Here is a 113,023-nt window from a genome sequence, read left to right on the forward strand (position 1 = left end):
GTCTGATTCGCATGGGCTACGAGGTGCGCTCAGATTGTGTGCGGCTGTGGGTTGATGACAACGGTGCCGGCATGACCGTCGAGCAGCAGGCCAATCTGTTTCAGCCGTTCCAGCGTCTGGGGCGAGAGAACTCGAGCATTCCTGGCACCGGTATCGGCCTGGTGTTGTGCCGTGAGCTGGCGGCCCTGATGGCTGGCGAGATTGGTTTTAGCAGCAGCGTCGGCAGTGGTAGCTGCTTCTGGATTGATCTGCCGAGTGCCGCCGTGCCGACTGCGCAAGGTGCTGCAGATACCGAGTCGATGTCCGCGCAACCGCCGGAATTGGCCGAGGTGCTGTGTGTGGAAGATCATCCGGCGTGCCTGAGGGTGGCTCAGGAAGCGCTGCGTGAGTTTGCCAGCGTACGTGGTGCGGGCTCGGTGCAACGGGCGCTGGCTGAGCTGGAGCAGTGCACGCCGATGTTGCTTTTGCTGGACCTGGATTTGCCTGATGGCGATGGCCTGCAGGTGCTTGATGCCATGCGGCAGAACCCGCGTTTGCAGGCTGTGCCGGTTTTGGTCATCAGTGCTGCTGCGGATGATGCGGTGTTTGCCGAGGCGCGTCGGCGCGGTGCACAAGCTTGCCTAAGTAAACCGATTGATCTCGCCCAGATGCGCCGGGTGGCGCTTAGCCTGCTGGGGCAGGCGCTGTAATCAGCATGCGTGCGCGCCTTGGGCTGTATTGCCGGAGGCGCTCAGGCAGTTGGGCAGCGACTCAGGTTACTCGCTGGCGTCGAGCAGTTGCTGGGCCTCGCCGAGTACCTTGACTGATTCGGCGTGATTGCCGGCTTTGTGCAGGGTTTCGCCCTCGCTGCGCAATTGCTGCACTTGGGCAAGCACGGTGGCATCGCTGGGTGGATTGGTTTTCAGTCGTTCATCAATCTTGGCCATATCGGCAGGGCAGTGCATGGCCCAGAGCGAGGTGCTGAGTAACGCGGTAGCAAAGAAAACGGCAAGACGGCGCATGGCAAGTCTCCAGCTGTGTGGGTAAGAGCTTTCAGTATAGAAAGCTCTTACCCGCTGGCTGGGCCGTTGGTCTGTCGGCGTTTAGGCGTTGGCGCTGCTCACCCGATCAAGCAGATAAACCAGTCCGTGGTAGTCAATGCCGCCATGTTGGCTCAGGCCTATTTCGCAGGTGCGGCTGGTGCTGATGCCTTCCTCGCAGTACTGCACGGCGGATTTCAGGCTGCGCAGGGCGTGATCATTCAGCTGCGGGGTGGTAAAGCCTTTGTCACCGGCAAAGCCGCAGCAGTGGATGCCTTCGGGGATGACTACTGCCGAGGTGCAGCGCCGTACGATGTCGATCAAACCCTGTGCTTCGCCCAGGTGTTGCGTGCTGCAAGTGACGTGTACGGCGACCGGTTTGTCTTGTGGGGTGATCGTCAGCCTGTCGAGCAACTGCTCGCGGATAAACTTCACCGGGTCATGCAGCTTCAGTCGCGCGTCCAGGCCATCTTGAATCAGCCGTAGGGTGCAGGGGCTGGTGTCGCAATAGATTGGGTCGAGGCCACCGCGACTGGCTTTGAGCAGCGCGTCGATCAGCTCCTGCTTCTTGCGTTCGGCTTGCTCGCTGTAGCCTTTGGAGGCAAACGGTTGGCCGCAGCAGAGGTTGTCCAGGTCCGCCGGGAACACCACCTGAAAGCCGCCTTTTTCCAGCAATGCGCGGGTCTTGTCGAGTAGCGGCATTTGCTCGGCATCGCTTGCCGCCGGCCCCATGGCGCGCGAAACGCAGGCCGCCAAATACACCACCCGTGGCCGGGTATCTTCGACCGCTGCCGGCAGTTGCAAACGCTGCAGGGGTTGCGGCATGGCCGGTGTCCATTGCGGCACGCGGCCCTGGCTGGCCTTGCTGATGGCCGCCGCGGTGCGGCTGAGCAGCGGCGCGCCCATGAGCATGCGTGCGCCGTTGGCCACATGCAGCATCACCCGCGCGCCCTGCATGGCGCGGTGGAAGTTATTCGCCAGCCAGTCGGCGCTGCGCTGGTTTTTAGCGTCGCGGCCACGCAGTTGGCGTACCAGGTCGCCGGTATTGATGCCCACCGGGCAGCGCTGGGCGCACAAGCCGGTGGCCGCACAGGTGTCGATGCCCTGGTATTGATAGGCGGCTTCCAGCTCGCGGGTATCGATGCCGGCGCGTTTTTTTGCCTGGATATCGCGCCAGATCACAATGCGCTGGCGCGGGCTGAGGGTCAGCCCCTTGGATGGGCAAACCGGCTCGCAGAAGCCGCACTCGATGCATTTGTCGACGATTTCGTCGGCGGCCGGCAGCGGCTTGAGGTGTTTCAGGTGGATTTGCGGGTCATCCGACAGCACCACATCTGGGTTGAGGATGCCTTGTGGGTCGAGCAGGCGCTTGATCTGCCACATAAGTTGGTAGGCGTCGTTGCCCCATTCCAGCTCGACGAAGGGCGCCATATTGCGCCCAGTGCCGTGTTCGGCTTTCAGCGAGCCGGCAAACTCCACGGCCACCAAGTGTGCCACTTCATCCATAAAAGCGGAGTAGCGGGCGATCTGTTCAGGTGTTTCGAAGGCCTGGGTAAATACAAAGTGCAGGTTGCCTTCCAGGGCGTGGCCGAAAATGATCGCTTCGTCATAGCCGTGCTTATCGAACAGCTCAAGCAGGTGATTAACGCCCTCGGCGAGTTGTTCGACGGGGAAGGTCATGTCTTCGATGATCACCGTGGTGCCGGTCTGGCGCACTGCGCCCACGGCGGGGAAGGTGTCTTTGCGGATTTTCCACAGCAGGTTGTAGACGGTCGGGTCTTCGCTGAAATCCACCTGTTTTTCCAGGGGGAAGTCGGCGATGGAGGCCATGATCAGTTGCAGTTGCTCGTGCAGCAGGCTCTGGCTGGCGGCGCGGGATTCAATCAGCAGGGCGCAGGCATGTTCGGACAAGCCCTTGACCCATTCCGGCATGCCGGGTTTGTCCTGCACCGAGCGCAGGCTGCGGCGATCCAGCAGTTCTACGGCGGAGACCGGCTGTTGCTTGAGCACGGTCACCGCGCGGCAGCAGCTTGCCACATCAGGGAACACCAGCAGGGCGCTGGCTTTGTGCGGGTGATCGGGCACGGTGTTGTAGGTCACCGCGCTGATAAAGCCCAGGGTGCCTTCGGAACCGACCAGCAGGTGGCTGAGGATATCCAGCGGCTGGTCGAAATCGACCAGGGCATTGAGTGATAAACCGGTGGTGTTTTTCAGGCGGTACTTGTGGCGAATTTTGGCGGCTAATTCAGCGTTGGCGCGGGTGTTGCGCCCCAGTTCGCTGAGTTGCGCCAACAGCTCGGCATGGCTGGCGGCAAAACGCGCCACGCTGAGCGGGTCTTCAGTGTCCAGCACGCTGCCGTCGGCCAGTACCAGGCGGATACCGGCCAGGGTGTGATAGCTGTTTTGCGCGGTGCCGCAGCACATGCCGCTGGCGTTGTTGGCGACGATGCCGCCGATCTTGCAGGCGTTGATCGAGGCCGGGTCAGGGCCGATCTTGCGTTGAAACGGTGCCAGCACGGCATTCGCCTGAGCGCCGATTACGCCGGGTTGCAGACGAATCTGCGTGCCTTCGCTGCGGATTTCGCGGCCATTCCAGTTGTCGCCCAGGACGATCAGCACGGAGTCGCTGATGGCTTGACCGGACAGGCTGGTGCCAGCGGCGCGGAAGGTCACGGGCACCTTATGCGCGCCGGCCAGCTTGAGCAGGTCAACCACCTCCAGTTCCGCTTCGACGCGCACCACCAGCTTGGGGATCAGCCTGTAGAAGCTGGCATCGGTGCCGAAGGCCAGGGTCGACAGCGGATCATCGAAGCGACGATCTGCTGGAATCAGGCGTTCGACGGCGGCAAGAAAGGCGGCAGGCAGGCTCATGGACACTCCGGTAATTGTCGGCATTTGTGGCGATGCTGCATGAGTAGGGTGGGTTACGTGGCGTGTACAGGCTGTTGTGGATGTTAAGAGCGGTGAGCGCCACTAACCCACCCTACAAAAGCTGTTTAGCGGCCCAGTTCGCGCACCAGTGAATCGGCATTGATCTCGCTGATCGATTTAGCCCCGGTCAGCACCATGGCCACGCGCATTTCTTTCTCGATCAAGTCCAGCAGGTTGCTCACCCCGGCACCGCCGGCAGCCGCCAAGGCATAGATAAACGCGCGGCCGAGCATTACCGTGTCAGCGCCGAGGGCAATCATGCGTACCACGTCCAGGCCGGTGCGAATGCCGGAGTCGGCGAGAATCGCCAGGTCACCTTTTACCGCGTCGGCAATCGCCGGCATGGCGCGAGCGCTGGAGAGGACGCCGTCGAGCTGACGACCACCGTGGTTGGAGACGACGATGCCGTCGGCACCAAAACTCACTGCGTCTTTGGCGTCCTGCGGGTCGAGGATGCCTTTGATCACCATGGGGCCGTCCCAGAACTCACGAATCCATTCCAGATCCTTCCAGGAAATCGACGGGTCGAAGTTGTTGCCCAGCCAGCCGATGTAGTCCGCCAAACCGGTGGGGTTGCCGCGATAGGTGGAGATGTTGCCCAGGTCATGGGGCTTGCCCAGCAGGCCTACATCCCAGGCCCAGCGTGGGTGAGTCATGGCTTGCAGCATGCGGCGCATAGGTGCGTTCGGGCCGCTCATACCGGAGTGTGCGTCGCGGTAGCGCGCGCCGGGTACGGGCATGTCCACGGTGAACACCAGGGTAGTCACGCCGGCGGCTTTGGCGCGCTCCAGGGCGTTTTTCATAAAGCCACGGTCTTTCAGCACATACAGCTGAAACCACATGGGGCGGTCGATGGCTGGCGCGACTTCTTCAATCGGGCACACCGAGACGGTCGACAGGGTAAAGGGGATGCCTTTGGCGGCGGCGGCTTTAGCCGCTTGCACTTCACCACGGCGGGCACACATGCCGGTCAGGCCGACTGGTGCCAGGGCTACTGGCATGCTCAGGGTTTCATTGAACAGGCGGGTTTCCAGGCTCAGTTCCGCCATGTTGCGCAGTACGCGCTGACGCAGGGCGATATCCGCCAGGTCGCTAACGTTACGTTTGAGTGTGTGCTCGGCGTAGGCGCCGCCGTCGATGTAGTGAAACAAAAAGGGCGGCAGCCGGCGTTGGGCGGCGGCGCGGTAGTCGGTGGAGGCAGAAATAATCATGGAGTCACCCAGGCGGAGAAAAAGGGTTTTACAACACTAGGGGCGCGGCTTGTGGCGCGCCCCTGGCGGTCATCAGCCTGCCATCAGTGGGTCGCTGATGCCCAGTACATATACCGCGAACAGTGCGATCAAGCCGGTAAACAGCACGTAGTACAGGGTAGGCCAGACGGTTTTGCGCAGGATGCTGCCTTCACGACCGAGCAGGCCGACTGTTGCCGAGGCGGCCACCACGTTGTGGATGGCAACCATGTTGCCGGCGGCGGCACCGATGGCCTGCACCGAGACGATCAGCGCGCTGGAGATACCCAGGGTATGCGCCACGCCAAACTGGAATTGGCTGAACATCATGTTGCTGACGGTGTTGGAGCCGGCAATAAAGGCACCCAGGGCACCCACGCTCGGTGCCAGCAGCGGGTAGATGCCGCCAACGCTGTCGGCCACCCAGCGCGCCATCAGGATCGGCATGCTCGACAGCTCAGCGGAGTTGACCCCGGAGTTGATCAGGATGCGCACCATCGGCACGGTAAACAGCAGCACAAATCCAGCGCTGAGCAGCACGCTGGAGGACTCTTTCACGGCGCTGCTCAGTTCACGCAGTTTCATGCCATGCAGGAAGAACGTGGCGATTACCACGGCCACCAGAATCCCGCCCGGCAGATACAGCGGCTGGAAGTTGGCGCTGACACCGGCTTCACCGAGCAGGTCGGGGAAGTTCAGCATGACGCCTTTCAGCGCGGCGCTCACCTCGGGAAACACCCGGCTGATCACCAGCAATGCGCCGACCAATACATAGGGCAGCCAGGCGCGCAGGGCGCTCATGGGTTTGGCGGTCAGTTGGTCGAGCTTCATTTCCACGCTGCCCAACCATTCCGTTGGCCATTTATCCGCCGGAGCGAAATCCCAGGTGGTTTTTGGCAGCAAAAAGCCCATGCGCGCGGCGCTGGTAACAATCGCCAGGCCAATCAAACCACCCGCCAGGGACGGGAATTCTGGGCCGAGGAAGATGCCGGTCAGGGCGTAGGGAATGGTAAACGCCAGGCCCGCGAAGATCGCGAAGGGCAGTACTGCAAAACCGGCCTTCCAGCTTTTCTCGGTGCCGAAGAAGCGCGTCAGCATCAGTACCATCACCAGCGGCATCACGGTGCCGACAATGGCGTGAACAATCGCCACTTCGCTGGTGATCAGTTGCAGAAACTGCGCCCAGGACGAGCCGTGTTCAACCAGTTGTGCGCCGATGGTGGCCGAGTCCAGGCCGGTATTGACCCCGACGATGATCGGCGTACCCACCGCACCGAACGACACTGGCGTGCTTTGCACCAGCATGCCCATCAATACAGCGGCCATGGCCGGAAAGCCGATGGCAACCAGCAACGGCGCGGCGATGGCGGCGGGGGTGCCGAAGCCGGACGCACCTTCGATAAAGCAACCAAACAGCCAGGCAATGATGATCGCCTGAATGCGCCGATCCGGGCTGATGGTGGCGAAACCGGTGCGAATCGCGGTGATACCGCCAGAGTGCTTAAGGGTGTTGAGCAGCAGGATTGCGCCAAAGATGATCCACAGCAGGCCGAGGGTAATTAGCAGGCCCTGCAGGGTCGAGGCGAGAACGCGGTTGATGCTCATGTCCCAAGCGAACAAGCCGACGCACGCCGTTACCAGGTAAACCAGTGGCATGGCGCGTTTGGCCGGCCAGCGCAGGCCAATCAACAGAATGGCAGCCAGCAGGATGGGGGAAAAAGCCAGTAGGGCAAGAAGACCAGTCGACATGGCGAACTCTCCTTAATGCTGCGCGCTGCGCATGAGTGGGTGCGAATGCTCATCGGGGTGCAGTGCTGCGGCGGATAGTGGGCGTGGAGCCGGCATAGGGAGACCTCGTTGGGTTCTTGGAATTGTTTTATCTTGGTAAATTGGTAATACCAATTTACACGACTGCGCGATCAGGGTAAAAGTGCAGCCTCTGGCCTGTCAAATATCTGCCTTACGACTTTGGTCGTAGGGTGCCGGCTTGCTAGCTTCTTGAGCTGGCGATAGGCTTGCCGGCGCTGGGCCTTAAGGCCCATGGCAGGTGGTCAAACCAATGGAGTGCGGGTTATGGAAGTGGGTTCGGTGCGTCAGCGCCGCTTGTCGGACGACATCGTCAGCCAGCTGGAAACCATGATCCTTGAGGGCACGCTCAAGGCGGGCGAGCGTCTGCCAGCGGAGCGCGTCTTGGCTGAGCAGTTCGGCGTATCGCGGCCGTCGCTGCGTGAGGCGATTCAGAAGCTGGCAGCCAAAGGCCTGCTAGTCAGCCGCCACGGCGGTGGTAACTTTGTCGCCGAAACCCTCGGCTCAACCTTCAGCGACCCGTTATTGCACCTGCTGGAAAGCAACCCCGAAGCGCAGCGCGATCTGTTGGAGTTCCGCCATACCCTGGAGGGTTCTTGCGCGTTTTACGCCGCGCAACGCGCCACCGAACTGGATCGCCAGCGCCTGACAGAGGCCTTTTCGGCCCTGCAGGACTGCTACAACCGCAGTGGCAAGGTTACTCGCGCAGAAGAGGGCGCGGCGGATGCTAACTTCCACCTGGCGATTGCCGAGGCCAGCCATAACGCTGTGCTGCTGCATACCATTCGCGGGCTGTTTGACCTGCTCAAGCGCAACGTCGTCACCAATATCGGTGGCATGTACGCCCAGCGTGATGAAACCCGCGACATGCTCATTGAGCAGCACCGCACGCTGTATCAGGCCATTGTTGACGGTCGCGCGGAAGAAGCGCGGGCGATTTCCAACCGACATATCGATTATGTGCAGGAAGTGCTGGCCGAAGTGCAGCAGCAGGCGCGCCGTGAAGAGCGCGCCCTGCGCCGGGGCGCGCGTCCTCCGCGTTAACGGCGGCGCGGTAGGCGCACCGCCACTTCCAGGCCGCCCAGTGGTGATTCACTTAGGCTGATGCTGCCACGGTGCAGCTCCACTACGCGGCGCACGATGGATAGACCAAGACCCGCGCCCTGGCCTGTGCCGAGTCGATAGAAGCGTTCGAAGAGCTTTTCCCGCTGCGCTTCGGCCACGCCGGGGCCGCTGTCCTGCACGCGCAGCACGATGATGTCGTCCTGTGCGTCCAGCTGCACCTGAATCTGCCCGCCCTCGGGGGTGTATTGCACGGCATTGCTGACCAGGTTCTGCAGCAATGTGCCAAGGCTCGGGCCGTCGGCCAATAACACATAGTTCGCCGGTTCAATGGCCTCAAGGTTGAGTTCCTGGTGGCGGTCCAGGGCCAGCGGGATAAGTTCTGCCAGCTCGTTACGCACATAGCTGAGCAGGTCCATTTCACGCATCGCCAGTTGCACCACGTTGGGGTCCAGGCGGGCCATGGTCAGCAATTGTGCAACCACGCGGGTGGCGCGTTCGACGCCGCCACCGAGCTGGCGCAGGGCGTCATCGCGGTCCTGCAGGTCGGGTGCATCCAGGGCGTTTTGTGCATGGATGCGTAGCACGGCCAGCGGTGTGCGCAGCTCGTGGGCGGCGTCGGCAATAAAGCGTTTTTCTTGGTCAAGCAGTTGGTTGACCTGCATCAGCAGCCGATTGATCGACGCACTCATGGGCTCAAGTTCATGCGGCAGCGGGCCGAAAACCAGCGGGGCGAGGTTGTCCGGTGCGCGTCCTTTGATTGCCTCCGCCATGCGCTGCAAAGGTTGTAGCCCCCAACCCACCGCGAGCCAGAGCAGCAATGCGAGCAACGGCAGGCCGATAAACAGCGGGTGCAACGCGCGCTGGGCAATTTTCCCGGACAGTTCACCGCGCACGTCCTCGCGCTCGCCAACCAGTACCCAGTGATGGTCAACGTTGTCATGCAGAACGAACACCCGCCAACGATGGTCGCCAAGCGTCAGGGTGTGATAACCGCTGAGGTATTTGGCCAGTAGCGTTAGGCGTTCATTGAGTGGCTGCTCATTGGCCGGCAGGCTGAGGCCAAGCTGAGCGATCATCTCCATCAACAGGCCTTTGGGCGCGCTGGCCGACTGGAATACCAGTTCGCCGCTGTCGTTGAGCATCTGGAACGCGAGCTTGCTTTCGTAGCTATGCCCCAGCAGGCCACTGAGGTCACGCGAGCTGTGCTTGAGCAGCAGCGCCTCGTCCAGCGCGGCTTGCAGGTCGCGGCGAGAGTCGGCGGACAGTTCGTGGCGCACCAAACCCATCAGCATGCGTGAGGTCTGCGCCAGTTGCGCGTCGAATAGCTCTTCAACCTCATGGCTGGCATCGCGGTAAATCTTGTGGCTGATCAGAATCAGGCTCACGGTCAGCAGCGACAGCAGCAGTACCAGCAAGCGTGCGCGGATCGAGTGCAACAACTTCGGCATGTTATTTATCCACCAGGTAGCCAACACCGCGCACGGTGCGGATCAACTCAGGGAAGAACTTCTTGCGCAGGTGGTGCACGTGCACTTCCAGGGCGTTGCTCTCCAACTCTTCATCCCAGCCATAGAGCGCTTGTTGCAGCTTGTCGCGGGTCATCACCCGGCCGGGCTGGGCGAGCAGTTCGTGCAGCAGGAGGAACTCCTTGCGCGGCAGGTTGACGGCCTGGCCCTGATAAGTGACCGCCTGGCTGACCGGGTCAAGGCTGATGCCACGGTATTCCAGCGCTGGTTGTGGGCGGTTGAAGCTTCGCCGCAGCAGGGCGCGCAGTCGGGCTTTAAGCTCGGCGACATCGAAGGGTTTGATCAGGTAGTCATCGGCACCGGCATCCAGCCCGGCGATGCGGTCGCTGGTCGAGTCGCGCGCGGTCAGCACCAGTACCGGCACAGGATTGGCCGCAGCGCGCAGATGCTTGAGTACTTGCAGGCCATCCATACGCGGCAGGCCGAGGTCGAGAATCGCCAGTTCGAAGCTTTCACTGGTCAGTGCGTGCAGTGCACTGCTGCCATCTTGCACCCAGTCGACGGTGTAGCCTTCGGGTTTGAGTGCGGTGCGAATCCCTTCGCCAAGGGCTTTGTCATCTTCGACCAGCAGAATACGCATGAAGGTGTTCCTGATTTTTATAAATATGTTTTGGCTGAGGTGCAGCCATTCGTAGGGTGGGTTAGGCGCAAGGACGCGAGTTAACGACTAATGAGTCGTCAGTTGCGCCGTAACCCACCAGGCCCATAAGAGGTTGGTCGATTATCGCGTGGTGGGTTACGTGGCGCACACATTGCGCAGCTGTTTTAACACTCCGCCTCTGCGCCACTAACCCACCCTACAACAGCAGCCTCACCTGCAAGAATCCCTTTTTTTGCTATTCAGGTTCGATTAGGAGAGGTTACTCCAGTTCGGCGTTGACCTTGCTCAGCAGCGCTTGAATATCCTGCTTGCGGCCAGCATCGGCAGACAGACGATTAGGCCGGGCGGGGGCTTGCAGGGCTTTTTCCAATGCGGCCTTGGCCTCTGCATAGCGTTTGCCGTGGGCCAGGAAGTCGGCATAAAAGTAGTTGGGGTCGATGCCGTCCGGGTTGATCGCCAGAGCCTTTTTGAGCATGGTTTCGGCTTTTTCGTTGTCACCAAAGCCAATCGGCCAGCCGGGCACCTGGTAGTACAGGCTGCCGAGGCTGGTGTAGGCCGAACCGGACAGTGCTTTTGGGTCTAACGCAAGGCCTTGTTCCAGGCTGGCTTTGGCTTCTTTGACCAAACCGAGCGCACCGAGGCCACCCTTGGCACCGGCGTAGGTGCTGAGGATGATGCCGTTCCAGATATGCAGTTCGGCCGCTTTAGGCTCTGCGGCGACAGCTGCCTGTGCCTGGGCGCTGAGGCTGGCAAAGGCTTTTTCGCGCTGTTCCTTGGGTACTTGATAGTTGATCTCGGCCCAGCGGTCCTGCAGGGATTGCAGTTGCGCCTGACCCTGCTCGCTCAAGGCGAAGGAGGGCAAGCTGACGAGGCAGAGCAGGGCACAGGCAACGTTACGGATACGGTTCATAAAGGCTCCTTAGGGTTTGCTACGGGCAAAGCGCTGGATAATCGGCAATTGTTTGCGCAAGGCCTGGTCGACCACGCGGGGTAGCAGGCTGTTGAGGCGCACGAACAGTTGCTCCGGCCAGCCGAGATAGCGTTCCTCTTTTTCGCGGTGGATCGTGGCCAGTAGCTGCACGGCGACGCTATGTGGGTCATCCATGGCGACATTCAATTCGTCATTCATGGCCACTACATTGGCGGCGTTCATGCTGGTTTGGGTGGCGCGTGGGGCGAAGTAAAGAACCTTCACCTGGGTGTCTGCCAGTTCGCGGCGTAGTGCTTCGGAGAAACCGCGCAAGGCGAACTTGCTGGCGCAGTAAGCACTGAAGCCGGGGTAGCCAATGGAACCGAAGGTCGAACCGAGGTTGACCACCAGTGCCCGGCCTTGCTGGCGCAGCAACGGCAACAGGCGATGGGTCAGTTGTAGGGTGGCGGTGACGTTGAGCCCGATCAGTTCGGCGATGGCGCTTTCGTCATGCTGTTCCAGCAGGCTGAAGTGATTGACCCCGGCCGCATTGATCAGGGTGTTGATGCCACCGAAACGTTGCGCGGCGTTAACCACGGCTTCGCGGCCACTGCGTTCAAGGATGTCGGCCTGTACCACCTGGACCTTGCCCTTGTGGGCATTGGCCATGGCCTGCAGCACGTCAGTTTGGCGGCCAACCAGCAACACCTGCGCGCCTTCGTTGAGCAAGGCGCTGACCAGTGCCTGGCCAATTCCGCCGCTGGCTCCGGTAATCACCGCGCGGCATTCGGAAATATTCATCAGGGCTCCTATGCGCTCAGCGGCAGGCTGCGGAAAACATCGCCGTATAGGCGGTAAACCACTTTGGCGGTGTGCACCACTGCGGCCTTGTCGTCATCGCTATCTAATTGGTTCATCAGTTTTTTGAAGAATTCGATGTGATCCAGGTCGAGGCTGCCGTGGGAGCTCAGGTAGCTGAAGGCTTTGTTCGGCAGTTGTAGTTTGTCCTGAATCACTCCGGCAACCTGGGTGGCCAAGGCAATACTGGTGCCTTCCAGCACGTTGACCATGCCAAAAAAACTCACCGGGTTATGCCGGGCGATACGGTCGTAAACGTAGCTGACCATCAACTCGGTCGACATATGCGGCAGGCCGTTACGCACGGCTTCCTTGTCTGCACCGCAGGCGGCGATGTCATTGAGGACCCATTCCTGATGGCCTTTCTCCTCGTCGATGTACTCGGCGATGGCGTCGCGCAGCCATTCCAGGCGCTCTGGCAGGCGCGAGCCGCAGGCCATCAGCAAGGGTACGGTGTGTTTGACGTGGTGGTAGGCCTCGGTGAGAAAGGCGACGTAGCTGTTCAGGCTCACTGTGCCGCTCATGGCCTGGGCAATGATCGGCGCGCTGAGCAGGTAGTTGCGTTCAACGCTGGTTTGTTCGAGCAGGGATTCATAGAAGCTCATTAGGCATCTCCGTAGCAGGTTTGGTCGGCCATCAGCTGTTCGACGGCGTTCTGATAGTGGTTAAGCAGGGCGTTACGGCGCAGGCGGCCATTGCTGGTGGCCAGCTCATTGGCGCTGCTGAATGGGGCCTCGGCGCGCAGCCAGTGGTGCACGCGGGCGTAGTCGGGCAGGCTCAGGTTGGCGGCGGCCACGGCTTCGGCCAGTTGGCTGTCGGTGGTGCTGGCGAAACGTGGCACCAGTACGGCGACGTTGCCGGGCATGGCTTCACCATGCAGCCAAGCCTGGGCGATAGGCAGTTGCTGGACCAGTTCAGCCTCCACCCACTCCGGGTTGACGTTGCGGCCGAAGGCGGTGATGAACTGGTGTTTCTTGCGTCCATGCAACACCAGGAACGGCCCTGCAAGATGGCCCAGGTCACCGGTGCCCAGCCATTCCTCAGCGGTGCCCGGCTCGCCCAGATAACCCAGCAAACGCGGGCCTTTGACCTGGACCTCTCCATCAGCGCCGAGGCGCACTTGCAGGTGCGGCAGTGGCTGGCCAACAGTGCCGATCTGGCGCTGCTCTGGCGTATTCAGGCACACCACCGAGGCGCATTCCGACAGGCCGTAGCCTTCGAATACCGGCAACCCCAGGGCTTCGGCACGTTGCAGCAGTTGGCTGGCCACACGGCCGCCGCCGACTGCAATAAAGCGCAGTGAGTTAGGCACAGGCAGACCGCGTTCGGCGGCGCTGACCAAGGCCAGCAGCAGCTGCGGCAGCAGAATCAAACTGTTGGGTTGCGCCTGGCCCAGGGCGCCGAGAAAGCGCGGCAGGTCGAACTGACTGGCACCCAGCAGGCCGATTTGCGCCATGGGCATCAGCTCGATTTTCGCACCCGCCAGCAGCGGCGCATAAACCCCGGCAATATTTTCCAGCAGGGTGGCCAGTGGCAGTACGCACAGGTGGCGTGCAACCTGGCAACTGGCGCTGGCCTGCACCAGGCTTTGTGCCACCGCCAGTTGTGTGGCGACATCCAGGCACACGCCTTTGGGTTGGCCGGTGGTGCCAGAGGTGTAAGTAATCTTGCAGGTGCCAGCAGGTAATTCGCTGACCATTGCGCGTGGTCGTTGCAACACGCCCGCCGCGCTGCTGCTAAAGCCGAGGGCGCTGAACAGCGTGCTGTCCGGGCTGATCAGGCAATCGATGCCGGCGCTGTCGAGCACGTGCACTTGCTGGCTGCTGGAGAAGAACCCTGGCACAGGCACGCAGACCAGTCCGGCATGCAGCGTGGCCAGATCCCAGAGCACCCAGTCGATACCGTTATCCAGCGCCAGGGCGATACGCCGAGCGCCAAGTTGCTGCAGTTGCTGGCTGCGTTGGGCAACCTCGTTGAGCAACTGGGCATAGCTCAGTTGCTGCGCGCCTTCACGTAAGGCGATGGCGTTGCCGAGGGCGGCCAGGCGGTCGAATAGTGGTTTAGCGGCAGGCCACATGGGGCATGTCCTCCAGGGCGTAGAAGGCTTGGTGAGCTAGGCGTGGATAAGCGCCCTGCTGCAGCAGGCGCTGGTGGCCGGCGTAGATGTCGCCGGCCATCACCTGCGGTTGGTTGTCGTAATAGGTGCCCCAGTCCGCCTGCTCATCGCCCATGCATTCAAGGGTGGCGGGGCCGAGAGATACGGGCGTAAGGCCTAGGCGCTGAAAGCTGTTCAGCAACCCCAAGGTGCCGGTGAAGGTCACCCAGCGGTAACCCAGCGCCACCAACAGGTCTGTCAGGGCAACAATCAGCAGGCGTGCGGCACCGGGGCTGCTGGCAGCCAGGTTGCCAACCTCTACCAGTTGCTCACGCGGCGGCGCATTCATCACGCGCTGGGCGGCTATGACCTGCTCTACCGGCATGCCCAGGTAACGCTCAAGGAATAACGGGCCGCTGCCGGCGCTGCGCAAACCCACTGCGCCGAGCAATTGCCCGCTGCTGTCTTCCAGGCTTAGCAGGCAGGGCATGTAATGGCGGATGCGGGCTTGATGTTGGGCGGCAAAGCGTTCGCCAATAAAGGCTTCAATGCCGGCGCGGCGTGGGCTTTCGCTATTGGCCAGATAGAGGCTGAGCGGTTGCTCGCGGCCAATTTGTGCAAGTGCAGTATTTTGATACACCCAAGGCAGCTCCATAAACGGAACCTCATCTGAGAACTTGGGAGTGAGTTTCTGCTGGCAGTCTTAACGCTAAATTAAGTCGGAAAATATTCTGCAGAGTGTGTCAGCGGCATTTCATTGCTTGCACTGCAACCACAACAGCCCATAGCCTGCTAAGCCGTGCCTGCGGAGTGTCTGCAGGCTTGCCATGCCCTGACTTTTTAAGCGCCAAACGCTCGGAGATAGCTATGCCCCCTATGGATGCTGAGCAACAACTGGCGGCCCGTCTGGCCATTCTGGAAAACCCTGAGGCACAGGACTGCACGGTCTATCGCGCAGATGAGCAGGACCCGGAAGCAGAGGAAGTGGATCTGGGCGATGCCAAGGTGCTGTTCTGCGGCCCGTTTGAGGCGCCCGCTGACTGGGATGCGGCAGAGCGTGAAGATTATTTTGGCGACAGCGCGCCTGAGTTATTCGTCAATGCGCGCGTCGAATGTGAAGCCAAGCCGGGGTCCAAGGACCACTTCACCCTGGATATTGGCGACTATGTGGCGGCGCAGCCTGGCCAGGGTGAAGTTGTGATGTTCTACGTGCACGATTACCTGGAAGACGACAGCGGCTGCACCTATGTGCTGCTGCGTGACGAAGAAGTGCTGGAGTAACGCAGTTAAGCGCTGGGTTTCTTGCTGAAACCCAGCGCATCAGCATCTTGTTTATTGCCTACCGTTTATCTGTCATTTCCCCTCGTAGTACCGGGTTATTACCCATCCCCAAGCAAAAGGCTCAACACTCTGTGCTTCTCAATCAATAAAGGGAGCACGCACATGGCCGCGAAAAAGATCCTCATGCTGGTCGGCGACTACGTCGAAGACTACGAAGTGATGGTGCCGTTTCAGGCACTGCTGATGGTCGGTCATCAGGTGCACGCGGTATGCCCGGACAAAACCGCCGGGCAGAGTGTACGTACCGCCATTCACGACTTTGAAGGCGAGCAAACCTACAGCGAGAAGCCAGGGCACAACTTTGCGCTTAACTTCGACTTCGCTCAGGTCAAGGCCGACGACTATGACGCGTTAGTGGTGCCCGGTGGTCGTGCGCCTGAGTACCTGCGGTTGAATGCCCAGGTGCTGGCGCTGGTGCAGGCGTTTGATAAAGCCGGTAAACCGATTGCGGCGGTCTGCCATGGCGCGCAGTTGTTGGCGGCGGCTGGTGTATTGCGCGGGCGTGAATGCAGTGCTTACCCGGCCTGTGGGCCAGAGGTGACGCTGGCTGGCGGGCAATATATGGATATCGCCGTAGACCAGGCCCATGTGCAGGGTAATCTGGTCACCGCGCCAGCCTGGCCTGCGCATCCAAACTGGCTCGCGGCGTTCCTGAAAGTGCTGGGTACGCAGATCACGCTATAAACGCTAAGTCGCACCTGGGGCCTGCGTGGCCCCAGAATCGAATGAGGGGAACCGCCATGTGTGAGCTTTACGTTCAAGCCGACCCGATTCTCTACGAGTCCCGCGCCCGTTCGCTGCGCATTCGTGGCGTGGTGACTACCCTGCGTCTGGAAAATCAGTTCTGGGACATCTTGCGCGAGATTGCCGAAGTCGACGGCATGACCACCAATCAGCTGATCAGCAAGCTGTATGACGAGGTGATGGACTACCGCGGCGAAGTGGTGAATTTCGCCTCATTCCTGCGCGTTAGCTGCACCCGCTACTTCAGCCAGCGCCGCGCACCGGCTGAGTTGAGTGTGGTGCGCGCCATCAGCCAGTAACGGCTACTGCGGCGGGGTGATTGCCACGCGTAACGCCGCATCGCCTAGAGGGTGACTCAGGGAGTCGAAGAAGCGCAGCTCGACCTCCTGTTCAATGAACAGGCTGGCGTAGTGGCGTTTCTGCTGCTGGATAAACTCACGGTTGTGCGGGTAAATCGAGATGGCCAGGGTCTGCAAGCCGGCTTGCTGCAGGGCTTTGACCAGGTGCTGGTCTTGCGCCGCCAAGCTATGGCCGAAGATGCACAGTCTGTCCTTGGGTTGCGCCAACTGCTGGTAACAGAACGACAGATAGTCGGAACTGCGAATGGCTTTGAGTTTGTCTGCGCTGCTGCCTTCATTGACGAACAACGGGATGTCGCCCAACTGGTTGATGGCGAAACTGGCCAGCAGGGTGCTTTCCGAGGAGTTCAAAATACGTGTGCTGCCATCGATGTTCTTCACCAAATGCATGCCGCCATGCAGGTAGAGCATGCGCGTGGCGCTGCTCTGGCGGGTGTTATTGCCGAGGTCAAAGGTCGAGTCCTGCCCACGGAACAGCTCTTCGAACGCCTGCGGTTCCTGCATCACTGCCCAGTAGTTGAGCAGATCGTAATTGCCGGAGTAGACGGTCTGGTATTGGCTGAGCGCGCTGTTGATGCGCGTCAGGCTGCTGGCCTGCATTTGGCTCCAGGGAATGTGCACCGAACGCACGGCGTGGATCAGCGCTTCCTTGATGGCAAAGTAGCGATGGCGTGGTGACGATGAGTTGATAGTCAGCGCGGCATTAACCCGAATGCTGTTCTTCAGGGCACTGAGCACCTGCTCGAAGTTGCTGGTGTCCAATGCGCGGAACACGCTTAGCTCGGTTGGGCTCAGCGGGCGATTGCGCGTGGTTTGCGCTTCATCAAACAGCGAGAAGTAAGCGAACTTGCGCCATACCGCCAAGCTTGCGCCGTTGCCGATCAGCAGCTCGGGGAAGCCGACGCTGCTGTTCAGGGTGCTCCAATCTTCCAGTTCGCCAGTAAATGCCGGGAGTTCCATAATCGCTACTTGTCGCCTTGGGCCATAATTGCTCAGGGCGCGACTTTAGCATGGGCCGCAGCCGTAGCTGGTTTGCTCTGGTGGCTGGGGGATTTCCGGCTTTGCGGCAGCAGCCCATCTGGAGCCGCTAGGCGAGTGAATTTTCTCCAAGCCCAACAGTCAACTGGGCTGCGACCAAACGAGGTGAATGATGAGTAGCGAGTTAGTAATCGAAGATATTCAGTTGGGTGACGGTAAAGAAGTGGTCAAAGGGGCGCTGATAACTACCCAATACCACGGTTTTTTGGAAGATGGCAGCAAGTTCGACTCGTCCTATGATCGCGGCAAAGCCTTCCAGTGTGTGATTGGCAGCGGCCGGGTGATCAAGGGCTGGGACCTTGGCCTGATGGGCATGAAGGTCGGCGGCAAGCGCAAACTATTCGTGCCTTCGCACCTGGGTTACGGCGAGCGCCAGTTCGGCGCGCATATCAAACCGCATTCCAATCTGATCTTCGAGATCGAGCTGCTGGAAGTGCTGACGCGCGATGATTGATGGTTGAGCGGCGGCAATGATGCGGTCTTAAGAACGCATCATTGCTGGCTAACGCTGTGCCTGGCGGGCTTTCAGGTAGGCAATGACCTCAGCCTGCTCGCCGATAAACTCGATACGTGCGCCTTTGCTCTCGCGTTGGTAGGCGTACATCGGGTCGTAGTACTCGCGCAGCAACCCTTCGACCCAGCCACGGTGCAGGTCAATCGAGCCGCTGCGTTGTTGCTCCTCCAGTGCCGCCTGCATGATGGCTTGCAAGCGCTGGTAACGCTCACCGCCAAGGCGCTTGAGGATATTGCTCAGGCTTTGCAGCAGGCGTTCGCTAAACAGTCGAAAGCCATCCTCTTCACCGTGCAGGCTAATGAATTCGGCGCACAGGTTGGTCACATAGTCGCGCAGGATGCGCTCGACACGGCTTTCAAACGGATCATCCAGCCATACCAGCGGGTGGCTCTGCATGCCCTGGTACAGCTCCAACGGTAGGGTGCAACTGCCGACGGTGCGTCCTTCATCTTCCACAATAAACTGCCGGGTTTGGCGGGCGCGCTGCTTGAGAATGTCGATGGCCAGGCGGTTTTCGAAGTCAATCTGCGCCGGCTGGCCGGTGGCGCGTTTGCCGAAGCTGGAGCCGCGATGATTGGCGTGGCCTTCCAGGTCCAGGCTGTTGCCCAGTTGCGCCAATACGTCGGTTTTGCCGGTGCCGGTCAGGCCGCCGAGGATGACGAAATCGCACTCGGCCACGGCCTGCTGAGTGGTCTCCAGCAAAAAGCTGCGCATGGCTTTGTAACCGCCGATCACCCGTGGGTAGTCGATGCCGGCTTCTGCCAGCCATTGTTGGGTGATCTGCGAGCGCAGCCCACCGCGAAAGCAGTAGAGATAACCCTGTGGGTTGGCCTTGGCAAAGCGCAACCAGGCGTCGATCCGCGCTGCCTTAATCTGCCCGCTGACCAGTTGATGACCCAGGCTGATGGCAGCGTCTTGGCCCTGTTGTTTGTAGCAGGTGCCGACCCGCTGCCGCTCGCTGTCATCCATCAGCGGCAGGTTGAGTACACCGGGGAAGGCGCCCTTGTTGAACTCGACCGGGGCGCGGGCGTCCATCATCGGTCTGTCATTGAGAAAAATGTCGCGGTAGTCGCTGCTGTTGTCGCGCATCAGAGCACCTCTACCGCGTAGCGCTGTCGGGCGACCAGGCGGCCGATTGGCGCAAGGTTCAGGCCTAGCTCGGCGGCGAGTGCGAGGAACTCTGCATCGCCTTCAGGGGTTACCGCCACCAGCAAACCGCCGCTGGTTTGCGGGTCGCACAGCAGGTGTTGTTGCTCTTGTGTGAGCGGGGCGATCTTCTCGCCATAGCTTTCAAAGTTACGCAGCGTGCCGCCCGGTACGCAGCCTTCGGCCAGGTAATAGTCGACCCCCGGCAAACGCGGCACAGCGGCGTAGTCGAGCTGTGCGGTGAGGTTGGCGCCATCGGCCATCTCTACCAGGTGGCCGAGCAGGCCGAAACCGGTGACGTCGGTCATTGCGGTAACCCCGGCCAGCTTGCCGAAGCGGCTGCCGGGTTTGTTCAGGGTGCACATCCAGTCGCGCGCCAGGCCAACGTCCTCGGCGCGCAGCTTGGCTTTTTTCTCGGCGGTGGTGAGGATGCCGATGCCCAGCGGCTTGCTCAGGTACAGCTGGCAGCCAGCGGTGGCCGTGTCATTGCGCTTCATATGGCGCTTGTTCACTACGCCTGTTACAGCCAGGCCGAATATCGGCTCCGGGGCGTCGATGGAATGCCCGCCGGCCAGCGGAATGCCGGCCTCATCACACACTGCGCGGCCGCCACGAATCACTTCGCGGGCGACTTCCGGCGGCAATAGGTTGACTGGCCAACCGAGGATGGCGATGGCCATCAGTGGGTCGCCGCCCATGGCGTAGATGTCGCTGATGGCGTTGGTCGCGGCGATGCGGCCGAAGTCATAGGGGTCATCCACAATCGGCATAAAGAAGTCAGTGGTGGAGACCACGCCGCGTTCGTCGTCCAGGGCATAGACCGCCGCATCATCACGCGAGGCGTTACCCACCCACAGATTGGGGTCAAGGTTTTGCGCGCCACTGCCGGCGAGGATCACCTCCAGCACCTTGGGCGAAATCTTGCAGCCGCAGCCGGCACCGTGGCTGTACTGGGTCAAACGGATCGGCTCGCTCATCGGTCAGGCTCTCGGCAAATCAGAAAACAGGCTGCGGATTCTAGCAAAGCTGGCCTTTAGCGCAGTGGGCCATATAATCGCGCCACGTCAATTACCCTGACAAAACGCAGCCAGCGGACCAGCTGACCTGTTACTTCGAACCTTTTCCGCTATTGAACCGGAGAATCTTCATGCTCAAACGTACCCTGGCATTCGCTGTCTGTGCTGCCCTGTCTTTGTCCGCCAGCCTGAGTCACGCCGCTGAAACCCTGCGCGTTAGCGCCATCCCAGATGAAGCGCCCACCGAGCTGCTGCGTAAGTTCAAGCCGCTGGGTGCCTATTTGGAGAAAGAACTGGGCATGAAGGTCGAGTTCGTGCCGGTTGCCGACTACCCCGCAGTGGTCGAAGCATTGGCCACTGATCGCCTCGACCTGGCTTGGCTCGGCGGTTTTACCTTTGTGCAGGTGCGCCAGAAGACTGGCAACGCTATCCCGCTGGTGCAACGCGAGCAGGATGCACAGTTCACCAGCAAGTTCATCACCAGTAACCCGGACGTGAAGTCGCTTAGCGACCTGAAGGGCAAAACGTTCGCCTTCGGCTCGATTTCCTCCACCTCCGGTAGCCTGATGCCGCGCTACTTTATGCTGCAGGACGGGATCAAGCCCGAGAGCTATTTCAGCCGTATCGGTTACTCCGGTGCCCATGACGCCACTGCCGCTTGGGTTCAGGCGGGCAAGGTTGATGCTGGCGTGCTCAATGCCAGCGTGTGGGACAAGCTCGTCGCGGCCGGTAAGGTCGACACCAGCAAGGTCAAGGTCTTCGCCACCACGCCGACTTACTTCGATTACAACTGGACCGTGCGCGGCACCCTGGACCCAGCCCTGACCGCGAAGATCAAACAGGCCTTCCTGGCGCTTGATCCGGCTAACCCCGAGCAGAAGGCCATTCTTGATCTGCAAGCAGCCAGCCGCTTTATCGAAACCAAGCCGGAAAACTACAAGGGCATTGAGGACGCTGCGCGCGCCGCCGATCTGTTGAAATGAGCCTGCGCCTGACCCAGGCGACCCTGCGGCACAACAACGGCGTTCAGGCGCTGCGTGGTGTGAGCCTGAACATCGATGCTGGCGAACGGGTTGCCATCATCGGCCCGTCCGGTGCGGGCAAGTCGAGCCTGCTCAACCTGCTGGCCACGGCGCTGCAACCCACTAGCGGTGAGCTGCAGGTGCTCGGCGAGCAGCCTTGGCGGCTCTCTGCGTATCAGCGGCAACGCTTGCGGGCGCGTATTGGTTTGGTGCATCAGGCACCGCCGTTGCCCGCACGACAGCGGGTGGTGACGGCGGTGCTGGCCGGCAAACTTGGCCAGTGGAGCCTGGCCAGGAGCCTGGTTAATTTGCTCTACCCGCTGGACATTCCCGGCGCGCGGCGCGAGCTGGCCAAGCTCGACCTGGCCGACAAACTGTTCGCCCAGTGCCAGCAGTTATCCGGTGGTCAGTTGCAGCGCGTCGGCATCGCCCGCGCCCTGTATCAAGCGCCTGATCTGTTGTTGGCCGACGAGCCGGTTTCGGCGATGGACCCGGTGCTGGCCAACCACACCCTGAGCGTGCTGTGCCAGCACGCCGAGGCCAATCGCGTGACCTTGGTTGCCAGCCTGCATGCGGTGGAGTTGGCGTTGGCGCATTTCCCACGGGTTATCGGCGTGCGTGACGGGCAGATTGTGTTTGATCGGCCGGCTGGCGAGGTTGATCAACCCTTGCTCGATGCGCTCTACGTCAATCAGCAACTGCTTGTGCCGGACAGCCCGGCAGCCGCCCTGAGCGTGCAGATCCCACGATGCTGAAGCGCCACAGTCGCGATCCGGCCGTGTTGCCGCGCCTGCTCATCACGCTGTTGGGCATCGCCCTGTTGTTGCCGAGCATCCGCCTCAGTGAGCTGGATTTGAGCGTGTTGCTGGCGAGCGACAGCCAGCGCGAGATGGGTAATTTCGTGGCGGCTTTCTGGCCGCCAGCGCATGGCGCAGAGTTTCTCCAGATGCTACTGGACGCCACCTTGCAAACCCTGGCCATCGCCACCGCCGGTATGGCTTTGGCGTTACTGGTGGGTGTGCCGGCTGGCTTACTTGCCAGTCGCGCGCTATCGCTGTCGGCGGCCTCGCGTGGCGGGCGGCAGAGCGTGCTCGGTCAGGCGCTGCGTTGGCCGGTGCGCGGGTTGTTGATCTTCCTGCGCAGCGTGCCGGAAATTGTCTGGGCCTTATTGTTTGTCCGGGCTGTTGGCCTTGGTCCTACGGCTGGGGTGTTGGCCATCGCCATCACCTACGCCGGCATGCTCGGCAAGGTCTATGCGGAAATCTTCGAGTCGGTTGATCAGCGGCCGATGCACGCCTTATTGCAGAGCGGCAGTGGCCGGTTGGCGGCCTTCGTCTACGGCATCCTGCCCAGCGCTGCAGCGGAGTTGACCTCCTACACGGTGTATCGCTGGGAGTGCGCTATTCGCGCATCGGTGGTCATGGGCTTTGTTGGTGCCGGCGGCCTGGGGCAACAGATTGATCTGTCGATGCGCATGTTTGCCGGCGGTGAAGTGGCCAGCATGCTGTTGACCTTTCTCTTGCTGGTGCTGCTGGCGGATCAGCTCAGCAGCCTGCTGCGCGGGCGCTTGGCATGAATCGCCTGATCAACCTGTTACTGCTGCTGGGTATCGGCGCGGCGATGCTGGGCTCGTTCGCCTACCTGAATATTGACCTGGGCAGCTTGTTCGGCGGCGATAGCCTGCAGCAAATGGCGCGCTACGTGCAGCGCTTTCTACGGCCGGATATGAGCGCCGAGCATCTTGCAGCGCTAGCGCATGGTGCCTTGGAAACCCTGGCAATGTCGGCCATAGGTACGCTGCTCGCGGCAATCCTTGGCCTGCTTCTCGCGCTGCCTGCGGCCGGTCGTTTCGGTTGGTTGGCGCAAACCAGTGCGCGCTTGCTGCTCAATGCCCTGAGGGCGATTCCCGAGTTGGTCTGGGCGGCCTTGATGGTGTTGGCCGCAGGCCTTGGGCCCAATGCCGGCACCCTGGCGCTGGCGCTGCACACTGCGGGCGTACTTGGTCGCCTATTTGCCGAGGCTCTGGAAAATACCCCGAGCGAACCCGCCGAGGCGATCCGCCTGCAGGGTGGCAGTCAGGTGGCGGCATTCTGCTACGGCACCTTGCCCAACCTGTGGCCGCAGTTGTTGGCCTACTGCCTGTACCGCTGGGAAAACAATATCCGCATGGCCAGCGTGCTCGGCTTTGTCGGTGCCGGTGGTTTAGGGCAAATGCTCTACGTTAGCCTCAGCCTGTTTCAGGAGGCCCAGGCCAGCACCGTGATTCTGGCCATGCTGGCGCTGGTATTCGGCGTCGACGCCCTAAGCGGCTGGACCCGCCAACGCTGGGTCCGCGCCTAGAGTTGGCACGGCAGCGGGTTGGCCAAGTAAGCGTTGCCACTTGTATCTACGTCGCTTTCACGAACGCGTAGGGGCAGCTTTGCCTGCCATCCTGGCGATTACAACCAACCGCCGTAGGATGGCGTTGAGCGCAGCGATACCCATCACCAGCAGATACGCAGGGCAGGTATATAACAAGGATTTAACGGCGGTTTGGATTAAAGCCGTGGCCTAAGTAGCTGTGCGCGGGTGGCCAACATACTCAGCGTCATCAAGCGCAGCGATGGGTATCGCTGCGCTCAAACCATCTACAAACTATCAGGCAACGATACGTAAGGAGCGACCGGTGGACTTCCTGATTCGTAAAGCTGTAAACGAGGATGCCGTAGCAGTAAGCCGGGTCGTTATAAGCGCCCTGCGTGAGTCCAATGCCCAGGATTACTCGCCAGAAATAGTCGACCGTGTGGAGCAAAGCTTTTCTCCCGTTGCGATCCGCCATCTACTGACTCTGCGCCAGGTATATGTGGCGACAATCGATAACCGTGTTGTTGCAACGGCCAGCCTTGATCGTGATGTTGTCCGTAGCGTGTTCGTTGATCCGGCCTATCAAGGGGGCGGCATAGGAAAACAATTGATGACGGCTATCCAGTCATGCGCCGTCAACGAAGGCGTCAAGCTATTACGCGTTCCATCTTCAATCACAGCGGAAGGCTTTTACTCTTCACTTGGTTTTAAAAAAGTTCGAGACGAATTTCACGAAGCCGAGCGCACGATCATCATGGAAAAGAGCTTGGGCCAATAGCGTATTTCTCTGGGGTAAAGGCTTTTTTGCTGGAATCCGGACAGCTATCGGCCCAAGAGGTCATGGGCAGAAACATCGACAGGAAGGCCATGGACATTCGATTGACGGAAGCAAAAGACTGGATGCTTTTGAAGCAAATCCGTCTTGCTGCGCTTTTGGACACACCGAGAGCGTTTGGTGTGAGCTATCAAGCTGCTGCCAATTACAGTGAAGAACAGTGGAAAGAACGAGCCTCGTCAGTCAGAACGGAATTTTGGCTGGCCATAGAGGGAGGCAAGCCCGTTGGAATGATCGGGGCTGGTGTCAGTAGCGCGAACCGCTATAACTTGATCGGAATGTGGGTTGAGCCCGCTGCACGTGGGACTGGTGTGGCAACTAAGCTGGTTGAGGCAGTTAAATTTCGCGCGGTAGAGAAAGGGCACAGCAGCGTCTTTCTGGATGTATCTCTCGACAATGCTAGGGCCTTGCATCTCTATCTGAGGCTGGGGTTTTCTTTAATTGATGAATGGCAACCATTAGAAAGTCATCCAGATATCACGGTTCAAACAATGCTCTGGACTAGCGGGAACTGATTCACAAGCATCCCGTTCGATGTATGTCCGCACAGCACTGCTTTCCCTATTTCTAAACGCAAAAAATCCGGCACCGTGCGGGTTTGTTTTGTTTGTAGCAATGTCGCTTGATTTCGACGGTCAGGCTGCCGTGAATTCCCTTGCTCCAGACCGCCGATGCGCTTGTCTATTCGGGCTTCCGGAGTTTTAGTCTCTCAAACCCACTGATCATTGCGTTTACGCCGTACCCGCAACAGGGTCGGCAGGATCAGTCCGGCGAGCAGGCCGGCGCCTGCGATGCCGCTGCCGTAGGTCATGTAACGCATCAGTACGCTCTGGTTTTCTTCGCCGAGCTGCGCTTGCAGTTCGCGCAATTCGGAGTTGGCCTGTGTCAGTTCACTGTCCAGTGCTGTGCGGGCGGTTTGCAGTTCGTCGATCAGGGTTTTGCGTGAGTCCAGGGTTTCTTGCATGCCTTGCACGCGGGTTTTCCAGGTGTCGTTGATGCCATCCAGCTCGGCGCTCAGTTCCGTCACCTTCTGTTCCAGTTGCGGTAAGCGTTCGGCTTGGCCGGGAACGTCTTGCAGGTCGCGACTGGCAATCCACACTGCGCTGCCGTTTTCGCCACGTACCTGGCTGTAGTCGCCGTCGGTGCGCAGCAGGGTGACCTTCTGCCCGGAAACCAGAGTGCCGACGATGCGGTAGCCATCGGTTGGACCGCTGCGCACATAGGTATTCAGGCTGTCGCTGACCCAGCGCGCGGCGGTGTTGGTTTCTTCGGCGTATGCGCTAACGCTGGCCAGCAAGCAGGCACCCAAGGCGATGCGCTGCAGGGAGGTAAAACTGGAGAGGAGGTGATGGGATCGGGACATGGGGGCAATCTTCACATGGCGATTGAACGAAACCCTGTAGGCGGGTGCGGGAAATGCCGGCCAGGCGTGTTGCTGTTCACAGGTGCGCGATGAGGATTACGCAGCGGCCTGTTGGGCAAATGGCCATGCAATCCACCCGGCGGGCCGACAGCAGACAGACACTTGGTAGGCGCCGGGAGTTCATTCGGTGACGCATCGCGGGATGGATGGTTGGTTAGGTTGTGGGTGTATTGGTGGCGTTGCAGGCAAGCGTGAAAAGCACTCAAGCCGTGCGGCGTTTGCTAGCACTGAAACCAACAAACCCGGCACTGGGCCGGGTTTGCTGGGTTTACCGTAAGGCTTACTTGATCTCGACGGCCAGGCTGTCGTGGATCTTCTGTTTCCAGATCGCTGGGCCAGTAATGTGCACCGACTCGCCATTGCTGTCGACGGCGACGGTTACCGGCATGTCTTTAACTTCGAACTCGTAGATGGCTTCCATCCCCAGTTCGGCAAAGGCCAGCACCTTGGACTTCTTGATCGCCTGGGCCACCAGGTAAGCGGCGCCGCCAACGGCCATCAGGTACACGGCCTTGTTGTCCTTGATCGCTTCGATGGCAATCGGGCCACGTTCGGACTTGCCGATCATGCCGAGCAGGCCGGTGGTTTCGAGAATTTGCCGGGTGAATTTGTCCATCCGCGTGGCGGTGGTCGGGCCGGCCGGGCCAACCACTTCGTCGCCGATCGGGTCGACCGGGCCAACGTAATAGATGAAGCGGCCTTTCAGGTCGACTGGCAGCTCTTCACCTTTGTTGAGCATGTCGACCATGCGCTTGTGCGCGGCATCGCGGCCGGTGAGCATCTTGCCGTTGAGCAGCACGGTTTCGCCCGGCTTCCAGCTCTGTACATCTTCCGGGGTGATGGTGTCGAGGTCGACACGGCGAGCGCTCGGGCCTGCTTCCCAGACGATTTCCGGGTAGGCGTCGAGATCTGGCGCTTCCAGCTCGGCTGGGCCTGTGCCGTCGAGTACGAAGTGGGCGTGACGGGTAGCCGCGCAGTTGGGGATCATGCACACCGGCAGGCTGGCAGCGTGGGTTGGGTAATCCATGATCTTCACGTCGAGCACGGTGGTCAGGCCGCCGAGGCCTTGGGCACCTATGCCTAGCTGGTTCACTTTTTCGAACAATTCGAGGCGGATTTCCTCGATCTTGTTTTGCGGGCCACGGGCTTTCAGCTCATGGATGTCGATGGACTCCATGAGCACTTCTTTGGCCATGACTGCGGCTTTCTCGGCGGTGCCGCCGATACCGATGCCGAGCATACCTGGTGGGCACCAGCCAGCGCCCATTTCCGGTACGGTCTTGAGTACCCAGTCGACGATCGAGTCGGACGGGTTGAGCATGGCCATCTTCGATTTGTTCTCGGAGCCACCGCCTTTGGCGGCAACATCCACTTCCACTTTGTCGCCTGGGACGATGGAGTAGTGGATCACGGCCGGGGTGTTGTCCTTGGTGTTTTTACGCGCGCCAGCCGGATCGGCGAGGATCGAAGCGCGCAGGACGTTTTCCGGCAAGTTGTAAGCGCGGCGCACGCCTTCGTTGATCATGTCGTCGACGCTCATGGTTGCGCCATCCCAGCGCACGTCCATGCCTACACGGATGAATACGGTAACGATGCCGGTGTCCTGGCAGATCGGTCGATGGCCAGTGGCGCACATGCGCGAGTTGATCAGGATTTGCGCCATGGAGTCGCGCGCAGCCGGGGATTCTTCCTTCAGGTAGGCCTCATGCATGGCCTGGATGAAATCCACGGGATGGTAGTAGGAGATGAACTGCAGGGCGTCGGCGACGCTCTGAATCAGGTCGTCTTGCTTGATCACGGTCATGCTATGCGCTCCCTTTTATGTGGGTAGGAGTAAGGCAGGAACTTCGAAGAGCGCAGGGGCACACCCGGCGCAGGGCTATCAAGGTCAAAGGGCAAGGCCGAAGGACAATATAAAAAGGCGCGGCAGTATACCGCGCACGTCTGCCAGACGCACACCTGTACGGCCTCAACCATGGTCGCTGGCTGCCCAGCAGTAGGGTCGAGCAGCTATGCGCTCTGGCCCTAGGCATTCTGTGATCACAGAGGTAGAGTGGCGGCTAGATGCCAGCATGGGATGGACGCCCACATGCCCGTGAGCTTAAACAGCCCAAAGGGTGCCAATAAAGAACTGCAAAACCTGCTGCTGAAGCGCTTCGGCATGGGCGCGGCTTCCTATGCATTGACCGCTCTGTTCTGCTGGATTGCCATGTTCGCTGGGCTGATCAATGTCAGTATAGCGACGGCACTGGCGCTCACTGCGCTGGGAGCTTTGAGCCAGCTGCTGTTCCTCAGCTTGTTTCTCTCTCGTATCAACCAACGCTTCACTGATCCCAGCCTGACTGAACCTCAGGTGCTGGTGGCACTGGCTTGGCTGACTGTACTGCTTGGTCTGTTCGATGATGGGCGTGGCAGCATGCTGGTCATTTACTTAGTGATTCTGCTGTTTGGGGTATTTCAGCTACCACCCAAGGTATTTGTTCGTTGTGCATTATTTGCTTTCTTTGGTTTCGCCGGGCTGAATCTCTATGAGGCTTATACCTTGCAGATGAGTGCGCCACGTGTGGCGCTGATGCAGGTGTGCGTACTGGCGGGTGTGCTGGTCTGGCTTTGCTTGTTCGCCAGCTATGCCCAGGCTATGCGTCAACGTATGCGGCAACGACGTTTTGCTTTGCAGGCGCACCAGGACACGCTGCGTGGCATGATGCGCCAGCTTGAAGACTTAGCCTCCACGGATGAGTTGACTGGCCTGTGCAATCGCCGGCATTTTCTGCGACTGGCCCGTCACCAGTTGGAGAGTCTGGGTGGTGGTCATCAGCATGGCCTGGCGCTGCTCGATCTGGATCATTTCAAGCAAATCAATGATGCACATGGTCATGCGGCAGGGGATCGCGTCTTGCAAACCTTTGCCGTGGTGGCTCGTGCCTGTTTGCGTGACGGCGATGTTATCGCCCGTTATGGCGGTGAGGAGTTTGTTCTGTTGCTACTCAATACTGACGCTGATCAGTTCAGTGCCTGCTGTGAGCGCCTGCGCGAGTCGTTCAGCCGTGCAGAACCACTGGGCGTGAAGGTGGAAAGATTGAGTGTGTCAATTGGCCTGACTCTGCTGGCCGAGCATGATGATCTCGATGAAGCCCTGCAGCGTGCTGATCAAGCGCTCTACCAGGCCAAGCGCAATGGACGCAATTGCTGCGCCGCAACCTGGGAGGATCTGGATGCCTGAATTGCGCGTTGCTCAGCGCAGTCTGCAGGTCAGTGCTGCTAGTAATCTGCTGGATAACCTATTGGCTGGCGGTATTAATGTGCCCTATAGCTGCCGTGCGGGCAGTTGTCATGCCTGCCTGGTGCGTTGTGTGGCCGGCGAGTTGCTGGATGCCAAGCCCGAGGCACTGGATGAGGCGCGACGGGAGCAGGGCTGGCGATTGGCATGCCAGTGCCGGGTAGTGGCCGATGTGCAGGTCGAGGTGTTTGATCCTCAGCGCGATGGCGCCCCGGCGGTTATTCATAGTTGTGACTGGCTCAGCAGCGATGTGCTGCGCCTACGCCTGACCCCGCAACGGCCACTGCGTTATAGCGCGGGGCAGCACATGCAGTTATGGACGGAAAATGGCCTTGCCCGGCCCTATTCCTTGGCTAGCATACCGGGGGACGATCCCTGGCTTGAGTTTCATATCGATTGTCGGCGCAACGGCGCCTTCGCGACGGCCGCACGTGATTTTCAGCCAGGCGCTAGCCTGCGTCTGGGCGACCTGCGTGGTGCCTCGTTGCACTACGAGGCGGACTGGCAAGCGCGTCCGCTCTGGTTGCTGGCTGCCGGCACCGGTTTGGCCCCGTTATATGCTGTGCTGCGTGAAGCGTTACGGCAGGAGCATCAGGGCGCTATTCGGCTGCTGCACATGGCCCGCGAGCCTGCCGAACATTACCTGGCAGATGAGTTGCAGGCGTTGGCCCGCGTGTATCCGCAACTGCAGGTCGAGCAGGTTGTGGCGGCCGACTTGCCGGCTGCTTTGGCCGAACTGCGCCTTGTCTCACGACAAACCATCGCCTTACTCTGCGGCCACCCTGACAATGTCGAAACCTGCGCGCGCCGCCTGTACTTGCTGGGCTTGCCGCGTAACCAGGTTTTCGCTGACGTCTTTTTGCCCCACGCGCGCTAGCCGTTCAGGTTCTCAGCTCGCGGGTGGCCTGCCGTGAGGATTGATAATGAGCGAGCACCTGCTGGTTGAGCGTGAGCAAGGGTTGCTGACCCTGCGTATGCACCGCCCCGACAAGAAGAATGCCCTGACCCGGGCCATGTACAGCGGCATGGCCGAGGTGCTGGTGCAGGCCGATCAGGACAAGAGCGTACGCGCCGTATTGATTACCGGCGGTGACAGCTGTTTTACCAGTGGTAATGATGTTGCCGACTTTATCCAGGCGCCACCGAGCGGGTTGAACAGCGAAGTCTTTCAATTTATGCAGGCACTGTTCGAGTTCAGCAAGCCAGTGGTGGCTGCCGTTAACGGCCCTGCTGTAGGCATCGGCACGACGATGCTGCTTCACTGCGACCTGGTGTATGTCAGCCGTGATGCCAAGTTGAAGATGCCCTTCGTCAATCTTGGCCTGTGCCCTGAGTACGGTTCCAGCTTGATTCTGCCGCGCTTGCTCGGCCACGCCCGCGCTGCCGAATTGCTCCTGCTCGGGCAGAGTTTTACCGGCGAACAGGCCGCAGCCTGGGGCATTGCCAATCAGGCTATGGATAGCGGTGAGGCAACCTTGGCCAGGGCCCGCGAAATGGCCCTGCGCTTTCAGCAATTGGCACCGGCCGCTGTGGCGGACAGCAAACGTCTGATGCGCGCACCAGATCGCGAGCAACTGCGCCGAGTTATCGAGGAGGAGGGGGCGCTGTTCGGCCAGCGTTTGCGCTCGCCGGAAGCCATCGAAGCGCTGACAGCTTTTATGCAGCGGCGCACGCCGGACTTCAGCAAGTTCGCCTGATTTACTGAGGCAAACAAAAAAGGCCGCTCAATTGAGCGGCCTTTTGCGTTGTGCTGGGTAGCCTAGAGCCTTTTACGATCTCGCTAGCCTAGTTTTTAAGGCAACAAGGCCGACGCGCAGCAGATCATAAACAGGCTCTTACACCAGAGCTTCACCGACATGCAGAAGCTTCATGGTGTTGGTGCCACCGATGGTGTGGTAACTGTCGCCCTTGGTCAGGATCACCCAATCGCCAGCCTGCACAACGCCACGCTTGAGCAGCTCGTCCACTGCGGCCTGGCTGACTTCGGCAGGTTGCAGGGCGGCTGGGTCGAATGGCACGGTGTAGACGCCACGGAACATCGCCGCGCGCGCCTGAGTTTCGCGATGCGGAGAGAAGGCGAAGATCGGCACAGAGGAACGGATGCGCGACATGATCAGCGGGGTGTAGCCACTTTCGGTGAGGGCGATGATCGCTTTCACGCCGGGGAAGTGGTTGGCCGTATACATGGCGGCCAGGGCGATGCTTTCGTCGCAACGCTCGAACTCGGTGCCCATGCGGTGGCTGGATTTTTTGCTAGTCGGGTGCTTTTCCGCGCCCAAGCAAATCCGCGCCATGGCTTGTACGGCTTCCAGCGGGTAAGCGCCGGCGGCACTTTCCGCTGAGAGCATCACCGCATCGGTGTAGTCGAGCACGGCGTTGGCCACGTCGGAGACTTCCGCGCGAGTCGGCATAGGGTTCTGGATCATCGACTCCATCATCTGCGTCGCTGTGATCACCGCCTTGTTGTGGCGGCGTGCGTGCAGAATGATTTTCTTCTGGATGCCGCACAGCTCGGCGTCGCCGATTTCCACGCCGAGGTCACCACGGGCAACCATGACCGCGTCACTGGCGCGGATCAGGCCATCGAGGGTTTCGTCATCGGCTACTGCTTCGGCGCGTTCAATCTTGGCCACCAGCCAGGCGGTGCCGCCGGCTTCGTCACGCAGTTTGCGTGCGTAGTGCATGTCGTTGGCATCACGCGGGAAGGACACGGCTAGGTAATCCAGCTCCATTTCAGCAGCGAGCTTGATGTCGGCCTTGTCTTTCTCGGTCAGTGCCGGTGCAGTCAAGCCGCCACCGCGACGGTTGATGCCTTTGTGGTCGGACAGCGGGCCGCCGATGATCACTTCGCAGTGCAGGGCATCGCTGGTGGCGCTGACAACGCGCATCACCACGCGGCCGTCGTCGAGCAGCAGTTCGTCGCCTACGCCGCAATCCTTGACCAGATCCGGGTAGTCGATACCGACGATGTCTTGCGTGCCTTCGGTCAGAGGATGGCTGGTGGAGAAGGTGAAGCGGTCGCCGAGCTTAAGCTCAATGCGCTTGTTGGCGAATTTGGCGATACGGATTTTCGGGCCTTGTAAGTCACCCAGTAGCGCTACGTGGCGGCCGTGTTTGGCAGCCAGTTCACGTACCAGTTTGGCGCGCGCTTTGTGTTCGTCTGGCGAGCCGTGGGAGAAGTTCAGGCGGGCGACATCCAGGCCCGCGATGATCAGCTGTTCGAGAATCTCGGGGCTGTTACTCGATGGGCCGAGGGTAGCAACGATTTTGGTACGGCGAACGGTCATGCACAGACTCCTGAGTGGCGAATGTCCATGAGGCTACTATGTCGTAACGCTGTAGTCATTGTTCCTATGCACTACCAGAACCTATATACGATCTGCTGCGCGTTGGCCCTGCTGCTTTAAAAACAGGCTCGGTAAACCGCTGGCTGTTACTTCGCTGCGCTGCGTATCTCACCTGTTTTTACCCGCTTTAAGCTGTTACTAGGCAGCGCTTTGCAGGGCACTGGCTCGCGAAATCGTAAACAGGTTCTTAGCGGTTGAGCGCTTGGTCCAGATGTTGCGCCGCTGTGCGGTTTAGCTCGCTGTTGGGGTATTGCACCAGCAGGCGGCGCAGGTAGCTGATGGCCTTGTCACTGCTTGCCTGTGGGTTGTCCGGGGCCAGGTACATCAGGCCGAGCTGGTACAGGGCTTTTTCCTTGATGTCGTCGGGAATGCCGGGGTCGCTCAAGGCCAACAGATATAACTCTTCGGCTTCACTGACGCGATTTTTTAGCACGGCGCGGCGTGACAGTAGCGTCATGTCCTGGTCGAGGCTGGGTTTGTACAGGTCAAGTTGTTGGTTGGGTTGCCAGTGAGCAAGTAGCTCGCGCGAGGTTTTGTGTACCGGTTCATTGGCGCGCTCGCGGATTATTACAATGCGTTCTTCGGCCCGTTCGGCAGCGCGGCTGGCGGGAAACTGGTTGAGTACTTGGTAGAAGTAGTTAAGCGCTTTGTTGTCATCGCGCTGTTCGTTGAAGCGGTTCATGTACAGAATGCCGATTTGGTAGAGCGCGATGGCACGCACCTCATTGCTGAGTTTTTCATCGCGGTAACCCGTGAGGTACAGCTTTTCCGCTTCTTCGCTCTTGGCATCACGGATGGCTTGGGCGCTGTAAGTCAGCAGGTCGCCGTCATCTTCGATAGCGGCAAGCATGCGGTTGTTCTTTAAGGTTTTGTATTCGACCACCTCGTTGGTGGTGATCTGCGCAATAAATAGCGGTGTGGTGGGTGAGCAGGCGCTCACTAGTGCGATACACAGTAGTAATAACAGGCGGGGTGACGACGACATGACAGCTCCTGGGCACAATGGCCGTTGCGCGTCAGTCTAGTCAGCGCCTATGGCGTGGCCAAGGGGCGAACGGCATTACCCATCAGAGGATATGTTGCTGCAGAATTTTCCCGGGCAGTCGATACACTGCACATCGGAGGAGTGGCTTATGCGAATGCTATTGGTTGTACTGATGCTGGTGGGGTTGGTGGGCTGTAACCGTTACTCATTCGACCAGCACCTTAATGATGCCTATGAGGCCTATGACCGGGGCGAGTGCGAGTCGGCTATCCTGTCGTTGTCCAAGGCCGAGCGTAACAGTCGTTCGCGGCGTTATATGCAGCCTGAAATCTCGTTGCTGCGTGGTCAATGCCTGGAGCGTCAGGCGTTGTTCGTTGATGCGATGCAGACTTACCAGTTCATCGTCACCAATTACCCTGCTAGCGAATATGCCTATCGTGCCCGCGCGCGCATTGAAACCCTGCGTGAGTTAGGTCATGGCGGTACTGATGTGGCGGTCAAGGTTAATCCGCTTAAGCCTTGACCGCTGGTCGTTACGCGACTCTGCGGGCTATTCTCGGCAGTAGGCTAGGGTCTGTTGCCGTTTAATCGCGAGCCGCGTTGCTGCGAGAAATGGCCCCCGGTTAGGCGCAGGACGCAGGTAATGGTTGTTCCCTTGCCAAGTCCTGCAACAACAGCGGGGGCCATTTCCCGCGCAACCCTATGGGCCGGGCCAGTTTTTGTGCGATGCGGTGTTACTCGATGGCTCATTTGGCCTGCCAAACTTCGCATCTCGTGCCTTGCCTCGCGCAAAAACTGGCTCCGGCGTGGCCGCGAGTGAAGCGGCAACAGACCCTAGGATTTTTCAGGAGGGATTCCATGCGCGCGTTGTTGTGCTTGTTGCTCGTGCCAGGGTTGGTGGCAGCGGAAATTTATCGTTGGACGGATGCTCAGGGCCAGGTGCACTTCGGCCAGCGCCCGGAGGCGGCGGGTGCCCAGCAGGTTGAGGTCAAACCGCAGGTGGTCGAACGTGACCAACTGACGCGCGAGCGAGAAGAGCGTACCAATCGCTTCTATAATGCACGTCGCGAGGAGCAGGCTCAGGCTTCCGCTGCTGCTGCCCAACGGCAGTCCAAACGTGCAGATGAGTGCCGGAAGTTGCGCCAAAGGCTCGCGTCTATTCCTGAAGGACGCCGTTATTTCCGCACTGATGCTAACGGCGAGCGGAATTACTACAGCGATCAGCAGTTGGATACCGCTCGTCAGCAACTCCAGAGCGAGGTGGCAGAGCGCTGCTCCTGAATCTGGTTTAAGCGCAGTAGTGAGGCCATACTCAATGGCCATTTATAGCGATTTGCCACTATGCCAACGCATGTTCAGCGCAGCATTGAGCGCCACCAGTTGCCGTATTACTTGAAAGTGTTCAACCGTATCACCGACAAACCCATGGGTTATCTTGGCAACGTTTCCCTGGATGGCCTGTTGCTGATCAGTGAGTTGCCTCTGTTGGTGGGCGCACGTTTTGATATGCGCCTGAAAATTCTGGGTCGCGATACGCCTTACTACATCGACTTTTCCGCCAATTGCCAATGGTGCCGTGAGGATGTCACGCCGGGTTGTTATGACTCTGGTTTCGCGCTGCTGGCTCCTCCGGCCGATTATGTGCAAATGGTCGATGCGTTGCGCCATTACTTCACTTTTCAATCGGTGGCCGCATCGGTCTGATATTTTTTGCTGTCTCGCGCGCAATAAAAAAACCGCCTCTGGAGGCGGTTTTTTATTGCCGTAACATTTAGGCGCTAACGGGGTGTTGCAGTTGCAGCAGTGCGTCGGAACGAGCCTGTACTTCGCGATAACGCTCGGCATCCTTGGCTAGAACTGCGCCTTGAGCAGGGAATATCTCGTTCAGTTTACGGCTCCATTGCTCGCTCTTCAGTTTCTCGCCAAAGCAGCGCTGGAGTAGGTCGAGCATGATCGAAACGGTGACTGATGCGCCTGGTGAGGCGCCAAGCAGGGCGGCGAGAGAGCCGTCTTCCGCAGCCACCAGCTCGGTGCCGAACTGCAGGATGCCACCGTTTTTCGCGTCCTTCTTGATGATCTGCACGCGTTGGCCGGCAATCTCTATACGCCAGTCTTCGGCTTTGGCTTCAGGGTAAAAGCCGCGCAGTGTTTCCAGGCGCTTCTCTTCGGACTGCAGCACTTCCTTGACCAAGTAGCGAGTTAGGTCGAAGTTGTCGCGAGCCACGGCCAGCATTGGGCCGATATTATTGAAGCGGACCGACAATGGCAGGTCGAGGAACGAACCGCGTTTGAGGAACTTGGTGGTGAAGCCGGCGTATGGGCCAAACAGCAGCGAAGTTTTACCTTCTACTACGCGAGTGTCCAAATGCGGCACCGACATCGGCGGCGAGCCGACAGCCGCTTGGCTATAAACCTTGGCCTGGTGCTGCTTGACGATTTCTGGATTGTCGCAGCGCAACCACTGGCCGCTTACCGGGAAGCCGCCAAAGCCTTTGCCTTCTGGAATACCGGACATTTGCAGCAGCGGCAGTGCCGCACCACCGGCGCCGAGGAAGACAAACTTGGCCTGGATTTCACGGTTTTTGCCGGTTTCCAAGTCTTTGACGTTGACGCGCCAGCCTTGGCCATTGCGCTTGAGGCCAACGACCTTCTGGTTGCAGGTGACCTTGGCTTCGCTCTGCTGACGGAGGTGGTCGAGCAGGTGCAGGGTCAGTGCGCCGAAGTTAACGTCAGTACCAGCCATCACGCGGGTCGCGGCGATGGGCTCGTTTGGATCGCGCCCCGGCAGCATCAGTGGCATCCACTCGGCCATTGTGGCGCGGTCTTCGGTGTATTCCATTGCCGTGAACGCGTGATGGGCGGTCAGCGCAGTAAAGCGCTTCTTCAGGAAATCTATGCCTTTCTGGCCGCGCACGAAGCTCAGGTGTGGAACCGGGCTGATGAACGATTTGGGCGAGCCAAAGCGACCTTTCTCGACCAGGTAGGCCCAGAACTGTTTGGACTCCTCGAACTGGGTGTTGATGCTTACCGACTTTTTGATGTCGATCGAACCGTCTGCCGCTTCCGGCGTGTAGTTCAGCTCACACAGGGCCGCATGGCCGGTACCCGCATTGTTCCACGGGTAAGAGCTTTCACTCGAAGCCGTGCTCATCATGTCGAGCACTTCCAGCTTGATCGCTGGGTCGAGCTCTTTTAGCAGCACGGCCAAGGTCGCGCTCATGATGCCGGCACCAACCAGCACCACATCCATTGTTTCGTAATCGTTTTGCGCCATTACCACTTCTCCGCAAACCAGCACTCAATAGACGTTAGTCAGCTTGTGTATGCACACAGCCAATCAGCAATCGGCGAGACGCTCAAGGTTGAAGGAAGCAGGCTTCTGGGTGCAGATGCCAACCGCGAGATCGTTCATTTTCGCCACACTCTTGTGAAGTTTTCCAAACCGTTTTTTTCACGCTCTTTTGGAGTCGTGAACCTCAAACACGTCTGCGGAGCTCGCTTTTTACGACGTAGAGCGGCCATGCAGTTATTTATTGCAGGCGTTTTACGTGGCAATAGCAGCAGCTGGAAGGCAGCGCGAAGTGGGCGACTCTCTGGGGCGCAGCCGATGTAATGGTTCATCAGCGCTACGGCAGGGCCCGAACAGGAGGCGTCCTTATAATCGGGGCGAGATTATAAGGGCAATGCGGGGAAATTGATCGTCCGGTGTGACTTTTCTTCTTCCTCCGGTCAGGCCGCCAGCGTTCGTGGCAAGCGCATACAGGGGGTGGCCTGGGCGACTTGAGCGCTGGCTGGCAGAGGGGAATTTAGCCAGCTGAGGCTGCTCTGTTGTACCTCAATCCAGCCGAAGCCTTGTGGGGCGTGGGCTGACTGGCGCAAGGCACGGCAGATGCCTTGGTTATCAACCAAGGCGAATGAGCGCATGGGGCGGCGTGGAGCCAGTAAGTTACGCAGCGAAAGCATGGCGGCTACTCAATGACGAGGAAGACTAAAGTCTTATGCCTGAACTGCATGACAAGGGCGTTACGGGAACCTGTTACGCCGTTCTGCATCAGAGAAAGCAGCCCTGTTAGGCATTTGCCGCGCTGGTTATACTGCGCGCCACTTCTGCCCCTTATCTATGGAGAGTTGAGCATGCTGCATCGTCTGCTGTTTGGTTTGGTGGCTGTTGCCAGTCTTACTCTGGTGGGTTGTGCCCACAGCCCGCAACAACTCAGTCCGCAACCCAAGCTTAATAGCCCGTTGACGGCTGTTGGCCAGGGCCAGCCAGTGGTCGTGCGGGTGGCTGATGGTCGTCCGTCGCCTGTGCTTGGCACGCGTGGTGGCCTCTACCCGGAAACCAGCTCGATTAGTGTGGCGGGCCCGGATATTCTGCCCAAGCTGCAGGCTCAGGCCGAAGCGGCCGTGCGGTTGCTCGGTTTTACCCCAAGTGCCAATGCGTATAACGCGCCGCAACTGACGCTGACCCTGGCTGATCTCAAGTACCAGTCGCCGAAGGAAGGTCTGTACGTGACCGAGGCGGATATGACCGCCACCTTCCGTCTTGATGTGCAGAACAGCAGCCGTCGCTACAGTGGCCGCTACGGTGCCTCGTTGAACCAGCGTTTTGGCATGGCCCCGAATCAGGAGACCAACACCAAGCTGGTGAGTGATGTGTTGAGCGATGCGCTGACCCGCGCCTTCAAGGACCCAACCATCGGCCAAATGCTTTCGCAGTAAGCCTTATTGTTGTTCATGAAAACGCCCGGACTGTTCCGGGCGTTTTCATTTATGGGCTTGCTGGTCTTTGGCATCAAGCTGCTTCGCTGTAGAAATCCGGCATGCTCATGCCGGTGCGTGTGTCTACGTCCGGAAGGGCATAGTGCTCATGGTTGCCCATGGCGCAGTACACCAGCCAATGGTCGTCTTGCACGTTGAATGACAGACCGTCGATCACGGCGTCTACTTCATCCAGCGAGTCGATCAGGTAGTCGCGGTCTTGTGGTTGGGCGTGCAGCATGCGGTGTTCCTCCATGAGTATTCAGATCTTTCCCTGCCGGTTTATTGCGTTCGTCATGTCAGGTCTTGTTAGACCATAGATCATGTTTCCGACTGTGTTTCGACCACTCGGTCATAACGGCTGCAATTCGTCGGAATCGATTCGTGAGCGCCGCATCCTTCTGTAGACTCCGCCGCCGTATCAGGCTGTCCGAGTCTGTATTTGTGCGTGCTGCTAGGCACAGCGTTAGCTGCGTACTTTTGCAGAAGTTGAGGTTGAAGATGTCTTTGCAAACGCTTTGGTTGCTGATCGATGGCCAGCGTGCTCTGTGGCTGAACGGGTTGGCGCTATTTGTCTCGCTGGCTGGTGCTTGGTTATTGCTGGCCACTCGGCTGCGTGAGCAGCGTGCCATTGCACGGTTGTTGGTTGGCGACGAGCTGAGTGATATGGCACCACAGTCATATGAATTGGATGAGCCTACGCTGCGCATGAACCGTTTTTTCTATTGTTTTGGCTGCGTCTGTTTGGTCTCGGCGCTGTTGCTGTCCTGGGTTAGCACTCAGCTGTAATGCTGTGGTTACGGCAATAAAAAACGGCAGCCCTAGGGCTGCCGTTTTTTATGCAAGCCGCATACGTTATAGCGCCAGGCCTGCCTTGATTCGGTACTGATTACGCACCGGGTTGGCATATTGCAGGATCAGATATGGCCGCTGTTCGGCTGGGCAATTGTCCAGTCGACGCTGCCACTCGGTTTGCGCTGTGCGCAACTCTGTGGCGGGGAATAACTCGGATGCGCTAGGTACTGCCAGTTCTGGGTCACGATCAGTCCACATGGCATAGGCGAGATAATGCACAGGGAACAACTGGTAGCCGGTGAGGATCTGTCGGTCCATCTCCGCAGCCAGTAGCTTGCTGTCCGTTAGGTTTTCACTGACAGGCGCGCTGAAGTGCACATGCACGCGGCCTTTATAGCCAGTAATGCCAAGGGCGATGCTTTGGTCATCTTCGCCTGCCGTTTTGGTGTAGCTGCCGCTGCTGGCGCGGATCGACAGTTCGCGGGCTTTAGCCTGGTCGCAGGGGTCGTATTCGTAGCTGATCGACACCGGGGTCAAGCGCAGCGCTTCGATCACTTCAGCGAAGGGTTCGCCCTTTCTGCTCATATGAAACATCTTGAGAATCGCTGAGTCGGTGCGGTCATCACCGTCTTTGGCGCGTCCCTCGGCCTGGGCGATCCAAACCGACTCGCCATCATTGCGGATCGAGTGATTTATATAGGCAGAGAGCAATTGGTAGGCTGCCAGCTTCTCGCGGCGACCGCTGATCGAACGGTGCACGATAAAGCTCTTGTTCAGACGCATCAGGTCGCTGACGAAGGGCTTTTGCAGCAAATTGTCGCCAATCGCGATACGTGGCGTTGGCAGGCCCGCGTGGTACACCGCGTAGTTGACGAACGCCGGGTCCATGACGATATCGCGGTGGTTGGCGAGGAACAAATAAGCCTGGCCCGCTTGCAGGTGTTCGATCCCGGAATAGGTCACGCCATCGGTTGCTTGCTCAATGGTGCGGTCGACATAGCTTTCAATGTTCTTCTGTAACTGTGCCACCGAGCTTACATCGCGGAACTCAAGGCGCAGGCGATAGGCTATAAGTGGTTTAAGTAGCCAGCCAAATGGCGCAGCCAAACGCGGAAAGCGAAACTGGGTAAGGATGTTGAGAAACGCATCGTCCGCCAGCAGGCGTGCTAGAACGGCAGGGACTTCAATATCGGCGTAAGGTCGGATGGCATCAAATTCGCCCATCATGGTCTCTTGTTGTGGTTGGCTGTGGAGATACCCGCTGCGCGGTTCGTCGCGTTCACTAAACTTGTTGCGCAACTGCAGGGCCAGCTATAGACCGGCCATTATACGCCCAAGTCACAAGGAGACAGCGATGCTTGAAAGTCAGGACTATCAGTGTCCCTATTGCGGTGAACAGGTTGAGGCCTTGCTCGATCTTTCTGCAGGGGATCAGCAGTACATCGAAGACTGTTCGGTGTGTTGCCGGCCCATCGTGTTTTCACTACAGACCGATGGCGAGGAGTGGAGCCTAGATGTGCGCGGGGAGAATGACTGATGCAGCGAATTTACGAGCCGCAGGACCTGATGGAAGGTGAGCTGTTGCTGAGCATGTTGGCGAGTGAAGGGATCGACGCTTATCTCACTGGTCGGCATTTGGCTGGGGCGGTGGGGGAGTTGCCGGCCTGCGGGCTGCTTGGTTTGATGGTTGAAGATGCCCAGGCGCACAGCGCACAACAGCTTATCGCTGCGTACAATACCGCGCTGCCCCTGCCTGGTGATGAGCCGGACAGGGATTGCACTCAAGGTACGCTGCTCTGCTGAGGGCCTGTTTCGTTTTGTTGTGCTCCGGCTCAGCTGAGTGAGAAGCAGGCTTTGAAGCGCGGTTTTGCTTTTACTGTTTCTTCTGCAAATGCTATCGAGTTACTTCATGTGTGGACGCTTTGCCCTATTTCGCTGGACGCCGGCTTTCTCGGCAATTCCCGGCTTTCCTTCTGATCAGTTACCGCATTGGAGTATCTCGCCCCATAGCCAGGTGCTGCTGCTGCGTAATGTCGAGGGTGAGCGCCAGTTAGCCCGTGCGCGCTGGGGGCTGACGCCGCCCTGGTTGACCGACCTGACCAAAACCCCTGCGCAGGCGCGCGCAGAAACTTTGGCCGAGCAGCCGATGTTTCGCGAGGCGTTTCGCTTGCGCCGTGGCTTGTTGCCGGCTAATGGCTTTTACGAGTGGCGCGGTTCTGCGCGCAAGCGGCCTTATTGGCTGAGTGGTGATGCGCTACCCATGCTGCATTTTGCTGCCTTGTGGGAGGCTTATCCGGTTGAGGGCTGCGTCTACTTGAGTGTGGCGGTAGTGACTCAGGCGGCGGCCAGTCAGCGTCGTCCGTTGATTCTTAATGAAGCCGCGCAGGCCGCATGGCTGGCTGCGGATACCTCTCCGGCCGATTTACAGGCGTTGCTGGCCAGTCCGCAACCGCAGTTGCGTGAGCGAGTGCTCGCCAATTTGATCAATGACCCGAAGCTGGATGCCCCGGAGTGTTTGACTCCCGCGTAATGGCCAATAGCTTGCGGGATAAAACCAAAAGGCGGAGCGCATAGTGCTCCACCTTTTATGTCGCGTGGTTTATCTAAACCTTGAACTGGTTGATCAGACGGCGTTGCTGTTCTGCCAGTTTGGTCAGTTCGGCACTGGCTTGGCTGGCTTCGTCGGCACCGCCAGCGACCTCATTGGCCACCTGGCCGATATTGCTGACGTTACGGTTGATGTCCTCGGCTACAGCGCTTTGTTCCTCTGCGGCGCTGGCGATTTGCGTGTTCATGTCGTTGATTACTGACACGGCCTGAGTGATCGACGCCAGTGCAGTGGCGGCTTGGCTGGCTTGTTGTACGCTGATTTCGGTCTTGCTGCGGCTGTCCTCCATGACCTTGACCACGTCACGCGTGCCCTGCTGCAGCTGCTGGATCATGGCCTGAATTTCTTCGGTGGCCTTTTGGGTTTTCTGCGCCAAGTTGCGTACTTCGTCGGCTACCACGGCAAATCCACGACCCTGTTCGCCGGCGCGGGCTGCCTCGATGGCGGCATTGAGTGCGAGCAGGTTGGTTTGCTCAGCAATACCGCGGATGGCTACTAGGATGGCGTTGATGTTTTCGCTGTCGGTGGCCAGGGCTTGCACCACAGTTACCGCGCGGCCGATTTCTTGTGCTAGCGCAGTGATCGAGTCAGCGGTGAGCTGAACTGTTTGTTTGCCTTGGTTGGCCGCTTGATCTGCATGGTTGGCGGCTTCGGCTGCGTGGGTAGCATTGCGTGCCACGTCCTGGGCGGTTGCAGTCATTTCGTGCACGGCGGTGGCGACCAATTCGATCTCCGCCATTTGTTTCTGCACACCCTGGTTGGTGCGAATGGCAATGTCGGCCGTGTGCTCGGAGGAATCACTGACTTTCTGTACCGAGCTGACTACCTGGCTGATCATTGCCTGCAGCTTGCTCAAAAAGGTGTTGAAGCCTAGGGCAATCAGACCTAGCTCGTCTGCTCGGTCGGTGGTCAGGCGGCGGGTCAGGTCGCCTTCACCTTTGGCGATGTCGTCGAGCATCACCACCATTTGCTTCAGTGGGCGGGCAATGCCGTAGCCGACGAACCACACCACCAGTAGACCGATCACCGCAATCAGCAAGCCCACTAATGCCATGCCGAAGGTGTCGGCGTCGCCTTGGGAGCGGAGGTCGGCCTGCATGCTATGCAGGTCGGCCATGACGGTGCTGACTGGTAGCGACAACATAAGCACCCAGCGTGCGTCGGTGTCGCCAATGTTGAAGCTCAACAACAATTCGATATGGTTGTTCGCGGGGTCTCCCTGTTTGTCTATGTCGTAGGCTACCTGGCCGGGCTTTAGGGACTTTAGGTTCGCTACTTCGTTGGCATCCAATAGTTCTGTAGCAGGGCTGCCGAGCTTGTCCGGCGCCTGGGTTGAGGCAACCAGCCTGCCGTTGCTGGCGATTAGCGCCATTTCACCTGCGCCGCTATAGAGTTTGCTGTTGGCCTTGAGCAGTAGTTCCTGGATGAAGTTAACTGCCAGATCGGCTCCGGCAATGCCGCGAAATTCACCGTTAACCAGGATCGGTGAGGTAAAAGACGCGAGCATGATCATCTTGCCGCCGACCTCATAGGGGGCCGGATCGATCACGCAGGATCGTTTGCGCTCTTTCGGGCACAGGTAATATTCGCCTTCCCGCACCCCTGTGGGCAGCAGTTTTTCGCTCTCCATAGAGCCGATGGCGTCGATGCCCAGGCTGCCGTCCGCATTACGGAACCACCAGGGAATGAAGCGGCCCGTACCGTCGTAACCATTTTCCTTGGGGCCGGCGTAAACATCGTCATTGGCATCGAAGGCGTTGGGTTCCCAGCCAATGTAGCTGCCCAAGAGTGTGGGGTTCTGTGCTGTGGTTTCATGTACCAGGTTGGTCAGCTCTTCCCGGCTGGCGGACAGTTGTGGGCTGCCATTGCTGTCCTGTATGCCCAGTAGGGCATTGACCCGTGCTAGGTCAGTGGTGATTTGAAGGGGCGACTCAAGCTCGCGCTGGATTTGCAGTACTTGGGCTTGGGCCAGGGCTGTCAGGCGCTGTTCGATAACTTGTTCAAGTAGCGTTTGCGTGCGTTCCTGTACCAGCGCCTGACTTCTATTGCTGGCAAACAATGCATACAGCACTAAAGCGACGACCACCGCGAGAACGCTCGCGCCGGCTAATGCGGCAACGGAAAACTGGATGGACTTGAACTTCATGGGAACTCCGGCAAGAGGTATGTGCCTATCCCAGGCTATCGGCAGGACTTGCTGAAATAGTTAATCTCCTGATGCTGATAAAAGATCGTCTCTGCTTATTCTGCAAGTTCGGTGGTTGCTCGGTTGGGAGGGGCGGCCTAGCATACGAGCCTTGTTCATCGGGAGATTCAGCATGACGAAGTTGTTGCCATTATCCGCGCTGGCTGCGGCCTTGTTGCTGGCAGGATGTCAGGCTGTTAATACCACCAGTGGCGGGGCTGTTGGTGTTGAGCGCAAGCAGTACATGTTCAGCATGCTGTCGAGCCAAGAGGTCAATCAGTCGTATGCGCAGTCTTATCAGCAAACGCTGAGTGAGGCGTCAGGCAAAGGCGTGCTGGATAAGAACAGCAAAAATGCCAAACGCCTGCGTACGATTGCCGATCGTCTGATCAAGCAGGCACCATTGTTTCGCCCGGATTCGGCGCAGTGGCAGTGGGAAGTCAATCTGATTGATAGCCCAGAGCTAAATGCCAACTGCGGGCCGGGTGGCAAGATCATTTTCTATAGCGGGATCATCGAGAAGCTGAAGCTGACCGATGATGAGATCGCCGCGATCATGGGACACGAAATGGCCCACGCCCTGCGTGAGCATGGCCGTGAGGCGATGTCCAAGGCCTATGGCGTTGAAATTGCCAAACAGGGTGCAGGCGCCTTGCTTGGCCTGGGTGCCGACACCATGGAGCTGGCCGATGTGGCCGTGCAGTACGGCATGACTCTGCCGAACAGTCGTGGCAATGAGAATGAGGCTGATCTGATTGGCCTGGAGTTGGCGGCACGCGGCGGTTACAACCCCAATGCGGCTGTCAGCCTGTGGCAGAAGATGGCTGCGGCCAACGAAGGTGCTCCGCCTGAGTTTATGAGCACTCACCCTTCCTCAAGTAGCCGGATCGCCTCCTTGCAGGCTGCCATACCGAAGGTCATGCCGCTTTACGAGCAGGCTCGCTAAGGCGTTATAAACAAAAAAGCCCCGCGAAAATGCGAGGCTTTTTGTGGGCACTGTTTTTGCGATTAGGGCAGGGCCTTGGCGGCAAAGGGTTGGGTGCCCAGCCCGAGTTGTGAACGGAAGCTTTCCATGTCGAATATGGTGCAGATTTCCTTAATCTCGTTAGTGGATGTCAGCGTCCAGAAAGCCATGGCCGAAATGCTCAGCACCTTATCGCTAGGTGGGTAGCCGAGTGCCGGTTTCTGGATGGTGCCGATCAAGGTGCTCCAGCTCACCACTTTATTGCCTTCGGCGATGCATTCTTCAACCACCACCTGCAGGTCCGGCATCGCTAAGCGAATATCCTGCACCATCTGGGCAAAGGCGGCGCTGGATAGTGGGCGGCCAATAAATGAGCTTTTGTAGAGGAAGTCCGGGCTATGCATTTGCTCGGCGAGTGCAGTGCGGCCTTTGTTCCAGGACAGCTCGATATGCTGTCGCACCAGTTTTTTTCGGTCATCCAGCGACATGTACGTTTCCCTGACGGCTGAGTGCAAATTGTTGCGCACTGTAGCAGCCGCCTGAGAGCTCGCGTATTGGCCGATTCGCCAGAGATATGGCGTCAAGTTGACGTTATATTAGTCCGCTCAACTTCAGCGCTTGATACCCTGCGTAGATGGCCAGTGCCGCAAAGGCGCTGGCGGCCAGGCGTCGAATCAAGGTTAGTGGCAGGCGTTCGGCGGCGAAGTTGCCGGCCAGTACCACGGGTACGTTGGCAAGCAGCATGCCTAGGGTCGTACCCATAATCACCAAGATGAAGTGCGGGTATTGCGCGGCGAGCATCACTGTAGCTACTTGGGTTTTGTCGCCCATTTCCGCGAGAAAGAAGGCGATCAGTGTGGTCAGGAACGGGCCGTAGCGCTTGAGTTTGGAGCTTTCGTCGTCATCCAGTTTGTCTGGTATTAGCGTCCACAGGGCTACAGCGACAAAGCTAGCGGCGAGGATCCAGCTTAGCGTGGCATGTGAGAAGAAGCTGGCGACCCAGTTGCCAACCGCGCCGGCGGCGAAATGGTTGGCTAACGTGGCGACCACGATGCCGCAGATGATCGGCCATGGCTTGCGAAAGCGTGCCGCCAGGAGGAGGGCAAGCAGCTGCGTTTTATCGCCGATTTCAGCAAGCGCAACGATAAAGGTTGGGACAAATAGGGATTCGAGCATCAGGCTTTCCTAAAGGGGCGGGTCGACATGGCTATGACACGTACAGCCTTCCCGCCCCGGGTAAGGTGTGCGTGTCATAGGTCTTGTCAAACCGCAGGCTCCTCTTAGAGGGCCTTGGGTCGCACGCGCCATGCTCTGTTGAGCAAGTATGTTGACGTGTGCCGGGCGAGCTGGCGCTCGCGGGAGACTACTCCCCTAGGACGCGCGCATTTTGCCCGCGCGTCTACGATAGGGCAAGTACCGCTTCAGTCTTTTATGGCGCGGTAGATGCAAAAGCCCTTGGCGTCAGCCAGGGTTTGGCAGGGGCCAAGATGCTGTTCGATCAGGGGTGGGTATTTGAGGAAGTTGTTGGCCACCAGGCGTAGTTCGCCTTTGCTTGTCAGGTGTTGGCGGGCCTGGCGCAGCAAGTGCTCAGTGGCTTGATAATGGGTGTGAACGCCTTGGTGGAAGGGCGGGTTGCTGAGGATTGCGCTGAGTCCGTTAGGGGCGGCATCAATCCCGTCACCACTAATGACGTTGGCCTGCAGGTCATTGGCGGCCAGCGTCAGGCGGCTGCTTTCTACGGCAAAAGCATCCACGTCGAGAAGTGTTATCTGGTTATCTGGGTAGCGTCGCTTCAGTGCAGCACCAAGTACGCCAGCACCGCAGCCAAAGTCGAGAATATGCCCGCTCGGCAAATCGTTGAGGTGCTCAAGCAGCAGGGCACTGCCGACGTCAAGGCGGCCATGGCTGAACACGCCAGGCAGGCTGAGTACCGTCAGCGGGCCATCGGGCAGGTTCAGTTCGTAGCGCCGTGCCAGGCTGTGCAAGTCCGGCGTGACTGGTGTGTGCTCCACGCGCACCTGCCAGAGTTGGCAGTGGCGGGCGCTGTCGAGCTTACGTGCCTGGCCGAAGCTAGCCAGCTGTTTGGCGGCGCGCTCAATGCCGGCGCGTTTCTCACCGACCAGGAACAGTTCGCGACCAGCCAGGCGCGCGGCCAATACCGTGAGCAGGTACTCGGTCAGCTCGCGAGATTTCGGCAGAAAGACCACGGCAGCATGAGCGTCACGCTCGCTGGGTTGGGTGCCGAAGTGGTTGCGCTTGCTGAAGCGCGCTTCTAGCAGGGCGTACTCCCCTGCATGCCAGCTCCAGCCATGAGCATTGGGGAAGTGGCTGAGTAAGTCATCAGCCGGTAAGCCGGCAAATAGTAGCGGGCCGTTAAATAGTTCGGCCTGGCGCAATAGGACTTCGCTTCGCGGGTCCATAGGTACTCCTTGATCAGACCCTAGTTAACAACGCGTACGGCGGCGTTGCTAAAAAATGCCGAGGCATTCTCCTGTAACTGGCCGACGATGCGCTGCCGGGCTTCGCGGCTACCCCAGGCACTGTGCGGGGTGATGATCAGTCGGGGAATATCGGCGGCGAGCAGCGGGTTACCATCCTTTGGCGGCTCGTGGGTCAGCACGTCGGTTGCGGCACCACCCAGCTTGCCTGCGCGCAGGGCATCGGCCAACGCTTGCTCGTTGATCAAACCACCGCGGGCGGTATTTATCAGCAAGGCCGAGGGTTTCATTAGGTCGAGTTCGCGGGCGCCGATAAGGTTCAGCGTGTCGCTGTTGAGTGGGCAGTGCAGAGAGAGCGCGTCCACTTGTGGCAGCAGCTCATCCAGTGGCAAGCGGTCCGCACGCGGCGGTCTGCCAGGTAGTTGGCCAAGCACTACACGCATGCCAAAGGCTTCTGCCAGTCGCGCCACTGCGCTGCCTAATTCACCATTGCCGAGCAGGCCAAGGGTCTTGCCATGTAGTTCGATGATCGGGTGATCAAGCAGGCAGAACTGTTGCGCCTGTTGCCAAAGGCCCGCGCGTATATCTTTTTGGTAGTCAGGCAGGCGGGTGGCCAGTGCGAGTAGCAGCATCAGGGTGTGTTGCGCCACTGACGGCGTGCCGTAGCCCTGGCAGTTGCACACATTGATGCCATGCGCACGCGCGGCCGCTAGATCAATTGGGTTGGTGCCGGTGGCCGCCACTAGAACCAGTTCCAACTCTGGGCATGCGGCGAAGATGGCGGCGTTGAGCGGTACCTTGTTGCTGATTGCAACCTGTGCGCCCTGTAGGCGTTCGATGATCTGTGCTTCGCCGCTGCTGTGAGGGTACAGCTGGAGGTCGGAGAAGCAGGCGTTCAGGCTGGATAAATCAAGGTCGCCTAGGTCGAGCGAACTATGGTCGAGAAAGACTGCGCGGAGACTGTTACTCATCAGCTGTATCTATCCTGCTGGTTTTGGCGGGTAGTAAGGTGGCGAGACTAACAGAATTATTTTGTTGTCGCGGAGCTGCCCCATGTACTGGACTGAGTTTTTAGCTGTGGCCCTGATCCATTTGCTGGCGGTGGCCAGCCCAGGGCCGGACTTTGCGATTGTGGTGCGTGAAAGCGTGGCTAATGGTCGACGCGCAGGGGTATTCAGCGCGATAGGTGTGGGTTGCGGGATATTTATCCACGTGGCGTATTCGCTGCTTGGGATTGGTCTTATCGTGTCGCAGTCGATTGTGCTGTTTAACGCCTTGAAGTGGCTGGCGGCAGCCTATCTGCTGTACATCGGCATCAGGGCGCTGCGTGCCAAGCCGGCCAGCCCGAGCGACGCAGAGTTAAGCCTGAGCCAGGCGGTGCGTTCACCGCGCGCGGCTTTTGTGGCGGGTTTTGTGACCAACGGGCTTAACCCCAAGGCTACGCTGTTCTTCCTATCGCTGTTTACCGTGGTAATTAATCCACATACGCCGCTGCTGGTGCAGGCGGGCTACGGGGTTTATTTGGCGGCGGCCACGACGCTGTGGTTCTGCATGGTCGCGCAACTGTTCAGTCATCAGCGCGTGCGTGCTGGCTTTGCGCGTTTGGGGCATTGGTTTGATCGGTTGATGGGGGCTGTGTTGGTGGGGTTAGGCGTTAAGCTCGCGTTCAGTGAGTTGCGTTAAGCGCGTATCCAGCATCTGTTATCGCGCCCGCCTTGTTGTATTTAAAGCAGGCTCTAGTGGTTTAAACGAAAACGCCCCGCATAAGCGGGGCGTTTTCTGTTGTGCAGAACTGATTTATTCGTCCTTGCCTTTGCTGCGCATGGCGCGTTGAACTTCGCGGTCGGCGTCACGCTCTTTCTCTGTGTGGCGCTTGTCGAAATCCTTCTTACCCTTGGCTAGGGCAATCTCGCATTTGATTAGGTGCGCTTTCCAGTACAGCGACATGGCGACGCAGGCATAGCCTTTCTGCTGTACCGCGCCGAACAGCTTGTCCAGTTCGCGTTTGTTCAGCAGTAGCTTGCGTGTGCGTATCGGGTCCGCAATCACGTGGGTGCTGGCGGTTTTCAGGGGGGTGATGTGGCAGCCCATCAGCCAGGCTTCGTCGTTTTTGAGCAGCACATAGCTGTCGACCAACTGAGCCTTGCCGGCGCGCAAGCTTTTCACCTCCCAGCCGGACAGGACAACGCCCGCCTCAAATCTGGATTCGACGAAATAGTCATGCATCGCCTTTTTGTTTTGCGCGATGGTGCCTTGTGGGTGTTTCTTTTGTTTAGCCATAGGGCGCGCATTATAGGGAGTCACTGGCGCGCGCGCTATGTGTGCGGCAAGACAAAAGCACTATGCGAGCGCGGTGGCGTCGGCTGTGCTTGAGCCGCCCTGGCGAATCCCCGACAATGCGCGATCTTTTATGGGTATGGCGGACTAGCCGAACATGGCGAACGACAAGGTTTCGATCCACGGTGCTTGGGCCAGTCGCTGGGTGTTTATTTTGGCTGCGACTGGCTCGGCAGTCGGCTTGGGTAATATCTGGAAGTTTCCCTACATGACCGGCATGTACGGCGGCGGTGCTTTCGTCATGATGTACCTGGTGTGCATCTTTCTGGTCGGGCTACCGATCATGTTGGCCGAAACCCTGATCGGCCGTCGTGGGCGGCAGAGCCCAGTGAACACCCTCAAGGCGCTGGCGATTGAGTCGGGGGCCTCGCCTAAATGGTCCTGGGCGGCACTGGCGGGGATGATTGCCGCGCTGTTGATCCTGTCTTTTTACAGCGTGGTAGCCGGCTGGTCGCTCGATTACATCATCAGCATGGGGCGCGGACAGTTTGCCGGTGTCAGTGCTGACGGTGCTGGCGCAGCATTTGGCGCATTGACCGCTGATCCATGGCGGCTGACGCTGTGGCATACGCTATTTATGCTGTTGACTGGTTTTGTCATTGCTCGCGGCGTAGTAGCGGGCCTTGAGCGCAGCTTGCGCATCATGATGCCGTTGTTGTTCGTGTTGCTGCTGGTGCTGTTGGGGTACAGCATGACCACCGGGCATTTTATGGAAGGGGTTCACTTTCTCTTCAACTTTCAGCCGGATCGGGTTCTAGGTGGCTTGCTTGCTGCTATGGGGCATGCCTTCTTTACCTTAAGCGTCGGCGTTGGCTCGATCATGGTGTATGGCTCATACATGCCGAAAAACGCCTCGATTGGTAGCACAGTTCTCGCCGTGGGCATTCTTGATACCTTGGTAGCACTCACGGCCGGTATGGCACTGTTTCCCATCGTCTTTGCGGGTGGTTTGGAGCCCGGTGCTGGGCCTGGGCTGATGTTTGTGACCTTGCCTGTGGCGTTTGGCAATATTGCGTTTGGCCAAATTATGGGCACGCTGTTCTTTGTTCTGGTGCTAATCGCCGCCTGGACGTCTTCTATATCCATGCTTGAACCTGCCGTGGCTTATCTGGTCGAGCGCAGCAAGCGCAGCCGGGTTCTGGTCACCAGTGTGCTGGCGTTCTTGTGCTGGGTTGTCGGGATGGGCACTGTGCTGTCCTTCAACTTGGGTGCAGAGGCTAAGTTCTTCGTCTTCGGCGAGGATGGCTTTCATCTCTTCCAGTGGGGGGCTGAGGGCGGGCGGAATTTCTTCGACAGCATTGATTATCTGACTAGTCGCATTCTGCTGCCTTTTGGTGGTCTGGCCTTTGCCATCTTTGCTGGGTGGGTGCTTAAGCGTGAGGCGGTGCGTGAAGAGTTGGCGTTGAAAAGCCCGTTGATGTTTAACCTGGTGTACTGGTTGATTCGTGTCGTTGCGCCAATTGGGGTGCTAATCGTGTTTGTCGCAGAGTTAAGCAAATGATTGTCGCCCTCCGAGCTATAGAAGTGATTGCGTTATGAGTACTCATATTCAGCGTTCGGCGCTGCTGCCTTATCCAGCCCGGGCGCTGTTTGATTTGGTCAATGATGTCGCCAGTTACCCACGGTTCCTCCCCTGGTGTTCGTCCAGTGAAGTGCTTGAAGCTAGCGATACGCATATGCGTGCCAGTCTGGCGGTGGCCAAAGGTGGGCTAAGCCAGCGCTTTGTCACGGCCAATACTCTCGTGCTGGGAGAGTCGATCAAGTTGAACCTAGTCGAGGGGCCGTTTACCCAGCTGTATGGTCATTGGGAGTTCAAGGCGTTAGGGGACAAAGCCTGCAAGATCAGTTTGGACTTAACCTTCGATTACGCCGGGCCGCTTGTGCGTGCAACGCTGGGGCCGTTGTTCAATCAGGCAGCCAATACGTTGGTCGATGCGTTCTGTCAGAGGGCCAAGCAACTCTATGGATAAGCCGAATATCGTGGTCGAGGTGGTGTATGCCTTGGCCGACAAGCAGAAACTGCTGCGCCTGAGCTTGTCTCACGGCACCACGGTGCGTCAGGCAGCATTGCAGTCGGGTATGCAGGCGCACTTTCCAGAGCTGGATTTGCAAAACAGCCCGCTCGGTATTTTTGGCAAGGCGGTCAGTAAGCCCGATGAAAGACTGCTAGAAGATGGTGAGCGAGTAGAGATATATCGACCGTTAATCGCTGACCCGAAAGAAGTGCGCAAGCAGCGCGCGGCGAAGGTAGCGCAAGCTCGGGCGGAGGATGTTGGGAGTTAAGTGCGGCTAAGTAGTAGCTATAAAAAAGCCCGGGGATGACCGGGCTTTTTTATAATCAAATATTACTGCGGGGTGCTTTCCAGCGGTTCTGGAGTAGGCACTGGCACGACTTTTACATCGTCCACTTCGCGTTGGATTTGTTCGAGCAGCGAGCCTGGTGCCGGTTTTTCTTCGGCTTTTGGTTGCTGAGTGGTTTGCGGAGTCGTTACGCCACTGTCTTCACCCAGAATGGCCTGGTCGCGGCTGACACCTGGCATGAAGTCCCCAGACAGGCTCACCAGTTGGTCGTCTGCGCTGAAGTTGACGCTAACACGCTCCTGCAGGCGCTGGCCGCCACCTGGCTGAATGCTATAGAGGTAGTCCCAGCGATTGGCGTGAAAGGTGTCAGTGAGCAGCGGGTTACCCATGATAAACCGTACTTGTTTGCGGGTCATTCCTGGCCGCAACTGGTCTATCATGTCCTGCGTAACGACATTGCCTTGTTGAATGTCGATTTTATAAACCCCGGGGAATGAACAACCGGCGAGTGCGAGTAGCCCGGTAAGGGAGAGGCTGGTCAGCAGGAGTTTAGTCTTTTGCATCGGTGGGCGACTTCCACTATCTTGGCTTGGCAACATAAACCCGGATCATACCCGTAATAAAGGAAGCTGCGAAGCCGCTTCCGTGAGAAAGCAGACCATGGTTGAAAATAGCGAACTACGCAAGGTTGGCCTGAAAGTGACCCTGCCACGGGTCAAGATACTGCAAATGCTCGATTCGGCCGGTCAGCGCCACATGAGCGCAGAAGACGTTTACAAGTCTTTGATGGAGGCGGGCGACGACGTTGGTCTGGCCACTGTATACCGTGTTCTCACGCAGTTTGAGGCGGCGGGTCTGGTGGTGCGCCACAACTTTGATGGCGGCCATGCGGTGTTTGAGTTGGCAGATAGCGGCCATCACGACCACATGGTGTGTGTCGACTCGGGTGAGGTGATTGAGTTCTTCGATGCCGAAATCGAAAAGCGCCAGAAAGAAATCGTTAAAGAACACGGTTTCGAGCTGGTTGATCATAATCTTGTGCTGTATGTGCGCAAGAAAAGCTGATTGATGGATAGGGTCTGCTCCCGCTTCATTCGCGAACCGCGTTGCTGCGCAAAATCTCGCCAGGCTAGGCGTGGGACGCAGGGAATGGTGTTCCCTTGCCAAGTCCCACAACAACGCATGGCGAGATTTTGCGCGCAACCCGGAGGGACGGGCCTGTTTTAGCGCGATGCTGCGTTTCTCGACAGCTCATTTGGGCGACCAAACTTCGCGTCTCGTGCCTTGCCTCGCGCTAAAACAGGTTTCGGTGCGGTCGTGAATGAAGTGGGAGCAGACCCTTAGACAAAGGCGACCTTCGGGTCGCCTTTGTGCTTATACGCTGAATAAATCAGGCTTGTGCGCTGCCGACCATCTGCCGTGCGTGGGCCAGCGATTCTTCCGTGAGGTCAACGCCGCCGAGCATACGGGCGATTTCCTCGACCCGCTGCGTGGGGCTCAGTTTACTTACGGCGGTGCGCGTGGCGTCGCTTTCGCGCACTTTGTGTACGAATAGATGCTGATGCCCTTGCGAGGCTACTTGCGGCAGGTGGGTTACGGTCAGCACTTGGCCGCGTTCGCCAAGGCGGCGCAATAGTTGTCCTACCACTTCGGCGGTTGGCCCACCAATGCCAACGTCTACTTCGTCGAACACCAGAGTTGGTACTCGCGACGTTTGTGCGGTGATCACCTGGATAGCCAGGCTGATGCGTGACAGCTCACCGCCCGAGGCTACTTTGGCTAGGGCTTTCAGGGGTTGGCCGGGGTTGGCGCTGACAAGAAATTCCAGCTGTTCCACGCCGTTAGGGTGGGGTTCGTTGCTGCTGTTGGCTGTCAATTTGATGGTGAAGCGCCCGCCAGGCATGCCTAGGGTCTGCATTTCCTGTTCGACTGCACTGGCCAGTTTGCTGGCTGCGTTGTTGCGCAAGGTACTGAGTTCCGCAGCTTTTTCTTGGTAATGCCGCTCGAAGGCGGTCAGCTCTTCAGTCAGGCGCTCGGCGGCCTGATCTTCGGCGTTCAGGCTTTCCAGTTCTTCGAATAGTTGCTGCTGCATGGCGCCCAGTTCATTGGGCTGGATGCGGTGCTTGCGGGCTAGGGTGTAGATCGCGTCTAGCCGTTCTTCCATATGCTGTAGTCGCTCAGGATCGGCCTCGAAGTGGTCGAGGAAGCGATTGAGCTCGCCGACCGCTTCTTCGACCTGAATTTGGGCGCTGGCTAGCAGGTCGGTGGCTTCGCTTAATGCACCTGGTTGGCCTTGGAAGGCGCCGAGACGATTGAGGCTGTTGGTCAGCGCGGAAAGCACATTGCCGGCATCGTTTTCGCTGCATTGCTCAATCACCAGGCGGCAGGCGCTTAGCAGGCTTTCGGCATTGGTCAGGTTCTTATGTTCCTGCTCCAGCTGTTCGAGTTCGTTCTCGCCAAGGGCCAGGTTGTCGAGCTCTTCCAACTGGTAGCTAAGCAGTTGATGGCGAGCGCGCTGTTCGTCACCCAGGCTGGAAACGCGCTCCAATTCATTGCGCGTTTGTTTCCAGCGTTGTGCGGCCAGCTGAACCTGTCGCGCCAGTTCCTGGCTGCCGGCGTATTCATCGAGCAGGCGGCGATGGGTGTCGGCTTTGAGCAGGGATTGGTGCTCATGCTGGTTGTGGATGTCGATTAACAGTTCGCCGAGGGCTTTTAGGTCGCCCTGCGGGCAGGGTGAGCCGTTGATGTAGCCACGCGAGCGGCCCTCTGCGGTAATCACTCGGCGCAGTATGCATGGGCCGTCATTGTCCAGGTCGCGTTCGGCGAGCCAGGCGCGAGCCTCCGGAATGTCATGCAGGTCGAAGCTGGCGAGGATGTCTGCTTTGTCAGCGCCCGGGCGAACCACGCCACTGTCCGCGCGGTCACCCAGAGTCAGGCCGAGGGCGTCGAGCATGATCGATTTGCCCGCACCTGTTTCTCCGCTGATCACGCTCATGCCGGCGTCCAGCTCTAGATCAAGATGTTCAACGATGGCGTAGTTATGTACGGACAGGTGCACCAGCATTGCGAGGCCTCCCAAGTTCATGTCTGGTTATTTATACAGTGTTTTTTTGTGGGCTGACAATCCGTCTGTTGTCCTTGAAAGCATATTTTTTGCCCCCATATAACGCTCAGGCAGGTGAGTTGAGGCTCACGTCGAATTTCAAAAGGAGAGACGCATGGCTGACGAACAGACCCTGGATACGCAGAATCCCGATGCACAAACAGCTGCTGAAGTAGCTGCGGGTGATGATTTGGTTGCTCGCGTGCAAGCGCTGGAAGAGCAACTAGTCACTGCGCAGGATCAGTCACTGCGCATGGCCGCCGACCTACAGAATGTGCGCCGTCGGGCCGAGCAAGATGTAGAGAAGGCGCACAAATTTGCTCTGGAGAAGTTTGCCAACGACTTGTTGCCGGTGGTGGACAGTCTGGAGCGTGGCCTTGAGTTGTCGAATCCTGATGATGAGGCAATCAAGGCCGTTCGTGAGGGTATGGAGCTGACGCTCAAGTTGTTCCACGACACTCTCAAGCGTTTCCAGTTGGAAGCGTTGGATCCGCATGGTGCGCCGTTCAATCCTGAGCATCACCAGGCTATGGCGATGCAGGAGAGCGCCAGTGTGGAACCTAACAGTGTGCTCAAGGTGTTCCAGAAGGGTTACATGCTCAATGGTCGTTTGTTGCGCCCTGCCATGGTGGTGGTCAGCAAAGCGCCAGCCGAAGCGCCGCCATCGATTGATGAGCAGGCTTGAAATTCGTCTGGCAGCCCCCATTAAACAGTCAAGCGTTTTAGTGCTGCCGCCGCTGGTAACCAACAGCGGCGGAATTATCAAAGTTTCGGGAGAATGAAGATGGGCAAAATTATCGGTATTGACCTGGGGACTACCAACTCCTGCGTCTCCGTGCTGGAAAACGGCAAAGCCAAAGTTATCGAAAACGCCGAGGGTGCGCGCACCACTCCGTCGATCATCGCTTATGCCGGTGATGGCGAAATTCTGGTTGGCCAGTCCGCCAAGCGTCAGGCTGTGACCAATCCGCACAACACCTTGTATGCGGTTAAGCGTCTGATCGGTCGTCGTTTCGACGAGGACGTTGTACAGAAAGATATTCAGATGGTCCCTTACAAGATCGTCAAGGCTGACAACAGCGACGCCTGGGTAGAAGTGAACGGCCAGAAAATGGCGCCGCCACAAATCTCGGCTGAAATCCTCAAGAAGATGAAGAAAACCGCCGAAGATTATCTTGGTGAGGCTGTGACTGAAGCGGTTATCACCGTTCCGGCTTACTTCAACGACAGCCAGCGTCAAGCGACCAAGGATGCCGGGCGTATCGCCGGTCTGGACGTTAAGCGCATCATCAACGAACCAACCGCAGCCGCTCTGGCTTACGGTATGGACAAGGCCAAGGGCGACCACACTGTCATCGTTTATGACCTGGGTGGCGGTACCTTCGACGTTTCCGTGATTGAAATTGCTGAAGTTGACGGTGAGCACCAGTTCGAAGTATTGGCCACCAACGGCGACACCTTCCTCGGCGGTGAAGACTTTGACATTCGTCTGATCGACTACTTGGTTGACGAATTCAAGAAAGAAAGCGGCATGAACCTCAAGGGTGACCCGCTGGCAATGCAGCGCCTGAAAGAAGCTGCTGAAAAAGCCAAGATCGAGCTGTCCTCGAGTCAGTCGACCGACGTAAACCTGCCGTACATCACTGCAGACGCCAGCGGTCCTAAGCATTTGAACGTAAAAATCTCCCGCGCCAAGCTTGAAGCGCTGGTAGAAGATCTGGTTCAGCGCACCATTGAACCTTGCCGTATTGCGCTGAAAGACGCTGGTATTGACGTTGGCGCGATCAATGACGTGATCCTGGTCGGCGGCCAGACCCGCATGCCGCTGGTGCAGAAGCTGGTAACCGATTTCTTCGGTAAAGAAGCACGTAAAGACGTTAACCCGGACGAAGCTGTGGCCATGGGTGCTGCGATTCAGGGCGCTGTGCTGGCTGGTGACGTGAAAGACGTGCTGCTGCTTGACGTTTCCCCGCTGACCCTGGGTATTGAAACCATGGGTGGCGTAATGACTGCGCTGATCGAGAAGAACACTACCATCCCGACCAAGAAGTCGCAGGTGTTCTCGACGGCTGACGACAACCAAGGCGCGGTGACCATTCACGTGCTGCAGGGTGAGCGTAAGCAAGCCAGCGGTAACAAGTCGCTGGGTAAATTCGACTTGGCCGAGATCCCACCAGCTCCTCGTGGCGTACCGCAGATCGAAGTTACCTTCGATATTGACGCTAACGGCATTCTGCACGTGGGCGCAAAAGACAAGGCGACTGGCAAGACTCAGTCGATCGTAATCAAGGCCAACTCCGGTCTGTCCGAGGAAGAAATCGAGCAGATGGTGCGTGATGCCGAGGCGAATGCCGAGGAAGATCGCAAGTTCGAAGAGCTGGCTGGTGCGCGTAACCAGGGCGATCAGTTAGTGCATGCCACTCGCAAGATGGTGACTGAGGCTGGTGACAAAGCGACTGCTGACGAGAAAGCGGCTATCGAAACAGCGCTGAGCGCGTTGGAAGTCGCTGTGAAGGGTGACGACAAGGCTGAAATCGAAGCCAAGATGACCGCTCTGTCCGAAGTGACTGCTCCGCTGGCGCAGAAAATGTACGCTGAGCAACCGCAACCAGGTGCGCAAGCCCAGGATGCAGAGCCGGCTAAGGACGCAGCTGACGATGTGGTTGATGCTGAGTTTGAAGAAGTCAAAGACAACAAATAAGCGCAAGCTTATGCAGCTCTGGCCGGGCGTGACGTAAGTCGCGCTCGGTACGATTCGCCGCGCGGGAGCTTGCTCCCGCGTTGGCGTGTCTGGAGTAGACGATTTGAAGGTGTTGAAGACTTATGGCTAAACGTGATTTTTACGAAGTGCTCGGTGTTGAGCGCGGGGCGAGCGAGGCGGAGCTGAAAAAGGCCTACCGTCGTCTGGCGATGAAGCACCACCCGGACCGTAATCCGGACGATAAGGCTTCGGAAGAGAAGTTCAAGGAAGCCAACGAGGCCTACGAGGTGCTTTCCGATGCGGCTAAGCGCTCGGCCTATGATCAATACGGTCATGCCGGTGTTGATCCGCAAATGGGCGGCGGTGGCGGCGGCCCAGGTGGGGCGAACTTTTCCGATATCTTCGGCGATGTATTCAGTGATTTCTTTGGTGGTGGCGGCCGTGGTGGTTCACGCGGCGGCGCGCAGCGCGGCAGTGATCTGCGTTATACCCTTGAGCTGGATCTGGAAGAAGCGGTGCGTGGCACGACAGTGACCATTCGCGTGCCAACGCTGGTCAATTGCAAGCCGTGCGATGGCAGCGGGGCGAAGAAGGGCACTACGCCTGTGACCTGTACCACCTGTGGTGGTATTGGTCAGGTGCGCATGCAGCAGGGTTTCTTCTCCGTGCAGCAGACGTGCCCGCGCTGTCATGGTAGCGGCAAGATGATCACCGACCCATGCGGTTCTTGCCATGGTCATGGTCGAGTCGAGGAGCACAAAACCCTGTCGGTGAAAGTCCCGGCGGGTGTTGATACGGGTGATCGTATTCGCTTGTCTGGCGAGGGCGAAGCCGGTGCTATGGGTGGTCCAGCAGGCGACCTGTATGTTGTGGTGAATGTCCGCGAGCATGCGATTTTTCAGCGTGACGGTAAGCACCTGTACTGCGAAGTGCCGATTAGTTTTGCTGATGCGGCCTTGGGTGGCGAGCTGGAAGTGCCGACTCTGGATGGTCGGGTCAAGCTGAAGATTCCTGAGGGCACTCAGACCGGCAAGATGTTCCGGCTGCGCGGCAAGGGTGTGGCTCCGGTGCGTGGCGGTGGTGCTGGTGATCTGATGTGCAAGGTGGCGGTGGAGACGCCGGTTAACCTGGATCGTCGCCAGCGCGAACTGCTCGAAGAGTTCCGTAAGACGCTAGAGGGCAACAGTTCGCACTCGCCAAAAGCCAATGGCTGGTTCGAGGGTGTTAAGCGCTTCTTTGGTGATCTGTAAAAACCGCTGGCTGGCTGTGTCGACCGTTGAGTGGGCGCTGCAGCTAGTTGCGACAGCTTGGAGCTGAGGTTATGCAACGTATTGCTGTGATGGGCGCCGCTGGGCGTATGGGGAAAACCCTGATCGAGGCTGTGCAACTGGCCGATGGTGCGCAGTTGCAGGCGGCGGTTGACCGTGCGGATAGCAGCCTGGTGGGTGCGGATGTCGGTGAGTTGGTTGCGCAAGGCAAGATGGGGGTCAGTCTCTCGGGTGATTTGGCTGCAGTACTCGATCAGTTTGATGTATTGATCGACTTCACTCACCCGTCGGTAACCCTGAGGAACCTCGAGGTCTGTCGCCAAGCGGGTAAAGCCATGGTGATTGGCACCACTGGTTTCTCGTCTGAGGAAAAGCAGTTGCTGGTGGATGCTGGCAAGCAGATCCCCATCGTGTTTGCTGCCAACTTCAGTGTTGGTGTCAATCTATGTCTGAAGCTGCTGGATACCGCTGCGCGAGTGCTGGGCGATGATGTGGATATTGAAATCATCGAGGCTCATCACCGCCATAAGGTCGATGCGCCATCCGGTACTGCGCTGCGTATGGGGGAGGTAGTGGCCAATGCGCTGGGTCGCGATCTGCAGAAAGTGGCGGTTTACGGTCGCGAAGGACAAACCGGTGCGCGTGAGCGCGAAACCATCGGTTTTGCCACCGTGCGCGCTGGCGATGTGGTCGGCGATCACACCGTGCTTTTTGCGGCTGATGGTGAGCGCGTGGAGATCACTCATAAGGCGTCGAGCCGTATGACCTTCGCTAAAGGTGCTGTTCGCGCGGCGCTGTGGTTGCAGGAGCGCAAGCCTGGTCTGTACGACATGCAGGACGTTCTGGGGCTCAACTGAGGCATTCTGTCGCAAGATTGCCTTTTACCTGGCTCTCAAGCGTAACTGGCGGTGGACCAAAAAGGCACTTTCCTGTAAGCTTTCTGCTTTAGTGTGTCCACTAAAGTTGCGCAGAATGAATCAGATAAAAAAGCGGGGTGACGGTTGATACGTCATCCCGCTTTTTTACAATCTGCGTTTGCTTCACGTTTTTATTTTCGGAGGTTTTCTTGAGTAAGCCAGCCCTTAAACCTGCCATTTTGGCTCTTGCTGATGGCAGCATTTTTCGCGGCGAGGCCATCGGTGCCGATGGCCAAACTATTGGAGAGGTGGTTTTTAACACCGCCATGACCGGCTATCAGGAAATCCTTACCGATCCTTCCTATGCCCAGCAGATCGTTACCCTGACCTATCCGCACATCGGCAACACCGGCACCACGCCGGAAGATGCCGAGTCTAATCGCGTATGGGCAGCAGGCCTGATTATTCGCGACCTACCGCTGACCTCCAGCAACTGGCGCAACAAGCAGCCACTGGATGAGTACCTCAAGGAAAACGGCACTGTTGCTATTGCCGGGATTGATACTCGTCGCCTGACGCGTATTCTGCGTGAGAAAGGTTCGCAGAACGGCTGCATTCTGGTCGGCGATGACGCCACCGAAGAAAAAGCTCTGGAGCTGGCGCGCAGCTTCCCCGGCCTGAAAGGGATGGACCTGGCCAAGGTGGTCAGCTGCACCGAGCGCTATGAGTGGCGCTCCAGTGTGTGGGAGCTGAAGACTGACAGTCATCCAGAAATCCCGGCTGCCAGCTTGCCGCATCACGTGGTTGCCTACGATTACGGCGTTAAGTGGAACATTCTACGCATGCTGGTTGAACGTGGTTGCCGCGTAACCGTAGTACCGGCGCAGACGCCTGCTGCTGAAGTGCTGGCGCTGAATCCAGATGGTGTGTTTCTGTCCAACGGCCCAGGCGATCCTGAACCGTGCGATTACGCCATCGCAGCGATCAAGGATGTGCTGGAAACCGACATCCCGGTATTCGGTATCTGTCTCGGTCATCAGCTGCTGGCCCTGGCCTCCGGTGCCAAGACCCTGAAAATGGGTCACGGCCACCACGGTGCCAACCACCCGGTGCAAGACCTGAAAACCGGCGTGGTGATGATCACCAGCCAGAACCACGGTTTTGCCGTGGATGAAAGCAGCCTGCCGAGTAACGTGCGTGCCATCCACAAGTCGCTGTTCGACGGTTCCCTGCAGGGTATCGAACGTACCGACAAGGACGCCTTCAGCTTCCAGGGTCACCCCGAAGCGAGCCCCGGTCCAGCCGATGTGGCGCCGCTTTTCGACCGTTTTATCGAAGCCATGGCCAAGCGCCGTTAAGCCAGCCGACTGACCCAAGGATTCGAGAGATAACATGCCAAAACGTACAGACATAAAAAGCATCCTGATCCTCGGCGCTGGCCCGATTGTTATCGGCCAGGCCTGCGAGTTCGACTATTCCGGTGCCCAGGCGTGTAAAGCGCTGAAAGAAGAGGGTTACCGCGTCATTCTGGTCAACTCCAACCCCGCCACCATCATGACCGACCCGGCCATGGCGGACGCCACCTACATCGAGCCGATCAAGTGGTCCACCGTGGCCAAAATCATCGAGAAGGAGCGTCCGGACGCCCTGCTGCCAACCATGGGTGGCCAGACCGCGCTGAACTGCGCGCTGGACCTGGAAAAGCACGGCATCCTGGAAAAGTTCGGTGTCGAGATGATCGGCGCCAATGCCGATACCATCGACAAGGCCGAAGACCGTTCGCGCTTCGACAAGGCGATGAAAGACATCGGCCTGGCCTGCCCGGTTTCTGGCATCGCGCACAACATGGAAGAAGCCTACGGTGTGCTGGAGAAGGTGGGCTTCCCCTGCATCATCCGTCCGTCCTTCACCATGGGCGGCACTGGCGGCGGTATTGCTTACAACCGTGAAGAGTTCGAAGAAATCTGCGCCCGCGGTATCGATCTGTCGCCAACCAGCGAATTGCTGATCGACGAATCGCTGATCGGCTGGAAAGAGTACGAGATGGAGGTGGTCCGCGATAAAAAGGACAACTGCATCATCGTCTGCGCCATTGAAAACTTCGACCCGATGGGCGTGCACACCGGTGACTCGATCACCGTGGCTCCGGCACAAACCCTGACCGACAAGGAATACCAGATCCTGCGTAACGCCTCCCTGGCGGTACTGCGTGAGATCGGCGTGGAGACCGGCGGCTCCAACGTGCAGTTCGGCATCTGCCCGAACACTGGCCGCATGGTCGTGATCGAGATGAACCCGCGCGTGTCGCGTTCCTCGGCGCTGGCCTCCAAGGCCACCGGCTTCCCGATCGCCAAGATCGCCGCCAAGTTGGCGGTGGGTTACACCCTTGATGAGCTGTCCAACGACATCACCGGTGGTCGCACTCCAGCGTCGTTCGAGCCGGCCATCGACTACGTCGTGACCAAAATTCCACGTTTTGCCTTCGAGAAATTCCCCAAGGCCGACGCCCGCCTGACTACGCAGATGAAATCGGTCGGTGAAGTCATGGCTATCGGCCGCACCTTCCAGGAATCCCTGCAGAAAGCCCTGCGCGGTCTGGAAGTCGGCGTTTCGGGCCTCGATCCGATGCTCGATCTGGCTGATCCTGAAGCCGAAAGCACCCTGCGTCGCGAACTGACCGTGCCAAGCGCTGATCGTATCTGGTACATCGGCGATGCCTTCCGTGCCGGCAAGACCGTGGCTGAAGTCTTCGAGCTGACCAATATCGATGAATGGTTCCTGGTGCAGATTGAAGACCTGATCAAGGACGAAGAGCGGATCAAAACCCTGGCGCTGTCGAGCATTGATCGTGACTCGATGTACAAGCTCAAGCGTAAAGGCTTCTCCGATATTCGCCTGGCCAAGCTGCTGGGCGTGACCGAGAAGACCCTGCGCAGCCAGCGCCACAAGTTGAAAGTGCTGCCGGTGTACAAGCGCGTGGACACCTGCGCCGCCGAGTTCGCCACCGACACCGCTTACATGTACTCGACCTATGAGGAAGAGTGCGAAGCCAATCCGTCGAGCCGCGACAAGATCATGATCCTCGGTGGTGGCCCAAACCGTATCGGTCAGGGCATCGAGTTCGACTACTGCTGCGTACACGCGGCACTGGCTCTGCGTGAAGACGGTTACGAGACCATCATGGTCAACTGCAACCCGGAGACCGTCTCCACCGACTACGACACTTCCGACCGTCTGTACTTCGAGCCGGTAACCCTGGAAGACGTGCTGGAAATCGTCCGCGTCGAACAGCCGAAAGGTGTGATCGTGCAGTACGGCGGCCAGACCCCACTGAAGATCTGCCGCGCCCTGGAAGAAGCCGGCGTGCCGATCATCGGCACCAGCCCTGACGCCATCGACCGCGCCGAAGACCGCGAGCGCTTCCAGCAGATGGTGCAGCGTCTGGGTCTGCGTCAGCCTGCCAACGCCACTGCGCGCAGCGAAGACGAAGCCTTGGCTCATTCCAAAACCATTGGCTACCCGCTGGTAGTGCGTCCGTCCTATGTACTGGGTGGCCGGGCGATGGAAATCGTCTACCAGGAAGACGAGCTCAAGCGTTACATGCGCGAAGCGGTGAAAGTCTCTAACGACAGCCCGGTGCTGCTCGACCACTTCCTCAACTGCGCCATCGAAGTGGACGTGGATGCGGTGTGCGACGGTGAAATCGTGGTGATTGGCGCGATCATGCAGCACATCGAGCAGGCAGGCGTGCACTCCGGTGACTCCGCTTGTTCGCTGCCGCCGTACTCGCTGCCGATGCACATCCAGGACGAGATCCGCGACCAGGTCAAGAAAATGGCTCTGGAGCTGAATGTAGTTGGTCTGATGAACGTGCAGATGGCCGTGCAGGGCGAGGACATCTTCGTTATTGAAGTGAACCCGCGTGCTTCGCGTACCGTGCCGTTTGTCTCCAAGTGCGTCGGTGTCTCGCTGGCGAAGGTGGCTGCCCGCGTCATGGCGGGTAAGTCGCTGGCTGATGCCGGTTATACCAAGGAAATCATCCCGCCGTATTTCAGCGTCAAGGAAGCGGTATTCCCGTTCGCCAAGTTCCCAGGCGTCGACCCGATTCTTGGCCCAGAAATGAAGTCCACCGGTGAAGTAATGGGCGTGGGTGATACCTTCGGCGAAGCCTTTGCCAAGGCGCAGTCGGGCGCTAGCGAGATTCTGCCAAACGCCGGCGTGGCCTTTATCAGTGTGCGTGATGACGACAAACCATTGGTGGAGGGCGTTGCCCGTGACCTGATCGAGTTGGGTTTTGAGGTGGTTGCAACCGCCGGTACTGCCAAGCTTATCGAGGCGGCTGGCTTGCCAGTACGTCGTGTCAATAAGGTGACCGAAGGTCGTCCGCACGTAGTCGACATGATCAAGAATGACGAAGTCACCCTGATCATCAACACCACCGAAGGTCGTCAGTCCATTGCGGACTCCTACTCCATTCGTCGTAACGCTCTGCAGCACAAGATCTATTGCACCACCACCATTGCGGCGGGTCAGGCGATCTGTGAGGCGCTGAAGTTCGGTCCCGAGAAGACCGTACGCCGGCTGCAGGATCTGCATGCAGGAATCAAGGCATGATCAAATACCCTATGACCGTCCAGGGCGCTCGCGCCCTGGAAGAAGAGCACGCGCACCTGACTAAGGTGTTGCGGCCCAAACTCAGCCAGGAAATTGGTACTGCGCGTGAGTTGGGCGATCTTAAGGAAAACGCTGAATACCACGCTGCTCGTGAGCAGCAGGGTATGGTCGAGGCACGTATCCGTGATATCGAAGGTCGCCTGCAGAATGCGGTGATCATTGATGTCACTGCGATTGAGCATACCGGTAAGGTGATTTTCGGCACGACCGTAGAAATCGCCAACTGCGAAACCGATGAAAGCGTGACTTACCAGATCGTTGGTGAGGACGAGGCGGACATCAAGCAGCGCAAGATTTCCGTCGGTTCGCCTATCGCCCGCGCCCTGATCGGCAAGAGCGAGGGCGACGTGGTGGTGGTGCAGACCCCGAGCGGCGCGCTTGAGTATGAGATCGTCGAGGTTCGCCATCTCTAAGCCTGGCTCGCGTGATGCTGGTGCGATCAGTTGGCTGCTGGCTCAGGCGCTCTGGGTCGGTGGCCTTTGGTTGCTGCATTTTCTACTGTTGCCGGCGATTGCCAAGATTGGTCTGGCCTCGTTGCTGGTCGAGGAAATTGGCAATACTTTGCGCCCGCTGCTGGTAGGCCTTACGGCTGTTTGCGCGGGGTTGCAGGTGCTGGTACTGATTCGTGCGGAGCAACTGGCAAGCCTGTGGCGTGATACGCGTGGGCAGTTGCTGTTGGTCGTGCTGGTGATGGCGGGGAGTTACTTCGTTGTTCGCAAGCTGCTGCCTGAGGTAGGGTTGTGGCTGATGTTCAGTTATCTGGTCATGGCATTTTGCGGATTGTTACTTGTCTTGCAGCCGGTACCGCAAAAAACTCAAGCGTACGCTATAAAGCGCTAGAGCAGTTTGCTGCAAAGGCGCTGAACGCGCCTCGCAGCTGCTGATAATCAGCCGTGATGACGGTGAACGTTGGACAGATTCTTGTTCACTTTCGGGTTTTTGCGGTAGATCAGCGCCATTTTGCCAATCACCTGAACCAGTTCTGCCTTGCCTGCTTTACACAGTTCGTTGATGGCGGTCAGGCGATCTTCTCGCTCAGTGATGCGTAATTGCACTTTAATCAGTTCATGATCGCTCAGTGCGCGTTCCAGTTCGGTCAGCACACCTTCGGTCAGGCCATTGTCAGCCACGATCAATACAGGCTTTAAATGGTGGCCGATAGATTTGAATTGTTTCTTCTGCTCTTGAGTGAGCGGCATAATCTGATTCCTGCATTTAATCTGGTAAAAAACGGCGGTTAGTTTACCCGAGCGCCTTCGGAGCCGCCCAGATATTCATGCGTTGCATATTCGAGGTATTGCGTGGCCCGTTCCAAGACCAGTCAAGGTTGGCTGAAAGAGCATTTCAACGACCCTTACGTCAAAATGGCGCAGAAGGATGGCTATCGTTCGCGCGCCAGCTACAAGCTGCTGGAGATTCAGGAGAAGGATCGTATTCTCCGCCCGGGCATCACTGTAGTTGATCTGGGCGCCGCCCCTGGCGGCTGGTCGCAGGTCACCAGTCGAGTGATCGGCGACAAGGGCCGGTTGATCGCGTCAGATATTCTTGAGATGGACAGTATTCCGGATGTCACCTTTATTCAGGGGGACTTTACCGACGATGCCGTGTTCGCACGGATACTCGAGGCCATTGGTGAATATCCGGTAGACCTTGTGATTTCCGATATGGCCCCCAATATGAGTGGTGTACGGGAGTCGGATCAGCCGCGAGCCATGTATCTGTGTGAGCTGGCGCTGGATCTGTCCTCGCGGGTGTTGCGTCCGGGTGGTGATTTTCTGATCAAAATCTTCCAGGGTGAAGGTTTCGACCAGTATCACAAGCAGGTGCGCCAGATGTTCGACAAGGTGCAGATGCGCAAGCCGCTTTCTTCACGCGATCGTTCACGCGAGCAGTACATGCTGGCTCGTGGTTTCCGTGGCGTGTGATGGTTGCAGTTGCAAAGGTTTTCGCGAATTGTTGTGCGGTCTTATGGTCTTACAGCAAATAAAGGGTTACAGACGGCGTCTGCCAGGAGTGGGCGTTGTGTAGTAAGTTAGATCGGTAAATAACTGGTCGTCATGCGAAGCGCGCTTCAGCACGGGGCCTGCTTCAGAGGGTAGCTAATTGAACGACATGGCAAAGAATCTGGTCTTGTGGCTGATCATCGCCGCCGTCTTGGTCACGGTGATGAATAATTTCTCCAGCCCGAGTGAGTCAAACAAACTCAACTACTCGCAGTTTATCCAGCAGGTCCAGAGTGGTGGGGTTAAGCGCGTAACGGTTGATGGATTCATCATCAGCGGTACGCGTTCCGATGGTTCATCGTTCGAGACGGTGCGTCCGGCGATTCAGGACAATGGCCTGATCAAGGACCTGATGGATAACAACGTCGAAATCGTTGGTAAGCAGCCTGAGCAGCAGAGCATTTGGACTCAGCTATTAGTTGCCAGCTTCCCGATTCTGGTGATTATCGCCGTGTTCATGTTCTTTATGCGCCAAATGCAGGGCGGTGCTGGCGGCAAGGGCGGGCCGATGAGCTTCGGCAAATCCAAGGCGCGCTTGCTCTCGGAAGATCAGGTCAAAACCACCTTTGCTGACGTCGCCGGTTGCGACGAAGCCAAGGAAGAAGTCAGCGAGCTGGTTGAGTTTTTGCGCGATCCAGGCAAGTTCCAGCGCCTCGGTGGGCGTATTCCTCGCGGTGTGCTGATGGTTGGCTCGCCTGGTACCGGTAAAACCTTGTTGGCCAAGGCTGTTGCTGGCGAAGCTAAGGTGCCGTTCTTCACTATTTCCGGTTCGGATTTCGTGGAAATGTTCGTGGGTGTCGGTGCGTCCCGTGTCCGCGATATGTTTGAGCAAGCCAAGAAGCACGCGCCTTGCATCATCTTTATCGATGAGATTGATGCGGTTGGTCGCCATCGTGGTGCTGGTATGGGTGGTGGTCACGATGAGCGTGAGCAAACCCTCAACCAGTTGCTGGTAGAGATGGACGGTTTTGAAATGAACGACGGCATCATCGTAATCGCCGCGACCAACCGTCCTGACGTACTTGACCCTGCATTGCTGCGTCCTGGTCGCTTCGACCGTCAGGTGGTGGTCGGTTTGCCGGACATCCGTGGTCGTGAGCAGATTCTCAAAGTGCACATGCGCAAGGTGCCGATGGGTGATGATGTCGCTCCTGCCGTAATTGCGCGTGGTACGCCGGGCTTCTCCGGTGCTGACCTGGCTAACCTGGTCAACGAAGCATCGCTGTTTGCTGCGCGGTCCGGTAAGCGACTTGTCGAAATGAAAGAGTTCGAGCTGGCTAAAGACAAGATCATGATGGGTGCCGAGCGCAAAACCATGGTCATGTCGGACAAAGAAAAGCTCAATACCGCGTTCCATGAAGCCGGTCACGCGATTGTTGGGCGTTTGGTGCCTGAGCATGATCCGGTCTACAAGGTGTCGATCATTCCGCGCGGTCGTGCTTTGGGTGTGACCATGTTCTTGCCCGAAGAGGATCGTTACAGCCTGAGCAAGCGCGCACTGACCAGTCAGATCTGCTCACTGTTCGGTGGTCGAATCGCCGAAGAAATGACCCTTGGCTTCGATGGTGTCACCACGGGGGCGTCCAACGACATTATGCGCGCCACTCAGTTGGCCAAGAATATGGTCACCAAGTGGGGCTTATCGGAAAAGCTCGGTCCGCTGATGTATGCGGAGGAGGAGGGTGAGGTTTTCCTGGGCCGTAGCATGGGCAGTAACCAGAGCAATGTCTCTGCTGATACCGCCAAGCTGATTGACCAAGAGGTGCGCAGCATCATTGACGAGTGCTATGGCACCGCTAAGCGCCTACTGCAAGAAAATCGCGACAAGCTCGACGCGATGGCTGAAGCGCTGATGAAGTACGAAACCATCGATGCTGAGCAGATTGAAGACATCATGAATGGCCTTGCACCGCGTGAACCGAAGGGTTGGCAGGGTGGTGACGACAACAACGGTACGCCAACTGCGCCGGTTGCAGTCGCTGAGTCCACAGAAAAGCCAATTGGTGGTCCAGCCGCCGAGCTCTAAGGTTTTCTATGTCTGTTGTGCCAACCTTTGACCGGCTGCCGTGTGGCAGCCGGTTTCTTGATTTAAGCCGTCCGCAAGTGATGGGTATTCTCAATGTAACTCCTGACTCCTTCTCCGATGGCGGGCGCTATGGTCGGCTTGATGCGGCATTGCGTCATGCCGAGTCGATGCTGCAAGCAGGGGCGACGCTGATTGATGTCGGCGGTGAATCGACGCGTCCTGGCGCTCGTGCGGTTTCTCCGGTGGAGGAATTAGAGCGGGTGGCGCCTATCGTCGAGGCAATTGCTCGCGAGTTGGATGTGATTATTTCGGTGGACACCTCAACTCCAGCAGTCATCCGCGAAACAGCGCGGCTGGGCGCGGGCTTGATCAATGACGTGCGCTCATTGCAGCGTGATGGTGCTTTGGATGCCGCCGCGGACAGTGGGTTGCCTGTCTGTCTGATGCATATGCGTGGTGAGCCAACCACCATGCAACAGAACCCTCAATACCCCGATATTGTGGCAGAGGTGTGCGGGTTTCTGCTTGAGCGACTGGCGGCCTGTGCGGCTGTTGGGATTGCTGCTGAGCGCGTCATCCTTGATCCAGGCTTCGGTTTTGCCAAGACCCTGGAGCATAACCTGTCGCTGTTCAAGCATCTGCAGGCTTTGCATGGCTTGGGTCGGCCTCTGCTGGTCGGTGTATCGCGCAAGAGCATGATCGGTAAAGTGTTGGGGCATGAAGTGGGTGAGCGCCTATACGGCAGCCTGGCCTTGGCAGCGCTGGCACTGAGTAAAGGTGCGCACATTCTGCGGGTACATGATGTGGCGCAGGCGGTTGATGTGGTGCGGATGATTGCCGCAGTTGAAGCGGCTGAATAAGTTAGAAGGAATGCTGGGATGGGTAGAAAATATTTTGGTACTGACGGTATTCGTGGGCGTGTCGGTGACTTCCCTATTACCCCGGAATTCATGCTCAAGCTCGGCTGGGCCGCTGGGATGGCGTTTCGCAAGCAGGGCAAGTGCCGCATTCTGATTGGCAAGGACACACGCATCTCCGGATACATGTTTGAGTCTGCTCTGGAGGCGGGCTTGTCCGCGGCCGGGGCGGACGTAATGCTGCTCGGACCAATGCCGACGCCAGCAATTGCCTATTTGACTCGTACCTTTCATGCCGAGGCAGGGATTGTTATTAGTGCCTCGCACAACCCGCATCATGACAATGGCATCAAGTTCTTCTCGGGGCAGGGCACCAAATTGCCGGATGAGATCGAGTTGATGATCGAGGAGCTGCTCGATCAGCCCATGACGGTGGTGGAGTCAGAGCAGCTGGGCAAGGTCTCGCGAATCAATGACGCCGCTGGGCGCTATATCGAATTCTGTAAGAGCAGCGTGCCAACTAGCACCGACTTTGCCGGGCTGAAGGTTGTGGTCGATTGCGCTCATGGTGCGGCGTATAAGGTCGCGCCTAGCGTGTTCCGTGAGTTGGGTGCGCAGGTAACTGTTCTGTCGGCGCAGCCCAATGGTCTGAATATTAATGATGCATGTGGCTCGACCCATATCGAGGCGCTGCAGGCCGAAGTGTTGGCACAGCACGCCGACCTGGGAATCGCTTTCGACGGTGATGCGGATCGCGTATTGATGGTTGATCACTCCGGGGCAGTGGTTGATGGTGATGAGCTGCTGTTTATCATCGCCCGTGACCTGCTTGAGCGCGACAAGCTGCAGGGGGGGGTGGTCGGTACGCTGATGAGTAATCTGGGGCTGGAGCTGGCCTTGGCTGAATTGGCTATTCCGTTTGTGCGTGCCAAGGTTGGTGATCGCTATGTGATCGCCGAGTTGCTGGCGCGTAACTGGCAGCTGGGTGGGGAAAACTCCGGTCACCTGGTGTGTTTTCAGCACACCACTACCGGGGACGCGATCATCGCAGCGCTGCAGGTACTGATGGCGCTCAAGCACCGCGGGCAGACGCTTGGTGAGGCGCGGCTGGGTATGCAGAAGTGCCCGCAGGTGCTTGTGAATGTGCGTTTTGCGGGCGGTGTTGATCCGTTGGAGCATCCGGCTGTGCAGGAGGCTAGCGCCCGAGTTACCGAGCAAATGGCCGGTCGCGGGCGGGTGCTGCTGCGCAAATCTGGTACCGAGCCGCTGGTGCGTGTCATGGTCGAAGGTGACGATGAGGGCTTGGTGCGCGGCTATGCCGATGAATTGGCTAAAGTTGTTGCTGATGTATGTGTTTGATTCGGCTTGCCAGGCGGGTAGCTGTTGGGTAACATCTGCGCCCTCTTTGACCGACGAGGTAAAGCATGCGTCGCCCAATGGTAGCTGGTAACTGGAAAATGCACGGTACCCGCGCCAGCGTCGCAGAGCTGATCAGCGGTCTCTCTCAGCAGGTGTTGCCTGCTGGTGTGGATGTTGCGGTTTTCCCGTCTTGTTTACATCTCGGTCAGGTTGTTGATGGCTTGGTCGGCAGTGCTATTGCTGTTGGTGCACAAGATTGCGCTGTTGAGGCGCAGCAGGGTGCTTTGACTGGTGAGGTGGCGGCAAGTCAGTTACAAGACGTGAGCTGCTCACTGGTGTTGGTTGGTCACTCCGAACGCAGGTTTGTTTTGGGTGAGGGTGATGAGGTTGTGGCGCGTAAGTTTGCAGCGGCGCAATCTTCGGGCTTGATTCCAGTGTTGTGTGTTGGTGAAACCTTGGCTCAGCGTGAAGCTGGGCAGACGCTTTCGGTTGTTGCTGCTCAGTTATCTGCAGTGGCTGATGCCTTGGGTGTTGAGGTGTTTGCGCATGCAGTCATTGCTTATGAACCGGTTTGGGCTATTGGCACTGGGTTGACTGCATCGCCTGAGCAGGCGCAGGAAGTGCATGCGGCAATTCGCGCGCAGTTGGCGGCGAAAAGCCCGGAGTTGGCTGGAAAGGTAAGAATTCTTTATGGCGGCAGTGTCAAAGCCGCTAGTGCAGCCGAGTTGTTCGGTATGCCGGATATCGATGGGGGGCTTGTGGGTGGAGCCTCTCTGAATGCGGATGAGTTCGGTGCGATCTGTCGCGCCGCAGGAAGCTAAAGAAATGCTGGAAACAGTTATCGTTGTTCTTCATCTGCTGGGTGCTATCGGCGTAGTTGTGCTGGTTTTACTGCAGCAGGGCAAGGGTGCAGACGCGGGCGCTTCTTTTGGTGCTGGTGCTTCTTCCACTGTATTCGGCAGTCAAGGTAGTACTACCTTTCTGAGTCGAGTTACTGCTATACTTGCCGCCACTTTTTTCATGACTAGCTTGGGCTTAGGCTACTTTGCTAAAGAAAAAGCTGATGGTATGGCTCAGGTTGGTTTGCCTGATCCGGCCGTGTTAGAAGTTCAGCAGGCTAAGCCAGCTGTTGAAGATGTACCTGTTCTTGACGCAACTAAGCCGGCTAATGAAGCGGCAGACGTACCTCAGGCTCCAGAGCAGCAGTAATACGTAAATGCTGTATGCAACAAACGATTTTGCCGAGGTGGTGGAATTGGTAGACACGCTACCTTGAGGTGGTAGTGGCCATAGGCTGTAGGGGTTCGAGTCCCCTTCTCGGTACCAATTTTCAAGAAGGCCCGCTAGATGCGGGCCTTCTTGTTGCTGGAGCTTCGATTGACCCGGGTTTGGGTTAAGTCGTATAATCCGGCCCCAGCTTTGATGTGGGATTGAGCAGCAAGGTCGCTCCTCGGATGTTAAGTCCGACGCTGGCTGGGTTAAACCGGCCCCCGCATTGAGTTGCAGAGGAGCCCCTTTTAAGGGGCTTTTTGCTAGCTGGGTGACAGCTTTGCCGGCCTTTAGAGGGCGGTTATATGATGGGCGATTCGCCCATTTTTTATTTTTACAGCGTGCGCGAGGGGTTCAGGTGTCGAGCAAGCTAGAACAGTTGCAAGCCTTGGTGGCCCCGGTAGTCGAGGCTCTTGGCTACGAATGCTGGGGTGTCGAGTTCCTGTCACAAGGGCGGCATTCTTTGCTGCGAATTTATATTGATAAGCAGCCTGATGGCGTAGTGATCGAAGACTGTGAAGTCGTCAGTCGGCAGATCAGTGGTGTCCTCGATGTCGAAGACCCGATTAGCGCCGAGTACACCCTTGAGGTGTCCTCGCCTGGCATGGATAGGCCGCTGTTCACCATTGAGCAGTTTGCTAGTCATGCGGGCGAGCAAGTGAAGATCAAGCTGCGCTCACCTTTTGAAGGTCGGCGCAACTTTCAGGGCCTTCTGCGCGGTGTGGAAGAGCAGGACGTGGTAGTGCAGGTGGATGACCATGAATTCCTGTTGCCGATCGATATGATCGACAAGGCCAACATTATCCCCAGGTTTGATTGAGACGCGGATCCCGCGGATCCAACGGATTGCGAAAGGCGAGGCGTACGATGAGCAAAGAAGTACTGCTGGTTGTTGAGTCGGTATCCAATGAAAAGGGCGTACCGGCAAGCGTAATTTTTGAGGCGCTGGAGCTGGCTTTGGCCACCGCTACCAAGAAGCGTTTTGAAGATGAAGTTGAGTTGCGTGTGGCGATCAATCGTCAGACCGGCAACTACGAAACATTCCGCTGCTGGACCGTAGTGGAAGAAAGTGACTTTGATGATCCTGCACACCAGGTCACCACTGACATGCCACGTGCGGTCGAAGCCAACGCTAAAGTTGGTGAAGTGCTGGAAGAAAAAATCGATTCGATTGAGTTCGGTCGTATTGCTGCGCAAACCGCCAAACAAGTGATTGTGCAGAAAGTCCGCGAAGCTGAGCGTGCTCAGGTTGTTGAGGCTTACCGCGAGCGTCTGGGAGAAATCATCTCCGGCACTGTGAAGAAAGTAACCCGTGACAGCGTGATCGTTGATCTGGGTAACAACGCTGAAGCTATGCTGGCCCGCGAAGACATCATCTCCCGCGAGACTTTCCGTGTAGGCGTGCGCATGCGTGCCTTGCTCAAGGAAATTCGCACTGAGAACCGTGGTCCGCAGCTGATCCTGTCGCGCACTGCGCCGGAAATGCTGATTGAGCTGTTCCGCATCGAAGTGCCGGAAATCGCTGAAGAGCTGATTGAGGTCATGGGTGCTGCCCGCGACCCGGGTTCGCGAGCCAAGCTGGCTGTGCGTTCCAAAGATAAGCGCATCGACCCGCAGGGTGCCTGTATTGGTATGCGCGGTTCGCGCGTTCAGGCGGTCTCCGGCGAGTTGGCGGGTGAGCGTGTAGATATCGTGCTGTGGGATGATAATCCTGCGCAGTTCGTAATCAACGCCATGTCACCAGCCGAAGTCGCTGCCATCATCGTCGATGAAGATGCCCATGCCATGGACATCGCTGTCGGCGCAGACAACCTTGCTCAGGCCATTGGCCGCGGTGGTCAGAACGTGCGTTTGGCCAGTCAGTTGACTGGTTGGACGCTAAACGTGATGACCGAGTCGGACATTCAGGCTAAGCAGCAGGCGGAAACAGGCGACATCCTGCAGCGCTTTATCGACGAGTTGGAAGTCGACGAAGAGCTGGCCCAGGTGTTGGTCGAAGAGGGCTTCACCAGCCTTGAAGAAATTGCCTACGTACCGATGGAAGAAATGCTCAGCATTGATGGCTTCGACGAGGATATCGTCAGCGAGCTCCGCGCTCGTGCCAAAGATCGCTTGCTGACTAAAGCCATCGCCAACGAGGAAAAGCTGGCAGATGCCCACCCAGCCGAAGACTTGCTCTCGCTTGAGGGGATGGATAAGGCGCTTGCGCATGAACTGGCAGTGCGCGGCGTTATTAACCGCGAAGACCTGGCCGAGCAGTCTATTGATGACCTGCTCGACATCGACGGTATCGACGCTGAGCGAGCCGGCAAGTTGATCATGGCCGCACGAGCCCATTGGTTCGAGTAAGTAGTTGCGGCCTGAGGAGAGAAATGCATGACGCAAGTCACGGTTAAAGAACTGGCCCAAGTGGTCAATACGCCGGTTGAACGTCTGCTGCAGCAAATGCGTGAGGCGGGTTTGCCGCACAGCAGTGCTGAGCAGGCAGTCACTGACAGTGAGAAGCAGGCCTTATTGGCCCACCTCAAGAGCAGTCACGGCGACAGCAAAACAGATGAACCGCGCAAGATTACCTTGCAGCGTAAAACGACCAGCACGCTCCGCGTTGCTGGTAGCAAGACGATCAGCGTTGAAGTGCGCAAGAAGAAGACCTTCGTCAAGCGCAGCGCTGAAGAAATTGAAGCTGAAAAGCAGCGTGAGCTGGCTGAGCAGCGTGCGGTAGCTGAAGCCGCCAAGGCAAAAGCTGACGAAGAAGCCAAACGTCGCGCGGCGCAAGAACCACAGCGTCCAGCAGCTACACCTGCTGTTGAATCTGTGGTTGAAACTGCGCCGGCACCGGCTGTTGTCGTCGAGCTGCCAGTGGCTGCTCCTGCGCCAGACGAGCGTAAGAAAGACGAACCACGTCGCCCTGATAAAGCACGCAATGATGATGCCGATCGCCGCGGTGGTGATCGCAAGACCACCCAGCATCGTCCTACTGTCAAGGAAAAGGCTCCGGCCCCGCGTGTCGCTCCGCGCACCATCGACGAAGAAAGCGACAGCTTCCGTCGCGGTGGTCGTGGCAAAGGCAAGCTGAAGAAGCGCAATGCTCATGGCTTCCAGAGCCCTACGGGTCCGATCGTGCGTGAAGTGAAGATTGGCGAAACCATCACTGTGGGTGATCTTGCCCAGCAGATGTCGGTCAAAGCCGCTGAAATCATCAAGTTCATGTTCAAGTTGGGTACTCCTGCGACCATCAACCAGGTTCTGGATCAGGAAACTGCCCAGCTGGTTGCTGAAGAACTGGGTCACAAGGTCACCCTGGTCAGCGACACGGCTCTAGAAGACTCCCTTGCCGAGTCGCTGAAGTTTGAAGGTGAGACTTTTGCGCGTGCGCCGGTTGTTACCGTAATGGGTCACGTTGACCACGGTAAGACCTCGCTGCTCGACTACATTCGTCGTGCCAAGGTTGCTGCTGGCGAAGCCGGTGGTATCACCCAGCACATCGGTGCCTACCACGTAGAAACCGAGCGCGGCATGGTCACTTTCCTCGACACCCCAGGTCACGCCGCGTTTACCGCGATGCGTGCCCGTGGTGCCAAGGCGACGGACATCGTGATTCTGGTGGTTGCAGCGGACGACGGCGTAATGCCGCAGACTATTGAAGCTGTCCAGCACGCCAAGGCCGCTGGTGTTCCACTGGTGGTTGCAGTGAACAAAATCGACAAGCCGGGCGCCGATCTCGATCGCATCCGTAGCGAGCTGTCGGTACACGGTGTGACTTCGGAAGAGTGGGGTGGTGATACACCATTCGTCTCTGTGTCGGCTAAAGTCGGTACTGGTGTCGATGATCTGCTCGAAGCTGTATTGCTGCAGGCCGAAGTTCTTGAGCTGAAAGCTACGCCGTCAGCTCCGGGTCGCGGTGTGGTAGTTGAGTCGCGTCTCGATAAGGGTCGTGGTCCAGTCGCTACCGTATTGGTTCAAGACGGTACCCTGCGTCAAGGCGACATGGTGCTGATCGGTTCCAACTACGGCCGTATTCGCGCCATGCTCGATGAGAACGGTAAGCCGATCAAAGAGGCTGGCCCGTCGATTCCAGTCGAGATTCTCGGTCTGGATGGTACTCCGGAAGCTGGTGACGACATGAGCGTGCTGGCTGACGAGAAGAAAGCCCGTGAAGTTGCGCTGTTCCGTCAAGGCAAGTTCCGCGAAGTGAAGCTGGCCCGTGCTCACGCCGGCAAGCTGGAAAACATCTTCGAGAACATGGGCCAGGAAGAGAAGAAGACGCTCAACATCGTCCTCAAATCCGACGTTCGTGGTTCGCTGGAAGCGTTGCAAGGCTCGCTCGGCGGCCTGGGTAACGATGAGGTGCAAGTGCGTGTGGTCGGTGGCGGTGTCGGTGGTATCACCGAGTCCGATGCCAACCTGGCGCTGGCTTCCAACGCTGTTCTGTTCGGCTTCAACGTGCGTGCCGATGCCGGTGCTCGCAAGATCGTCGAGCAGGAAGGTCTGGATATGCGTTACTACAACGTGATCTACGACATCATCGAAGACGTCAAGAAGGCCCTGACCGGCATGCTCGGCAGCGATGTTCGCGAGAACATTCTGGGTATCGCGGAAGTGCGTGACGTGTTCCGTTCGCCGAAGTTTGGTGCGATTGCCGGTTGTATGGTGGTCGAAGGTACGGTTCACCGTAACCGTCCGATCCGCGTACTGCGTGATGATGTGGTGATCTTCGAAGGTGAGCTGGAATCCCTGCGTCGCTTCAAAGACGATGCCTCTGAAGTGCGTAACGGCATGGAATGCGGTATCGGCGTGAAGAGCTACAACGACGTTAAGGTCGGCGACAAGATCGAAGTGTTCGAGAAAGTCCAAGTGGCCCGTAGCCTGTAAGAATCTGTTTCGGATTCAAGCGAGCTAGAGCGAGACAAGGCAAAAATGGCCGAGGAAGCGGAGTTTACGAATTGTAAATGAGCATTCCGAGGCTATTTTTAACGCGGTATCGCCGACGCGCAGCTGATCCGAGACTGGTTCTAAGCACGAGTCGCAACATGCAGCGCCCGGCCCCGCTTTTGCGCGGCCGGGCGTTTGCCGCTTTTAGGTCCGCTGCTTTTCGAGCTGCGTGACGAGTGAAGGTAGTAGAAATGGCCAAAGAATTTAGCCGGGCCCAGCGCATCGGCGACCAGATACAGCGTGAGCTGGCACAGTTGATCCGCATGGAAGTCAAAGACCCGCGTCTTGGCGGCCTGGTGACTATCACTGCCGTGGAAGTCAGCCGTGACTCCAGCCATGCCAAGGTGTTTGTCACCATCATGGGCGGGGAGCCTGAAGAGGGTGTCGATCCTGTTGTGCAGAGCATTAAGGTGCTCAACGATGCCAGCGGCTTTCTGCGCATGCAGTTGGGTCGTGCAATGAAGCTGCGCAGCGTGCCGAATCTGCGTTTTCATTACGATGAGAGCGTAATTCGTGGTGCTGAGCTGTCGGCGTTGATCGAGCGTGCAGTGAGTGAAGATCGTCAGCATGGCGATGATGTGCCTGAGGCCAAGGAGTAAGCGCGTGGCCCAGGTGAAACGTATCCGTCGTGCCGTCGATGGCATCATCCTGTTAGATAAACCCAAGGGCTTCAGCTCTAACGCTGCGTTGCAAAAGGTGCGTTGGTTGCTCAATGCCGAGAAGGCCGGGCACACCGGCAGTCTCGATCCATTAGCCACTGGCGTGCTACCACTGTGTTTCGGCGAGGCGACCAAGTTCTCCCAGTACCTGCTGGATGCCGACAAGGGTTACGAAACCCTGATGCAACTGGGGGTTACCACCACCACGGCAGACGCCGAAGGTGAAGTTGTGGAGCGTCGCCCGGTGACCGTCGGTCGCGCCGATATCGAGGCCGCTTTGCCGCAGTTTCGTGGTGAAATCAGCCAGATACCGCCGATGTACTCGGCGCTCAAGCGTGATGGGCAGCCACTTTACAAGTTGGCACGTGCAGGTGAAGTAGTGGAGCGCGAGCCGCGTTCTGTTACTATTGCGCGCCTGGAATTACTGAGCTGCGAGGCGGAGCAAGCGCGCCTTGCGGTGGATTGCACTAAGGGCACCTACATCCGCACGTTGGTCGAAGACATTGGCCACTTGCTGGGCTGCGGTGCTCACGTTGCAGAACTGCGTAGAACCAAGGCTGGTCCCTTTGATTTGAGCCGCACCGTTACGCTCGAAGAGCTAGAACGTGTGCATGCTGAAGGTGGCAACGAAGCGGTTGATCAGTTCTTGCAGCCGGTCGATAGCGGTTTGCAACACTGGCCGTTGCTGCAGCTCTCCGAGCACAGTTCGTTTTACTGGCTGCAAGGGCAACCAGTACGCGCCCCTGAAGCGCCGAAGTTCGGCATGGTAAGGGTGCAAGATCACAATGGTCGCTTTATCGGTATCGGTGAAGTGAGCGAAGACGGGCGCATTGCGCCGCGTCGTTTGATTCGGTCGGCATGACCGTAGCGCAGGCAAGGGGTTTCGGCTCTGGCCTGCGTGTATCGAGGGTGGCTGTTAATAGGCACGGTCATACCTCACTTTAAAAACACGGGAAGCGATTCCCGGCCTATTGCGACTGTTTAGGCAGTTGCTTAACTGAGAGGATTGCCCCATGGCACTCAGCGCTGAAGAAAAAGCCCAGATCGTTAACGACTACAAGCAAGCTGAAGGCGACACCGGTAGCCCGGAAGTGCAAGTTGCACTGCTGTCCGTCAACATCAACAAGCTGCAAGGCCACTTCAAGGCCAACGGTAAAGACCACCACTCGCGTCGTGGCCTGATCCGTATGGTTAACCAGCGTCGTAAGCTGCTGGATTACCTGAAGGGTAAAGATGTTAGCCGTTACAGCGCCCTGATCGGTCGCCTGGGTCTGCGTCGCTAAGCAATGCTTATGCGTAGCTGACTGCCGAAGCTGGAAGTGGGGTTTGCCCTGCTTCCAGCTTTTGCTTTTCTGCTTTAGCTGTTTTTGGACGACCGCGGGTCCGATTCCCGTAACCGCCCACTCATTCTGCAATACCCGTGTGTGCACATCTAGGTGAGCCAACGGTCGCAAGAAACGCTTTCCCCAAGGGCAACAAAGAGAAGGAAAACACCGTGAACCCGGTAATCAAGAAGTTCCAGTTCGGTCAATCGACCGTTACCCTCGAAACGGGCCGTATCGCCCGTCAAGCCTCCGGCGCAGTGCTGGTCACTGTTGACGACGACGTCGCTGTATTGGTCGCCGTAACCGGCGCTAAAACTGCTGACCCAAGCAAAGGCTTTTTCCCGCTGTCTGTGCACTACCAGGAAAAAACTTACGCTGCCGGTAAGATCCCAGGCGGTTTCTTCAAGCGTGAGGCGCGTCCTTCCGAGAAAGAAACCCTGACCTCGCGCCTGATCGACCGTCCGATCCGTCCGCTGTTCCCAGAAGGCTTCCAGAACGAAGTGCAGGTTATCTGCACCGTTATTTCCACCAGCAAAAAGACCGATCCGGACATCGCTGCGATGATCGGTACTTCGGCTGCGCTGGCTATTTCCGGTATCCCATTCAACGGCCCTATCGGCGCTGCACGCGTGGCTTTCCACCCGGAAACCGGCTACCTGCTGAACCCGAACTACGAGCAGCTCAAGGCGTCGAGCCTGGACATGGTCGTAGCTGGTACCAAAGACGCCGTACTGATGGTTGAATCGGAAGCCAAAGAGCTGACCGAAGACCAGATGCTCGGTGCCGTACTGTTTGCCCACGACGAGTTCCAGGTGGTGATCAACGCGGTTGCCGAATTGGCTGCCGAAGCAGCCAAGCCGACTTGGGACTGGCAGCCAAAGGCTGAGAACACCGCACTGCTCAACGCGATTCGCGGCGAGTTCGGCGATGCCATCTCGCAGGCTTACACCATCACCGTCAAGCACGAGCGTTATGCCCGTCTGGGTGAGCTGCGCAATGAGATCGTTGCCAAGTTCGCAGGTGAAGAAGGTCAGCCGTCTGCTGGCGAAGTTAAAGAAGTATTTGGCGAAATCGAATACCGCACCGTGCGCGAGAACATCGTTAACGGTAAGCCGCGTATCGATGGTCGTGACACCCGCACTGTACGCGGCTTGAACATCGAAGTCGGTGTACTGGACAAAACCCACGGTTCGGCGCTGTTCACCCGTGGCGAAACCCAGGCTCTGGTCGTTGCCACCCTCGGCACCGCCCGCGACGCTCAGCTGCTCGACACCCTCGAAGGTGAGCGCAAAGACCCCTTCATGCTGCACTACAACTTCCCGCCGTACTCGGTTGGTGAGTGTGGTCGTATGGGCGCTACTGGCCGTCGTGAAATCGGTCACGGCCGTCTGGCTCGCCGTTCTATCGCCGCTATGCTGCCGGCTGCTGACGTGTTCCCGTACACCATTCGCGTGGTCTCGGAAATTACTGAGTCCAACGGCTCTAGCTCCATGGCTTCGGTCTGCGGTGCTTCCCTGGCACTGATGGACGCTGGTGTGCCGATGAAGGCGCCAGTTGCCGGTATTGCCATGGGTCTGGTTAAGGAAGGCGAGAAATTCGCTGTGCTGACCGACATCCTCGGCGACGAAGATCACCTGGGCGACATGGACTTCAAAGTTGCGGGTACCGCCAACGGCGTTACTGCACTGCAGATGGACATCAAGATCCAGGGCATCACCGAAGAAATCATGGAAATCGCTCTGGGCCAGGCCCTGGAAGCGCGCCTGAACATCCTCGGCCAGATGAACCAGGTCATTGCACAGTCGCGTACTGAGCTGTCGGCTAATGCGCCGACCATGATCGCGATGAAGATTGACCAAGACAAGATCCGCGACGTGATTGGCAAAGGTGGCGCGACCATCCGTGCCATCTGCGAAGAGACCAAGGCCTCGATCGATATCGAAGACGACGGCTCGATCAAAATCTTCGGCGAAACCAAGGAAGCTGCAGAAGCTGCACGTCAGCGCGTTCTGGGTATCACCGCAGAGGCTGAAATCGGCAAGATCTACGTCGGTAAGGTTGAGCGCATCGTCGACTTCGGTGCCTTCGTTAACATCCTGCCGGGTAAAGACGGTCTGGTGCACATCTCCATGCTCAGCGATGCGCGTGTAGAGAAGGTGACCGACATTCTTAAAGAAGGTCAGGAAGTTGAAGTGCTGGTACTGGACGTCGACAACCGCGGCCGCATCAAGCTGTCCATCAAGGACGTTGCTGCAGCCAAGGCTTCGGGTGCTTAAGCACTAAGCTCTGCTGCCAGAGAGGGCCCTTCGGGGCCCTCTTTTTTTGCCTGTGAAAAGTGTGCAGGTCTAATCGTGTGGTCATCGGTGATGGCTGGCAGCGTGTCGTGCAATATGCCTTGTGTGGTTAGCCGGAACATGCAGATTGCACGAGGAAGAGGTTTTTTTGTTAAAGATAAGTATTTGATAAGTAACGATAAATATTAATTTTCATGGTTGGCACAGCGCTTGCGATAGTACAGGGGAGGCTGCAGCTCGAGATGGCTTGCAGATTGTTCAGTACATACAGGAGTTACACTTATGAAAAAGCCAATCAAGCATTTCGCCGTAACCACCCTGACTGCCACTGCTTTGGGTCTGCTGCTGGCTGGGCCGGTAATGGCAGCTACGCCAGCTACACAACCAACCATGTTGGCGGCCAGTGAAACAGTGAATAACGCCGAGGATGCTGTATCGGATACCTGGATCACCAGCAAAGTGAAGTCGACCTTTCTGGCTGACAGCAATTTGAGTGGTATCGATATCAAAGTCGAAACCAATAAAGGTGTTGTTGCCCTCTCCGGTGTTGTCGCCAGCTCGGCGGAACGTGACCTGGCAGTTGCCAAGGCCGGTGAAATCAAAGGCGTGAAAGCGGTAGCCGCTGAAGCCCTGAAAACCGCTCAGTAATCCATGGATGAGGGCCAGACAAGTTGATTTGTTTTGGCCATCACTCAACGACGAGGGAAAACCGATGAATTCCGACATAATCAAAGGCAAATGGAAGCAGATCAATGGCCGCATCAAAGAGCGTTGGGGCAACCTGACCGATGACGATCTTGATGTCGCCGAAGGCCACAGCGATTACCTAGCCGGTAAGCTGCAAGAGCGCTATGGCTGGACCAAGGAAAAGGCTCAGGACGAGCTGCGTGACTTCAGCAGTAAGCTGTAAGCACCTATAAACGCAAAAGCCCCGCAGGGATGCCCTGCGGGGCTTTTGCGTTTATAGGCTTTTGATTGAGTTATTTACCGCGTTTGCTCTCGATTTTGATCAGGCGATTGCCCTCGAAACGCAGAAACTGGTACATGCCGTTGCGAGGGCCATAAATCCATTCCTCAACGGCGACTTCATGGTGAAAACCGTACACGTCGAGTACTTCTTGGTAGCCGACAAACTCGCGGCTAGCCGGTTCGCCGCATTTACTGCTGACGATAGTGCTCGGGTCTTTCAGGCTGATTAGGTCGCTGCCACAGCGCAAGGTGGAGGAAGCGTTCGCCGTAAGTGGCAGGACAAACAGTAGGCTGTAGATAAGCTTTTGCATTGCATTGCCCTAGCGGCTGCGACGTCGTTCGATGGTGTGCAGGCGCGTACCTTCGAAGGTGAGAATGCTCAGCATGCCGTTTTCTGGGCCGTAGACCCATTCCTCAATCTGGTATTCACGCCGCTCGTTCGGCCCGAGGGCGTAGCCGACTTGGTCGCGAAAGGCCGGCTCGCCGCATTTTTGCAGCACCTCGAAGCGTCTGTCGCCTAGGCTCACTAGCTGGCTGCCACAGCGCATTGTTTCGGCTTGTGTTTGCAGCGATACGCTTGTCAGTGTGAGTAGCAGAGTTACAGTCAGAATACGCATATCCAATAGCCTTACTCGCTACCGAGGTGCAATGAGCTGGCAACACGGCCATCAGCGTCGGCTTGAGCCGTGTTGACGTCCAGCAGGTAGATACGCTCATCCGCTAGACCGCCGCGCTCAACCAAATAACTTTTGATCTCTGCGGCCCTTGCTTGGGCCAGTTGGCGTTGCAGTAGGCCGCTTTGTACCCATGATTGCAGCACGCTCTCACGCATTTTTGCGCTGCGCTCTTCGTCGGCTAGATTGGCCCACTCTGCAGGTGGTTGCTGCTTGAGGCGTGCTCGGTAGATGCCCTCAAGTAGCACAGCCTTGTCGTCCTCACCGACCAGCAGTTCGCTGGGATCGGCCGGCACTTTGTCGCCACGCCGCTGGAGCATTTTGTACCAGGTGTTCTGGTATTCACGCTCCAGGCGTGCGGCCGCAAGTGGTGGGCCATCGCTGCTCTGGGCGCTCATGCCTTCGATCTCCAGGCGTAGGGTTGGGCGCTCTTTCAAGGCGCTGGCCAGGGTATCCAAGGCGTCTTGTGCCGCACCATCGAGTTGGCTATCGCCGGCATTGAAACGCACGGTGCTGAGGTCGACATCGCTGCCGCCACTGACCAGCCCGCCAATAAATTTGAAGGGCGCTTGGGCCGCGCGCAGCACCAGATTGCGCAGGGTTTGCCAGACAATCGGCATCACGCTGAATTGCGGGCTGTTGAGGTTGCCCTGTACGGGGAGCTGAATTTCGATATTGCCTTTGGTGTCCTTGAGCAAGGCCACCGCCAGGCGGATCGGCAGATCCATGGCGTCCTTGCTGTCGACTTTTTCGCCCAGTTGCAAATTTTCCAGGATCAGTTTGTTTTCGGCGTTGAGCTGGCCTTTCTCGATTTGGTAATGCAGATCGAGGTTGAGGCGGCCCTTGCGGATGCGGAAGCCGGCGAACTTGCCGGAGTAGGGGGTCAGGGTGGTCAGCTCGACGTTCTTGAAGCTGGTGGCAATATCCAGGCTGTTCAATGGGTCGAAGGGTGTGAGCTGGCCCTTGATGCTCACCGGGGCGTATTTGTCGACCTTGCCTTTGATATTGACGCTCGCGGCTTTTGCGCTTTGGTTGTCCAGGGTGCCAATCTGGCCATTGAGCTGGCCAATGGCGGTGGCGAAGTTGGGGCGCAGGCTGAAGTCGGCGAAGTTGGCCGAGCCATCATTGATGCTGATGCCACCGATGTGGATCGGCAGCGGTTTGGCCGCAGGCGCTTTGCTGGATTCGGCGCTGGCTGGCTGGGGCACCAGCAGGTCATTGATATTGGTGGTCAGGTCTTCGTTGATGATAAAGCGCACATAGGGCTGCTGCAGTTTGACCTGGGCGATGGACAGGCCTTTGCCGTGTTGGTAATCCAGCCCTTCAACCAGCACTTGTTGCCACTTGAGAAAGTCACGGTCCTTGAGTGTGTCGAGGGTATGTAACTGGTCGATCTCGGCCTGCCCAGTAATGTTGAATGCCAGCGGCTCGACGCTCTGCAGGCCAATTGCCAGGTCGCTACCCAGCTTACCGCTGCGCAGCTCCAAGCGTACGAAGGGGCTCAGGTAGGTTTGCGCCAGGCGCAGGTCGATATCACGGGTAGCCACTTGCAGCTTGGCCGTGGTTGGGCTCAGTTGCACTTGGCCGGCGGCCTTAATCAGACCGGTCTTGTTAACCCCGGTATCGAGTTTGATGGCGAAGGGGGTGGTGCCCAGGCTGTCGAAGTCGTTGAGGTCGAGATTGAGCGGTGCGAGATCGATTTTGACTTCTTCAGCGCCTGCACGGTCGGCCAGGTGAACTTGGTAATCACGCAATTGCACGTCACGCAGGAGCACTTGCCAGGGTTTGCTTGGCGCTTCTGGCTGGCCTGCGCTGGCCACTTTCAAGTCAGCGGATTGCTGCGCAGTGCTCGTCTCATCGGCGGCTTTTAGCTGCTCGGGTTCTGCGGCGGTGGAGCCTGCGTCATTCTCAGTTGGAGTTGGAGTTGGAGTTGGAGCTGGAGTCGGTTTGGCCGGTTGGCTGGCCAGTATTTTTTGCCAGTCGAGTTGGCCATCGGCTTCGCGTGCGGCCCAGGTTTCCAGCTTTTGGCTGCGAATTTTGCCGACGATGACTTGCTGCTTGGCCAAGTCCACGCTGGTTTCGCTGATATCCAGGTTTGCTAGGCGCAGCAGCGGTTTGTCTGCCGGACTCTTGATGGCAAAGTTACTAAGGCTGAGTAGGGTGTTGTTTAGCAGCAGTTCGGTGCTTTCGGCCAGGTTCAGGCTGTAGTCGCTGCTGAGGTTGATGGTGCCGTCTTCGAGGATCAGGGGTACGGCGTCGCGCACGTAGGGCCAAAAGGATTTCAACTGGCCGCCGGTGACTTTCAGGCTGCCAGTGGAGCTGATTGGCGTCAGGCTGATGCGTCCGGTCCAGTCAATGCGGCCACCGGTGGGGCCGGTAGCGACGAGGCTTAAGTCGGCATTGTCATCTGGCAGGGTGCTGAGGTTGAGCAGTTCGACGTTGAGGTCGTCGTAGATGAACTCAATTGGCTCGCTGGGGCGCAGGTCCTCAAAGTGCACGTTGCCGCCGCTCAGCTTGATCCGCGCAATACGCAGCGGAAACGGCTTGCTATCTGGCTCCTCGGCCGCTGCTTGTGGACTTTCGGGCAGCTTGAACAGTTGTGTTAGGTTGAGGCGGCCGTCTTTGCCAAAGAGTATTTCGCTGCGTGGTTTGTCCAGCTCGATGTCGGCCAGATGCAGCGCACCCGTCCACAAACTGTCGATTTGCAGGTTGGTATATAGCCGCTCGAAGGCGATTTGTTGCTGCTCTGCTTCGCCAATCTGCAGACCCCAGAGGCTTAACTCCAAACTGAATGGGTTGAATTGCAGGCGCTGCAGGGATGCAGGCACGGTGGCGTACTGGGCCAATTGCTGATTGGCGATACGCAGGCCGATACCGGGCAAAATCAGAAAGCCCAGCAGGCTATAGAATGCAACTGCGATGGCAATGGCGCTGGCAGCGCGCTTTATTCCTTTAAGCATAAAAACGTCATCTATCCCGACGAAGAAGTGCCTTGGAGTATGGCACGCGTGCACAGTTCCGCAGAGCCGCTATGGGCGGATTTCTCCGCGCTTGGCGTATATCAGAACTGCAGGATCAGGGTTTTCAGGGGCGGCTGGCCATCCTGCGAGGGGAAGTCCCTGGCGGGCGGGAGCATCTGGCAATCGCGTACCGGACGTCCGAGTTTTTCCGCGCAGCGCAACACCAGCTCCCGCCAGTCGGCCATGGCAACTTTTGCCAGGTTGTTGCAGCAAATCAGCACACCATCATCAGCAGTAGCGAGAATCGCCGGCTTGAGCAGGCTCTGGTAGTCACGTAGCAGGTCGACGGTGCCGAAGGCGCTCTTGGCCCAGGCGGGTGGGTCGAGCAGCACCAGGTCGAACTGGCGCTGAGCTAGGCGTGGGTAGCTCGGTAGCTTGTGCCCGCGTCGGGCGTTGATCGGCAGACCGGCTAGTTGGCGGATTGCTGGAAAGTAGTCCGACTGCACAAATTGCATGGGCGCAAGCCCTGGGTTGAGTTCGCCGTTCTCTCGGCCGACTGCCAAGTTGCCTTCGGCAAAGTCCAGGTTGAGCACGTCGCTAGCACCGCCAGCTGCCGCACTTAAGCCGACGCCACAGGTATAGGCGAACAGGTTGAGCACTGACTTGCCGGCGCTGTGTTGTTTGACCCAGCCGCGAGCGTTGCGCAGGTCGAGAAACAGCAGTGGATCTTGTCCCGCGTGGCGGCCGCGTACACGGTAGTTGAGGCCCCATTCGTGGCCGACCATATCTTCCAGCGCGGCGGGCTCGGCCTGGTAGACCGCATCATTACGGTCGATACGCGAGTTGCCTTGGGAGCGGTCGTTATAGACCAGTAGTAGCTGTTCGCCGAGGCTGACCTGGCATTGCTCGGCCAGTTGCAGCAACGCGTCGCGACTGAGGCTTTGGTGGAAGCTTTGCACCAGTAATTGCCGGCCATAGCGGTCGATGGTCAGGCCGCCGGCACCTTCCTGGCTGCCATGGAACAAGCGATAACAGTTGGTGCCTTGCTGATGCAGCTCAGCCAGCAGTTCTTCACGGTTATGCAGTGCGGCGCGCAGCGCCTGTTCGAGAGAGGACATGCGCGGCGACTCGAAAAAGGAGGGCGCGCAGTTTACCAAGAAAAACGCAGTCTCCCATTAATCCCAAGAACAGGTTTTGTCGCAGCTGATGATCTTGGTCCGCGCAGGCAGGCCGCGAAAGGTCGCCATGCTGGCACTGCAGTTTTGCTCGCAGCCAGCGTGAGAACTGAGCGGTCAGCCGTGCGGCGGCAGTTGCAGGCGCTTGCGGGCACGGTGCACGGCGCCACCGCGCACGGCCCAGCGCAGCACGGGGGCCAGGCTGTGCACGCCGGCGTGGATCATCCGGCTGCGGGGCGCACTGATTGGTTGGCCGAGCATGTCTTGCGCCCAATGAGGCAGTAGGTCGATGCCAGCCTGCATCAGCAGTTTCGCCACAGGCGCGGCGAGAGCGCTGGGCGCCGGTGCGTTGAGTAGGATGCGCAGAATCTCCAGTGAGCGCGCGTCGCAACACAACTCGGGACGAACCGCTGCGAGATATGCCGCCACTTCAGAGCGTGAGCGCGGCACCTGAGTGGCACCTAAGCGTTCGGCAATCAAGGCGATTTCAGCGTAGTAGCGGTCTTGATCGGCCTCGCATAGTTGTGGGTTGCGGTAACGCAAATGGGCTTGCAGAAAACTGTGCACCTCGGCCACATGCACCCAGGTCAGCAGCGCTGGGTCACTGGCCGCATAGGCACGGCCATCCGGGGCGGTGCCGGTGACTTTCAGGTGAATGGTTTTGACCTTGTCGATCAGCCAGTCGGCGTCGGCGCGTGAGCCGTAGGTGGTACCGGAGATAAATTGCCCGGTGCGGCGCAGGCGGCCGAGCAGGTCTTCACGGAAGTTCGAGTGATCCCACACGCCAGCCAGTGCCAGCGGATGCAGGGCCTGCAGCAACAAGGCGCTGATGCCGCCGATGAGCATGCTGGTGAAGTCGCCATGTACCTGCCAGCTCACCGACTGCGGACCGAACAGGCCGGGATCACCTTTGGGATTTTCAAAGTCGATCTGGCCGAGGGCGATACCGCTCAGGCTGAGGACTTGGCTTTCGATACGACGGCGGATGAATTCCATGGGCGCAGCCTAAAGTGGCGCTCTGTAAGCCACAAGGGCCAATGCAGTACTTGTATGCGCCTGTGGTGGATGAGATTAGGTTCATCCACCACAGAAGCAGGGCTGACGAGTGTTGGGCTACTTAGCTGTTGAGTCGCTCAGCGATCAGGCTGTCGACTACGCTAGGGTCGGCCAGGGTTGAGGTGTCACCCATGGTGTCCAGTTCGTTGCAGGCAATCTTGCGCAGGATGCGCCGCATGATCTTGCCCGAACGGGTTTTCGGTAAGCCGGGGGCCCATTGGATCAGTTCGGGTTTAGCAAAACTGCCGATCTCCTTGCCGACTAGGGCGAGCAATTCCTTCTTCAGGTCCTCGCTGACTTGCACACCGTTCATTGGGGTGATGAAGGCGTAGATGCCTTGGCCTTTCAGGTCATGCGGGTAACCTACCACTGCCGCTTCGGCGACCGCATCGTGCAGCACCAGGGCGCTCTCCACTTCGGCAGTGCCGATACGATGGCCGGATACGTTGATCACATCGTCCACACGGCCAGTGATCCAGTAATAGCCGTCTTCGTCGCGCCGCGCGCCGTCGCCGCTGAAGTAGTAGCCGGGGTAGGGCTTGAGGTAGGTGTCGATCATTCGTTGATGATCGCCGTAGACGCTGCGGATCTGGCTTGGCCAACTGTCCTTGATTGCCAGTACGCCGCTGCCAGGGCCTTCGATTTCCTTACCTTTTTCGTCCAGCAATACTGGTTGCACACCGAAGAACGGACGGGTGGCAGAGCCGGGTTTGAGATCCGTTGCGCCAGGTAGCGGTGTGATCAGAATGGCGCCGGTTTCGGTCTGCCACCAGGTGTCGACGATTGGGCAGCGGCATTCGCCCACCACGTTGAAGTACCACTCCCAGGCTTCCGGGTTTATTGGCTCGCCGACGCTGCCGAGTAAACGCAGGCTGCTGCGTGAGGTGGCCTTGACCGGCCCTTCGCCTTCGCGCATCAGAGCGCGCAGTGCGGTGGGGGCGGTGTAGAAGATATTCACCTGATGTTTGTCGATCACTTGCCAGAAGCGTGAGGCATCCGGGTAGTTAGGCACGCCCTCGAAGATCAGGCTGGTCGCGCCGTTGGCCAGCGGGCCGTAGACGATGTAACTGTGCCCGGTGACCCAGCCGACATCGGCGGTGCACCAGTAAATATCGCCTTCGTGGTAATCGAACACGTATTTGTGGGTCATGGCCGCCATCAGCAGGTAGCCGCCAGTGCTGTGCAGCACGCCTTTAGGTTTACCGGTGGAGCCTGAGGTGTAGAGGATAAACAGTGGGTCTTCGGCGTCCATCGGCTCTGCTGGACAATCATCGGACGCTTTGCTCAAGGCCTGGTGGTACCAGATATCACGGCCCTCAACCCAGTCGATTGCCCCCTGGGTACGTTCAACCACCACCACCGTGGATACTGCCGGACAGCTTTGTAGTGCTTTGTCGACGTTGCTTTTAAGTGCCACGTACTTGCCGCCACGCACACCTTCGTCGGCGGTGATGACCGTGTGGCAGTCGGCGTCGAGAATGCGGTCGCGCAGGGCGTCTGGGGAGAAACCGCCAAACACCACCGAATGCACTGCACCGATGCGCGTGCAGGCAAGCATGGCGTAAGTGGCCTCGGGGATCATCGGCATGTAGATACACACGCGGTCACCCTTTTTCACCCCACGGCTTTTCAGTACGTTGGCCAGGCGGCTGACGTTGTGGTGCAGTTTTTTGTAGGTGATGTGTGCTGATTCGCTGGGGTTGTCGCCCTCCCAGATCAGTGCAATCTGCTCGCCACGATGCTCTAAGTGGCGGTCAATGCAGTTGTAGCTGACGTTGAGCTGTCCGCCTTTGAACCACGAACCCTCGCCGCTGAGGAGGTCGCCTTGTTGCACGCTGTCCCAGGGTTTTGACCAGTCGAGAAAGCGCTTGGCTTGATCGGCCCAGAACGTTTCGGGTTGTTCCACCGATTGTTTATAGAGGCGCAAGTAGTCGTCGTTGTTCAGGTGAGCGCGTTGGCGCACCGCATCGGCAACCGGGTGACGGGTGATTTCGAACATGGCGGGTCCTTATTGTTGTGTGTCCGCGATGTTTATAAGGGTGAACCAAGCGGCTGCTTGGTTCAAGTGCTGGCCCATGCCGGGTCATGAGGAATGTGTTGGATCAGCCGCGATGACGCTCGCGGAAATGATGGATCAGGCCTTGGGTCGAGGCGTCACTGGCGGGTGTGTCGATTTGCCCGGTCAGGCGCTGATAAACGCCTTGGCCCAGCTCTTTGCCGAGCTCGACGCCCCACTGGTCAAAGGCATTGATGCCCCAAATAGCGCTTTGCACAAACACCTTGTGTTCATACAGGGCCACCAGTGCGCCGAGGTTGAACGGGTCCACCCGGTTGAGGGCCAGGATATTGCTCGGACGGTTACCGGGGATCACTTTGTGCGGTGCCAGGCGTTGTACCTCGGCTTCATCCAGGCCCTTGGCGCGCAGTTCGCTCTCGGCTTCTGCGTGCGTTTTGCCATGCATCAGTGCCTGGCTCTGTGACAGGCAGTTGGCAAACAGCCATTGGTGATGGTCGGCCAGCGGGCTAAAGCTGTTAACCGGAACGATGAAGTCCGCGGGAATCAATTCGGTGCCTTGATGCAGTAATTGGTGGTAGGCATGTTGGCCGTTACAGCCGACGCCGCCCCATATCACCGGCCCGGTGCTGAAGTTAACCGCGCTGCCGTCTTGGCGTACCGACTTGCCATTGGATTCCATATCCAGTTGCTGTAGGTGTTTGGTGAAGTTACGCAGGTAATGGTCATAGGGCAGGATTACCTGACTTTTGGCATCCCAGAAGTTGCCGTACCAGATGCCCAGTAGGGCCATCAGTACCGGCATGTTCTCTGCCAGTGGCGCTTGGGTGAAATGCTGGTCCATGGCATAGGCACCGGCCAGTAGTTCCTTAAAGTTGGAAATGCCGATAGCCAGGGCAATGGGCAGGCCGATGGCTGACCACAGCGAATAGCGACCGCCAACCCAGTCCCACATCGGGAAAATGTTCTCGGCCTTGATGCCGAAGTCGATCGCTGCCTTCTGGTTGCTGGTTACCGCGATAAAGTGTTTATGCAACTCGGCTTCCGGGCCGCCCAGGGCCAGGTACCAGTCGCGTGCTGCCAGGGCGTTTTTCAGGGTTTCCAGGGTACTGAAGGATTTCGAAGAAACGATAAACAGCGTGGTTTGCGGGTTAAGCCGCGCGGTCAATTCGCGGAATTCGCTGCCGTCGATATTGGCCAGGTAATGGCAGCGCACACCGCGTTGGGTAAAGGGCCGCAGCGCCTCGGAAACCAACTGCGGGCCGAGGAATGACCCCCCAATACCAATGTTCACCACTTCAGTAATCGGCTTGTCGCTATAACCGCGCCATAGGCCGCTGTGGATGCGGCTGACCAGTTCGGTCATCTGATGCAGCACCTGATGCACTTGTGGAATCAGGTCGACGCCGTTGAGTTTTACGCTGCGGCCAATCGGGCTGCGTAGCGCGGTATGCAGTGCTGCGCGGCCTTCGGAGGCATTGACCTGTTCACCACTGAAAAGGGCCTGGATGGACTCCTTCAATTGGACTTGCTCGGCCAGTTGCACCAGCAAGGCCAAGGTTTTTTCGTTGAGCAGATTCTTCGAGTAGTCCAGCAGTAAGCCACAGCCGCTTAGGGAAAAACGCGAGAAGCGTTGCGGGTCGCTGGCAAAGGCCTCACGCATATTGAAGTCATTCATCTGCTGGCGATGTTCGCGCAGGGCCTGCCAGGCGGGCAGGTTGGTGACATCATGCGGCTGTTGGTAGTAGGCCATTGCGGTGTATTCCTTGTTCGGGGGTGCGGCAAGTCTTACAAAAAGACCCGGTGTAATCCGGGCCTTGAGTGTAACTGTCAGAAGCGGGGGGCGGGCAAGTTGCTTAACAGGCCGCCGCAAGCTGTCAGGTATGTTTCTATTTGGTTGATCTCTCTGGTGATAGGTCAGGCTGGCGTATTGAGTTCAAAAGCCAGGTTATCGATCAGGCGAGTGCTGCCAATAAAGGCAGCGAGCAGAATGACCAACTGATGATCATCGGCATGTGCCGGGCGCAAGCTGTTCGACTCACGCACTTCCAGATAGTCCGGGCTAAAACCGGCTGCACTATGCAGCGCTTGTGCGGCGGTGATCAATTTTGCGTAATCACGCTCGCCGGCTTGAATCGCTGCAGCCATGTCCTGCAGTGAACGGTATAAAACCGGTGCGGCCTCGCGCTGCTCGGCCGTTAGGTAGCCATTGCGCGACGACAGTGCCAGGCCATCAGCGGCGCGTACGGTTGGCTCACCGATGATTTGGATTGGCATGTTCAGGTCACGCACAAGGGTGCGGATCACGGCCAGTTGTTGGAAATCCTTTTGGCCGAAAATTGCCAGATCTGGCTGCACCATGTTGAACAGTTTGCTGACCACGGTAGCGACACCCTCAAAATGCCCCGGGCGACTGGCACCACACAGACCTTCGGAAACGCCTGGCACGCTGACGCGGGTTTGCCCGTCCATACCGTGCGGGTACATTTCTCCTACATCGGGGTTGAACAGCAGATGGCAGCCGGCCTGGACCAGTTTTTCCTGGTCGGCGAGCAGCGTGCGCGGGTATTTGTCGAGGTCTTCGCTGGGGCCGAACTGCAGTGGGTTGACGAAGATACTGGCGACCACGAAGTCAGCCCGCTGTGCGGCTTTTTCCACCAGCGCGGCGTGACCAGCGTGCAGATTGCCCATGGTCGGCACGAAGGCGATCTGTTTGCCTTCGGCGCGCGCCTGGGCGACCGCGGCGCGTAACTCGCGCACGCTCTTAACTGTGTTCATGCAGAAAATCCGTGCTCGGCTGCTGGGAAGCTTTGATCTTTGACCGCTTTGACGTAGGCGCTGATGGCGCCTTGGATGCTGCTCTGGCCCGCCATGAAGTTCTTTACGAACTTCGGTGTGCGACCGCTCAGGGACAAACCGAGCATGTCGTGCAGTACCAGTACCTGGCCGTCGGTAGCAGGGCCGGCACCGATGCCAATCACCGGGATCTTCACCGCTTGGCTGATTTCTGCCGCCAGTTCACTGGGCACGCATTCGAGCAGCAGCATGGCTGCCCCGGCCTGTTCCAGGGCTATGGCGTCGGCGCGCATCTGGCGGGCTTGAGCTTCCTGACGGCCCTGGACCTTATAACCACCGAGGATGTTGACTGCCTGTGGCGTCAGGCCTAGGTGAGCACATACCGGAACGCCGCGCTCGGCTAGCTGGCGAATAGGCTCGGCCAACCAAGCTGCGCCTTCCAGCTTGACCATATGAGCGCCGGCCTGCATTAACGCGGCACTGTTATGCAGTGCCTGCTCAGTGGTGGCGTAGGCCATAAACGGCAGATCAGCGAGGATCAGTGCGCCCTGGTTACCGCGCTTAACGCAGGTCGTGTGGTACGCCATGTCGGCAGTGGTAGCCGGCAGCGTGCTGTCATGGCCTTGCAAGACCATGCCGAGGGAGTCGCCTACCAGCAGCACATCAACGCCCGCTTGGCAGGCTGTATGGGCAAACGTGGCGTCATAGCAGGTCAGCATGGCGATCTTCTCGCCGCTCTGCTTGAGGCTTTGCAGGGTGGTCAGGGTTACATCAGGCATGAAAACTGTCCTCACTCAGGCGTTCAGTCAGCAGTTCTACTGCTACAAATTGGCCTGCATTGGCCGCAAATTGCACCGGTGCGGGGCAACGGGACGCCTATAGTCCTGATGGGGGGGCTCGAAGTCAATTGCAGGTGTTACCGTCTTGTTACTGGCGTTACCGCCAATCTCCGCGGCGCAGCTCGGTGCGGTGCCTGGACTTATCCTCACTGATACCTGGCAATAACCGACGCTTGGCCTTGCTGGGCCGTGTAAAGGCGTTGGTAGATTGCTGCTTGGCCGGGCATCTTGCATTAGGCAATCAGTCTGGCGGTGCGCTGTGTACTGCTAGGTGAGGCGCTCCAGCCCCACAAAGGGGCAGGCGCTGAGCAACTCAGCCAGAGTACGGCCATCGGGCAGGTGCAGTTCTGGGGCTATTTCGGCCAGTGGATACAGCACAAAGGCGCGGGCATGCATGTGGTAGTGCGGCACGATCAGGCGCGGCTCATTCAGTTGCTGGCTGCCGAACAGCAGAATGTCTAGATCAAGGGTGCGCGGACCCCAGCGCTCGGCTTTGCGCGTGCGGCCCTGTTCGAGCTCGATTGTTTGCAGTGCATCAAGCAGCGCCAGCGGGCTGAGTTGGCTGTCCAGCGCGGCCACCGCGTTGACGTAGCGCGGCTGATCAGCTGGGCCAAGAGGGTCGCTGGCATAAAAAGCGGAGTATGCAGCTAAGCGAGTCTGCGGCAGCGCGGCTAAGGCCGTTAGTGCGCTGCGCAGTTGCTCAAGCGGTGTGGCCAGATTACTGCCTAGGCCGATGTACACGCGCTCCATCATTCACTCGTGGCAGGGCCGGCTGCGTCACTGGCAGGGCCGCGCTTGCGCTTACTGTTATTGCGCTTACGTTTGCGTGGCGCGCCGGGCGCATCATCCTTGCTGCTGAGGTCGCGGATCATGTTACGCCGCTCGCTGTCGCTGACCTCCTGGTAACGCGTCCACCAGTCGCCCAGACCGCCAGTCTGTTCGCCGGCACTCTCACGCAGTAGCAGGAAGTCGTAACCGGCGCGGAAGCGTGGGTTTTCCAGCAGAGTGTCAGCGCGTTTGCCACTGCGACGTGGCAGGCGCTCCTGCATATCCCAGATCTCGCGGATTGGCATGGTGAAGCGCTTGGGTACGGCGATGCGCTGGCACTGCTCACTGATCAGTTCGTGAGCCGCTTCCTGCATGGCCGGGATTGGTGGCATGCCACGGTCCTGCAGCCTGATTACGCGGGCTGGCAGGGCAGGCCAGAGCAAGGCCGCGAGCAGGAAGGCGGGGGTGACTGTTTTGCCCTGGTGGATACGCAGGTCGGTACTGTCCAGAGCGTTGCGGATCAGTTGATCGGTGTAGTCCGGGTTGAGCTTCAGTGCTTCAGCGCTGGCTGGGAATAATTGGCCGAACAGGCCGTAATCGACCAGCAGCTCGTAGGTGTAGACCGCGTAGCCGGCGAGAAACAGTTTGAGCACTTCATCGAATAGGCGTGCGGCGGGAATTTCCCCGAGCATTGGTGCCAGTTTGTAGATCGGCGCGGCGCTGTGTTTCTCGATGTCGAAATCTAACTTGGCGGCGAAACGCACCGCGCGCAGCATCCGCACGGGATCTTCTTGATAGCGCTGGGTTGGATCGCCAATCAGGCGAATCAGGTTGTTGCGGATGTCGTGCACGCCATTGGCGTAATCGAGGATGCGCTCTGTAACCGGGTCGTAATACAGCGCATTGATGGTGAAGTCGCGGCGCTGGGCGTCGTCCTCCAGGCTGCCATACACGTTATCGCGCAAGATGCGCCCACTCTCGTTGCGCGAAGATTGGTTGTTGTTCTCTTCGTCATCGCCTTCGGGGTGATTGGCGCGGAAGGTCGCCGTCTCGATGATTTCGCGGCCAAAGTGCACGTGAACCAGCTTGAAGCGCCGACCGATGACTCGGGCATTACGGAATTCAGCCCGCACCTGCTCCGGTGTCGCGCTGGTGGCTACGTCGAAATCTTTGGGCTCGATGTCTAGCAGCAGGTCGCGTACACAACCACCGACCAGGTAAGCCTGATAGCCCGCTTGCTGCAGGCGCTCAACCACGCTGATGGCGTAGCGGCTGATTTCACCGCGCTCGATAGGGTGCTGGCTTCTGCTCAGCACTTCAGGCGTGCTGTGAGAGTGGTTGCCGCGACGGATAGGGCTACGAAAGGATTTGAACAGCTTTTTCAGCATGGGAGGCACTGTTTGACTAAATGACAGACCAGAGTATATGCCGGTCGTAGGAATGGCGCGGATTCTAGCATTGAGTCGGGGTTTGATGCAGGAAACGGCGGGATAAGGCGGCAGGCGGGGGATTTGAAGCTACTGGGGGAGCCGAGGCTCCCCCCCAAATAGGTACGTGCTCTATTTTTATTATTATGGCGGGCTTGTTGTTCTTGTTGATTTACCCGATCCATCCAGTCAAAGACTTTTGGAAATCTTCCCAGGTTGGGAATTAAGAGCAAACGGATTGCTTTGGATGCTGACGTTGCCGTGACCACAAAGTGATCCAACCAGTTCTGGTGCTGCCTCTTGGCAGTTTTATTATTCTCAGCCTGGTTATGGGGCGAACCCCAAAGGCAATTCCTTTCCAAAAGAATCAGTTAGCTGCGCCTTCGCGTTGTTGTTTTTATTGTGCTGAAGTCGATGTGTCTTATTTTTATTGTTAGGGGTCATGCTTGTTATTGTTGTTGTGCCAGCAATAAAGCAGAACCCGTGCCAACTTTTTAAATCCCTTTAAAAACAATGGCTTGAGTTTTTTTGTGCGTGGCGCTTTGCATAAAAAAGCCGGGTCCTCGTTACCATAAGACCCGGCTTTTGTTACTGGGTGTTAAATAGGTAACAGACTGTGGAACCTCTGTCGCACACATCTGTCACCGCTGATTCGCTGCTCTAGTCTGCGGTTACGTCCGAAGATTTACGTCGTGGAATGCCTAGGCGCTGGCGACGTTCCCATAGGCATTTACGGCTTATGCCGAGTTTGCGTGCCAGTTCGGTCTCGGTCATGTGGTCCTGATGCTCCAACACGAAGTGCTGGAAGTAGTCTTCCAGTGACAGGTCTTCGGTCGGCTCGCTCGGTTCATGCCCCAGGCCGCTCTGCGGCGGCAGGCCGGTGAAGTCGTCTTCAAGATCATCCAGCTCGATATCAATGCCTAAAAGCTCAGCAGAGATGCTGTTACCTTCGCAAAGGATAACCGCGCGCTCAATGGCGTTCTCCAGCTCGCGCACGTTGCCCGGCCACGGGTAATGGCGGATGGCTTGTTCGGCATCGGCTGCAAAGCTCAGGCCGGGTCGGCCCTGGCGTGTGCTTTGGCGGATCAGGAACACGCGGGCGATTTCCAGCACGTCGGCCCCACGTTCACGCAGTGGTGGCAGCTTGAGCGCAATGACGTGTAGGCGGTAATAAAGGTCTTCGCGGAACTGGCCGATCTTCGACAGGGTTTTCAGGTCGCGGTGAGTGGCTGCGATCAGGCGTACATCAACCTTCTGCGACTGCACCGAACCGACCCGGCGGATTTCACCTTCCTGCAGCACGCGCAGTAGGCGTGCCTGTGCTTCCAGGGGCAGTTCGCCGATTTCATCGAGGAACAGGGTGCCGCCATCGGCTGCTTCCACTAAGCCAGCACGGCTGGCGCTGGCTCCGGTAAAGGCACCTTTCTCGTGGCCAAACAGCTCGGACTCGATCAGCGATTCCGGGATGGCTGCGCAGTTCACTGAAATCAGTGGCGCTTTGGCGCGGCGTGAAAGGTTGTGCAGGGCGCGGGCCACCAGTTCTTTGCCGGTGCCGGATTCGCCCTGGACCAGCACGTTGGAGTCGGTGGGGGCGACCTTGCGAATCTTGCTGTACATCTCCTGCATGGCCGCGCAGGAGCCGATGATGCCGATCTCGCCGTTGCTATTGTCCACCACCTTGTCGGCGCTGCCTTTGGCGCTAGCACTGGTGGCGGCTGCGGGCGGTGCGTTCTTGGTCTGTTGGTGATCACGCAGAATGCGCGCCACAGCCTGGAGCATTTCGTCGTGGTCGAAGGGTTTGGCGATGTAGTCCACCGCGCCCATCTTCATTGAGTCAACGGCCGAGCGCAGGCTGGCGTAGCTGGTCATGATCAGCACCGGAGTGCCCTCGCCAAGTTTGATCAGCTCAGTGCCGGGCGCGCCGGGCAGGCGCAGGTCACTGACGATCAAGTCGAAGCTGGGGATGCTGAAACGTTCTTGCGCTTCCTGTACGGAGCCTGCTTCGCTGACTTCGTATTGGTTACGTTCGAGTAGGCGGCGCAGGGCAGAGCGGATAATAGTTTCGTCTTCGACGATCAAAATATGAGGCATTAATTCGGTCTCTCGACGGTCTCGGGGCGTGCCGCTGGGCTGGAGGGCTTGCGGCACACTCGCTGGTAGCTGGGTTAAGTCGCTATGGACGTCGTCTCGACATGCCGCGGCAGGCTGACCCGAATGCGGGTGCCACGTTGAAGCTCAGGGTCGGCCGGGCTGTCGATTGTTATTTGTCCATAATGCTCTTCAACGATCGAATAGACCAGAGCGAGGCCAAGGCCGGTGCCCTTGCCCACTTCTTTGGTGGTGAAGAAGGGCTCGAACAGGCGGTCGATGATTGCCTTGGGAATGCCGCTGCCTTCGTCTTCAACTATTAGATCGATGGTTTGCTCGAAAGCCTCGCTCTTGACCCGGATCGCACTGCCGGGAGGGGAGGCGTCGCGGGCGTTGGATAGCAGGTTGATCAAGACCTGAGCCAAGCGCTGAGGATCACCGATTACCCAGTGATCGGAGTCGCACAGGTTGAAAAACTGCACCTCGACGCTACGCCGGTTAAGGGCCAGCAGGGCGATGGCATCCTGCGCCACCTGGGCCAGGCACACTGGCTCTTCGCTGTTTTGGTGGCTGCCCGAGTGGGCAAAGCTCATCAACGATTGAACGATGCGTGATACGCGTTTGGTCTGCTCAATGATCTGTTCGCTTATCTCGGTCAGCTCGCTGTCACCTTCACGCTCTTCACGCAGGTTTTGCGCCAGGCAAGCGATGCCGGTAATCGGGTTGCCAATCTCGTGAGCGACCCCGGCAGCCAGCCTGCCGATGGACGCCAGGCGCTCGGAGTGCACCAGTTTGTCTTCGAGCATCTGCGTTTCAGTGAGGTCTTCAACCAGTAACACCAGGCCACTGTTACCGGGAGCCAGAGGCTCGTCGATGGCTGCTTTGTGCAGGTTGAGCCAGCGGGTTTGGCCGTCGAGAGCCAGGCGCTGTTTGTGCAAGTGTTCGTCCGGCAGCTCGATAAAACTCTGCAGCAGACCGCGCCACGGCTCACCCAGTGTGCTCAAGCGTGAGCCGACGACGCGTTGCGCGGGGATTTCAGTGAGCTCTTCCATAGCCTTGTTCCACATCAGGATCTCTTGATCCTTGGCCAGCGAGCAGACGCCCATGGGCAGTTCCTGCAGAGTCTGGCGATGGTAGCGGCGCAAGGTGTCGAGTTCAGCGGCCAGACCGGTGAGGCGTGAGTGGTAGTCCTCAAGACGGTTTTCGATGAAGTGGATGTCTTCGGTGACATAGGTTTCGCTGCCGGCTTTATAAGGCAGGAAGGTTTCGACGATATCTTGCGCCACGCTTGGCCCCATCAGCCCGGAGAGGTTGGCCTCGATGCGGTCCCGCAGGCGGCGCAGGGCGTAGGGGCGGCCCTCATCAAATGGCAGGTGCAGGTCGCGCAGGGCTTGTTCGATCTCGCGCTGGGCCGTTTTCGCGCCCAGGGGTTTGGCCAGTTGCGCGGCAAACTCTTGCGGCGAGGCGGCCAGCAGCTCACGCCGTTGCGGGCGGCGGACGTTATCCACCGCGCAGGCTTCAGCCGCGCTTTTCTCTTCCGGGCTGGCTTCAGTAAAGAGTGAGACCAGGGTGAATATCAGCACGTTGGCGGCGAGCGAGGCGATTGCAGCGAGGTGCCAGCTACTGTCATCGAGTACGTAGATAACGTTGAGCCAGGGCAGGTAAAGCCCTGGCAGATTGCCAAGCATCGGCAGCAGCATGCTGACTAGCCACACCCCGATACCCGCCAGCAGGCCGGCAATAAAACCTTTGCGGTTGGCGGTCGGCCAGTACAGCACTGAGAGCACGCCGGGCAGGAATTGCAGGGTGGCAACGAAGGCGACGATACCCAGGTTGGCCAAGTCCTGCTCGGCACCGAGTAATAGGTAGAAGCCGTAACTGGCCATGATCACCAGCAGGATCAGGGCGCGGCGCGTCCACTTCAGCCAGCGGTAGATATTGCCTTCGGAGGGCGGCTGGTACAGCGGCAGCACCACGTGGTTAAGCAGCATGCCGGACAGCGCCAGGGTGGTGACGATGATCAGTCCGCTGGAGGCTGACAGGCCGCCAACATAGGCAATCAGCGCCAGGGTCTGGCTGTTGACCGCAATGCCGACGCCAAGGGTGAAGTATTCCGGGTTGGTGGTGGCTCCCAGCTTCAGCCCGGCCCAGAGAATCAGCGGCACCGCCAGGCTCATCAAGAGCAGGAATAACGGCAGACCCCAGCTGGCGCTGACCATCGCGCGCGGGTTGAGGTTCTCGGTAAAGGTCATGTGATACATGTGCGGCATGACAATGGCGGAGGCGAAGAACACCAGTAGCAGCGTGCGCCAGGGGCCTTCTTGCAGTGGCGTGTGCAGGCTGGTCAGGGTCGACTGGTTTTGCACCAGCCAGGATTGCAGGTCCTGCGGGCCATCGAACACGCCATACAGGGCGTACAGGCCAATAATGCTGATGGCGGTGAGTTTGACCACCGACTCGAAGGCAATGGCGAACACCAAGCCTTCGTGTTTTTCACGGGTGGCGATATGCCGTGCGCCGAAGAGGATGGTGAACAGGATGATCAGCCCGCAATAGGCCAGTGCGACGCGCTCTTGCACCGGTTCGCGGGTGAGGATGCCGATGGAGTCCGCCACTGCCTGGATCTGCAGGGCCAGCAATGGCAGCACGCCAATCAGCATAAATACCGTGCTCAGTGCACCCGCCCAGGTGCTGCGAAAGCGAAAGGCAAACAGGTCGGCTAGCGATGACAGCTGGTAAGTCCGGGTGATCCGCAGGATCGGATAGAGCAACACCGGTGCCAGCAAAAAGGCCCCGGAGACCCCTAGATAGCTGGCGAGAAAGCCGTAGCCATATTGATAGGCCAGGCCCACTGTGCCGTAAAAAGCCCAGGCACTGGCATATACGCCGAGCGAAAGGGTGTAGGTCAGTGGGTGACGCATCACCCAACGCGGAATCAGGCCGTGTTCACTGATCCAGGCGACGCCGAACAGGACAAAAAGATAGGCAGCGCTGATCAGGATCAGCTGGCTTAGGCTAAAGCTCGTCAGCATTGCGTTGGCTCGGCGAATAGATAGAAGGCAGGCATGGCGTTAACCGCTGAAACTTAGAGTTCATCGGCATCGCGCTGGCTCTGCAGGATGAAGGTCACGACGATCAGAATCAGCCACAGCAGGTAGGGGCGGTACCAGGCCCCATTGGGGTCGATCCACCAGTCCATGATGGCTGGGGAAAACAGATAAATCCCCACCACCAGGATCAGCACCAGTCGATAGATATACATGCCGCATCTCTTCGCTTAATTGTTGGCGATGGTAACGGATGCGTGACGCTCTGCGTAGGCTGGCTATTTGTTGGGTCGGCCCTCTGTATTGGAAAGCGTAAGCGGGAGCCGCTAAACAGGGGTTGCTGTACGCGTTGTTAGCTCCGCTGTAGCCGTTGCCTCAGACGGGATAACCATAGTTGTCACAGGGTAACCACCTAAGCGGCCAGTGAGTGACTCATTTGTGTGCGTTGCGTTGGGCGTGGGGCATGGCAGGCCCTGTTGTGGTGCGTACTGTTTGCCTGGAGCGGCCACAGACCACGCCAGCTGTGGCCTGGGCCTCTGGCATAAGTCTTGCGCTGATCGACTTATTGCCCAGGCTCGCAGGAGGCCCACTGTGTCGATTCATATCGCCTTGCACCATGTCAGCCACTACCGTTACGACCGCGCCGTTAACCTTGGGCCGCAAGTCGTGCGCCTGCGCCCGGCACCACACAGCCGTACGCGGGTGCTGTCCTACGCCTTGAAGGTCGAGCCGGCGGAGCACTTTATCAACTGGCAGCAGGACCCGCAGGGTAACTACCTGGCGCGCTTGGTGTTCCCAGAGAAAACCCGCGAGCTGAAGATTGAGGTGGATTTGGTCGCCGAAATGGCGGTGTTCAACCCCTTCGACTTCTTCCTTGAGCCTTATGCCGAGAAAATCCCCTTCGCCTATACCGAAGGCGAACAGCTGGAACTAGCGCCCTATCTGGTGAAGTTGCCAGCCGGCAAACTGTTTGCCAAATACCTGGCGGGTATCGAGCTCACACCCACGCCGAGCGTGGACTTTTTGGTGGCGTTGAATCAGCGCCTGTCCACCGACATCGGCTACTTGATCCGCATGGAGCCTGGTGTGCAGACGCCGGAGGAAAGCCTGCAGAAAGCCTCTGGCTCTTGCCGCGACTCCGCCTGGTTGCTGGTGCAGTTGTTCCGTCATCTTGGCCTGGCCGCGCGGTTTGTTTCCGGCTACCTGATTCAGTTGAAGGCAGACGTGAAAGCCCTCGACGGCCCGTCTGGCACGGAGGTGGACTTCACCGACTTGCACGCATGGTGCGAAGTTTACCTGCCAGGTGCCGGCTGGATTGGCCTGGACCCTACCAGCGGTTTGTTCGCTGGCGAGGGGCACATTCCACTGGCTTGCAGCCCGGAACCGTCTTCGGCGGCACCGATCAGCGGCGGTGTGGATGAGTCCGAGTGCGAGTTCAGCCACGAAATGTGGGTTGAGCGCATCTGGGAAGCGCCACGGGTAACCAAGCCCTATAGCGAGGAGCAGTGGCAGGCGATTGTCGACCTTGGGCAGACGATTGATGAGGATTTGCAGGCGCAGGACGTGCGCCTGACCATGGGCGGCGAGCCGACGTTTGTTGCCCTGGATTACCCCGATGACCCGGAGTGGAATACCGCTGCCTTGGGGCCGAACAAGCGCCGCCTGGCCACCGACCTGTTCCATCGCCTGCGTGAGCAATACGCGGCAAAAGCGTTGGTGCATTTTGGCCAGGGCAAGTGGTACCCCGGTGAGCAGTTGCCGCGCTGGTCGCTGAATGCCTATTGGCGACGTGACGGTGAGCCGATCTGGCACAACCCGGCGCTGTATGCCGATGAGCAGCAGGACTATGGCGTCGATGCCGCCAAGGCTGCCGACTTCCTCACGCTGCTGGCCGAACGCTTGGGCGTGGATGGCAAATACTGCGTGCCGGCTTATGAGGACCGCTTTTATTACCTGTGGCGTGAGCAGCGCTTACCCAGCAACGTTACCGCTGAAGACCCGCGCCTGGCCGACCCGCTGGAGCGCGAGCGCCTGCGCAAAGTCTTCGAGCAAGGCCTGGATAAGGTTGTTGGGCATATTTTGCCGCTGGCTCGGCATGCCAAACAGCTGGGCTGGCAGAGCGGCAGCTGGTTTCTGCGCGACCAGCATTGCCGGCTGATACCCGGTGATTCGGCGATGGGCTACCGCTTACCGCTGGACTCACAGCCCTGGGTTAACGAAGCCGATTACCCCTACGTGACGCCGGAAGATCCGACCCAGAGTTTTGCCCCGCTGCCGGCTGCGGCCCAGATCAAACCGCAGGTGCGTGGTGTTTGGACGGGCAGTCAGAATGGCAGCGGCAAACGCCCGCTGCTCGGTCAATCAGCGGCTGGCATCGTGCGCACGGCGCTGTGCGCAGAGCCGCGTGAGGGCAAGCTCTATCTGTTTATGCCGCCGCTGGTACGCCTGGAGGATTACCTGGAACTGGTGGCGGCCATTGAAGCCACCGCCGCCGAGCTGAAATGCCCGGTGTTGCTGGAAGGCTACGAGCCACCGCAGGACCCGCGCTTACAGTTCTTCCGGGTCACTCCGGACCCAGGCGTGATCGAGGTGAATATTCACCCAGCCGCCAACTGGGATGAGCTGGTTGAGCGCACTGAATTTCTCTACGAGCAGGCCCGCGAGTGCCGGCTGTCCAGCGAAAAGTTCATGATTGACGGCCGCCATACCGGTACGGGCGGCGGTAACCACTTTGTCCTCGGCGGCGCGACCACGGCTGATTCGCCATTCCTGCGCCGGCCCGATTTGTTGCGCAGCCTGATCAGTTATTGGCACAACCACCCGTCGCTGTCCTACCTGTTCAGCGGATTGTTTATCGGCCCGACTTCGCAGGCACCACGCATCGACGAAGCGCGTAACGATGCCCTGTACGAGCTGGAGATCGCCTTCGCGCAAATGCCCGAAGTGGGTCGTGACTGTCAGCCCTGGCTGGTCGACCGGTTGCTGCGCAATCTGCTGGTGGACGTGACCGGTAACACCCACCGTTCCGAGTTCTGTATCGACAAGCTGTATTCGCCGGATTCCGCCTCCGGGCGTCTCGGACTACTGGAGCTGCGCGCCTTCGAAATGCCACCGCATGCGCAAATGAGCCTGGCCCAGCAGTTGTTGATTCGCGCCCTGATCGCGCGCTTCTGGCGCGAGCCCTACCAGCCAGCGCGATTGGTGCGCTGGGGCACCGAGCTGCATGACCGCTATCTGCTGCCGCACTTTATCGAACAGGATTTTGCCGACGTGTTGCAGGAATTGGACGGCTGCGGCTATCGCCTGCGCAGCGAATGGTTTGCCCCGCATTTCGAGTTCCGCTTCCCTAAATCCGGCGACTTCAACGTCAAAGGCATCGAACTGGAACTGCGTCAGGCCCTGGAGCCTTGGCATGTGTTGGGCGAAGAGGGTGGCGGTGGCGGCACGGTGCGTTATGTCGATTCCTCGCTGGAACGCATGCAGGTCAAGCTCAGCGGCCTGCCGAGTGATCGCTACGTGCTGACCTGTAACGGCGTACCTGTGCCGCTGCGGCCTACCGGCAAAGTGGGTGAGTTTGTTGGCGGTGTGCGCTTCCGCGCCTGGCAGCCGGCCAACTGCCTGCACCCAACCATCGAGGTGCACGCGCCGTTGGTGTTTGATCTTATTGATAGCTGGATGAACCGCTCCCTAGGCGGTTGCCAGTATCATGTCGCCCACCCGGGCGGGCGCAACTACGACAGCCTGCCGGTAAATGCGTATGAGGCCGAGAGTCGGCGTCTGGCGCGCTTCTTCCGTCTCGGCCACAGCCCAGGCAAGCGCCCTACGCTGGTCCCGGTGAATAATAATGAAATGCCGATGACCCTGGATTTACGCCTGGTTTAGCCAGGTGTGTTGTAGAAGTCAGCTTGCTGGCGCTGCGCCGGCATCGTTGCGGCTCGCTAGCAAGGACAAACTGTCTCCTGGCTTCTACACATACGTAAGACCTTTTTATTGAGCCTGCCATGTCTGATTTGCTTGCTGACTACGCCCTGACGCCTGGGGTTTACCATGAATTGTTTGACGCCGACGGTAAGGTCCGTCCGCATTGGCGCTTGTTACTTGAACGCTTACAGCGCAGCACTCCGGCACAACTGGCCCAGCGTCAGGCGCTGCTGAACCGGCAGATCCAGGAAAACGGCGTGACCTACAACGTCTACGCCGACCCCGATGGTGCGGATCGGCCGTGGGAGCTGGACCTGCTGCCCAATCTGATTCCTGCTGATGAATGGCAGCAAATTGCCGCCGGCGTGGCGCAGCGTGCCAGCCTGCTGAATGCCGTGCTGGCTGATTTGTATGGCCCGCAACAATTGCTGGCCGATGGTCTGTTACCGGCCGAGCTGGTCTTTGGCCACAACAACTATCTATGGCCTTGCCAGGGTGTTGCACCGGTTGGCGGCACTTATTTACACCTGTATGCGGTGGATTTGGCGCGCGCCCCGGATGGCCGCTGGTGGGTCACCGCCGACCGTACCCAGGCACCGTCCGGTGCGGGCTATGCCCTGGAGAACCGGCAGATCGTCTCGCGGGCGTTCCCCGAGCTATACCGCGACCTGCGCGTGCAGCACATTGCGGCTTTTTTCCGCACCTTGCAGGACACCCTGGCGCATCAGGCACCTTCCGGCGGTGAAACCCCGTTGGTGGTGCTGCTCACGCCCGGGCGCTTCAACGAGAGTTATTTTGAGCACCTGTACCTGGCGCGTCAGTTGGGCTATCCGCTGGTGGAAGGCAGCGACCTGACCGTGCGTGACGCCAAGGTCTACCTGAAAACCCTGGCCGGCCTGCGTCGCGTGCATGCCGTGTTGCGTCGCCTGGACGATGACTTCTGCGACCCGCTTGAACTGCGCACCGACTCGGCCCTTGGCGTGCCGGGGCTGCTGGAGGCTGTGCGCCAGGGCAATGTGTTGGTAGCCAATGCCCTCGGCAGTGGCGTGCTGGAAGCGCCGGGGTTGCCGGGCTTTCTCCCGGCCATTGCGGAAAAACTCTTGGGTGAGGAATTGCTCCTGCCGAGCATCGCCAGTTGGTGGTGTGGCGAGCCGCCGGTGCTGGATAAAGCGCTGGAGCAGCTTGACGAGCTGCTGGTGCGCGCCAGCTTCCCCTCGCAGAGCTTTGCTCCAGTGTTTGGCCGCGACCTGGACGAGACCCAGCGCGCCGCACTGGCTGAGCGGCTCAAGGCACGGCCCTATGCCTATGTCGCTCAGGCGCTGGCGCAACTGTCGCAGGCTCCGGTCTGGCAGGCCGAGGACGGCCAGGTGGTGCCACGCGCCATTGGTATGCGGGTATTTGCCGTGGCCAGTACCGATGGTTATCGCGTGATGCAGGGTGGCCTGACTCGTGTGGCAGCCGACGCCGACGCCGAAGTGGTATCGATGCAGCGTGGCGGCGCGAGCAAGGACACCTGGGTGCTGGGTCAGCGTCACGGCGGTGAACCGTGGCATCGCGTGCGTCCGCTGGGCGTGGCTGACTTGGTGCGCAGCGACCCTTATCTGCCGTCGCGGGTGGTGGAAAACCTCTACTGGTTTGGCCGCTACAGCGAGCGTTGCGAGGACGGTGCGCGGCTGCTGCGCATCATGTTGGCGCGCTATGTTGATGACGACGATGACCCGCAGGCGCTGCAGACGGTCTTGAGTCTGGCTGAGAGTTTGGGCCTGCTGCCGGATGCCGAGGAGGGTGAGCTGCAAGAGCGCCTGCTGGAAGCCCTACTGGGTGAAGACTGGCCGGATAGCCTGCGCTCAAACCTGCAGCGCTTGCAGTGGGTCGCGGGCAGTGTGCGCGGCAAGCTGTCCCAGGCTAACTGGCAAGCCTTGCTTGAGCTGCAGCGTGATGCTCAGGTGCTGAGTGCCGAGCAAGCCGATTTCGGTGAGCTACTGGATTTCCTCGACCGCGTGCTGTTGTCGCTGGCGGCGCTGTCCGGTTTCGCCCTGGATGACATGACCCGTGATGACGGCTGGCGCTTCCTGATGATCGGCCGCTGTGTTGAGCGCCTGCAGTTTCTCTGCGACAGCTTGGCGAATTTCCTTTGCAGCAGCGCTGCCCATGATCAATCGTCGCTGGAGTGGCTGCTGGAGCTGGGTAACAGCAGCATCACCTATCGCACCCGGTACTTGGCTTCGCCGCAGTTGATTCCAGTGCTCGATCTGCTCCTGCTGGATGAGCAGAACCCGCATTCCGTGATGTTTCAGGTACGCACCCTGTTGCGTTCGCTGAGCCGCTTGACCGAGCGTTTTGAGCTGCCCAGCGAGCGCCGCTTGACGCACCTGGAAGGACAGCTGTTGCGCTTCAGCCTCGCCAGTTTGGAAAACCCTCTGTTTGGTGCGGCCAGTGTGCGGGAGGTGCTGGACGGTCTGTCTGCGCTGCTGGAGAGCATCAGCCAGGCCAGCGCGGATATTTCCGACCGCTTGGCGCTGCGGTTCTTCGTGCATGTTGATGCCAGCCAGCGGACGCAATCCTCATGAGCAGTGCCTACTACCAGATTCTTCACGACACCCATTACCGCTACGAAACGCCGGTATCCCTGGCGCAGCAGCTGGCGCACCTGTGGCCGCGTGCGTGCCCCTGGCAGCGCACGCATCAGCAGCAACTGCTGGTCAGCCCGCAGCCCTGTCAGCGTCAGGACGGTTTGGATGTATTCGGTAATCCGCTGACTCGCCTCGTGTTCGAGCGGCCGCACGATGAGCTCAAGGTCAGCGCGCGTTTGCAGGTTGAGGTGCTGGCGCGGCCGCCACTGGATCTAGCGCTGTCGCCTGCCTGGGAAGAGGCGTGCACGGCGTTGCGCTACAGCGGTCAGGCGTTACTGCCGGGCGTACTGGAGGCCACGCGGTTTCGTTTCGAGTCGCCCTATGTGCACCTCAAGCAGGTGTTTGTCGATTACGCGGCGGATTGCTTCAGCCCTGGCCGGCCACTGCTGGCGGCGGTGGATGGGCTGATGCAGAAGATCTTTAGCGAATTCAGCTTCGATGCCGCCGCGACTCAGGTGGCAACACCCTTGTTGCAGGTGTTTGAGGAGCGCCGCGGCGTGTGTCAGGACTTCGCCCACGTGATGCTGGCCTGCTTGCGCTCGCGTGGCCTGGCAGCGCGTTATGTCAGCGGCTATCTGCTGACCCAGCCGCCGCCGGGTCAGCCCCGGCTGATTGGCGCGGATGCCTCGCATGCCTGGGTGTCGGTGTTTTGTCCGCAGCACGGCTGGGTGGATTTCGACCCCACCAACAACATCCGTCCGGCGCTGGAGCACATCAGCCTGGCGTGGGGGCGCGACTTTGCCGATGTTTCGCCGCTGCGCGGGGTGATTCTTGGCGGTGGCAACCACGACCCCGAGGTGCAGGTTACGGTGCTGCCAATCGCCGGCCCCACCGGCTGAGTGGCGGTTGCCGAGTTAGCTGCAGGCTTACGCCGGCTTGAGGATTTGCCACAGGCGCGTCACCAGGCTGACCAGCAGCAGGGTGACGGCTCCGGCGATGATGCCGATGCCGGCATTCAGCAGGGTCGGTAACAGGGCCGCGAGGATGCCGCTGCTGGCCGCAACGCTCTGTGCCAACTGTTCTATCCACAGCTGCGCGGCGTGCACGCCATGGGTGAGGATGCCGCCACCGACCATAAACATCGCCGCTGTGCCGACTACGGACAAACTTTTCATCAAGTACGGCGCGCCTAGCAACAGGCCACGGCCGACGGCGCGTTGCATGCGCCTGCCTAGGTTCTCGCCGCTGCGTTGGTTAAGGTACAGGCCGGCATCATCCAGCTTGACGATGCCGGCCACCAGGCCATAAACCCCTGCGGTTATCAGCACCGCGATGCCGGCAAGCACCACGACCTGTTCAACGAAACTGGCCTGGGCGACAGTGCCCAAGGTGATGGCGATGATTTCCGCCGAAAGAATGAAATCAGTGCGGATCGCGCCTTTGATCTTGTCTTGCTCGAACGCCAGGATATCCACTTGCGTGTCCGCCACGGCCGCGCGCAGTTTGTCGTGCTGGGCCTGAGACTCATCCTTGCTATGCAAAAACCGGTGCGCGAGCTTTTCAAAGCCCTCGTAGCAGAGGAACGCGCCGCCGAGCATCAACAGCGGTGTAACCGCCCAGGGCGCAAACGCGCTGATCAACAGGGCTGCCGGTACCAGAACCAGCTTGTTGCGCAGCGAGCCTTTGGCCACCGCCCAAACCACCGGCAGTTCCCGCTCGGCGCGTACACCCGTGACTTGCTGGGCATTCAGTGCCAGGTCATCGCCCAGTACGCCAGCGGTTTTCTTCGCCGCGACTTTGGTCATTAGCGCCACGTCGTCAAGTACGGCGGCGATGTCATCAAGCAGGGTTAACAGGCTGGCGCCGGCCATACGAAGGCTTCCTTTCTGCGGTTTCAAGGGGCAATCGCCCACCTTCGCGGCGGGCAATGCTGCGCAGATTTATACGTGAGTCAGCCTGCATCAGCCATAGGCGGTCGCCTGAGGTTTGTCTCAGTAGGCGAAAACCCTTTGCGCGCTTTAATCGCTGCTGCTGCCACAGGTTGCACTGGCGTAGGCGGCGAGCAGGCTGCGTAACAAGTCATTGAGCGGCATGGTGAGTCTCCTTGGTCGGTGCGCCGACGTTACGCCTGTGTCCTGCTGCTGGGGTGTTGATTGTCTTGATGGCGCTCATAGGTAGAAGCCACTGGCGATCTTATGCACAGCACAACGACAGCGCTACGCAGGTTGTGCACAAAGACTGTGGAGTGAACTGTGGATAAGGTGGGCGTAGGCGTATGCACGCCTAGTTAACTGGCGCTTAGCGGTTGTTGTGCGTTTTTTGATCAGCTTGTTATTTATCGTATAAACAACAAGTTAGCCTGGTTATTCAGGTCGGGATAGGGTAGCGGACGAAGTTGTCCACGACTGCTGTGGGTAGAGCTGTTGATAACTCTGGTATGCCTGCTTGTAGCGCCTGTGAGCAGTGGCTTTGCCTGAGTTGTTCGATTTTTGAACAGTCTTAGAGTGGACTGCAAAGCGTCATTTTCAGGGCGCTGAGTCAAGCAATAATCGCGTTATTTCAAGGGTTTGCTGCAAGGGCAAAGTGCGCGGTGGATAACTTATCCCAAGTTACTGTGGAGCGATCTGTGGATAAGCTGCGCGTGCTTGTACCTAGGCCATAGTGGCCGTGGCCTGAGTGAGGTAGGTTGTTTTTTGTACAGCGGCGTTTTTTAAGCGCTTGCGACTAGATCGTCGCGAGTGGCGATCAAGGGCTGAGCGGGTGGACGCGCGCGGCGTCCACCTCTGCGTATATTCAGCCCGCGAGCAACCAAGCGCCGGTAATGGCTGAGGCCGCACCCATGGCGCGCACAACAGGCGCAGCGGCCTGTGGCAGCAAGCGCACCAGCGCATAGCCGCTGGCGTGCAGGGCAGCGGTGGCAGCCACAAAACCGGCGGCATAGCCCCAAGGGCTGGCCAGCTCAGGCAGCTCCAGACCGTGGGCGACGCCGTGGGTCAGGGCAAATACTGCGGTCAGGGCGATAGCCACCAGCATCGGCAGGCGAATGGCCACGGCCACCAGCAGGCCAAAGGCTAATACTGAAGCGGCGATACCGGTTTCCATCAGGGGTATCTGCAGGCCGTTAAAGCCCAGTAGGCCTCCGACTAACATGCTGCCAACAAAGGTCAGCGGTAACGCCCAGCGCGCTGCGCCGGATTGCTGCGCAGCCCACAGACCAACGGCGAGCATCGCCAGCAGGTGGTCGAGGCCGAATACCGGGTGAGCCAGACCGGCCATAACGCCTGAATGGTCGTGACCGGCATGGGCGAACGCCATGGCTGGGCTGAGGAATAGAGCGATGGCGAATAGCGATTTACGCAGGTTCATGGGATGTCTCCTTGACTGAATAGGGGCGTTCAGGCTGCCGTGAGCATGCCGTGCTGTTCTATAAAAGCGATGATTTGATCTAGGCCTTGGCCGATTTTCTGGTTGCTGAAAACGAACGGCTTGTCGCCGCGCATTTTCAAGGTGTCGCGCTCCATCACTTCAAGCGATGCGCCGACCAGTGGAGCTAGATCGACTTTGTTGATGACCAGCAGGTCGGACTTGCAGATGCCGGGGCCGCCCTTGCGCGGCAGCTTGTCGCCGGCGGATACGTCGATCACGTAGATGGTCAGGTCCGACAATTCCGGGCTGAAGGTGGCCGAGAGGTTGTCGCCACCAGACTCAACGATGATCAGGTCGAGGCCGGGAAAGCGCCGGTTGAGCTGGTCAACGGCTTCCAGGTTGATCGAAGCGTCCTCGCGGATGGCGGTGTGCGGGCAGCCACCGGTTTCCACGCCGATGATCCGTTCTGGGGCCAGGGCCTCGTTGCGTACCAGAAACTGTGCGTCCTCCTGGGTGTAGATATCGTTGGTTACCACCGCCAGGTTGTAGCGCTCGCGCAGGGCCAGGCACAGGGCCAGGGTCAGGGCGGTCTTGCCGGATCCGACTGGGCCACCGATGCCAATGCGCAGGGGTTGGCTGTTCATCTTTTAGTCTTCCTTATCATCAAGAGCGGAATAAACGGCTGTATTGGCGCTCGTGCGCCATGCTTGCCAGGGCCAGGCCGAACGCGGCGCTGCCCCACTGTTGCGGTTCTCGTTCGCTGGCCTGGCGCTGCGCTTGATCAAGCAGCGGCAGCAGTTGCGAGGTCAGGCGTTGCGCTGCTTGCTGGCCTAGCGGCAGGGTTTTCATCAGTACCGCCAGCTGGTTTTCCAACCAGCCCCACAGCCAGGCGGCGAGGGCATCCTCTGGCTCGATCTGCCAAGCGCGCGCTGCCAGGGCCCAGCCAACAGCCAGGCCGGGTTCGTCCAGCTCGCGAAATAGCTGCTGCGCCGGTTCGTCCAGCTCCGGCAGGCCGCTAAGCAGTTGCTGCAGGGAGTAACCCATCTGCCGGCTTTCCAGGCGCAGTTCGCGGGTTTCGCGGCTGGCGCGTTGTTGTTCGGCGAGGTTGCGCAGCTGGTTCCAATCCTCGTTTGCGGCAGCCTGGCAATGGGCGAGCAGCAGCGGCGCTTCAAAGCGGGCAAGGTTGAGCAGCAACTGATCAGCAATCCAGCGCTGGGCGCTTTCTGCGTTATCGACAAGGCCCTGCTCGACGGCCATTTCCAAACCCTGGGAATAGCTGTAACCGCCAATCGGCAGTTGCGGGCTGGCTAACCTTAAAAGTTGCCAGGCGGGATTCACTTGCGTGCACCAAATTGATGCAAGCGCGGTGCATAGCTGAATTCGGCATCGCCGGCATGCGAGTGGTGATGGCCGCCGCGGTAGGCACCTTGTTCGGGTTGGTAGGGTGCTTCGACGTTTGCCACTGTGGCGCCAAGCTGTTCGAGCATGGCCTTGAGCACATAGTCATCGGGCAGGCGCAGCCAGCCATCGCCCAGTTGCAGGGCGACGTGGCGGTTGCCCAGGTGATAGGCGGCGCGCATCAATTCGAATGGGTTGGCGCAGGTAACGTGCAGCAATGGCTCGGCGCGGGCGACGACGCGCACGATACGGCCATCTTCGGCCTGTAGATATTCGCCGTCATGCAGTGCGGGTTGGCCGCGTTCGAGGAACAGGCCGACTTCCTCACCGGTACGGCTGAAGCAGCGCAGGCGGCTTTTGCTACGGGCCTCAAAGCTTAGTTCGAGCTCGGCGTCGCAGTGCGGTTGGGCGGTAATACGGCGGTGGATCACCAACATGGGGCAGTTTCCGGCAGGTTAATGCCAGATACAGAGCAAGTGCCTTGCCAAACTGCCGTTTTGCCATGCCAAGCGAGGCAATGTGGGGCTGGTGTGGCAGAAATTGGAGCGCTGCAGGAATCAGCTTGGTGCGCTTGCTGTGTTTGTGGTCTTTTTTGGTGCAATTAGCTGTGGCTCTGGCCAAGCCCCTGCCAATGTTTTGCACCGATAAAGATAAAACGCAGCTGTTCGATCATCTTGACCTCAGGCGAGGCGTGCGTCGGCAAGCTGGCAGCGGGTGGATCGATTAGCTCGGGTAGGGTGGCGAATACGGTTTTTACCACCAAGTCGGCGATCACGTTTTGTGCTGGCGCATCGAAGTGCTGCAGT

At 58.6% G+C, this 113,023-nt stretch carries 106 protein-coding genes, 1 tRNA gene and 1 pseudogene (2 of these 108 only partly in view); 56 read left to right on the forward strand and 52 right to left on the reverse strand.

Features of this window, described 5'->3' with window-relative positions:
* Positions 1–689: the final stretch of an ATP-binding protein gene (locus VCA57_RS15490; protein WP_411185971.1), read on the forward strand. 2,227 nt of this gene lie to the left of the window's left edge; the window shows 689 of its 2,916 coding nt (coding positions 2,228–2,916); its start codon lies beyond the left edge, outside the window; it ends in the stop codon at positions 687–689.
* A 66-nt stretch (positions 690–755) separates the two neighbouring features.
* On the opposite strand, the gene VCA57_RS15495 is transcribed toward VCA57_RS15490, so the two are convergent.
* The 4 genes from VCA57_RS15495 to VCA57_RS15510 all read right to left on the reverse strand — a co-directional run bounded on the left by VCA57_RS15495 (position 756) and on the right by VCA57_RS15510 (position 6,928).
* Complete coding sequence (locus VCA57_RS15495; protein ID WP_411185972.1) at positions 756–1,001, reverse strand: hypothetical protein; 246 nt, start codon at positions 999–1,001, stop codon at positions 756–758.
* 81 nt (positions 1,002–1,082) lie between these two features.
* Positions 1,083–3,890 carry an FAD-binding and (Fe-S)-binding domain-containing protein gene (locus tag VCA57_RS15500; RefSeq protein WP_411185973.1) on the reverse strand — a complete coding sequence of 936 codons (2,808 nt, stop codon included), beginning with the start codon at positions 3,888–3,890 and terminating at the stop codon, positions 1,083–1,085.
* Between the two features lie 125 nt (positions 3,891–4,015).
* The gene (gene lldD, locus VCA57_RS15505) at positions 4,016–5,161 is read right to left on the reverse strand and encodes an FMN-dependent L-lactate dehydrogenase LldD (RefSeq protein ID WP_411185974.1); all 1,146 of its coding nucleotides are present in this window, start codon (positions 5,159–5,161) and stop codon (positions 4,016–4,018) included.
* A 72-nt stretch (positions 5,162–5,233) separates the two neighbouring features.
* Positions 5,234–6,928 carry an L-lactate permease gene (locus tag VCA57_RS15510; protein ID WP_411185975.1) on the reverse strand — a complete coding sequence of 565 codons (1,695 nt, stop codon included), beginning with the start codon at positions 6,926–6,928 and terminating at the stop codon, positions 5,234–5,236.
* A gap of 324 nt (positions 6,929–7,252) precedes the next feature.
* Between VCA57_RS15510 and VCA57_RS15515 the strand changes: the two genes are divergently transcribed.
* Complete coding sequence (locus VCA57_RS15515) at positions 7,253–8,029, forward strand: FCD domain-containing protein (protein WP_411185976.1); 777 nt, start codon at positions 7,253–7,255, stop codon at positions 8,027–8,029.
* Here the strand turns inward: VCA57_RS15515 and VCA57_RS15520 are convergent.
* The 7 genes from VCA57_RS15520 to VCA57_RS15550 form a co-directional block, all read right to left on the reverse strand.
* Complete coding sequence (locus VCA57_RS15520) at positions 8,026–9,498, reverse strand: ATP-binding protein (RefSeq protein WP_411185977.1); 1,473 nt, start codon at positions 9,496–9,498, stop codon at positions 8,026–8,028. The two genes, VCA57_RS15515 and VCA57_RS15520, sit on opposite strands and share 4 nt — an antisense overlap.
* 1 nt (position 9,499) lies before the next feature.
* Complete coding sequence (locus VCA57_RS15525) at positions 9,500–10,156, reverse strand: response regulator (RefSeq protein ID WP_411185979.1); 657 nt, start codon at positions 10,154–10,156, stop codon at positions 9,500–9,502.
* 280 nt (positions 10,157–10,436) lie between these two features.
* On the reverse strand, positions 10,437–11,087 hold the full coding sequence (locus VCA57_RS15530; RefSeq protein WP_411185980.1) for a tetratricopeptide repeat protein: 651 nt from the start codon (positions 11,085–11,087) through the stop codon (positions 10,437–10,439).
* Positions 11,088–11,096: 9 nt separating this feature from the next.
* Positions 11,097–11,888: an SDR family oxidoreductase gene (locus VCA57_RS15535; protein ID WP_411185981.1), complete on the reverse strand. Its 792-nt coding sequence runs from the start codon at positions 11,886–11,888 to the stop codon at positions 11,097–11,099.
* Between the two features lie 8 nt (positions 11,889–11,896).
* Complete coding sequence (locus VCA57_RS15540; RefSeq protein ID WP_411185982.1) at positions 11,897–12,550, reverse strand: TenA family transcriptional regulator; 654 nt, start codon at positions 12,548–12,550, stop codon at positions 11,897–11,899.
* Positions 12,550–14,022, reverse strand: a complete 1,473-nt coding sequence (locus tag VCA57_RS15545; RefSeq protein WP_411185983.1) for an AMP-binding protein — start codon at positions 14,020–14,022, stop codon at positions 12,550–12,552. The genes VCA57_RS15540 and VCA57_RS15545 overlap by 1 nt, the downstream gene beginning before the upstream one ends.
* Positions 14,006–14,695: a thermostable hemolysin gene (locus tag VCA57_RS15550; RefSeq protein WP_411185985.1), complete on the reverse strand. Its 690-nt coding sequence runs from the start codon at positions 14,693–14,695 to the stop codon at positions 14,006–14,008. Before VCA57_RS15550 ends, VCA57_RS15545 begins: the two co-directional genes overlap by 17 nt.
* Positions 14,696–14,907: 212 nt before the next feature.
* On the opposite strand from VCA57_RS15550, the gene VCA57_RS15555 reads away from it, so the two are divergent.
* The 3 genes from VCA57_RS15555 (at position 14,908) to VCA57_RS15565 (ending at position 16,424) form a co-directional block, all read left to right on the forward strand.
* Complete coding sequence (locus tag VCA57_RS15555; RefSeq protein WP_411185986.1) at positions 14,908–15,321, forward strand: hypothetical protein; 414 nt, start codon at positions 14,908–14,910, stop codon at positions 15,319–15,321.
* Positions 15,322–15,483: 162 nt separating this feature from the next.
* Positions 15,484–16,065 carry a DJ-1/PfpI family protein gene (locus VCA57_RS15560; protein ID WP_411185987.1) on the forward strand — a complete coding sequence of 194 codons (582 nt, stop codon included), beginning with the start codon at positions 15,484–15,486 and terminating at the stop codon, positions 16,063–16,065.
* Positions 16,066–16,121: 56 nt separating this feature from the next.
* Positions 16,122–16,424, forward strand: coding sequence for a ribbon-helix-helix domain-containing protein (locus tag VCA57_RS15565; protein ID WP_411185988.1), 303 nt, complete (start codon positions 16,122–16,124; stop codon positions 16,422–16,424).
* 3 nt (positions 16,425–16,427) lie between these two features.
* Here VCA57_RS15565 and VCA57_RS15570 read toward each other — a convergent pair whose 3' ends face one another.
* A complete protein-coding gene (locus VCA57_RS15570; RefSeq protein ID WP_411185989.1) occupies positions 16,428–17,444 on the reverse strand; it encodes a DUF4917 family protein in 1,017 nt (338 codons plus the stop codon).
* Positions 17,445–17,634: 190 nt separating this feature from the next.
* Here VCA57_RS15570 and VCA57_RS15575 point away from each other — a divergent pair, with 190 nt between their 5' ends.
* Positions 17,635–17,976 carry an FKBP-type peptidyl-prolyl cis-trans isomerase gene (locus VCA57_RS15575; RefSeq protein WP_411185990.1) on the forward strand — a complete coding sequence of 114 codons (342 nt, stop codon included), beginning with the start codon at positions 17,635–17,637 and terminating at the stop codon, positions 17,974–17,976.
* Positions 17,977–18,024: 48 nt separating this feature from the next.
* On the opposite strand, the gene mnmH is transcribed toward VCA57_RS15575, so the two are convergent.
* Positions 18,025–19,125, reverse strand: coding sequence for a tRNA 2-selenouridine(34) synthase MnmH (mnmH, locus tag VCA57_RS15580; RefSeq protein WP_411185991.1), 1,101 nt, complete (start codon positions 19,123–19,125; stop codon positions 18,025–18,027).
* Positions 19,125–20,159 carry a selenide, water dikinase SelD gene (selD, locus tag VCA57_RS15585; RefSeq protein WP_411185992.1) on the reverse strand — a complete coding sequence of 345 codons (1,035 nt, stop codon included), beginning with the start codon at positions 20,157–20,159 and terminating at the stop codon, positions 19,125–19,127. The genes mnmH and selD overlap by 1 nt, the downstream gene beginning before the upstream one ends.
* A 170-nt stretch (positions 20,160–20,329) precedes the next feature.
* Between selD and VCA57_RS15590 the strand changes: the two genes are divergently transcribed.
* The 6 genes from VCA57_RS15590 to VCA57_RS15615 all read left to right on the forward strand — a co-directional run bounded on the left by VCA57_RS15590 (position 20,330) and on the right by VCA57_RS15615 (position 24,913).
* A complete protein-coding gene (locus tag VCA57_RS15590; RefSeq protein ID WP_411185993.1) occupies positions 20,330–21,181 on the forward strand; it encodes a putative selenate ABC transporter substrate-binding protein in 852 nt (283 codons plus the stop codon).
* Positions 21,178–21,975 (forward strand): phosphonate ABC transporter ATP-binding protein, encoded by a 798-nt coding sequence (locus VCA57_RS15595; RefSeq protein WP_411185995.1) that lies wholly within the window; start codon positions 21,178–21,180, stop codon positions 21,973–21,975. The genes VCA57_RS15590 and VCA57_RS15595 overlap by 4 nt, the downstream gene beginning before the upstream one ends.
* Positions 21,969–22,796 carry a PhnE/PtxC family ABC transporter permease gene (locus VCA57_RS15600; RefSeq protein WP_411185996.1) on the forward strand — a complete coding sequence of 276 codons (828 nt, stop codon included), beginning with the start codon at positions 21,969–21,971 and terminating at the stop codon, positions 22,794–22,796. Before VCA57_RS15595 ends, VCA57_RS15600 begins: the two co-directional genes overlap by 7 nt.
* Positions 22,793–23,560: a phosphonate ABC transporter, permease protein PhnE gene (gene phnE / locus VCA57_RS15605; RefSeq protein ID WP_411185997.1), complete on the forward strand. Its 768-nt coding sequence runs from the start codon at positions 22,793–22,795 to the stop codon at positions 23,558–23,560. Before VCA57_RS15600 ends, phnE begins: the two co-directional genes overlap by 4 nt.
* A gap of 325 nt (positions 23,561–23,885) precedes the next feature.
* Positions 23,886–24,341: a GNAT family N-acetyltransferase gene (locus VCA57_RS15610; protein ID WP_411185998.1), complete on the forward strand. Its 456-nt coding sequence runs from the start codon at positions 23,886–23,888 to the stop codon at positions 24,339–24,341.
* A gap of 89 nt (positions 24,342–24,430) precedes the next feature.
* Positions 24,431–24,913 carry a GNAT family N-acetyltransferase gene (locus VCA57_RS15615; RefSeq protein WP_411185999.1) on the forward strand — a complete coding sequence of 161 codons (483 nt, stop codon included), beginning with the start codon at positions 24,431–24,433 and terminating at the stop codon, positions 24,911–24,913.
* 194 nt (positions 24,914–25,107) lie between these two features.
* On the opposite strand, the gene VCA57_RS15620 is transcribed toward VCA57_RS15615, so the two are convergent.
* Both VCA57_RS15620 and VCA57_RS15625 read right to left on the reverse strand, forming a co-directional pair.
* Positions 25,108–25,761, reverse strand: a complete 654-nt coding sequence (locus tag VCA57_RS15620) for a TIGR04211 family SH3 domain-containing protein (RefSeq protein ID WP_411186000.1) — start codon at positions 25,759–25,761, stop codon at positions 25,108–25,110.
* Between the two features lie 340 nt (positions 25,762–26,101).
* Positions 26,102–27,625 (reverse strand): fumarate hydratase, encoded by a 1,524-nt coding sequence (locus VCA57_RS15625; protein WP_411186001.1) that lies wholly within the window; start codon positions 27,623–27,625, stop codon positions 26,102–26,104.
* Between the two features lie 285 nt (positions 27,626–27,910).
* On the opposite strand from VCA57_RS15625, the gene VCA57_RS15630 reads away from it, so the two are divergent.
* The 3 genes from VCA57_RS15630 to VCA57_RS15640 are packed head-to-tail and all read left to right on the forward strand — an operon-like array spanning position 27,911 to position 30,798.
* Positions 27,911–29,044: a GGDEF domain-containing protein gene (locus tag VCA57_RS15630; RefSeq protein WP_411186002.1), complete on the forward strand. Its 1,134-nt coding sequence runs from the start codon at positions 27,911–27,913 to the stop codon at positions 29,042–29,044.
* Positions 29,037–29,978, forward strand: a complete 942-nt coding sequence (locus tag VCA57_RS15635) for an iron-sulfur-binding ferredoxin reductase (protein ID WP_411186003.1) — start codon at positions 29,037–29,039, stop codon at positions 29,976–29,978. The genes VCA57_RS15630 and VCA57_RS15635 overlap by 8 nt, the downstream gene beginning before the upstream one ends.
* Positions 29,979–30,024: 46 nt before the next feature.
* A complete protein-coding gene (locus VCA57_RS15640; protein ID WP_411186004.1) occupies positions 30,025–30,798 on the forward strand; it encodes an enoyl-CoA hydratase in 774 nt (257 codons plus the stop codon).
* A 138-nt stretch (positions 30,799–30,936) separates the two neighbouring features.
* On the opposite strand, the gene pyk is transcribed toward VCA57_RS15640, so the two are convergent.
* Both pyk and VCA57_RS15650 read right to left on the reverse strand, forming a co-directional pair.
* Entirely contained in the window at positions 30,937–32,388 is a 1,452-nt protein-coding gene (pyk, locus tag VCA57_RS15645; RefSeq protein ID WP_411186005.1) for a pyruvate kinase, read from the reverse strand.
* 247 nt (positions 32,389–32,635) lie between these two features.
* The gene (locus VCA57_RS15650; RefSeq protein ID WP_411186007.1) at positions 32,636–33,433 is read right to left on the reverse strand and encodes a tetratricopeptide repeat protein; all 798 of its coding nucleotides are present in this window, start codon (positions 33,431–33,433) and stop codon (positions 32,636–32,638) included.
* A gap of 148 nt (positions 33,434–33,581) precedes the next feature.
* Between VCA57_RS15650 and VCA57_RS15655 the strand changes: the two genes are divergently transcribed.
* The 3 genes from VCA57_RS15655 (at position 33,582) to VCA57_RS15665 (ending at position 35,137) form a co-directional block, all read left to right on the forward strand.
* Positions 33,582–33,956, forward strand: a complete 375-nt coding sequence (locus VCA57_RS15655) for a tetratricopeptide repeat protein (protein ID WP_411186008.1) — start codon at positions 33,582–33,584, stop codon at positions 33,954–33,956.
* A gap of 335 nt (positions 33,957–34,291) precedes the next feature.
* Positions 34,292–34,714 carry a DUF4124 domain-containing protein gene (locus tag VCA57_RS15660; protein WP_411186009.1) on the forward strand — a complete coding sequence of 141 codons (423 nt, stop codon included), beginning with the start codon at positions 34,292–34,294 and terminating at the stop codon, positions 34,712–34,714.
* Positions 34,715–34,774: 60 nt separating this feature from the next.
* Positions 34,775–35,137: a PilZ domain-containing protein gene (locus VCA57_RS15665; RefSeq protein ID WP_411186010.1), complete on the forward strand. Its 363-nt coding sequence runs from the start codon at positions 34,775–34,777 to the stop codon at positions 35,135–35,137.
* A 67-nt stretch (positions 35,138–35,204) separates the two neighbouring features.
* On the opposite strand, the gene mqo is transcribed toward VCA57_RS15665, so the two are convergent.
* Positions 35,205–36,707, reverse strand: coding sequence for a malate dehydrogenase (quinone) (mqo, locus tag VCA57_RS15670; RefSeq protein WP_411186011.1), 1,503 nt, complete (start codon positions 36,705–36,707; stop codon positions 35,205–35,207).
* 455 nt (positions 36,708–37,162) lie between these two features.
* Positions 37,163–37,396, reverse strand: coding sequence for a hypothetical protein (locus tag VCA57_RS15675; protein ID WP_411186012.1), 234 nt, complete (start codon positions 37,394–37,396; stop codon positions 37,163–37,165).
* A 171-nt stretch (positions 37,397–37,567) separates the two neighbouring features.
* On the opposite strand from VCA57_RS15675, the gene VCA57_RS15680 reads away from it, so the two are divergent.
* Entirely contained in the window at positions 37,568–38,152 is a 585-nt protein-coding gene (locus tag VCA57_RS15680) for a YajG family lipoprotein (RefSeq protein ID WP_411186013.1), read from the forward strand.
* Between the two features lie 73 nt (positions 38,153–38,225).
* On the opposite strand, the gene VCA57_RS15685 is transcribed toward VCA57_RS15680, so the two are convergent.
* Positions 38,226–38,432, reverse strand: a complete 207-nt coding sequence (locus tag VCA57_RS15685; protein WP_411186014.1) for a hypothetical protein — start codon at positions 38,430–38,432, stop codon at positions 38,226–38,228.
* A gap of 260 nt (positions 38,433–38,692) precedes the next feature.
* Here VCA57_RS15685 and VCA57_RS15690 point away from each other — a divergent pair, with 260 nt between their 5' ends.
* On the forward strand, positions 38,693–38,980 hold the full coding sequence (locus VCA57_RS15690) for a hypothetical protein (protein WP_411186015.1): 288 nt from the start codon (positions 38,693–38,695) through the stop codon (positions 38,978–38,980).
* Between the two features lie 66 nt (positions 38,981–39,046).
* On the opposite strand, the gene VCA57_RS15695 is transcribed toward VCA57_RS15690, so the two are convergent.
* On the reverse strand, positions 39,047–40,213 hold the full coding sequence (locus VCA57_RS15695) for a 1-acyl-sn-glycerol-3-phosphate acyltransferase (RefSeq protein ID WP_411186016.1): 1,167 nt from the start codon (positions 40,211–40,213) through the stop codon (positions 39,047–39,049).
* 127 nt (positions 40,214–40,340) lie between these two features.
* On the opposite strand from VCA57_RS15695, the gene VCA57_RS15700 reads away from it, so the two are divergent.
* The 3 genes from VCA57_RS15700 to VCA57_RS15710 all read left to right on the forward strand — a co-directional run bounded on the left by VCA57_RS15700 (position 40,341) and on the right by VCA57_RS15710 (position 41,516).
* Positions 40,341–40,523, forward strand: a complete 183-nt coding sequence (locus VCA57_RS15700; protein ID WP_411186017.1) for a CPXCG motif-containing cysteine-rich protein — start codon at positions 40,341–40,343, stop codon at positions 40,521–40,523.
* A complete protein-coding gene (locus VCA57_RS15705) occupies positions 40,523–40,789 on the forward strand; it encodes a putative signal transducing protein (RefSeq protein WP_411186019.1) in 267 nt (88 codons plus the stop codon). Before VCA57_RS15700 ends, VCA57_RS15705 begins: the two co-directional genes overlap by 1 nt.
* Positions 40,790–40,895: 106 nt before the next feature.
* Entirely contained in the window at positions 40,896–41,516 is a 621-nt protein-coding gene (locus VCA57_RS15710; protein ID WP_411186020.1) for an SOS response-associated peptidase, read from the forward strand.
* Positions 41,517–41,589: 73 nt separating this feature from the next.
* On the opposite strand, the gene VCA57_RS15715 is transcribed toward VCA57_RS15710, so the two are convergent.
* Together VCA57_RS15715 and VCA57_RS15720 are read right to left on the reverse strand one after the other, a co-directional pair.
* Positions 41,590–42,432, reverse strand: a complete 843-nt coding sequence (locus VCA57_RS15715; RefSeq protein ID WP_411186104.1) for a methyl-accepting chemotaxis protein — start codon at positions 42,430–42,432, stop codon at positions 41,590–41,592.
* Positions 42,433–42,444: 12 nt separating this feature from the next.
* A pseudogene (locus VCA57_RS15720) lies at positions 42,445–43,740 on the reverse strand (HAMP domain-containing protein); the annotation flags it as partial.
* Positions 43,741–43,912: 172 nt separating this feature from the next.
* Here VCA57_RS15720 and VCA57_RS15725 point away from each other — a divergent pair.
* Positions 43,913–44,725: a M48 family metallopeptidase gene (locus VCA57_RS15725; RefSeq protein WP_411186021.1), complete on the forward strand. Its 813-nt coding sequence runs from the start codon at positions 43,913–43,915 to the stop codon at positions 44,723–44,725.
* Between the two features lie 62 nt (positions 44,726–44,787).
* Here the strand turns inward: VCA57_RS15725 and VCA57_RS15730 are convergent, their stop codons facing one another.
* The 4 genes from VCA57_RS15730 to VCA57_RS15745 form a co-directional block, all read right to left on the reverse strand.
* Positions 44,788–45,231 (reverse strand): ester cyclase, encoded by a 444-nt coding sequence (locus VCA57_RS15730; protein ID WP_411186022.1) that lies wholly within the window; start codon positions 45,229–45,231, stop codon positions 44,788–44,790.
* A 103-nt stretch (positions 45,232–45,334) separates the two neighbouring features.
* A complete protein-coding gene (locus VCA57_RS15735) occupies positions 45,335–45,919 on the reverse strand; it encodes a TMEM165/GDT1 family protein (RefSeq protein ID WP_411186023.1) in 585 nt (194 codons plus the stop codon).
* Between the two features lie 245 nt (positions 45,920–46,164).
* Positions 46,165–47,163 (reverse strand): methyltransferase, encoded by a 999-nt coding sequence (locus VCA57_RS15740; RefSeq protein WP_411186024.1) that lies wholly within the window; start codon positions 47,161–47,163, stop codon positions 46,165–46,167.
* Between the two features lie 20 nt (positions 47,164–47,183).
* Entirely contained in the window at positions 47,184–48,152 is a 969-nt protein-coding gene (locus VCA57_RS15745) for a 2-hydroxyacid dehydrogenase (protein ID WP_411186025.1), read from the reverse strand.
* Between the two features lie 82 nt (positions 48,153–48,234).
* Between VCA57_RS15745 and VCA57_RS15750 the strand changes: the two genes are divergently transcribed.
* On the forward strand, positions 48,235–48,864 hold the full coding sequence (locus VCA57_RS15750) for a LysE family translocator (RefSeq protein WP_411186026.1): 630 nt from the start codon (positions 48,235–48,237) through the stop codon (positions 48,862–48,864).
* 114 nt (positions 48,865–48,978) lie between these two features.
* On the opposite strand, the gene smpB is transcribed toward VCA57_RS15750, so the two are convergent.
* A complete protein-coding gene (smpB, locus tag VCA57_RS15755) occupies positions 48,979–49,461 on the reverse strand; it encodes an SsrA-binding protein SmpB (protein ID WP_411186027.1) in 483 nt (160 codons plus the stop codon).
* 154 nt (positions 49,462–49,615) lie between these two features.
* On the opposite strand from smpB, the gene VCA57_RS15760 reads away from it, so the two are divergent.
* The 3 genes from VCA57_RS15760 to VCA57_RS15770 are packed head-to-tail and all read left to right on the forward strand — an operon-like array spanning position 49,616 to position 51,801.
* Positions 49,616–51,019, forward strand: coding sequence for a sodium-dependent transporter (locus VCA57_RS15760; RefSeq protein WP_411186028.1), 1,404 nt, complete (start codon positions 49,616–49,618; stop codon positions 51,017–51,019).
* A gap of 34 nt (positions 51,020–51,053) precedes the next feature.
* Positions 51,054–51,488 (forward strand): type II toxin-antitoxin system RatA family toxin, encoded by a 435-nt coding sequence (locus VCA57_RS15765; protein WP_411186029.1) that lies wholly within the window; start codon positions 51,054–51,056, stop codon positions 51,486–51,488.
* Positions 51,481–51,801, forward strand: a complete 321-nt coding sequence (locus tag VCA57_RS15770; RefSeq protein WP_411186030.1) for an RnfH family protein — start codon at positions 51,481–51,483, stop codon at positions 51,799–51,801. The genes VCA57_RS15765 and VCA57_RS15770 overlap by 8 nt, the downstream gene beginning before the upstream one ends.
* Positions 51,802–51,863: 62 nt before the next feature.
* Here VCA57_RS15770 and VCA57_RS15775 read toward each other — a convergent pair whose 3' ends face one another.
* The gene (locus tag VCA57_RS15775; RefSeq protein ID WP_411186031.1) at positions 51,864–52,382 is read right to left on the reverse strand and encodes an outer membrane protein assembly factor BamE; all 519 of its coding nucleotides are present in this window, start codon (positions 52,380–52,382) and stop codon (positions 51,864–51,866) included.
* A gap of 97 nt (positions 52,383–52,479) precedes the next feature.
* Here VCA57_RS15775 and fur point away from each other — a divergent pair, with 97 nt between their 5' ends.
* Positions 52,480–52,884: a ferric iron uptake transcriptional regulator gene (gene fur, locus VCA57_RS15780; RefSeq protein ID WP_411186032.1), complete on the forward strand. Its 405-nt coding sequence runs from the start codon at positions 52,480–52,482 to the stop codon at positions 52,882–52,884.
* Between the two features lie 325 nt (positions 52,885–53,209).
* On the opposite strand, the gene recN is transcribed toward fur, so the two are convergent.
* Positions 53,210–54,883, reverse strand: coding sequence for a DNA repair protein RecN (recN, locus tag VCA57_RS15785; RefSeq protein ID WP_411186033.1), 1,674 nt, complete (start codon positions 54,881–54,883; stop codon positions 53,210–53,212).
* Positions 54,884–55,037: 154 nt separating this feature from the next.
* Between recN and grpE the strand changes: the two genes are divergently transcribed.
* The 8 genes from grpE (at position 55,038) to VCA57_RS15825 (ending at position 65,262) form a co-directional block, all read left to right on the forward strand.
* The gene (gene grpE, locus VCA57_RS15790) at positions 55,038–55,607 is read left to right on the forward strand and encodes a nucleotide exchange factor GrpE (protein WP_411186034.1); all 570 of its coding nucleotides are present in this window, start codon (positions 55,038–55,040) and stop codon (positions 55,605–55,607) included.
* Between the two features lie 99 nt (positions 55,608–55,706).
* Entirely contained in the window at positions 55,707–57,623 is a 1,917-nt protein-coding gene (gene dnaK, locus VCA57_RS15795) for a molecular chaperone DnaK (RefSeq protein ID WP_411186035.1), read from the forward strand.
* 122 nt (positions 57,624–57,745) lie between these two features.
* Positions 57,746–58,873: a molecular chaperone DnaJ gene (gene dnaJ / locus VCA57_RS15800; protein ID WP_411186036.1), complete on the forward strand. Its 1,128-nt coding sequence runs from the start codon at positions 57,746–57,748 to the stop codon at positions 58,871–58,873.
* 71 nt (positions 58,874–58,944) lie between these two features.
* Entirely contained in the window at positions 58,945–59,748 is an 804-nt protein-coding gene (gene dapB / locus VCA57_RS15805) for a 4-hydroxy-tetrahydrodipicolinate reductase (protein WP_411186037.1), read from the forward strand.
* Positions 59,749–59,957: 209 nt separating this feature from the next.
* A complete protein-coding gene (carA, locus tag VCA57_RS15810; protein WP_411186038.1) occupies positions 59,958–61,106 on the forward strand; it encodes a glutamine-hydrolyzing carbamoyl-phosphate synthase small subunit in 1,149 nt (382 codons plus the stop codon).
* Positions 61,107–61,140: 34 nt separating this feature from the next.
* Entirely contained in the window at positions 61,141–64,362 is a 3,222-nt protein-coding gene (gene carB, locus VCA57_RS15815) for a carbamoyl-phosphate synthase large subunit (RefSeq protein WP_411186039.1), read from the forward strand.
* Positions 64,359–64,835, forward strand: a complete 477-nt coding sequence (gene greA, locus VCA57_RS15820) for a transcription elongation factor GreA (RefSeq protein WP_411186040.1) — start codon at positions 64,359–64,361, stop codon at positions 64,833–64,835. The genes carB and greA overlap by 4 nt, the downstream gene beginning before the upstream one ends.
* Positions 64,807–65,262: a DUF4149 domain-containing protein gene (locus tag VCA57_RS15825; protein ID WP_411186041.1), complete on the forward strand. Its 456-nt coding sequence runs from the start codon at positions 64,807–64,809 to the stop codon at positions 65,260–65,262. The genes greA and VCA57_RS15825 overlap by 29 nt, the downstream gene beginning before the upstream one ends.
* Positions 65,263–65,309: 47 nt before the next feature.
* On the opposite strand, the gene yhbY is transcribed toward VCA57_RS15825, so the two are convergent.
* Positions 65,310–65,621: a ribosome assembly RNA-binding protein YhbY gene (gene yhbY / locus VCA57_RS15830; protein ID WP_090255972.1), complete on the reverse strand. Its 312-nt coding sequence runs from the start codon at positions 65,619–65,621 to the stop codon at positions 65,310–65,312.
* Positions 65,622–65,723: 102 nt separating this feature from the next.
* Here yhbY and rlmE point away from each other — a divergent pair, with 102 nt between their 5' ends.
* From rlmE to VCA57_RS15910, 16 genes are all read left to right on the forward strand, one after another.
* Positions 65,724–66,347: a 23S rRNA (uridine(2552)-2'-O)-methyltransferase RlmE gene (rlmE, locus tag VCA57_RS15835; protein WP_411186042.1), complete on the forward strand. Its 624-nt coding sequence runs from the start codon at positions 65,724–65,726 to the stop codon at positions 66,345–66,347.
* 187 nt (positions 66,348–66,534) lie between these two features.
* A complete protein-coding gene (ftsH, locus tag VCA57_RS15840) occupies positions 66,535–68,451 on the forward strand; it encodes an ATP-dependent zinc metalloprotease FtsH (protein WP_411186043.1) in 1,917 nt (638 codons plus the stop codon).
* Between the two features lie 8 nt (positions 68,452–68,459).
* The gene (gene folP, locus VCA57_RS15845; protein ID WP_411186044.1) at positions 68,460–69,311 is read left to right on the forward strand and encodes a dihydropteroate synthase; all 852 of its coding nucleotides are present in this window, start codon (positions 68,460–68,462) and stop codon (positions 69,309–69,311) included.
* An 18-nt stretch (positions 69,312–69,329) separates the two neighbouring features.
* On the forward strand, positions 69,330–70,667 hold the full coding sequence (gene glmM, locus VCA57_RS15850; RefSeq protein ID WP_411186045.1) for a phosphoglucosamine mutase: 1,338 nt from the start codon (positions 69,330–69,332) through the stop codon (positions 70,665–70,667).
* 65 nt (positions 70,668–70,732) lie between these two features.
* On the forward strand, positions 70,733–71,488 hold the full coding sequence (gene tpiA, locus VCA57_RS15855) for a triose-phosphate isomerase (RefSeq protein ID WP_411186046.1): 756 nt from the start codon (positions 70,733–70,735) through the stop codon (positions 71,486–71,488).
* 4 nt (positions 71,489–71,492) lie between these two features.
* A complete protein-coding gene (gene secG, locus VCA57_RS15860) occupies positions 71,493–71,876 on the forward strand; it encodes a preprotein translocase subunit SecG (RefSeq protein ID WP_411186047.1) in 384 nt (127 codons plus the stop codon).
* A gap of 31 nt (positions 71,877–71,907) precedes the next feature.
* Positions 71,908–71,993, forward strand: a tRNA-Leu gene (locus tag VCA57_RS15865).
* 301 nt (positions 71,994–72,294) lie between these two features.
* Positions 72,295–72,756 (forward strand): ribosome maturation factor RimP, encoded by a 462-nt coding sequence (gene rimP, locus VCA57_RS15870; protein ID WP_411186048.1) that lies wholly within the window; start codon positions 72,295–72,297, stop codon positions 72,754–72,756.
* A 47-nt stretch (positions 72,757–72,803) separates the two neighbouring features.
* Positions 72,804–74,285, forward strand: coding sequence for a transcription termination factor NusA (gene nusA / locus VCA57_RS15875; protein ID WP_411186049.1), 1,482 nt, complete (start codon positions 72,804–72,806; stop codon positions 74,283–74,285).
* 27 nt (positions 74,286–74,312) lie between these two features.
* On the forward strand, positions 74,313–76,808 hold the full coding sequence (gene infB, locus VCA57_RS15880; RefSeq protein ID WP_411186050.1) for a translation initiation factor IF-2: 2,496 nt from the start codon (positions 74,313–74,315) through the stop codon (positions 76,806–76,808).
* Between the two features lie 251 nt (positions 76,809–77,059).
* Positions 77,060–77,467 (forward strand): 30S ribosome-binding factor RbfA, encoded by a 408-nt coding sequence (gene rbfA, locus VCA57_RS15885; protein ID WP_411186051.1) that lies wholly within the window; start codon positions 77,060–77,062, stop codon positions 77,465–77,467.
* A gap of 4 nt (positions 77,468–77,471) precedes the next feature.
* Positions 77,472–78,389, forward strand: coding sequence for a tRNA pseudouridine(55) synthase TruB (gene truB / locus VCA57_RS15890; RefSeq protein WP_411186052.1), 918 nt, complete (start codon positions 77,472–77,474; stop codon positions 78,387–78,389).
* 151 nt (positions 78,390–78,540) lie between these two features.
* The gene (gene rpsO, locus VCA57_RS15895; protein ID WP_411186053.1) at positions 78,541–78,810 is read left to right on the forward strand and encodes a 30S ribosomal protein S15; all 270 of its coding nucleotides are present in this window, start codon (positions 78,541–78,543) and stop codon (positions 78,808–78,810) included.
* Between the two features lie 212 nt (positions 78,811–79,022).
* On the forward strand, positions 79,023–81,128 hold the full coding sequence (gene pnp / locus VCA57_RS15900; protein WP_411186054.1) for a polyribonucleotide nucleotidyltransferase: 2,106 nt from the start codon (positions 79,023–79,025) through the stop codon (positions 81,126–81,128).
* Between the two features lie 300 nt (positions 81,129–81,428).
* Complete coding sequence (locus VCA57_RS15905) at positions 81,429–81,794, forward strand: BON domain-containing protein (RefSeq protein ID WP_411186055.1); 366 nt, start codon at positions 81,429–81,431, stop codon at positions 81,792–81,794.
* 64 nt (positions 81,795–81,858) lie between these two features.
* Entirely contained in the window at positions 81,859–82,056 is a 198-nt protein-coding gene (locus VCA57_RS15910; RefSeq protein WP_397495218.1) for a CsbD family protein, read from the forward strand.
* A gap of 70 nt (positions 82,057–82,126) precedes the next feature.
* Here VCA57_RS15910 and VCA57_RS15915 read toward each other — a convergent pair whose 3' ends face one another.
* The 14 genes from VCA57_RS15915 to VCA57_RS15980 all read right to left on the reverse strand — a co-directional run bounded on the left by VCA57_RS15915 (position 82,127) and on the right by VCA57_RS15980 (position 101,174).
* Entirely contained in the window at positions 82,127–82,426 is a 300-nt protein-coding gene (locus VCA57_RS15915; RefSeq protein ID WP_411186056.1) for a DUF2845 domain-containing protein, read from the reverse strand.
* A 9-nt stretch (positions 82,427–82,435) separates the two neighbouring features.
* Entirely contained in the window at positions 82,436–82,732 is a 297-nt protein-coding gene (locus VCA57_RS15920) for a DUF2845 domain-containing protein (protein WP_411186057.1), read from the reverse strand.
* Between the two features lie 11 nt (positions 82,733–82,743).
* Entirely contained in the window at positions 82,744–85,749 is a 3,006-nt protein-coding gene (locus tag VCA57_RS15925; protein WP_411186058.1) for a DUF748 domain-containing protein, read from the reverse strand.
* A gap of 101 nt (positions 85,750–85,850) precedes the next feature.
* Positions 85,851–86,867 (reverse strand): class I SAM-dependent rRNA methyltransferase, encoded by a 1,017-nt coding sequence (locus tag VCA57_RS15930; RefSeq protein WP_411186059.1) that lies wholly within the window; start codon positions 86,865–86,867, stop codon positions 85,851–85,853.
* A gap of 174 nt (positions 86,868–87,041) precedes the next feature.
* Positions 87,042–87,920 (reverse strand): oxygenase MpaB family protein, encoded by an 879-nt coding sequence (locus tag VCA57_RS15935; RefSeq protein ID WP_411186060.1) that lies wholly within the window; start codon positions 87,918–87,920, stop codon positions 87,042–87,044.
* 121 nt (positions 87,921–88,041) lie between these two features.
* Positions 88,042–89,979 (reverse strand): acetate--CoA ligase, encoded by a 1,938-nt coding sequence (gene acs, locus VCA57_RS15940; protein WP_411186061.1) that lies wholly within the window; start codon positions 89,977–89,979, stop codon positions 88,042–88,044.
* A 103-nt stretch (positions 89,980–90,082) separates the two neighbouring features.
* Positions 90,083–91,747, reverse strand: coding sequence for a glucose-6-phosphate isomerase (gene pgi / locus VCA57_RS15945; protein WP_411186062.1), 1,665 nt, complete (start codon positions 91,745–91,747; stop codon positions 90,083–90,085).
* A 164-nt stretch (positions 91,748–91,911) separates the two neighbouring features.
* Complete coding sequence (panC, locus tag VCA57_RS15950; protein WP_411186063.1) at positions 91,912–92,772, reverse strand: pantoate--beta-alanine ligase; 861 nt, start codon at positions 92,770–92,772, stop codon at positions 91,912–91,914.
* Positions 92,769–93,569 (reverse strand): 3-methyl-2-oxobutanoate hydroxymethyltransferase, encoded by an 801-nt coding sequence (gene panB, locus VCA57_RS15955; RefSeq protein ID WP_411186064.1) that lies wholly within the window; start codon positions 93,567–93,569, stop codon positions 92,769–92,771. The genes panC and panB overlap by 4 nt, the downstream gene beginning before the upstream one ends.
* Positions 93,570–93,896: 327 nt before the next feature.
* Positions 93,897–94,382 (reverse strand): 2-amino-4-hydroxy-6-hydroxymethyldihydropteridine diphosphokinase, encoded by a 486-nt coding sequence (gene folK / locus VCA57_RS15960; protein WP_411186065.1) that lies wholly within the window; start codon positions 94,380–94,382, stop codon positions 93,897–93,899.
* Entirely contained in the window at positions 94,379–95,785 is a 1,407-nt protein-coding gene (locus VCA57_RS15965; RefSeq protein ID WP_411186066.1) for a polynucleotide adenylyltransferase PcnB, read from the reverse strand. The genes folK and VCA57_RS15965 overlap by 4 nt, the downstream gene beginning before the upstream one ends.
* Before the next feature lie 699 nt (positions 95,786–96,484).
* Positions 96,485–97,915: a sigma-54-dependent transcriptional regulator gene (locus tag VCA57_RS15970; RefSeq protein WP_411186067.1), complete on the reverse strand. Its 1,431-nt coding sequence runs from the start codon at positions 97,913–97,915 to the stop codon at positions 96,485–96,487.
* A 74-nt stretch (positions 97,916–97,989) separates the two neighbouring features.
* The gene (locus VCA57_RS15975; protein ID WP_411186068.1) at positions 97,990–100,944 is read right to left on the reverse strand and encodes a sensor histidine kinase; all 2,955 of its coding nucleotides are present in this window, start codon (positions 100,942–100,944) and stop codon (positions 97,990–97,992) included.
* Between the two features lie 53 nt (positions 100,945–100,997).
* A complete protein-coding gene (locus VCA57_RS15980; protein WP_003244646.1) occupies positions 100,998–101,174 on the reverse strand; it encodes a hypothetical protein in 177 nt (58 codons plus the stop codon).
* A 376-nt stretch (positions 101,175–101,550) separates the two neighbouring features.
* On the opposite strand from VCA57_RS15980, the gene VCA57_RS15985 reads away from it, so the two are divergent.
* From VCA57_RS15985 to VCA57_RS15995, 3 genes are all read left to right on the forward strand, one after another.
* Positions 101,551–104,841 (forward strand): DUF2126 domain-containing protein, encoded by a 3,291-nt coding sequence (locus tag VCA57_RS15985; protein WP_411186069.1) that lies wholly within the window; start codon positions 101,551–101,553, stop codon positions 104,839–104,841.
* Between the two features lie 119 nt (positions 104,842–104,960).
* Positions 104,961–107,450, forward strand: a complete 2,490-nt coding sequence (locus VCA57_RS15990) for a circularly permuted type 2 ATP-grasp protein (protein ID WP_411186070.1) — start codon at positions 104,961–104,963, stop codon at positions 107,448–107,450.
* Complete coding sequence (locus VCA57_RS15995) at positions 107,447–108,352, forward strand: transglutaminase family protein (protein ID WP_411186071.1); 906 nt, start codon at positions 107,447–107,449, stop codon at positions 108,350–108,352. The genes VCA57_RS15990 and VCA57_RS15995 overlap by 4 nt, the downstream gene beginning before the upstream one ends.
* Before the next feature lie 27 nt (positions 108,353–108,379).
* Here the strand turns inward: VCA57_RS15995 and VCA57_RS16000 are convergent, their stop codons facing one another.
* The 6 genes from VCA57_RS16000 to VCA57_RS16025 form a co-directional block, all read right to left on the reverse strand.
* Positions 108,380–109,324, reverse strand: coding sequence for a DUF808 domain-containing protein (locus VCA57_RS16000; protein WP_411186072.1), 945 nt, complete (start codon positions 109,322–109,324; stop codon positions 108,380–108,382).
* Between the two features lie 922 nt (positions 109,325–110,246).
* Positions 110,247–110,819 carry a HupE/UreJ family protein gene (locus VCA57_RS16005; RefSeq protein WP_411186073.1) on the reverse strand — a complete coding sequence of 191 codons (573 nt, stop codon included), beginning with the start codon at positions 110,817–110,819 and terminating at the stop codon, positions 110,247–110,249.
* Positions 110,820–110,848: 29 nt separating this feature from the next.
* The gene (ureG, locus tag VCA57_RS16010; protein ID WP_411186074.1) at positions 110,849–111,463 is read right to left on the reverse strand and encodes an urease accessory protein UreG; all 615 of its coding nucleotides are present in this window, start codon (positions 111,461–111,463) and stop codon (positions 110,849–110,851) included.
* A gap of 19 nt (positions 111,464–111,482) precedes the next feature.
* The gene (locus VCA57_RS16015) at positions 111,483–112,157 is read right to left on the reverse strand and encodes an urease accessory protein UreF (RefSeq protein ID WP_411186075.1); all 675 of its coding nucleotides are present in this window, start codon (positions 112,155–112,157) and stop codon (positions 111,483–111,485) included.
* Complete coding sequence (gene ureE / locus VCA57_RS16020; RefSeq protein ID WP_411186076.1) at positions 112,154–112,654, reverse strand: urease accessory protein UreE; 501 nt, start codon at positions 112,652–112,654, stop codon at positions 112,154–112,156. The genes VCA57_RS16015 and ureE overlap by 4 nt, the downstream gene beginning before the upstream one ends.
* A gap of 164 nt (positions 112,655–112,818) precedes the next feature.
* Positions 112,819–113,023, reverse strand: the 3' end of a protein-coding gene (locus VCA57_RS16025) for a TetR family transcriptional regulator (RefSeq protein ID WP_411186105.1). Its footprint extends 386 nt past the window's final position; only the last 205 of its 591 coding nucleotides appear in the window; its start codon lies beyond the right edge, outside the window; the stop codon is at positions 112,819–112,821.

The organism is Pseudomonas sp., assembly GCF_046581935.1.
Taxonomy (GTDB): Bacteria; Pseudomonadota; Gammaproteobacteria; order Pseudomonadales; family Pseudomonadaceae; genus Aquipseudomonas.

Bases quoted from the DNA above. Each gene is read 5' to 3' on its own strand.
- phnE (WP_411185997.1), top strand. From the start codon at position 22,793: ATGAATCGCCTGATCAACCTGTTACTGCTGCTGGGTATCGGCGCGGCG.
- rpsO (WP_411186053.1), top strand. From the start codon at position 78,541: ATGGCACTCAGCGCTGAAGAAAAAGCCCAGATCGTTAACGACTACAAG.
- pyk (WP_411186005.1), bottom strand. From the start codon at position 32,388: ATGACCGTTCGCCGTACCAAAATCGTTGCTACCCTCGGCCCATCGAGT.
- VCA57_RS15620 (WP_411186000.1), bottom strand. From the start codon at position 25,761: ATGTCCCGATCCCATCACCTCCTCTCCAGTTTTACCTCCCTGCAGCGC.
- VCA57_RS15920 (WP_411186057.1), bottom strand. From the start codon at position 82,732: ATGCGTATTCTGACTGTAACTCTGCTACTCACACTGACAAGCGTATCG.
- dnaK (WP_411186035.1), top strand. From the start codon at position 55,707: ATGGGCAAAATTATCGGTATTGACCTGGGGACTACCAACTCCTGCGTC.
- VCA57_RS15760 (WP_411186028.1), top strand. From the start codon at position 49,616: ATGGCGAACGACAAGGTTTCGATCCACGGTGCTTGGGCCAGTCGCTGG.
- VCA57_RS15660 (WP_411186009.1), top strand. From the start codon at position 34,292: ATGCGCGCGTTGTTGTGCTTGTTGCTCGTGCCAGGGTTGGTGGCAGCG.
- VCA57_RS15825 (WP_411186041.1), top strand. From the start codon at position 64,807: ATGAGATCGTCGAGGTTCGCCATCTCTAAGCCTGGCTCGCGTGATGCT.
- VCA57_RS15570 (WP_411185989.1), bottom strand. From the start codon at position 17,444: ATGGAACTCCCGGCATTTACTGGCGAACTGGAAGATTGGAGCACCCTG.
- VCA57_RS15695 (WP_411186016.1), bottom strand. From the start codon at position 40,213: ATGATGGGCGAATTTGATGCCATCCGACCTTACGCCGATATTGAAGTC.
- VCA57_RS15995 (WP_411186071.1), top strand. From the start codon at position 107,447: ATGAGCAGTGCCTACTACCAGATTCTTCACGACACCCATTACCGCTAC.
- mnmH (WP_411185991.1), bottom strand. From the start codon at position 19,125: ATGCGCGACAACAGCAGCGACTACCGCGACATTTTTCTCAATGACAGA.
- VCA57_RS15615 (WP_411185999.1), top strand. From the start codon at position 24,431: ATGGACATTCGATTGACGGAAGCAAAAGACTGGATGCTTTTGAAGCAA.
- carB (WP_411186039.1), top strand. From the start codon at position 61,141: ATGCCAAAACGTACAGACATAAAAAGCATCCTGATCCTCGGCGCTGGC.
- VCA57_RS15705 (WP_411186019.1), top strand. From the start codon at position 40,523: ATGCAGCGAATTTACGAGCCGCAGGACCTGATGGAAGGTGAGCTGTTG.
- VCA57_RS15655 (WP_411186008.1), top strand. From the start codon at position 33,582: ATGCGAATGCTATTGGTTGTACTGATGCTGGTGGGGTTGGTGGGCTGT.
- nusA (WP_411186049.1), top strand. From the start codon at position 72,804: ATGAGCAAAGAAGTACTGCTGGTTGTTGAGTCGGTATCCAATGAAAAG.
- lldD (WP_411185974.1), bottom strand. From the start codon at position 5,161: ATGATTATTTCTGCCTCCACCGACTACCGCGCCGCCGCCCAACGCCGG.
- infB (WP_411186050.1), top strand. From the start codon at position 74,313: ATGACGCAAGTCACGGTTAAAGAACTGGCCCAAGTGGTCAATACGCCG.
- greA (WP_411186040.1), top strand. From the start codon at position 64,359: ATGATCAAATACCCTATGACCGTCCAGGGCGCTCGCGCCCTGGAAGAA.
- VCA57_RS15745 (WP_411186025.1), bottom strand. From the start codon at position 48,152: ATGAGTAACAGTCTCCGCGCAGTCTTTCTCGACCATAGTTCGCTCGAC.
- VCA57_RS15915 (WP_411186056.1), bottom strand. From the start codon at position 82,426: ATGCAAAAGCTTATCTACAGCCTACTGTTTGTCCTGCCACTTACGGCG.
- ftsH (WP_411186043.1), top strand. From the start codon at position 66,535: ATGGCAAAGAATCTGGTCTTGTGGCTGATCATCGCCGCCGTCTTGGTC.
- VCA57_RS15590 (WP_411185993.1), top strand. From the start codon at position 20,330: ATGCTCAAACGTACCCTGGCATTCGCTGTCTGTGCTGCCCTGTCTTTG.
- glmM (WP_411186045.1), top strand. From the start codon at position 69,330: ATGGGTAGAAAATATTTTGGTACTGACGGTATTCGTGGGCGTGTCGGT.
- VCA57_RS15495 (WP_411185972.1), bottom strand. From the start codon at position 1,001: ATGCGCCGTCTTGCCGTTTTCTTTGCTACCGCGTTACTCAGCACCTCG.
- VCA57_RS15935 (WP_411186060.1), bottom strand. From the start codon at position 87,920: ATGGAATTCATCCGCCGTCGTATCGAAAGCCAAGTCCTCAGCCTGAGC.
- rbfA (WP_411186051.1), top strand. From the start codon at position 77,060: ATGGCCAAAGAATTTAGCCGGGCCCAGCGCATCGGCGACCAGATACAG.
- VCA57_RS15970 (WP_411186067.1), bottom strand. From the start codon at position 97,915: ATGCCTCATATTTTGATCGTCGAAGACGAAACTATTATCCGCTCTGCC.
- VCA57_RS15715 (WP_411186104.1), bottom strand. From the start codon at position 42,432: ATGATCAGCCAGGTAGTCAGCTCGGTACAGAAAGTCAGTGATTCCTCC.
- VCA57_RS15525 (WP_411185979.1), bottom strand. From the start codon at position 10,156: ATGCGTATTCTGCTGGTCGAAGATGACAAAGCCCTTGGCGAAGGGATT.
- VCA57_RS15565 (WP_411185988.1), top strand. From the start codon at position 16,122: ATGTGTGAGCTTTACGTTCAAGCCGACCCGATTCTCTACGAGTCCCGC.
- VCA57_RS15555 (WP_411185986.1), top strand. From the start codon at position 14,908: ATGCCCCCTATGGATGCTGAGCAACAACTGGCGGCCCGTCTGGCCATT.
- dnaJ (WP_411186036.1), top strand. From the start codon at position 57,746: ATGGCTAAACGTGATTTTTACGAAGTGCTCGGTGTTGAGCGCGGGGCG.
- pgi (WP_411186062.1), bottom strand. From the start codon at position 91,747: ATGGCCTACTACCAACAGCCGCATGATGTCACCAACCTGCCCGCCTGG.
- selD (WP_411185992.1), bottom strand. From the start codon at position 20,159: ATGAGCGAGCCGATCCGTTTGACCCAGTACAGCCACGGTGCCGGCTGC.
- VCA57_RS15680 (WP_411186013.1), top strand. From the start codon at position 37,568: ATGCTGCATCGTCTGCTGTTTGGTTTGGTGGCTGTTGCCAGTCTTACT.
- VCA57_RS15675 (WP_411186012.1), bottom strand. From the start codon at position 37,396: ATGCTTTCGCTGCGTAACTTACTGGCTCCACGCCGCCCCATGCGCTCA.
- smpB (WP_411186027.1), bottom strand. From the start codon at position 49,461: ATGGCTAAACAAAAGAAACACCCACAAGGCACCATCGCGCAAAACAAA.
- folK (WP_411186065.1), bottom strand. From the start codon at position 94,382: ATGATGGAGCGCGTGTACATCGGCCTAGGCAGTAATCTGGCCACACCG.
- VCA57_RS15575 (WP_411185990.1), top strand. From the start codon at position 17,635: ATGAGTAGCGAGTTAGTAATCGAAGATATTCAGTTGGGTGACGGTAAA.
- recN (WP_411186033.1), bottom strand. From the start codon at position 54,883: ATGCTGGTGCACCTGTCCGTACATAACTACGCCATCGTTGAACATCTT.
- VCA57_RS15690 (WP_411186015.1), top strand. From the start codon at position 38,693: ATGTCTTTGCAAACGCTTTGGTTGCTGATCGATGGCCAGCGTGCTCTG.
- VCA57_RS15550 (WP_411185985.1), bottom strand. From the start codon at position 14,695: ATGGAGCTGCCTTGGGTGTATCAAAATACTGCACTTGCACAAATTGGC.
- VCA57_RS15990 (WP_411186070.1), top strand. From the start codon at position 104,961: ATGTCTGATTTGCTTGCTGACTACGCCCTGACGCCTGGGGTTTACCAT.
- VCA57_RS16000 (WP_411186072.1), bottom strand. From the start codon at position 109,324: ATGGCCGGCGCCAGCCTGTTAACCCTGCTTGATGACATCGCCGCCGTA.
- panB (WP_411186064.1), bottom strand. From the start codon at position 93,569: ATGCCTGATGTAACCCTGACCACCCTGCAAAGCCTCAAGCAGAGCGGC.
- VCA57_RS15515 (WP_411185976.1), top strand. From the start codon at position 7,253: ATGGAAGTGGGTTCGGTGCGTCAGCGCCGCTTGTCGGACGACATCGTC.
- VCA57_RS15535 (WP_411185981.1), bottom strand. From the start codon at position 11,888: ATGAATATTTCCGAATGCCGCGCGGTGATTACCGGAGCCAGCGGCGGA.
- VCA57_RS15925 (WP_411186058.1), bottom strand. From the start codon at position 85,749: ATGCTTAAAGGAATAAAGCGCGCTGCCAGCGCCATTGCCATCGCAGTT.
- VCA57_RS15510 (WP_411185975.1), bottom strand. From the start codon at position 6,928: ATGTCGACTGGTCTTCTTGCCCTACTGGCTTTTTCCCCCATCCTGCTG.
- VCA57_RS15665 (WP_411186010.1), top strand. From the start codon at position 34,775: ATGCCAACGCATGTTCAGCGCAGCATTGAGCGCCACCAGTTGCCGTAT.
- secG (WP_411186047.1), top strand. From the start codon at position 71,493: ATGCTGGAAACAGTTATCGTTGTTCTTCATCTGCTGGGTGCTATCGGC.
- VCA57_RS15730 (WP_411186022.1), bottom strand. From the start codon at position 45,231: ATGTCGCTGGATGACCGAAAAAAACTGGTGCGACAGCATATCGAGCTG.
- VCA57_RS15685 (WP_411186014.1), bottom strand. From the start codon at position 38,432: ATGCTGCACGCCCAACCACAAGACCGCGACTACCTGATCGACTCGCTG.
- VCA57_RS15635 (WP_411186003.1), top strand. From the start codon at position 29,037: ATGCCTGAATTGCGCGTTGCTCAGCGCAGTCTGCAGGTCAGTGCTGCT.
- VCA57_RS15905 (WP_411186055.1), top strand. From the start codon at position 81,429: ATGAAAAAGCCAATCAAGCATTTCGCCGTAACCACCCTGACTGCCACT.
- fur (WP_411186032.1), top strand. From the start codon at position 52,480: ATGGTTGAAAATAGCGAACTACGCAAGGTTGGCCTGAAAGTGACCCTG.
- VCA57_RS15770 (WP_411186030.1), top strand. From the start codon at position 51,481: ATGGATAAGCCGAATATCGTGGTCGAGGTGGTGTATGCCTTGGCCGAC.
- yhbY (WP_090255972.1), bottom strand. From the start codon at position 65,621: ATGCCGCTCACTCAAGAGCAGAAGAAACAATTCAAATCTATCGGCCAC.
- VCA57_RS15595 (WP_411185995.1), top strand. From the start codon at position 21,178: ATGAGCCTGCGCCTGACCCAGGCGACCCTGCGGCACAACAACGGCGTT.
- acs (WP_411186061.1), bottom strand. From the start codon at position 89,979: ATGTTCGAAATCACCCGTCACCCGGTTGCCGATGCGGTGCGCCAACGC.
- VCA57_RS15560 (WP_411185987.1), top strand. From the start codon at position 15,484: ATGGCCGCGAAAAAGATCCTCATGCTGGTCGGCGACTACGTCGAAGAC.
- VCA57_RS16005 (WP_411186073.1), bottom strand. From the start codon at position 110,819: ATGAACCTGCGTAAATCGCTATTCGCCATCGCTCTATTCCTCAGCCCA.
- ureG (WP_411186074.1), bottom strand. From the start codon at position 111,463: ATGAACAGCCAACCCCTGCGCATTGGCATCGGTGGCCCAGTCGGATCC.
- VCA57_RS15545 (WP_411185983.1), bottom strand. From the start codon at position 14,022: ATGTGGCCTGCCGCTAAACCACTATTCGACCGCCTGGCCGCCCTCGGC.
- tpiA (WP_411186046.1), top strand. From the start codon at position 70,733: ATGCGTCGCCCAATGGTAGCTGGTAACTGGAAAATGCACGGTACCCGC.
- mqo (WP_411186011.1), bottom strand. From the start codon at position 36,707: ATGGCGCAAAACGATTACGAAACAATGGATGTGGTGCTGGTTGGTGCC.
- VCA57_RS15975 (WP_411186068.1), bottom strand. From the start codon at position 100,944: ATGCTGACGAGCTTTAGCCTAAGCCAGCTGATCCTGATCAGCGCTGCC.
- VCA57_RS15740 (WP_411186024.1), bottom strand. From the start codon at position 47,163: ATGGACCCGCGAAGCGAAGTCCTATTGCGCCAGGCCGAACTATTTAAC.
- VCA57_RS15775 (WP_411186031.1), bottom strand. From the start codon at position 52,382: ATGCAAAAGACTAAACTCCTGCTGACCAGCCTCTCCCTTACCGGGCTA.
- VCA57_RS15540 (WP_411185982.1), bottom strand. From the start codon at position 12,550: ATGAGCTTCTATGAATCCCTGCTCGAACAAACCAGCGTTGAACGCAAC.
- grpE (WP_411186034.1), top strand. From the start codon at position 55,038: ATGGCTGACGAACAGACCCTGGATACGCAGAATCCCGATGCACAAACA.
- VCA57_RS15980 (WP_003244646.1), bottom strand. From the start codon at position 101,174: ATGTATATCTATCGACTGGTGCTGATCCTGGTGGTGGGGATTTATCTG.
- ureE (WP_411186076.1), bottom strand. From the start codon at position 112,654: ATGTTGGTGATCCACCGCCGTATTACCGCCCAACCGCACTGCGACGCC.
- VCA57_RS15735 (WP_411186023.1), bottom strand. From the start codon at position 45,919: ATGCTCGAATCCCTATTTGTCCCAACCTTTATCGTTGCGCTTGCTGAA.
- VCA57_RS15725 (WP_411186021.1), top strand. From the start codon at position 43,913: ATGACGAAGTTGTTGCCATTATCCGCGCTGGCTGCGGCCTTGTTGCTG.
- VCA57_RS15600 (WP_411185996.1), top strand. From the start codon at position 21,969: ATGCTGAAGCGCCACAGTCGCGATCCGGCCGTGTTGCCGCGCCTGCTC.
- VCA57_RS15625 (WP_411186001.1), bottom strand. From the start codon at position 27,625: ATGACCGTGATCAAGCAAGACGACCTGATTCAGAGCGTCGCCGACGCC.
- VCA57_RS15710 (WP_411186020.1), top strand. From the start codon at position 40,896: ATGTGTGGACGCTTTGCCCTATTTCGCTGGACGCCGGCTTTCTCGGCA.
- VCA57_RS15520 (WP_411185977.1), bottom strand. From the start codon at position 9,498: ATGCCGAAGTTGTTGCACTCGATCCGCGCACGCTTGCTGGTACTGCTG.
- VCA57_RS15965 (WP_411186066.1), bottom strand. From the start codon at position 95,785: ATGCTGAAAAAGCTGTTCAAATCCTTTCGTAGCCCTATCCGTCGCGGC.
- VCA57_RS15500 (WP_411185973.1), bottom strand. From the start codon at position 3,890: ATGAGCCTGCCTGCCGCCTTTCTTGCCGCCGTCGAACGCCTGATTCCA.
- VCA57_RS15910 (WP_397495218.1), top strand. From the start codon at position 81,859: ATGAATTCCGACATAATCAAAGGCAAATGGAAGCAGATCAATGGCCGC.
- VCA57_RS15640 (WP_411186004.1), top strand. From the start codon at position 30,025: ATGAGCGAGCACCTGCTGGTTGAGCGTGAGCAAGGGTTGCTGACCCTG.
- VCA57_RS15765 (WP_411186029.1), top strand. From the start codon at position 51,054: ATGAGTACTCATATTCAGCGTTCGGCGCTGCTGCCTTATCCAGCCCGG.
- VCA57_RS15750 (WP_411186026.1), top strand. From the start codon at position 48,235: ATGTACTGGACTGAGTTTTTAGCTGTGGCCCTGATCCATTTGCTGGCG.
- folP (WP_411186044.1), top strand. From the start codon at position 68,460: ATGTCTGTTGTGCCAACCTTTGACCGGCTGCCGTGTGGCAGCCGGTTT.
- VCA57_RS15930 (WP_411186059.1), bottom strand. From the start codon at position 86,867: ATGTCCTCTCTCGAACAGGCGCTGCGCGCCGCACTGCATAACCGTGAA.
- dapB (WP_411186037.1), top strand. From the start codon at position 58,945: ATGCAACGTATTGCTGTGATGGGCGCCGCTGGGCGTATGGGGAAAACC.
- panC (WP_411186063.1), bottom strand. From the start codon at position 92,772: ATGAACACAGTTAAGAGCGTGCGCGAGTTACGCGCCGCGGTCGCCCAG.
- VCA57_RS15700 (WP_411186017.1), top strand. From the start codon at position 40,341: ATGCTTGAAAGTCAGGACTATCAGTGTCCCTATTGCGGTGAACAGGTT.
- VCA57_RS15630 (WP_411186002.1), top strand. From the start codon at position 27,911: ATGCCCGTGAGCTTAAACAGCCCAAAGGGTGCCAATAAAGAACTGCAA.
- VCA57_RS15530 (WP_411185980.1), bottom strand. From the start codon at position 11,087: ATGAACCGTATCCGTAACGTTGCCTGTGCCCTGCTCTGCCTCGTCAGC.
- VCA57_RS15650 (WP_411186007.1), bottom strand. From the start codon at position 33,433: ATGTCGTCGTCACCCCGCCTGTTATTACTACTGTGTATCGCACTAGTG.